This is a genomic window from Prauserella isguenensis (assembly GCF_014191605.1).
GTDB lineage: Bacteria > Actinomycetota > Actinomycetes > Mycobacteriales > Pseudonocardiaceae > Prauserella > Prauserella isguenensis.
Genome location: NZ_JACHWU010000001.1, coordinates 748,999 through 862,890 on the forward strand (window position 1 = coordinate 748,999; position 113,892 = coordinate 862,890).

A 113,892-nucleotide genomic window follows, 5' to 3' on the forward strand; every position below is an offset into this window, starting at 1 on the left:
GGGCGGCAGCTCAGCGGTGTCGGTGACGAGTACGCCGTTGGGGTTTCCGCTGAAGAGCCGGTCCTGTTCGCGGTAGCGCTCGTCCCAGAATTCGGCGCTGCCGGTGTGCTGCTGAGTCATACCGCCACGGTGCGCCCGGTCGCGGGGTTTCGGCAAACTTTCTTGCCGAAACTGCAAGGAAGTCTGCTGGTTGCTGCACGGGAAGCAGCCGGCCGTATTGACAAAGTTCGTTGCCGGAACTGCAATACCGGGGGTGGATGACGACTTCGACACCGTGTTGACGGCCGTGGGTCCGCGGCTGCGGAAGCTGCGCGCGGAGGCCGAGCTGACGCTGACCGCGCTGTCCGAGGCGACGGGCATCTCCGTGAGCACGCTGTCGCGCCTCGAATCGGGCCAGCGTAAACCGGGCCTCGATCTGCTGCTGCCGTTGGCGAGGGCGTACCGGGTGCCGCTGGACGATCTCGTCGGCGCGCCGGAGGTCGCCGACCCGCGGGTGTATCCGCGGCCGATCCAGCACGACGGGTTGACGGTGTTGCCGTTGACGCGCAGGCCCGGTGGGCTGCAGGCGTTCAAGCACATCCTGCCGGGCAGGCCGAACGACCGCGTGCCGGAGCCGCGTTCGCACGAGGGCTATCACTGGCTGTACGTCCTCAATGGACGGTTGCGGGTCATTCTCGGCGATCAGGACCTGGTGCTCACCGCGGGCGAGGTCGCCGAGTTCGACACGCACCTGCCCCACTGGTTCGGCAACGCCGACGACAACCCCGCCGAGTTCCTCAGCATCCTCGGCCCGCAGGGCGAACGGTTCCACGTCCGCGCCAGCTACCGCCCCTGATCGCGTCCTCGGCCGGCGGTCCGCGTGAACCGTGGGTCCGGCCGCGGCGGTGTGCGGCAACAACCGGGCCGTCGCCGCACCCGCGTCCGTTGTGGACGGCTCAGCTGCCCGCGGTCGTCATGGTGCGGCCGGTCTCGAGCAGGGTCTTGAGGCTCGACAGGACCCACGGCCAGCCACCGCCGCCCTCTTCGGCGTTGCCGTTGCCCGCCACGTCCTTCGCCGTCTCCGGGGCGTCGGTGACGTCGTGCGTGAGGGTCACGCGGGTCAGGCCGGACGGGCCCTGGGTGAGCTCGTAGGTGAGGCGCTGCGGCGGTTCGTCGGTGTGCCAGGCGGCCTGCCAGTCCAGGACGAGTCTGCTGGGCGGCTCGACCTCGACGACCGTTGCCGTCAGGGCGTCGTCGCCCATGCCCATTTCCTTCATCGCCGGTGTCGTGTGGTGGACCATCTTCCCGCCCGGCTTCGCCTCGAAGGTGAGGTCGCCGCCGTAGCCGAACTTGTTCGTGTACTCGGAACTGGTGAGTGCCTGCCACACCTTCTCGGCCGGTGCGTCGATGTAGATGGAGTGGATCTGGGTGGTGCGGGTGTCAGTCATCGTGGTGCCCTTCGCGTTCGGCCGGCGTCTCGGTTTCGGCCAGCGTCTTGAGGTCGGTGAGCGCACGGATGTGCGGCTCGGTGTACTTGTCGATCCACCGGTCGTGGATCAGCCGGATGGGGACCGCGTTCAGGTAGTGCAGGCGTTCACGTCCGGATCTGCGGACCGTGACGAGATCCGCTTCGGCGAGAAGTCGCAGATGTTTGGACACCCCGTATCTGGACATCTCGGTGTGCTGGTTGACGACCTCTTCCAGCTCCCCGAGCGAGCGGCCGTCGCGCTCGAAGAGTGTGTCGAGGAGCAGGCGGCGTGTCCGATCCGCCAGAGCCTTGAAGACGAGGTCGTCCTCCATGCGTCCAAGATAGGTGACCAAAAGGTCACATGTCAACGGCTGCGGTGGAATGCTGATCGAAAACTCGCTGGGCACGGAAGCGTCGCGGTAGCGTGAACCGGATTCCGCCGGGGGTGAACACGGGCCCGGAGGCCGCCGACGAGGCCTAGGTTCGGTGTCATGCCGACTGTCACCACGTGCACGGTCACCTACCCGGCCGACGGCCTGACGATGATCGGGCACCTCGCGGTCCCTGCCGGGGACGACCGCAGGCCCGCCGTGCTGATCGGACCCGAAGGTCCGGGGCTGAACGACGTCCAGCGGCGCCGGGCCGACGCACTCGCCGAGCTGGGATACGTGGCTCTGGCCTTCGACCTGCACGGCGGCCACTGGTTCACCGACCCGCAGGAGATGCTGGCGCGCGTGACGCCGCTGCTCGCCGACCCCGACCGGCTACGCGACATCGGCCATGCGGCCCTCGGCGTGCTGCGCGACGAGCCGCGCACCGACCCCGAACGGATCGCCGCCGTCGGCTACGGCACCGGTGGTGCGGTCGCGCTGGAACTCGGCCGCGCAGGCGTCGACCTGCGGGCGATCGGTACGGTCAACGGCCTGGTCACGGGCAGGCCCGGTGAGGCACGGAACATCCGGTGCCCGGTGTGGGCCGGGGTCGGCTCAGAGGACCCGATCATGCCGCCCGAGCAGCGGGACGCGTTCGCCGCCGAGATGCAGGACGCGGGCGTCGACTGGCGTCTCGTGGTCTACGGCGGAGCGCTGCACGCGTTCCACCATCCGACGGTCGATCAGGCCGTGCTCCCCGGAGTCGGCCATCACCCGCTGCACGCCGAGAGGGCGTGGCGCGACGTCGTCGACCTGCTCGCCGAACGCCTGCCAATGACCGGCTGACCCGGCCGTTCGCGCGCAATTCGCTGGGCGGGGCGGTCCCGTGGACGTCGCCGAACCCGCGTGTGCCTATTCCTGGGCGAGGTCGGCGAAGCGGCTGTAGTGCAGCTGGTGCGCGACGGCGATCGTGTTCGTCGGACCGGCACGGTGCTTGGCGAGGATCAGGTCCGCCTCGCCGGCGCGCGGGTCGTCGCGTTCGAACGCGTCGGGCCGGTGGATCAGCATGACGATGTCGGCGTCCTGCTCCAGCGAACCGGATTCACGCAGGTCCGACAGCATCGGGCGCTTGTCGGTCCGTTGCTCCGGGCCACGGTTCAGCTGGCTGATCGCGACCACGGGCACTTCGAGTTCCTTCGCCAGCAGCTTCAACTGCCGGGAGAACTCCGAGACCTCCTGCTGTCGCGATTCGACCCGTTTACCCGACGTCATCAGCTGCATGTAGTCGACGACGACGAGTTGCAGGTCGTTGCGCTGCTTGAGCCGGCGGGCTTTCGCCCGGATCTCCATCATCGTCAGGTTCGGCGAGTCGTCGACGAACAGTGGCGCCTCGCTGATCTCGCTCATCCGCCGCGCCAGCCGAGTCCAGTCGTCGTCGGACATGCGGCCACCGCGCATGTCCGCCAGCCGGATGCGCGCCTCCGCGGACAGCATGCGCATGACGATCTCGGTACGGCTCATCTCCAGCGAGAAGATCGCGCTGGTCATCCCGTGTTTGATCGAGCACGACCTGGCGAAATCCAGCCCCAGCGTGGACTTGCCCACGCCGGGCCGGGCGGCGACGATGATCATCTGGCCGGGGTGCAGGCCGTTGGTCAGCTCGTCGAGGTCGGTGAAGCCGGTGGGAATGCCCTGGGCGTCGCCGCCGCGAGAGGCGATGGCGTCGATCTCGTCCATCGTCGGCTGGAGCAGTTCCTCCAACGCGACGTAGTCCTCGCTGGTACGGCGCTCGGTGACCTCGTAGATCGCCGCCTGCGCGCGGTCGACGACCTCGTTGATGTCGTTGCCGTCGCCGCCGCTGTTGTCGGCGCCGTAGCCGTACTGGACGATCCGTGTGCCCGCCTCGACGAGCCGGCGCAGGACGGCCTTCTCCGAGACGATCTGCGCGTAGTAGCCGGCGTTCGCCGCCGTGGGCACGGTCGCGATGAGGGTGTGCAGGTACGGCGCCCCGCCGACCCGGCTCAGCTCACTGCGGCGCTCCAGCTCAGCCGACACCGTGATCGGGTCGGCGGGCTCGCCGCGGCCGTAGAGGTCGAGGATGCAGTCGTACACCGCCTGGTGCGCGGGCCGGTAGAAGTCGCCGGGGCGCAACACCTCGACGACGTCGGCGATCGCGTCCTTCGACAGCAGCATGCCGCCGAGCACGGACTGCTCGGCGGCGACGTCCTGCGGCGGCTGACGGTCGAACGTTCCGTGCTCGCCGCCGCTCGTCGTGGGACCGCGGTCGTCGGTGATCGCCACCGGTACGCGCACCTCCTTCGTCGTGGTTCGAGTGGCCGTCCCGAAGCCGTGGACACCATCGAACGGAAGTTCGAACTATAGTGCAGTCCGGTCGCAATGTCGTGCCGTCGCCGGCGGTGTCGGGGCGGTGTCTCTCGCGCGCGCCGACGGGCGCGCGAACTGCACGCTAGATCGCTCGGACGGCGCATTGCAATCGGGCATGGGGACCGGTGCGGGCGCTGCTGTGCATTGCCTGTGGATGGATGGCCCGAACCAATCACAAGCGGTTGCCGACCTGTGTACAAGGTGGGGAAGACGTCGCCCGGCCGAGGGAAAACCCCTGGTCAAACCCTGTGGGCAGGTTGTGGATAAGTTTGTGGTCACACTCTCGGCGTGTCGCTGGAAACCGCGTCATCGGCGTGTCGCACCGGAGCGGTTGCGCGTCGGACTGTGGATACCCCGGATGTCGATGTGATCACGGCCGGTGTGGAGCCGAGCGCTGTCCAGCGGCCGATCGGGCGGGCCGCCGTCGCCACGAACCATCACACAATGTCGATCTCGGTGTCCGCAACGCGGACGTGGCCGCCGTCAGTCGGTCAATGTGTTCTGCGCCTCCCGCAACCGGGACCGAAGCAGGTCCGCCGGTGCCGGGGCGGCCACGAGCATCGCCTCGCCCGCGCCGGGTGTCTCCTCGACCAGCCACCGGCCTTCGACGGTGTCCAGGTACGTGACCGGCTTCTCCGCGCGTTGCCGCTGTCCGGACCTGCCACGCGCCGCGACGTACAGTTGTCCACCGCCCGTGCGCTCCAGGCCCATGATCCGTTTGAACTCGGTGAGGTCATGCTCGGCCGCGTCGGGCACCTCGGAGCGCATCACCGACATGTCCTCGTTCGACGTGGTATTCGCCCGGCCCTCGACCTCGGCCTTCGGCACCGACAGCGCATGCGCGTTCGCGGGGAGCTGCTGCGGCACCTGCAGCATGAACGCGTCCAACAGCTCCCGCGCGGGCACGCTCGCCAGCACGACCACGCCCGCGGCCTCGTTGTTGACCAGCGTGAACGCCTCGCCGCGACCGCTGCCCGCGAACAGGGACAGGTCGACGGGCGCGCCGTCGTGCACGCTGCTGAACCAGCCGTAGTACTCCAGGTCGGGGTGGGCGATGGCCTCGACGGTCGCCAGCAGGTCCGGATGCACCCCGTCGTCACTTGCCAGTCCGGCCTGCGCGAGCTCGGCGTGGATCTCGGCGTCCAGCTGCTGCAGCATCTCGCGGCTGTACCACGTGGCGCCCTTTTCCAGGGTCGGGTGGGGCTCGGTGCCGGTTCGCTGCAACAGGCGGACGAGGGTGCGGGTACGGAGTATCTCCTGGTGCTCGAGCACAGCGCTGCCCTTCGGGGTGTACGGCCGTCGGGTCCGCGGGGTGGATCGACCGCGGAAGCGGGCCAGGGGGTCGAGTGGAAACAGGTGGGCCGCGGTCGGGCCACTGCCGAAAGAGCACCTGGCAGCGGCCCGACCGGATGAAGCGTCGTCGGATGTCCGACTCGTACGGGCGTGCTATTCGCCGATGACGGGCGGAGCGGTCTTCTGATCGGTCCCGAACAGCTTGTCGCCGTCCTCGTCGATCATGAACTTGCGCTGATGCTCCTCGTCGTCCTCGCCCTGTTGGCCACGGCCGCCTGCACCCATCGGCATCATGCCGCCGCGGCCTCCGGCCGCACCTGCGGCGCCCGCGGCACCTGGGCTGCCGCCCATGGCGCCACCGCCCATGCCCATCGCACCACCGCGTGTGGCCGCACCCGCGGCTCCGCCCGCGCCGGCACCTCCGGCACCGGCCGCGCCACCGGCACCCGCACCGGGTCCGTAACCCGCACCGGGTCCGTAACCGGCGCCTGTGCCGGGGCCGAAACCGACGCCGACACCGCCGCCGCCCGGGCCGAACGAACTACCGCCGCCACCGCTGCCACCGGGGCCGAAGCCAGGCCCCGCCGTGCCCGGCGTGTTGCCGATCGGGGTGCTCGGGTCGAAGCCCGACGAGTCGGTGCCGTCGTCCGACGGCGGGTTACCAGGGCCCGGCATCCACGGGTAGTCCGGATCGCCGGGACCCGGATGGTCGGGACCGGGCATCCGCGGATAGTCCGGCCCCGGCATCGGCGGGCCGGGGTCCGGGACACCGGGCCCCGGATAGACCGGAGGCGTGCCCGGTCCGGGCGTGCCCGGCGGGTAGTCGGGACCGGGGCTGACCGGTGGGTTGCCGGGACCAGGCGTACCGGGTCCGGGCGTACCGGGTCCGGGGCTGCCGGGCCCGGGAGTGCCCGGACCGGACGTGCCGGGGCCGGGCGCGCCGGGTGGATAGCCGGGACCGGGCTGGATCGGGCCGGGCTGGTACGGACCGCTGCCGCCCCCGTCGTCGTAGCCGCCTCCGTTGTGGACGAAGTCCTTCGCGAGACCGCTCTCGGTGACGCCCGACTCGGCCAGCGATACGTCGCCGAACGAGCCCTGCATCTCGCTGAACTGCGGCATCAGCGCCGCGTTGTGCGTGCTCTGACTGTTGTACGCCTCGAACGCGGCGACGTTGAGCTTCGCGTTCTCGTTGTACTCCTGGATCTTGCGGTCGGTGTCGGTCTCCCAGGGCGCGATGTCGTTCAGGAAGCCGCTCTCCGGCGGATTCTTCGGCAGCGGCTGCACCGTCGCGCGGACCTTCTCGAACGCGCTCGACTGGTTCTCCAGGACGACGCCGCTCTTGTCGAGGTTGACGTTGGAGTCCTCCATCCAGACCTTCAGCGGCTCGGCGCCCATTCGCGCGCTCGACGCGCCCTCGCCGGTCCAGGCGGCGTCCATCTTCTGGTCGAGCTGCTGGATCTGCGCCACGCGCTGCTGGTAGCGGCTCTGCAGCACCCTCGTCGCCGCTTGCCCCTCGTGCAGCGACGCCGAGCCGGGGCCGCCCGTGATGGCCTGGTAGATCTGGTGCGCGTCGATGCAGCCGGACGAGCTGAACTGCTGTTGGCCGTCCTGGCTGTTGGCCACCGAGTCGGCGACGTATCTGCCGGTGGCTCCGGCCGCGATCGGAACGAGAACTGGCAGCACCATCTCAGGCTCCTCTGGTCGATGTGGTTCTGACGTGGGGTCTTCGCGCGCGGTTCCATGCGCGTCACGGGACACCACGAAGGTGGTGGATCATGTCGCCTGCGAGTACTTCGGTGACCTCGCAGCCTTGTGGATGGTCGTCACTACTCGCCGAGATCTGCGCCATCAGCGAGACGACGTACTCGTCGGTGAGGCCGACCTGGAGGTCGCAGTAGCCTTCGTCGCGGTCGTCCTGATGGGTCTGGGTGATCACCGCCGGGTGACCTTCGACCTCGGTTGGTTCGAACACCGCGAGTCCGTCCGCGCGGGCGTAGACGTCGTCCAGACCGTTCGTGAAGTCCTGCACCTGGACGAACCGAACCCGGCTGCCCGACCCGTCGGCGTAGTTGTAGATGCAGGTCGGCGAACCGTCGGACATCGCCTCGGACTCGCCTTGTTCGAGGTTGCGCTCCCGCGTCTGCGCGGTCGACAGTGCCGCACACGGGTCCTGTCGGAGCGGCGCGACGTCGACCGGGTCGCTCACCCGCGGCGCCCGGACCCCGGTGTCTCCGGCAGGCGACGACGGGGGCGCCGCGTCCGCCGACGTTCCGGACCCCGTCGGGTCTTCACCCCCGGTCGCTTCACCCTCGGTCTCGGAACCACAGCTCGCCAGCACGAGGCCCGCGACAGCGGCGGCGAACACCGCACCAGCGGGGTGGCGTTTCATCCAAGGACCCCGTTGCCCGCCTTGCCCGCGTCGTCGGCGGCCTGCGCCTCGGCCTCTTCGGTGACGCCCTTGGCCTTCCGCAACGCGTCGATGTACTGGGTGGTGTGCTCGACCATGCTCTTGGTCTGCTGCAGGAGGGCCATCCCGGCCGGGTTGGCCGAGCCGACGAACGTGCTGCTCGCGGGCTCGTTGCCCGGGGGCTGCACGCTCGCGATCTTGTTGGCTTCGTCGAGGTCGCTGCGCAGGTCGGCACGCAGTTGCTCCCACTGCGCCAACACCGCATCGATCTCTTCGGGGCTGAAGGAGTAGCCACCGCCGGCCGCCGAGCTCGCCGTCGCCTTGGCGAAGGCGCCCAGGCTCGCCGAGCTCTTGGCCATCTGCACCATCGGTGTCGGCATCCGCGACATGCCACCGCCGGCCATTTGCGCTTCCACGTCCTGCCCCTTCCTCTCGCCGGCCAGCGCGGTTCGACACCGCCTGTCCGCAAGCTTCACGCCCCCGCCGAGGGCGTCAACCGTGTCGAAAGTAGGACGATTCTGGCAGCGGAAAGGTTTCCTCCACTTTCGGAGATCTTTCCGAGACCACGGGAAATGGCCCGCAAGCTGGGCATCCGCGAGGGTGGTTCACGCGGTGTTCACCCGGGCGGAGGGCGGGCCGACCAACGACGAGTGGCGGGCCCTCCGTATCGGAGGACCCGCCACTCGTGGGTGTGAGCCGTGCTTACTTGGGCTGCACGTCCAGCTTCACGTCCGCCTTCACGTCGGGGTGGAGACGGGCCGTGACGGCGTGCTTGCCGACGGTCTTGATGTGGCCGTCGACGTGGATGACCCGCTTGTCGAGCAGCGGGCCGCCCGCGGCCTTGATCGCGCCGACGATGTCGGCCGGGGTGACCGAACCGAACAGCTTCTTCGATCCCTCGGACGCCTTGGCCGCGACCGCGATGTGGCCCAGACCCTCGAGCTGCGTCTTCAGCTCCTTGGCGTGGTCCAGGTCGCGGATCCGGCGGGCCTCCTGGGCACGGCGGATGGTGCGGACGTTCTTCTCCGCGCCCTTCGACGACGGGATCGCGTAGCCGCGCGGCAGCAGGTAGTTGCGCGCGTAGCCGTCCTTGACCTCGACGATGTCGCCGGGACCGCCCAGATGGTCGACGTCGGTCGTCAGGATGATCTTCGCCATGACTGACTCCCTTCTCAGCGCGCGGTCGAGGTGTAGGGCAGCAGCGCCATCTCGCGCGAGTTCTTCACCGCGATGGCGACGTCGCGCTGGTGCTGGCTGCAGTTACCGGTGACTCGGCGGGCACGGATCTTGCCGCGGTCGGAGATGTACTTCCGCAGCAGGTTGGTGTCCTTGTAGTCGATGGCCTCGGGCTGACCCTGCTTGATGGCCTTGCAGAAGACGCAGACCTTCTTCTTCGGCTTACGAACCGGTGGCTTGGCCACTGTGTACTCCTGGGGAACTTAGTGCGTGGTTGCTGATGTCGGGACTGGCGAGCGCGGCCTCAGAAGGGCGGCTCGTCGGAGAAGCCGCCACCGCCGCCGGCGGGAGGCGCGCTGCCCCACGGGTCGTCGGCGGGCGCACCGGAGCCGGCGGCCGCGGGCGCCGCAGCACCTCCGCCACCGAAACCGCCGCCGCCACCGCCGCGGCTGACCTTGTTGACCTTGGCCGTCGCGTACCGCAGGGACGGGCCGATCTCGTCGACCTCGAGCTCCACGACGGTGCGCTTCTCGCCTTCCTTGGTCTCGAACGACCGCTGCTTGAGCCGGCCCTGCACGATGACCCGGGCGCCCCGCGTGAGCGTCTCGGCGACGTTCTCCGCGGCCTGGCGCCAGATGTTGCAGCGCAGGAACAGCGCCTCGCCGTCCTTCCACTCACCGCTCTGCCGGTCGAACTGGCGCGGGGTGGAGGCGACGGTGAAGTTCGCAACGGCGGCGCCGGACGGCGTGAACCGGAGTTCCGGGTCCGCGGTCAGGTTGCCGACCACCGTGATGATGGTGTCTCCGGCCATGGCTATCGCCTCAGGCCTTCGCGGCGATCTTCGCGGCGCGCTTGGCTCCGCGCACTTCCTGGCGGCGGACCACCTTGGTGCGCAGCACGGTCTCCTGCAGCGACAGCTGCCGGTCGAGCTCCTTGACGTCGTCCGGCTCGGAGATCAGCTCGAGCACGGCGTAGATGCCCTCGGCGTTCTTGTTGATCTCGTACGAGAGCCTGCGACGACCCCAGATGTCGACGTTCTCCACGCTGCCACCCGCGTTGCGGATGACCTTGAGGAAGTTCTCCAGGGTGGGCGCGACCGTCCGCTCGTCGAGCGACGGGTCGAGGATGACCATTACCTCGTAATGGCGTGACACAACCACTCACCTCCTATGGGCTCGGGCGGCCACGGACGATCCGTGGCAGGAGGGCAATGTCGAACGGCCAGTCTAGCCGGGCGGGCCGACAGAACCGGCTCCGGGTCCGGTCACCGCAGCGGAGCTCCTCCGCAGTGATGTCGCCTGGGGGCGTTGGCGACCCGGCGGGTGTCAGGTGGTCTTGCGGAGGACCCAGGTGCGGACGAGGCCTGCCGTGACACCCGCGAGGGCGACGACGGCGAGCAGCATCGGAAGCTGCACCTGATTCGGCGCCGTGTCGTCGGCGGCGAGCGCGTCGGCGTTGCCCGCGTTGCGCACGTCGCCCGCACCGGACTTGCCGCCTTCGCCGATGCCGCCGTCGCTCAGCACGCCGTACTCGGGTGAGTCGGGTGCGCCGGGGACGCCGTCCTGCGGCGAGTACCGCATGTCCGGGGGCACAGCGCTGCCCTGCGTCGGCACGGACGCCTCAGGGATGTTGCTGTAGTCGCGCGGCGCCGCGTACCCGTCGCCGCTGCCCTGCGGACCGTCCGGGGTCGTGGGCACGCCGCGCTGTCCCTCGACGGGCTGCGACGGCTGCTGGTGTTGCTCACCGGAGCCGCCCTGCTGCGGGGTCGAACCCCGGTTCGGGGACTGCTGCGGCTGCGAGCTCGTGGGCTTCGAGCGGTCGGTCGACTCCACCGACAGGCCGCAGACACCCGCGACCTTGCGGTGGATCGACGCCAGGACGTCGTCCCTCTTGTGCGGCCAGCCGAGTGCCGGGTTCCCTTCCAGCTTCTCGACGACCGCATCGGCGACGTCCGCGCCGCCGATGACCCCCGCGGCCTTGTTCGGCACGGTGCCGACGTCGAGCTTGTGCTTACCGATCTCGTCGGCGAGGTTCTTCGGATAGGTGAACTGCAGGAAGCGGTCGGCCTCACGTGCGCCCTGCTCGACGGGGCCCTTGAGGGAGGCACCGTCGACCAGCACCGTCGCGCCGGACGGGGCGGAGGCCGTCGACGTGCACGAGTCGACGACCGTCTGGGTGGCGGCACCGGCGGCAGGCGCGGACAGCGCGGTCAGGCCTGCGGCGACCGCCGTGGCGGCGGCCGTACCCAGCGCACGGGTCAGAACGGTCTTGGTACGCACTTCGAACGGTATCCCTTTCCGAACGGCATTGCCCGGCCTGGACCTGACGCCATCGGCGTCGGTACGGCGAGGCGTTATCAAGGTAAACGACCGTGTGGGCGGAGGGATACGGGCCGGTAGCCACTCGTCGCCGCGGCGGCGACGTGGTGTGGGCCACGGCCGGCGGCGGTCTCCCCCGCGTCAGGAGGCGGTTGCGCGCTGGAGGACCCAGGTACGCACCAGACCCGCGCTGACGCCCGCCAGCGCGAGCACGGCCAGCAGCAGCGGCACCGAGGGACCGCGCCCGTCCTCGGGCGCGGCCGACGGCAACGACGACGCGTCGCCGGCCGTGCGCAGGTCGGCGTTGCCGTGCGCGGGGCCGGTCGCCTGCCCGTCGGCGTCGGGGTTCCGCGCGGCTCCGTCGGTGCCGTTCGTGCGGTGGCCCGGGCCGTCGGAGTTGCCGAGTACGCCGAACTCCGGGTTGTAACCGGGGATCTGGCCGCCGTAGCGCAGGCCCGGTGCGGCGTCGAACATCGCACCGCGGGCGACGGGGATCCCCGCGTACCGCAGTTCGGGCGACATGGCCGCGGGTGCCGCCAGCGCCGAGGCGCCGCCGTAGCCGTTGCCATTGCCATCGCCGTTGCCGTTGCCGCCGGAACGGGACCCCGGCTGGCCCTGCGCCACGACCGGGCTGTTCGGTTCGCGCATCCCCCGGCCGTCGTCGGTACCGGAGCCGTCGTCGCCGGCGTCGTTGCCGCCTGCTCCGTCGCCGGAACCCGCCCCGGGCTCGTCGCCGGAACCCGAGCCGCCGCCGGGTGCGGGTTCGGACGGTTCGTCGGAGTCCTCACCGGGATCGGGGACGACGACCTCGCGCCCGCCGAGCGTGTCGGTGGCCTTCTTCGCGCTGCGGGTCACGCGGTCGACGGTGTCACCCACGGCGTCGGCCGCCGGGTCGCCTGCGCCGGGAACCGGCCGCACCGCGGTGTCGACCACGTTGACCGTCACCTTGCAGACACCGCTGAGCAGCGAACCGATCGTGTCCGTGACGACGCCCAGGTCGAGCGGCACGCCGAGCGCGGTGATGCCCTGGATCCGGTCGCCGGGTTCGGCCGTGACGGTGCCGCCGCACCGGACCTGCTTGGTCTCGGCCACCGCCGTCGCCGGGGCGGCGAGTCCCGCCGTCGCCGCGAGCACCAGGCCCGCCGTGGCGACCGCGGCCGGTTTCGCGACCGTCGAGGTCAGCGTCCGCTTGGTCGGCTCGGCTGCGCGGTCGGTCCCGTCCTCGTGGGCGCGGTCCTCATGGGCGCGGCCGTCGTGGGCGCGGTCGTCGGCCTCGGTGCCGGATGTGCGCATCGGGGGCCTCCCCAGATCGGTTCACTGGGAACAACGAACCACACGGGAAGGCGTGACGCATGCCCTCCGATCAGGCGTTCTTACGGGCGACCCACGCCCTGCTCAGACCCGCCACGACCAGCAGCAGCGCACCGACCGACAGTGCCAGCGGCAGGCGGTCGGTCTCGGAGGCCTGCGGCAACGCGCGGGCCGTCCCGGACTTGCGCGTGGTGTTCTCCTGCGCACCCGGCCTGCTGCCCTGGTTCGGCACGTCCATGCCCGGGCCGACGGGCGCCTTCGGCACGGTGACGTCCGCGGACGGCGGCAGCTCCACCGGGCTGAGCGGCTGGGCGAGCACGTCCTGGTCGGCCGGCGGCGGCGCCGGAGCATCCGGCACCGGCGGGACGTCCGCACCGGACTCGTCCTCGCCCGGATCGGTGCCGGGACGTTCCGGGTCGGGCTCGGGCTGCGGGTCGGGTTGCGGCTCGCCGGGTTGTTCGGGGTCAGCGGGTTCCTCCGGCGCCGGTTCCTCGGGGGTGAGGCCGTCGGTGAGCCCGTGGGTCGTCGCGCCGAGCGTGTTGACGGTGCGCCGGGTGGTGTCGCACACCTGGCCGAGCGAGTCGACGACGAGGCCGGTCTCGTTCACGCCCAGGGTCGCGAGGGTCTCCTTCAACGGCAGCGACACGAGCGTGTCCTCGGCCTCCGACCCGGTGCCGATGCCGGCGAGTCCCTCGGCGCCCGCCGCGGCCCCGGCGTCCACGGTCAGCGGTTCGCCGTCGTCGCCTTTGAGAGTGGAGTCGCACTCGCCGTCGATGACCTTCGGTGCGGTGTCCTGACGTGCACGGTCCTCACGTGCACGGTCGTCACGCGTGGTGTCGTCGTCGCGTGCGCTGTCCTGGGAGGTGCTGTCCCCGGAGATGGCGTCACGGGGTTCCGACAGTGTGGAGCTCGAGACACGGCCGCCGTCGACACCACCGGTCTCGACACCGGCCTCGACATCGCCCTCCGCCGCCTGAGCCACCCCGCCGAAACCGAACACGGCGACACCGGCCGCCGCCGTCACGACGCCCGTGCGCACGACGCCCCCACGCGCCGTTTTCCGGACGATCCTCACGAGCCCCACCCTCGTTCCACTGCCTTGCCGTTCGCTTGCTGCGGTCGCCGCGGCCGATCACTCTGCGTACCGCGCCCAGCGATCGGTGTCGTCACGGGTGAAGGTACTCGATGGGTGTCGTGGGTGGTCGATACCCTCGGACGATGGAGCTCGCAACGCGTGTCGGGGCGCACGTCCGGGATGACGATCCACTGACCACGGCGGGTGAGGTAGGCGCGGACGCCGTCCAGTTCTTCCTCGCGGATCCGCAGGGGTGGAAGAAGCCGCAGCCGCATCCGCACGCCGAGGACCTGGCCGCGAGCGACGTCGAGGTGTTCATCCACTCGCCGTACGTACTGAACGTGGCGTCGCTGAACAACCGGATCCGCATCCCGTCGCGCAAGGGCGTGACGCAGCACGCGGAGGCGGCCGCGACGGTCGGTGCCCGGGGACTCGTCGTGCACGGCGGGCACGTCCGCAAGGGCGAGGATCCGGCCGAGGGCGTCGCGAACTGGCGGAAGCTGTTCGAGCGCTCGTCGTTCGACGTGCCGATCCTCATCGAGAACACCGCGGGCGGTGACAGCGCCATGACGCGTGACCTGGAGATGCTGGCGCGGCTGTGGGACGCGGTCGGCGAGCTGGGCGCCGGCTTCTGCCTCGACACGTGTCACGCGCATGCGGCGGGCTGGGATCTGACGACCGTCGTGGACGACGTCATGGCGATCACCGGACGGATCGATCTGGTGCACCTGAACAACTCCCGCGACGAGGCGGGTTCGCAGCGTGACCGGCACGCGAACGTCGTCGGCGCGGAGGGCACGATCGACGCCGAGGTGCTGCGTGCCGTGGCGCTCGCCGCGCAGGCGCCGGTGATCGTGGAGACTCCACCGGATGGCCAGCGAGACGACATCGCATACCTCCGCGGATGACGGCCCGCCCGGCGACACCGGGGTCTCGACCACGGGGTTCGGCCCGTCGCCGGCCACGCGAGCCGCGGCCGCGGCGGCCATCCTGCTGTGCGGCATCACCCTGGTGCTGGGGCTGCTGAACAAGCACCGCTGCACCGGTCCGGCGTTCGACGAGAACGGCCGCAGCACGCCGAACTACGCCGAGCGCAACTACCACGACGCGTGCTATTCGGACATCCAGTTCCTCTGGCTGGGCCGGGACGTCGACAAGCACGTCCTCCCCTACGTCCACGGCGACATCACGGCCGAGGGGCAGCTGGTCGGCGGCACGCTCGAGTACCCGGTGCTGACCGGGACGCTCGTCTGGGCGGGCGCCGCCTTCGCCGACACCGACGCCGAGTTCCTGCTGGGGTCGGCCGCGTTGCTCGCCCCGTTCGGCCTGGTCACGGCGTGGATGCTGGGCCGACTCGCCGGATGGCGGGCGTTGCTGTGGGCGCTCGGGCCGCCGCTGGTGCTGTACGCGTTCCACAACTGGGACCTGGCGGTGGTCGCCGCGTCGGTGGCTGCGTTCTTCGTGGTGCAGCGCACTCGCGGTTCACTGCGCAGCCGTGCGGGGTGGGCGGCGGTGCTGCTCGGCGTCGGGACGGCGTTGAAGCTGTATCCGGGGCTGTTCGTGGTGCCCCTGGCGCTGTATGTCTACGTCGAGAGCAGACGCACCGACGGCCCGCGCCGCGGGGTGCGGGAGGCGCTGCGGGTGCCGCTGCGGGTGCCGCTGCTGGCGGGCGGCGTCGTGGCAGCCGTGAACCTGCCGTTCGTACTGGCCGGTTTCGACGGCTGGTGGGCGTCGATCGAGTTCCAGGGACAGCGCGAAGCGGACGGCACGTCGAACTCGATCTGGTACTGGGGCGTGCGGCACCTGTTCTCCGGTGACGTGGCGTTCCAGCAGTTCACCGACGTCGCGTCACCGCTTGCCGTGCTGACCGCGTTGGCGCTCGCCTGCGGTGTCGGCTGGGACCGCGCCCAGCGCGACGGCGAGTTCCCCCTGTTGCAGGTGTGCGCGGCCGCGCTGTGCGGGTTCCTGCTGCTGCACAAGGTGCACTCGCCGCAGTACACGTTGTGGCTGCTGCCGATGTTCGTGTTGCTGCGGGTGCGATGGGGTTGGATCGCGGCCTACCTCGCCGCGGACGTGGCGCTCGGGATCGGCATCTTCCGCTGGTACGGCGACTTCCAACAGTCGATCGCCGACGGGTTCGCGGCACAGGCCGTCGTCATCGGAGTCTGGGGCAGGGCGGCGCTGCTGGCAGGCCTGTTCGTGGCGTTCCTCGGCGCCCGCGCGGTCACCGACCACCGTCCCGCACGGCTTCCGCCGCGGGGCTACCTGCCGTTCGAACCGCCGGGGCCCGGTGGATCGGGGGCCCGCGGGCCCGCGTCCCGCGACTCCGACGACGACCGTGCGGGCCGGCGGCGCACCAGCGTCGACAACCCCGGCAGGACCACGGCGTCCCGCGATCCCGACAGCACACCGCCCAGCGGGTCGTCGTCCCCGGAACCCGGCCCGGACGGGCAGCGCACCTGATCCGCCGACGGCCGGTAGATCTCGCGCACGATCAGCACGCACAGCGCGACGACCATCAGGTCACGCACGACGACCGTGGCCAGGAACCAGTCGTCGGGCAGGCCCTTCTCGGAGACGTCGACGTACGACAGCATTCGCGGTGCCCACACGAGGGCGTCGATGAGCATCCAGCTCAGCAGCAGACGCCAACGCGGGATCGCGAGGACGGCCAGCGGCACCAGCCACAGCGAGTACTGCGGGCTCCACACCTTGTTCGTCAGCAGGAACACCGCCACGACGAGGAAGCACAGTTGTGCCAGCCGCGGCCGTCGCGGTGCCGTCAGCGCCACGTACGCCACCCCGAGGCAGCCCAGTAGGAACAGCGCGCCGCTGACGGTGTTGAGCACGCTCGGTGTCTCGCCCGCTTCGAGCGGCCCGTCGAACCCGACCCAGCCCGTGAAGTGGGAGATCACGTTGTAGATCGAGTCCGGATCCATGGCGCGTTCGGTGTTGAGGCGGAAGAACTCGCGCCAGCCCTCGGTGAACGCGGCCAGGAACGGCAGGTTCACCGCCAGCCAGGTTCCCGCCGTGGCCAGCGTCGCCTTCAACCAGTCGCCGGTTCTGCCCGCCCGGATACACAGCACCAGCAGTGGCCCGAGCAGGAACAGTGGATACAGCTTCGCCGCCGCGCCGAGACCGAGGAGTACGCCCGCCGCCACGGGTCTGTGGCGTGCCCAGGCGAGCAGGCCGCACATGGCCAGCGCCACCGCGACCGTGTCGAAGTTGGTGAACGCGTGCACGATGATCAGCGGCGAGACCGCCACCAGCACCGCGTCCCACGGTCTGCGGCGGGCGATCCGCGCGGTGGCCCAGATCGTCGTCAACCAGGCGGCGGCCAGGAACAGTGCCGTGATGTTGAAGTACACCGCGACCGGCAATGCGCCCGGCAGCAGTCCCTTGTCGGCGACGCCGACCCAGCCGTGCGTGAGCTTCGCGTTGACCCATTGGAACAGGCCGGTCAGCACCGGGTACTCCATGTAGCGGCGCTGGAAGTCGCCTTCGGAGACCTCCTCGCTCCAGTGCGTCACGTAGGGGAACGTGTCGCTCCGGTCGAGCCGTTCCGCCGAGTACAGCGGGACGATGTCCGAATAACACATCGCCACGTATTGACGGTTCGACTGCCAGTCCAGCTGCAGATTGCCCGCGGAGTCCTCGTACTGCTGGATGCACGCCGCCTTGCCGAACCACGACAGCATCAGTGCGAGCACGCCGAGCAGCAGTCCGACTCGCAGCGGCGACCAGAACCAGTGCCTGCCCACGGCGGCGTGCTCGCCGAGCGGCCCGCCCAGCGGCGTCGTGGCCTGCTCGGCCAGCGGATCGGTGTGGCTTGGGATCACCCGCTGCGACGGGTCGAGCGACGCCGTTTCCGGGGTGCCCGCTCGCTCGCCGGTCGGCGTTGCCGCCCGCTCGTGCTCCGCGGGGAAGGCTGTGCCCGCCCGGTCCGCGTCGTCGGAGCCGGCGTCCGGTCGGCCCGCCGAACCGGCGTGCGACGAGGAAGAAGGCAAATCGCTGGGCACGCGTCGGATGTTACAAGCAGTAGCGGTGACGCTCCTGTAATGCGTCCCCCGCGATGCGGCCGTGCGCCCCCGGGCCCTGGTCCGGACGACAACCAGGACCCGGGCGGGCGCGTGGCGGCTCGGTCGGCCCGTGCCGCGGTGGATCAGCCGCCCGGTGGATCAGCCGCCCGGTGGATCAGCCGCCCGGTGGCCCGCCGCCGTTGCCGTTGCCGTTGCCGTTGGCGGTGTCCGGGTCGTCCGCGCCGCCGCCCAGCCAGCCGCCGCCGTCGTCCTCACTCTCGGTGGGCTCCGCCGGGGAACTCGGCTCGGACGGCCGCCCGTGCGACGGCGGCTCCGACGGCTGCGAAGGCCGGGACGGAGTGCTGCTCGACTCCTGGCTGCTGGTCGACTCCTCGCTGGAGGTGGGCTCGGGCGGCTCCTCCTGTGTGGGCGACGAGTCGTCGGTGACCGGCGCCTGCGCGGGCCCGAAGACCTCGTCGGACGTGAGTTCGCTGAACTTCTCCGGATCGAGCGGTTCGAGGTACCGGGTCATGAACTCTTCCCAGATCGACCCCGGTAGGCCGCTGCCGTAGATCGGGCTGCCGTTGGCGTCCTGGATCGGCTCACCCCGGCCCGTACCGACCCACGCGGCCGCCGAGATCTGCGGCGAGTAGCCGACCATCCAGGCCTGCGAGTTCTCGTCGGACTCGACGTCGCCCTGGTCGTACTGGTGCGTACCGGTCTTGCCTGCGCACGCGTGGTCGCCGGGGCACGACAGGTCCGAACCGGGCAGCACGTCGAGCATCGACTCGGTCACGTTGCGTGAGATCTGCCGGTTCTTCTCCGGGTCGGAGTCGAACGCCTGCTCACCCTTCTTCGCGGCAGGCGTGGTCTCGTCGAACAGCACCTCGCCGTCGGATGTCTCCAGCTTCGCCACGAAGTGGGTGTCGCGCTGGATGCCGTCGGCCGCGAACGTCGCGTACGCGCCCGCCATGTCGGTGGGCGTGACCTGGGTCTGCCCACCGCCGATGGCGATGTTGCCGTCGAGGCTGGCCATCGTCGGCTTCTTGCCGTGCTTCTCCGGGATGCCCGCGGCCTTCGCGGCCTCGGCCACCGCACGGGGGCCGACGTCGTTGGTCACCATGTCGTAGAACACGGTGTTGATGGAGCGTTCCATCGCCTCGCGGACGGTGCACGGGTTGCACTGCACGCCACTGGAGTTGCCGACGGTGACCCTGCCGAACTGCCGCGGCGAACTGCCGTCGTAGGTCGAGTAGAGGCCCTTCTCGCCCTGTTGCAGCAACGCGGTGAAGTCGAACGGCTTGAACGACGACCCTGGGTTGCGCTGCACGTTGCCCCAGTCCACCTCGTCGACGCCGGGCTCGTTCGGGCCGCCGTAGTAGGCACGGACCCCGCCGCCCTTCGGGTCGACGGCGACGAGAGCCTTGCGGAGCTCCTTCGGCTCGCCCTTCATCACCTCGTTGACGGACTCCTTGGCAGCCTTCTGGGCCCGCTTGTCGATGGTGGTGTAGATCTTGTAGCCGCCGGTCTGGATCTTCTCCTGGGAGTAGCCCTTCGCAGCCAGCTCGGCCATGACGCGGTTCTTGATGAACGCGTCGGCGCCCGTCAGCGCCTCCGGCCTGGCCTTCTCGTCGGGGATCAACTCCGGCGCCTGCGCCGCGTTCCGCTCCTGCTTGGACACCCAGCCGTTGGCGGCCATCTGGTCCATCACGTAGGACCAGCGCTGCTCGCGGACCTGTTCGTCCTCGACGCGGCCCGGCTGCTGGATCATGCCGGCGAGCAGCGCCGCCTCCGAGGCGTTGAGGTCCTTGGCGCTCTTGCCGTAGTACGACTGCGCCGCCGTCTCGATGCCGTACGCACCGCGTCCGAAGTAGATGGTGTTCAGGTACGCGGTGATGATCTCTTCCTTGGACTGCTCGTTGTTCATCTTGAACGACTTGACGAGCTCGGTCCATTTCCGCGTGTACGAGTATTCGTCGTTGTTGGTCGCGACCTTGACGTACTGCTGGCTGATGGTCGAACCACCGCCGGTCCCGCCCGTGGCCTGGTTCCACACCGCGCGCAGGATGCCGGTGACGTCGAAACCCGAGTTGGTCTCGAACGTTGCGTCCTCGGCCGCATACGCCGCGTGTTTGACCGTGTCGGGGATGTCTTCCGGCTGCAGGATGACGCGCCTGCCCTGGGGAGGCGCCTCCTCGGCCATCTTCTCGCCGCCCGCGTAGTAGTAGTTGACGACCTTGCCCTGCTCGGCGGCGACCTCTTCCGGGGTCGGCACGTCCACCAGGAAATACGTCACGACGAACGCGATGGCCGGAAGCACGACGAACAGGCCGACGCAGGCGTAGGCGCCGCGCCGGATCCTCCGCCAGCGGCGCTTCTTGCGCTGGGCGGGTGTGAGGAGCTTCTTGCCCTTGCGGTCCGTCGGCTCCTCCTCGTCCGGGTCGTCGACGCCGCCCTCGGCGTGGGACGACGCGACCACGGTCTCGTCGGAGAAACCGTCCTGATCGTAGGCACCGGTGAGCGGGTCGGCCCGGTACGCCGTGTGGCCGTACGGGTCCGAGTAGTCGCGCCTTCCGTAGCCCTGGTGCGTGATCAGCCCCGGGTCGGCGTCCTCGGACGCGTGCGCGGCGTAGCCGCCCGCGGCGGCCCCGGCAGCGCCGGCACCGGCCGCACCGGCGCCGGGGCGGCTCTGGGGGCGTTCCCCCGGCCTGCCTTCGAGGCGCCGGTCGTCGGGCCTGCGGCGATCGTCGGGGCGACCTTGCTGGTCCGGACGACGTTGCTGATCTGGGCGGCGCGTACCGGGTGCCTGTTCGCCGTGTTGCTGTTGCTCGTGACGCAGCTCGTCCGGACCACGCTGTTCACGCCGCGGCTGGTCGGGACCACCGGGTGGCGGGCCCTGCCTGCGCCGCGGGTCCTGCTGCGGACCCACCGGACGGCCCGCGGCGTCGCGGTCCGCCTCGGGGTGTTGCCTGCCCTGTCGCTCGGGCGGGCGCTGAGACTGCGAGGGCTGGGGCGGCGGCTGCTGGGGCGGCGGGTGCTGACCGGGGTTACGGGACTGTCCGGGCTGCTGCGGCTGCCGCGGTGGTCTGCCCGCCTGTGGCCGGCCCTGCTGGTCCGGCTGGCCGGGCCTGCGGGGCGGCTGCTGACCATGCTCCTCGGGCGGGCGCTGGCCACGGGGTGGCTGCTGTCCGTCCTGCGGCGGTCGCTGCTGTCGTGGCGGCCGTTGCGGGGGCTGCTGTGGAGGCTGCTGTGGGGGTTGTTGCGGAGGCCGCTGCGGCCTGCGGGGCTGGTCCCCCTGCGGTGCGTTCCGCGGCGGACGCGGAGGTCTCGGCGGTTCGTCCGCTCCGTCACCGGGCCACTGCGGAGCGTCACCGGCTTCGGGGTGCCGGGGCTGCCGTGGGTGGCCCGGTTCTTCGTCCGGCCAGCCGTGATTTCCCTGGTCGTTCACTCAAGACCCTCCCAGATCGGCGCGTCGGGGAACGCCGTTCTGCGGACCCAACCCTCTCGTGTGAGCGGCCGGGGGCACTCGGTCCCCGGCCGCATGGTCGCGGTCGTCACGTCGTCACTGTCCCGCGGTCCTCCGTGTGTTCCGTGTAGTGCGGGGAGCCCGCTCCGGTGTCTCGGCCGTCCCCAGGACGTATGAGAGCACCAGGTGGTTCCACGCACACGCCCGGCAGACCTCTACGACGTAGACGGTGAACTCGGCGAAAAGCGAGGCCATGCGCTCGAGTTCGTCCGGCTTCCTCGCCGAACCCGCTGCGTGCTTGAGCTCGTCGCCGAACACCCAGCTGACCTGCGCCATCGCGTGTTTGCCGCATACGGGACAGGCGTCGTCGACAGGCACGCCGTGGAACTCGGCGGCCTGCCGCAACTGCGGGGTGGCGTCGCACACGTCCATGGTGCTGGCCCGTCCGGTCCGGAACTCGGCCAGCAACGCACGGCGCTGGAGCGCGTAGTCGACGACTTGCCGCTGGTTCTGCACCTCAACAGAGTACGTGGTTCCCGATGATTGGCCACGGGCCGTTCGTCGAACGGATCGGCGGCGGCGAGGCGACACGCCGTTGAATCGGGTAACGGTCGGGTGACGGTTGGCCCCTATGTGGGTAGCCGAGCGGTTAGCTGCGCCACTGCGATGTATCAACGCGATATAGTGAGGCGGTACATTGGGTCGTAGTCATCCGGCCTGTCGATCCGGCACGGCGAAACGCCGGTCGACGTCGATTCGTTCCCGAAGGGGGTGCCCGTGTGCTCGAGTTCGCAATTCTCGGCCTGTTGCACGAGGCGCCCATGCACGGCTATGTGCTGCGGAAACGTCTCCACGAGTCGTTGGGGATGTTCCGCACGTTCAGCTACGGATCGCTGTATCCGACACTGCGCCGGATGCAGCGGGCCGGCTGGATCGCCGAGGACACGGCCGAGGTGGACGCCGCGGCCGGCTCGGCGAGCGGCCCCGCGCAGGCAGCACACGCTTCTGCCACGACGCCGTGGAACCGCAGGGCGAGCAAGTCCAAGCGCGTGTACAAGCTCACGGCGGAGGGCAAGGAGCGGTTCGCCGAACTGCTCGCCGACGCGGGTCCTCAGACATGGGACGACGAGGGATTCGGCGTCCACCTGACGTTCTTCTCACGCACGCCCGCCGATGTCCGCATGCGGATTCTGGAGGGCAGGCGCAGGCGGGTCGAGGAACGTCGCGAAGGTCTTCGGGCAGCGCTGGCCAGGGCCGAGGAAAAGATCGATCGCTATACCCGCGAGCTGCACGAGTTGGGACTCGAGACCAGCGAGCGGGAGGTGCGCTGGCTCAACGAGCTCATCGCGCATGAAAAGGCCGAGCAGGAGACGTCGACACAGGCGACCACTCGGCGTGACCCAGGTAGTACGGAACACGAGTAAGGGAGATACCGGCATGGGCGAGAATCGCCGCGTGAGGGTGGCCATCGCGGGTGTTGGCAACTGTGCGGCCTCGCTGGTTCAGGGTGTGCACTACTACCGCGACGCCGACAAGGGTTCGCGTGTTCCCGGCTTGATGCACGTCCAGTTCGGCGACTATCACATCAGTGACATCGACTTCGTCGCCGCGTTCGACGTGGACGCCAAGAAGGTGGGCCAGGACCTGTCCGAGGCCGTTCTCGCCAGTGAGAACAACACGATCAAGATCTGTGACGTGCCGCCGCTCGGCGTGGCCGTGCAGCGCGGCCACACGCTCGACGGGCTCGGCAAGTACTACCGCGAGACCATCGAGGAGTCCGACGAGGCGCCGGTCGACGTCGTCGCCGCGCTGAAGGCCGCCGAGGTCGACGTGCTGGTGTCGTACCTGCCGGTGGGTTCGACGGAGGCGACCGAGTTCTACGCGCAGGCCGCCATCGACGCGGGTGTCGCGTTCGTCAACGCCATCCCGGTGTTCATCGCCTCCGACCCGGTGTGGGCGGAGAAGTTCGAGAAGGCCGGCGTGCCGATCGTCGGTGACGACATCAAGTCGCAGGTCGGCGCCACGATCACGCACCGCGTGCTGGCGAAGCTGTTCGAGGACCGTGGGGTGCAGCTCGACCGCACCATGCAGCTGAACGTCGGCGGCAACATGGACTTCCTCAACATGAAGGAGAACGAGCGTCTCGAGTCGAAGAAGATCTCGAAGACGCAGGCCGTCACATCGCAGGTCGAGCGCGACATGGGCAAGTCGAACGTGCACGTCGGCCCTTCGGACCACGTCGCGTGGCTGTCGGACCGCAAGTGGGCCTACGTGCGGTTGGAGGGCCGCGCGTTCGGCGACGCTCCGCTGAACATGGAGTACAAGCTCGAGGTGTGGGACTCCCCCAACTCCGCGGGCATCATCATCGACGCGCTGCGGGCGGCGAAGATCGCCAAGGACCGCGGTTTCGGTGGTCCGGTGCTGTCGGCGTCCTCGTACTTCATGAAGTCGCCGCCGGTGCAGTACGACGACTCCACGGCCCGCGATGCGGTGGAGAAGTTCATCGAGGGTACGGGCGACAAGTAGGCACGCAGCGGCTGTTCACGTAGCCACAGGGCGGGGCGGGTGCGGAACCCGCCCCGCCCCGCGTGTTCTGCGCCTGCGTGGATCCGTCAGAGGCCGAGGGCCGCGGGGAGGTCGCCGACGCCGTCGAGGGTGTGGTGTGTCCTGGCGACGACCGTCTCGTCCGGCGGGTAGTGCGGATTGGGGACCGCGTACACGGTCATGCCCGCGGCCAGCGCGGCCTGTAGCCCGCTGGTCGAATCTTCGACGGCGGCGCACTCCTCCGCGGCGACTCCCAGTTGCGAGGCCGCTTCGAGGTACACGTCGGGTGCCGGTTTGCCCTTCGCGACCTGTTCGCTCGAAACTGCGACCGGAACGCGGTCGGCGAGGCCGGTGGCGGTCAGGAACGACTCGATGAGTACCGGCGGTGACGAGCTGGCGATCGCCACCGGGTAGCGCTCCGCGACCTTGCCCAGGGCATCGGGCGCGCCGGGCAGTACGGGTGGCGCGCCCGCGTAGCGGTTGCGCATCTCGTCGATCACCGTACGGGCGACCTCGTCGGGCGTCAGCTGCACGCCGACCTCGGTGACGAGGTACTCGGCCCATTCCGGAGTACTCATCCCCTGCATCGCGCGCGTGGCCTCGTCGTTCCAGGTGCCGCCGTGGGAGGCCGCGACCTGTCGCCGCACCTCGTCCCACAGCTGCTCCGAGTCGACGAGCACTCCGTCCATGTCGAACACAACCGCCTGCATGCCCCGATCGTAGCTGCGGTGGCGCCCGGAAATCGCTCCAGCGCGTGAGCGAACTTACTTCGCAAGCCTAAGCTAATTTGATTAGCATAGCTAATTGGAACGTCGCGTAGTGCGGTTCACCGTCGAGCCACGGACTCCGCCGCCGCGGTCGCACCTCCACCGCGTGCCTGCGGCGGCGCCCCGAACGCCACTGCGCCAGGACGAACCGGCATCACGACCGGCCGCCACGCACCGGTCGTCACACATCGACATCCGTGTCTGGAGGTTCGCGCCGATGAGCGAGCAGCATTCGCTGCTGTCGGCCGTCAAGGGTCAGCCGAAACAGGTCTGGATCACCGCGTTCGCCGCGGTCATCGCGTTCATGGGGATCGGCCTGGTCGATCCGATCCTGCTGTCGATCGCCGAGGGGCTCGACGCGACCCCGCAGCAGACGACACTGCTGTTCTCGTCGTACCTGGCGATCCAGGTGGTCGCGATGTTGTTCACGAGTGCGGCGAGCGCGCGGTTCGGCGCCAAGCGCACCGTCGTCGTGGGGCTGACGCTGATCGTGCTGGCCACCGCGCTGTGCGCCGCCGCGGGTTCGATAGAGCAACTGATCGGGCTGCGTGCGCTCTGGGGACTGGGCAACGCCTTCTTCATCGCGACGGCGCTGTCGGTGATCGTGGGGGCGGCAGCGGGTGGCCAGGCGGGCGCGATCCTGCTGTACGAGGCGGCGCTCGGACTCGGGCTGTCGGTCGGGCCGCTGCTGGGAGCGCTGCTCGGGCACCTGTCGTGGCGCGGCCCGTTCATGGGCACGGCGGTGCTCATGGGCGCGGCACTGGTGCTGTGCACGGTGTTCCTGAAGAGCGACGCGGGGCAGGCGCGGCCGCAGGTGAAGCTCCTCGACCCGCTGCGCGCACTCGGCCACGGCGGCCTGCTGCGCACGTCCATCGGGTCGGCGCTGTACACGGCCGGGTTCTTCGCGGTACTGGCGTGGTCGCCGTTCGTGCTCGAATGGGGCGCGATCGAGATCGGATTGATCTTCTTCGGCTGGGGACTGTGTGTGGCGATCGCGGGTGTCGTGCTCGCGCCGAGGTTGGCCGCGCGGCTGGGCGAACGTCATGCGACGGCACTCGCCGTCGCGGGCTACGCCGCGCTGCTCCTGGTCATGGTGGTGCCGAGCAAGGCGCTGTTGGTGGTGGCGATCCTGGTCAGCGGCCTGATCTCCGGACTGTTGAACACGTTGTTCACCGGGACGGCGATGTCGGTCAGCGAGGCACCCCGTCCCGTCGCCAGTGCCGGGTACAACTTCTGCCGCTGGCTCGGCGGTGCCGTTGCAGCGACGCTCGTGGGCCATGTCGCGGAGTGGTTCGGATTCGACCGCGCGCCGTTCCTGGCCGCGGCCGTGCTGTCGGCGATCGCCGCCGGTTTGCTGCTCGTTCCGCACGGCGGTAAGAACTCCACTCGGGTGCCCGCGGAAGCGGCTCTGGTGGGTGAGGAGGTCTGAACAAGGGAGTCCGCTCGTTCTCCCGTCGTTCACCTCGCGGATGGGAGTCACTCAAGTTCGGCACCTAACGTCGCGACTGTTCCCCTGACCGAGTGACTGGAGGCCGCGTGTCCGCCGAGCCTGGGCGTTTTCTCCCACTGCTGACTACCCACCGAACCGGGCGTTCGCCGGTGACGTGTGAATACCGGTGCGGCAATCAGTGTTCCCACCCCGCCCCGAACACCTCCGACAACGAATACTTCGGCGACGTCGTGCGTAGCGTCGTGTCCCGCCGCGGTGCGCTACGTGCCGGTGGCGTGATGGCCGCGACGGCCGCCGGGTTCGCCGCCCTGTCGGGGACGGCCGCGGCCGAGGTGCCCGCGCTGGCCGCGAACCCCGGTCGCGGCAACGGTCACGGCCGCTCGGGCGGGAGCGCCGTGCCCGGTACGGACTTCGCCCCCGTCGCCCCGAACACGCGCGATGCGGTGACCGTCCCGGACGGCTACGAGCAGCAGGTCGTCATCCGCTGGGGTGACCCGGTGCTGCCGGGCGCTCCCGAGTTCGACGTGAACAACCAGACCGCGGCGGCGCAGGCGAAGCAGTTCGGTTACAACAACGACTTCGTCGGTCTCATCCCGCAGGACGGCTCCGGCAAGCGCAATTTCCTGGTGGTCAACCACGAGTACACCACCGAGACGGAGATGTTCCCGGAAGGCACCTACGACGAGGCGAACCCGACCGAGGAGCAGGTGCGCATCGCGTGGGCCGCACACGGACTGTCGGTGGTCCAGGCCGACCGGGCCCGCGACGGCGGGCTGGAGGTCAAGCCCAGCCGGTACAACCGCCGCATCACGATCGACACCGAGTTCGAGGTACGCGGCCCCGCCGCGGGTTCGGACCTGCTGAAGACGTCGGCCGACCCGACGGGCACGGTCGTCCGCGGCACGCAGAACAACTGCGCGGGCGGCGTCACACCGTGGGGCACGGTGCTGTCCGGCGAGGAGAACTTCCACCAGTACTTCGCTCACGGTGAGCGGGTCACCGACCCGGGTGAGGTCGAGCGTCTGGAGCGGTACGGCCTCGTCAGCGGCGAGACCAGCCGTAAGTGGGAGCGGTTCGACAAGCGCTGGGACGTCTCGCAGGAGCCGAACGAGGTTCACCGTTTCGGCTGGGTCGTGGAGATCGACCCGAACGACCCGAACGCCAAGCCGGTCAAGCACACCGCGCTGGGTCGGTTCAAGCACGAGGCCGCCAACGTGAAGATCGCGCGTGACGGCCGGGTCGTCGTGTACTCGGGTGACGACGAGCGGTTCGACTACATCTACAAGTTCGTCTCCAACGGCCGGTACAAGCCGGGCCGCAGCGCGCACGCGCGCAGGCACAACATGGCGCTGCTCGACGAGGGCACGCTGTACGTCGCCAAGTTCACCGGGAACAGCCCGGCGAGTGAGATCGACGGCAGCGGTCGGCTCCCCTCCGACGGCGAGTTCGACGGTACCGGCGAGTGGTTGCCGCTGGCCAGCGGTGACGAGTCCTTCGTGGACGGATTCACCGCCGAGGAGGTCTACGTCTTCACGCGCCTCGCCGCCGACAAGGTGGGTGCGACCAAGATGGACCGTCCCGAGGACATCGAACCGAACCCGGTCAACGGCCGGATCTACGCCGCGCTGACGAACAACACCGACCGCGGCGCGAGCGGAGAAGCGGGTGCCGACGAGCCGAACCCGCGTAACGGCAACAAGAACGGCCACGTGCTCGAGTGGGACGAGGACGGCACCGAGACGACGTTCGTGTGGCGGCTGCTGCTCGTGTGCGGCGACCCGTCGGCGGCCGACACGTACTTCGGCGGGTTCGACAAGAGCCAGGTCAGCCCGATCTCGTGTCCGGACAACGTGGCTTTCGACGGCTACGGCAACCTGTGGATCTCCACCGACGGCAACGCGCTCGGCTCGAACGACGGGCTGTTCTCCGTGCCGGTCACGGGCCCGAACCGCGGTGAGGTGAAGCAGTTCCTCACCGTTCCGGTGGGCGCCGAGACGTGCGGTCCCGTGGTGCGCGACGACATCGTGCTCGTCGCGGTGCAGCACCCGGGCGAGGGCGGCGAGCCCGGTTCGAGCTGGCCCGACGGCGGCCACGCCCGGCCGGCGATCGTCGCGGTCCGCAAGTCCGACGGCGGCCGCATCGGAGCCTGACCCCTCTCGATCGGGTGACGCGGTTTCGCCCCCAGGGCACGCCCGCCCGTCTCCCACCTCCGCCCATCCGAGGCGGTCGCAACGGCCAACTTGGCATGCGACTACTCGGCATGTTCGACACGAACGTGTGGGTGGTGGGCGACGGGCGGAGTGTCCCAAGGTGCCCTTGGGGCACTCTGCTGCCTGCGCGGCGTTACGCCTCGGCGAGGAAGCGTTCCACGGACGTGGCCAGGGCGACCGGGGTCTCGTCGATGCCGTAGTGGCCCGCGTTCGCGAGCTCTTCGATGTCCGCGTTCGGGTACCACTCGGCGAACGTCGCCTTCATCGTGTCGGGGCCGAGCGCCGGGTCGTGTTCGCCCGCGATCACCTTGATCGCCGCCTCGCTGCCCGCGATGCGGTCGTGGAAGTCGGTGCCGCTCCAGGCTTCGAAGTAGGCGGCGACGGCGTCGCGGTCGGCGGCCTCGAGCGAGTGCCGCACGATCGCGTCGAGCCACGTGCCGGTGAGCCGGCTGCCGGTGGTGAAGTCGACGATCGCCCGCCGGTTGTCGGGCGCATCCGCGGCGCCCGCGAACAGTTTCCTGCTCTGCTCGTCGAGCGGTACGCCGCTCGCGGGAACGGGTGAGATGCCGACCATCGCGCGGACGCGTTCGGGCGCCTCGGCGTAGACGTACTGCATCACGCTGCCACCCATCGAGTGCCCGATCAGCGAGAAGCGCTCCGCGCCGAGCTCGTCGGCCAGTGCCAGCACATCGGCCGCCGCTTCCGCGATGCTGTAGTCACCGGACTCGCCGCGGCGATCGCCGTAGCCGCGGTAGTCGTGGAAGACGTAGGTGAACCGTTCGCGGTCGAGGTGGGGTTCGAACGCCGTCCACGCCCCGCTGGAGCCGAACCATCCGTGCAGTGCGATGACGATGTGCTCGCCGCTGCCGACCTTCCGCATGCCGTGTCCTCCTCGATCGTCGTTGATCTCGTGGCCCAAGCCTGGCACATGCGCACTACCGTGGCCGTCATGACCGATCGCCCGCTCGCACTCGTCACCGGATCCTCCCGCGGCATCGGCGCGGCCGTCGCCCGCGGTCTCGCCGACACCCACCGCGTGCTGCTCGGCGGCAGGGATGCCACCGCACTCTCCGCACTCGCGGCCGAACTGCCCGATGCTCAGCCCTGGCCCGTCGACCTGTCCGACGAGGCGGCCGTCGCCGACGCCGCCGCGCGGATCGACAACCTCGACGTGCTCGTCCACTCCGCGGGTGTCGCCCGGCTCGGTGACGTGGCGGATTCGCCGGCCGAATCGTGGCGCGCCAACTTCGAGGTCAACGTCGTCGCGGTGGCCGAGCTGACCCGGCTGCTGCTGCCCGCGCTGCGCCGCGCCCACGGCCACGTCGTAGTGATCAACTCCGGGCAGGGGCTGTCCGCTCGCGAGGGATGGGGACCGTACGCGGCGAGCAAGTTCGGCGTTCGCGCGTTCGCGGACGTGCTGCGTGCCGAGGAGGAGCCGCACGGCCTGCGGGTGACGTCGGTGTACCCCGGGCGGACGGACACCGAGATGCAGCAGGCCGTCGTCGCGGGTGAGGGCGGCGAGTACCGGCCGGAGAAGTTTCTGCGCCCGGAGTCGGTCGCCGATGCGGTGTCCGCGGCCGTCCTGGCGGGCCCGGACGCCCACCTGACCGACATCACCGTCCGCCCCCGACCCCACCGGTAGGCCCGTGCCCGCACCGGTGGCGTCCGCGTCACGGCCGGGCCGTTCCGTGGCGAGCGGGCCCGGCCCGGCGGCGCGTCACGTGACGTGGTCGCGATCGCGGAGCCGTGTCCACGGCCAGGTCATCAGTGCCCACACCGCGAGCAACAGCGCGGCGACGGGCAGGAGGTACCAGGGCCACGGGCCGAGCACGTCCAGTATCGAGGCCGTGTCCGACTTGCCGTTGAGGAAGCCGTAGTTGGTTCCGGCGACGGCGTTGAAGGTCATGGTCGCGGCCGCCCATCCCACCGTCACGGCGACCGCGAGCCGGTAGCTGCGCCAGTCGACGCGCATCCCCAGTCCCCAGGTGAGGTAGATCGCGGCCAGCACGGCCAGCAGGTGGCTCCCCCAGAACAGCAGGTAGTTGGCGTGCGGGAAGTCCGGCCCGGTCAGGGCCGGTGAGATCAACGCCTGGGTACTCAGCGCCACGCCCCAGTAGTAGGCGAGGGCGTGAGCCCACGCGCGCCGGAAGTACAGGGCGTAGGCGGCGACCAGCGGTACGAGGTCGGACAGGTGCAACGGCACCGAGCGTTCGAGGGTCGGAGGGACCGCCTCGTACAACAGGTCCGCCGCGCTGACGAGGACGATCGTCACGGCGAAGACCCGGCTGAAGCGTTGCGCCCGGCCCGTGGTCCGCTGTTTTCGGCCGAGGTGGACGACCAGCGGTGCGCCGACCGCGAAGATGCCCACGGCCAGCCAGTGCGACGACCCGTCCGGGGAGAACTCCGCCGCGGCTGTGACCACCGGTTCCACAGCACGGACTCTAACGGCGGATGTCGCCTGTGGCCCGGTGTCGACCCGTTCCGCTCCTCATCCCTCTCTCCCCGGGCTCCTTCCGCTCCGCGTCGAGTTGACACCCGACCGCGCTGGTGTCATGGTTACCTACATGACTAATGAACCGATGTGGTTCAGGGGGAGGCGGTCGTGATGGACGACGCGCGGCCGTTGTTCCAGCAGATCGCGGAACAGATCGAGGACTCGATCATCGACGGGTCCCTGCCGGAGGAGAGCAGGGCGCCGTCCACGAACGAGCTCGCCACGTTCCACCGGATCAACCCGGCCACCGCGGCGAACGGCATCAACCAGCTCGTGGCCGATGGCCTGCTCTACAAGAAACGGGGAGTCGGAATGTTCGTGCAGGCAGGAGCAAGGGAAAAGCTGGTCGAACGCAGGCAGGAGGCATTCGGCCGGTCCTACATCGCTCCACTGCTCGCCGAGGCGAAACGACTCGAAATGGACGCCGAGGACGTGAAGAAGATGATCGACGCCTGGAGGGACGAACAATGAGCGTGGTGAGTCTGCAGGGGGTGACGAAACGCTACGGCGACACCAGGGCTGTCGACGACGTCTCCTTCGATCTGCACGAGAACCGCATCCACGGCCTGCTCGGCCGCAACGGAGCGGGCAAGAGCACGGTGATGCGAATGCTCACGGGACAGGAAGTCCCGACGTCGGGCCGGATCCGCGTGTTCGGGGAGAACCCGTACGAGAACGCCGACGTGCTGCACCGGGTGTGCTTCATCAAGGAATCGCAGCGCTATCCGGACATCTTCATCGCCCGGCACGCGCTCGAGGCGGCGGCGTTGGTCTTCCCGAACTGGGACCAGGACTTCGCCGACCGGCTGGTCGACGAGTTCCGGCTGCCGCTCAAGCAGCGGGTGAGGAAACTGTCGCGGGGGCAGCTCTCGGCCGTCGGCGTCATCATCGGCCTCGCGGCGCGTGCGCCGGTGACGTTGTTCGACGAGCCGTACCTCGGACTGGACGCCGTGGCCCGCCAGGCGTTCTACGACCACCTGATCGCCGACTACACCGAACACCCGCGCACGATCGTGCTCTCGACCCACCTGATCGACGAGGTCGCCGACATCATCGAGCACGTCACGGTGATCGACCGCGGCCGGATCGTCATGGACGACTCGTCCGAGAACCTGCGCAGTCAGGCGGTGACCGTCAGCGGTCCGACGAAGGCGGTCGAACAGTTCTCCGACGGCCACGACGTACTGCACCGCGAGGACCTCGGCGGCTTCACCCGCGTGCTGGTCGCCGGCGTTCCCAGCGAACGCGAGACGGCGAGCCTGCAGGTCGAACCGGTGTCGCTGCAGCAGCTCGTCGTCCGGACCACACAGTTCCACGACGCCGCGCTCGCGGGCGCGGGCACCGGTAACGGCCTTGGTAACGGCACTGGCACTGGTACTGGCAAGGGGGACCGGTCATGACACAGCTCGTGAAAGTCGCACGCATCCAGCTGGTGAACGCACGCATGGTGCTCGGTCTGCCGTTGCTGGTGCTCGCCTGCGTTCTGGCGGCGAACATCGTCATCTTCATGGCGATCCAGGCTCCCGAGTCGCCGGGCGAGTCCCCCGTGACGGGCGCGTTGGTCTCGATCTACATCGTCACGCTGGTGACGCACGTCCAGACGATGACGCAGATGTTCCCGTTCGCGCTCGGCCTGAGCATCACGCGGCGCGACTTCGTGGCCTCGGCGGGACTCGTCGTCGTCGGCCAGGCGCTGTTGTACGGCGTGGTCATCTGGGTGATGTCCTTGCTCGAGGGCGCCACCGGTGGCTGGGGACTCGACCTCGCGATGTTCGACCTGCCGTTCCTGGAGCAGAGCAACGTCGTGACGCAGATCCTCGTCTACACGGGGCCGTTCCTGCTGCTGTCCTTCGCGGGGCTGTGGACGGGCATCGTCTACCAGCGTTGGGGACAGCCGGGCGTGTGGGTGCTGGCGCTGTCGATCGGTGCGGCGCTCGTCGGGCTCTTGGCGCTGATCGGCTGGCAGGACTGGTGGCAGCAGGTCTTCGACTTCTTCGCCGAGACGCCGACGCTGTTGCTGTTCGCCGCCTATCCGGCGTTGATCGCCGCGGTGCTGGCGGTGGCGACCTACGCGACCAGCCGTCGCGCGGTTCCGTGACCGGCCCGGTGACTCAGCGGGCCCACGTGCCGTTCCGGTAACGGGGAGAAGAAGGGGGATCTGCGCCGGTTCCGGTCATCGGGGGATGCCGGGACCGGCGCAGACTACCGTCGAGGGCCTTCTCACGTGCTGCGGAGACGCTGTGCCGCGGCGGCGACGTTCGCCTGCGCCCGGCCGCGGTCCACACGGGACGATTCGCCGTCGGCGACGACCTGCTCGCCCGCGACCCACACGTCCTGCACCCGGCGGGACCCCGCGGCCCACACGAGGTTGCCGAGGAGCTGCTGGTCGGGCACGTCGAGGCCCGTGGCGAACGCCGGGTCGTCGATGTCGACGTGCACGACGTCCGCCCAGCGGCCCGGTTCGAGCGCGCCGATGTCGTCGCGGCCGAGGGCCTCGGCTCCGCCGCGGGTGGCCAGCAGCAGCGCCGCCGACGCCGTGAGGGCGGTGGCGTCCCCTTCGGCGAGGCGCGCGAGCATCGCCGACAGCTGGACCTCCTCCCACAGGTCGAGGTCGTCGTTGCTGGAGGGGCCGTCGGTGCCGAGTCCGATGTGGATGTCGGCGGCGCGGAGGTCGGTCAGCCGGGCGATGCCCGAGGCGAGCTTGGCGTTGGAACCGGGACAGTGGGCGACGCCGGTGCCGCGGGACGCGAGCAACGCTATGTCCTCATCGGACAGATGCACGGCGTGTGCCGCGATGAGCCTCCCGCTCAGCAGGCCGACGTCGTCCAGCAGCTTCGGCACCGAACCGTGCTCGGCGCGCTGGGCGGCGTCCTCGTCCGCGGCCTCGGCGACGTGGATCTGCACGAGCGCGTCGCGGGTGGCCGCTTCGTCGGCGATCGCACCGAGCGCCTCCGGCGGCAGCATGTACGCCGAGTGGCCCGCGTAGGACAACTCGATGCGGTCCCCCGGGCCGAAGCGCAGGCCGTCGGCGTCGATCCACTTCGTGGCATCGGCAAGCAGTGAGCGCCAGTCGAGTCCCGGCAGGTCGATGATCGGACCGCCGATGATGCCGCGCGCCCCCGTGGTGAGCACGGCGTCGGCCATCTGCTCGGCGTGGAAGTACATCTCCGCACTGGTCGTGACGCCGCGGCGCAGCATCTCCACCGACCCGAGCACCATGCCCGCGTGGACGTCGGCGGGCCGGAGTTTCGCCTCGGTGGGCCAGATGACCTCGCGGAGCCAGCGCAGCAGAGGCAGGTCCCCGCCCATGCCGCGGAGCAACACCATCGGGCTGTGGGCGTGCGTGTTGACCAGCCCGGGCAGCAGGATCCCCGGCTTCGCGGTCGTGGTCGTGGCGGCTGCCGGTGCTTCGCTCGCGGGCCCGCAGTAGGCGATACGGCCGCGGGCGTCGATGTCGACGGCGCCGTCTCGAACGACGGAACACCCCGGATCGGCGGGCAGCACCACGGGCGCGGTCAGACGGTGGACCATGCGCCCACCCTATCGAGCGACGGTCCCGCCACCCGGGTACGTGTGCCCGGTTATCCGCCCGACGGTCGAGCGCCGGCCGGTCAGCCGGTGACGACGCCGTTGCGCCACGCCCACGCGGCGATCTCGACCCGGTTCCGCGCGCCGATCTTGTTCTGCACCGCGGCGAGGTGGGTCTTCACCGTCGACAGCGACAGGAACAGCTCCTCGCCGATCTCCGTGTTCGTGGACCCGCGTGCCGCCGCGCGCACGACGTCGAGTTCCCGCGTCGTCAACGGCTCGGTGGGCTCCTCCACCGTCGGCGCGTCCTCGGCGGGGGCGTCGGCGAAGTGCTGCAACAGCCGCACCGTGATCTGCGGCGACACCAGCGCGTCGCCGCGCGCGGCCGCGCGGATCGCCTCCAGTAGCAGCGCGGGACCGGCGTCCTTGAGCAGGAACCCCGACGCCCCGCCGGTGAGCGCGCTGTGGACGTACTCGTCGAGGTCGAACGTGGTCACGACGACGACCTTCAGCGGATCGGCGACGTTCGGCCCCGCCAGCTGCCGCGTGACCTCGAGGCCGTCCATGCCGGGCATGCGGATGTCGAGCAGGCACACGTCGGGCCGCAGCTCGCGTGCCTTGCCGACGGCGTCGATCCCGTCGGCGACATCGGCGACGACCTCCATGTCGTCGGACGCGTCCACGATCATGCGGAAGCCGGTGCGCACCATGTCCTGGTCGTCGGCGATCAGTACCCGGATCATTGGGACTCCTCTTCTCCCTGCAACGGCAGCCACGCTTCGACGACCCAGCCGTCGTCGCGTTCGCCGTCCCGGTCGCGGGGCCGGCCTGCGGTGAGCGTGCCTCCGAGCAGTTCGACCCGCTCGCGCATGCCCACGAGACCGTAGCCGCCGACCGCGGCCAGCGGTCCCGGATCGCCGGGTCCGCCGTCGTCGGCCACCCGGATGTGCAGTTGGTCGCGCCCGTCACCGGACTCGGGGTCGCCGTTCCCGCCGCGCACGGTCACCCACGCCGCGGCCGCTCCCGACGCGTGTTTGCTGACGTTGGTGAGCGCCTCCTGCACGATGCGCAGCGCCGAGCGGGCCACCTCCTGCGGCAGTCCCGGCGGCACGTCCACATCGAGCTGCACCGGCACGCCGTGCACCGCCGATGTGGCGAGTTTCCGCAGGTCGGAGTCGAGGTCGGTGGTTGCCTGTTCGCCGGGTCCGGACTGCTCCCCCGTGCCTGCGCCGGCGTCGCCGGCCTCCCCGCGCATGCTGCGCACGAGACGTCGCATCGCCGCCAGCGCCTCGGTGCCCGCGTTCTCGATCTGGCCCAGTGAATCGGCCACGACGTGCGGGTTCTGCTCGGCGACGATCCGCACCGCCTGCGCCTGCACGACGATGCCCGTCACGTGGTGCGCGACGACGTCGTGCAGTTCACGGGCCAGTGCCATCCGTTCGGCGGTCTGTGCCTCGGTGACCGCGGCTTCGACGGTGGTCTTGCGTTCGGAGTCGCGGGCTCGCAGGAACAGGCCGATCGCGATGCTCATGCCCAGCAACAGCGTCGCGGCGATGGCCAGGCTCTGCACCATCCCGAACCGGCGGTCGAACATGCCGACCGGCTGCAGCAGCAACACGACCTGCACGGTCGTTCCGACGGCCACGGTGGCGGTGAGCGTCGCGATCGCGATGACGGCACGTCGTGTCGGTTCGAGCCGGACGAGCAGCGCCGTGACGACCATCCCCGAGGCGGTGACGGCCACGGGCAGACCGCCCAGCGCTACGTACCGCTCGGCGCGGGTCAACAGTGCCAGCACCGTGGTCACCGCGATGACCGCGGCCAGCCCGAACGCGTGGCGGAACGGCCGGTTGACGCCGCGCAACACCAGCAGCACGGCGACCGCCGCGGGCAGGAGCATCACGACGTCACGGCCCGGCCCACTGAGCACGATCGACGCGTCGAGGAACACCGCCAGGGCGAGCACGCCGACGAGCAGCCACTGTTGCCGGAGCAGGGTGCCCAGTGCGCCGTCGCCGATCCCCTGGCGGGCGCGGGCTCCTGGAACGACCGCCACGAGCAGCAGCGCCAACCCGATGCCGGCCAGTTGCAGGATGTGCATACCGGCCTCGCGGACGATCGTGCTCGCCAGCTCGGACGCGACGAGCGCGCCGATCGTCACGGTCGCGGTCGCGGCGGGTGCCGACCGTGCGCAGTAGTACACGAGCAGCAGGCCCGCGACGGACTCGGCGAACGACGTCTCCGGCAGCAACGTCGAGAAGGTGGGTGCGCCGGAGTAGGAGATCAGCAGCGAGTTCGCACCCAGCACGCACGCGCCTGCCCAGCCCGCGAACACTGGTCTGGACTTGCCGTGCACGGCGCATGCCGACAACAACAGGATCCCCGGCAGCGGAATCAGGTCGACCAGCGGCGTACCCCAGCCGTCGACGGCCGCAGGGAGCATGACGGCGAGGTCGCCGAACACCGCGGCCAGCAACACCATGTCTGCCGGGTCGACCCGGCGCAGCAGCCGGGTGACACGGTCGCGGAGCGGGTACGTCTCGGACACGGCACCGACCGTAGTCGAGCCGGTGGTGGGCGCGGCCCGGCCGGACGGCTCGCCGTGGGTCGGCCGATCGGCCGATGCCGCGCCGCCCGGTTCCGGCCTTCCGTCCGAAGTGGCCGACCGCCGGTTGCCGCCAGGCTGCAGGGCCATGACGACACGGATCACAGGACAAGGACCCTCGACGCCGGTTCCGGCGCGGCCCGCGCTGAGCGGCCGAGGCCTCAGCAAGCGGTACGGCACGCAGTACGCGTTGTCCGGAGTGGACATCGACATCACGCCGGGTGAGGCGATGGCGATCGTCGGGCCGTCCGGGTCCGGCAAGTCGACGTTGCTGCACGTGCTGGCGGGAATCCTGCCCGCCGACGACGGCCGGGTGACGCTCGGCGGCAGGCGCATCGACTCGCTCGGCGAGACCAAGCGCAGCGAGTTGCGGCGCACCGAGTTCGGTTTCGTGTTCCAGTCGGGAATGCTCGTCGGTGAGCTGTCGGCGGAGGAGAACGCCGCGCTGCCGACGCTGTTGGCCGGCGAGGGTCGCAGGGAGGCGCTGGCGGGCGCGCGGCGGTGGCTCGAACACCTCGGGCTCAAGGGTAAGGAACGCAACCGGCCGGGTGAGCTGTCCGGCGGGCAGGCGCAGCGGGTGGCGATCGCGCGGGCGCTCGTGCACCGGCCGAGCGTGATCTTCGCCGACGAACCGACAGGGGCGCTCGACACCCGCACCGGTGGCGACACCATGCAGGCACTGCTGGCCGCGGCGGCCGAGTCGGGCGCCGCGGTGGTGGTCGTGACACACGACCGCGACCTGGCCACGTCGCTGCCGCGCACCGTCAGCCTCCGCGACGGCCGGATCGACGCCGACACGCGTGCGACCGCGGGGGTGCCGGCGTGAACGGCTTCCAACTCGCACTCCGGGTGCTGCGCACCGATGGCCGCACCCGTGTCTCGGCGATGCTCATCGCCGTCGGGGTGGCCGTGGCGACCGCGCTGCTGCTGTTGCTCGTGTCGCTGCCGGGGGCCACCGAGGCTCGCGCCGACCGGGCCGCGTGGCAACAGTTCGGTACCCCGTCGGAGGACGGGGCGTCGCTGGAGTTCGTCGCGAGCGAGGACGTCGCACCGGACGGCAGCCAGATCCGGCGGGTTGACGTCGCCGCGCTGGCGGACCCCGCGAACGTCGACCTGCCGCCCGGTATCGACCGGCTGCCCGCCCCCGGCGAGGCACTGCTGTCGCCCGCGCTGGCCGACGCCGTGGACCACACGCCGGGCTCGCAGCTCGGCGAACGGTTCGGCGAGGCTGCGGGTGTGCTCGGCCAGGACGCACTGGAGTATCCGGAACAGCTGGTCGCGTTGGTCGGCCACGCGCCCGGGGACATGCCCGAGGCCGCGTCGCCGCAGGACGGGTTCAACCCCGCGGGGCAGGGCGCCGACGTATTGCTGGGACTGCTCGCGGGCGTCGGCGTGGTGGTGCTGACGGTGCCGAGCATGGTGCTCGTGGCGTCGGCGGCTCGGCTGATCGCGGCGCGCAGGGAACGCAGGCTCGCCGCGTTCCGGCTGGCGGGTGCGACGCCGCGGCAGGTGATCGCGATGGTCACGGCCGAGACGGCGATCGCCGCGGCGGGGGGTGCGCTGCTCGGCTGGGCGGTGAGCCCACTGTTGCGGCAGGCTGCCACCACCGTGCCCTGGGGCGGCGGCACCTGGCAGGCCTCGGACTTCGTGCTCGGCGTGGTGCCGTCCGCGTTGATCGTCGTCGCGACGCCGCTGCTGGTCGTGCTCGCCGCGGCCTTCGGGCTGCGGCGGGTGCTGTCGGCCCCGCTCGGCGCAGCGGGTGGCCACACGCCCAAGCCGCTGCACTGGTGGCGCCTGGTGCCGCTGCCGGTGTCGGGTGTGTTGTTCGCCTACCTCGTGGCGACGGCCGAGAGCCAGCTCGAAGCCACACTTCTGCTGGCCGCGATGATGGCGGTCATCGCGTCGTTGACGCTCGCGGGCCCGTGGTTCACGGCCGTGATCGGCGGGATGTTCGTGCGGCGTTGGCGCAAGCCGTCGGGGCTGCTGGCGGGACGCAGGCTGCGCGACGACCCGCGCGGCGCCTACCGCGCGACCGCAGGCGTGGTGCTGGCCGTGTTCACCGGCACGATGGCGTTGACGGTGCTGTCGAGCGCCGAAGGGCAGGCAGGCGCGCCGCACAGGTACGCCGAAGGCGCGCTGTATGTCGAGGCCGACTACGACTCGCTGCAACGGATCGCCGCCGGCACCAATGACGCGCTGGCGCGCTACGGCCTGGACGAGCGGGCGGTGACCGTCGGCGACGCCTTCCTCGGCGACGGTCACGCGTACACCAGGGTCGTCGACTGCGCGTCCGCCGAGAGCCTGCTGACCGTCGACATGAAGGGTGCGTGTGAGGGCGAGCCGGGCGTGTACACCCCCTATCCGGACGTGTCGCAGGAGAAGCTCACGATCGCGAGCGAGCACGGCGACCCCGGCATCCCGTTGGACGCCGACGTGCCGGTACGGCCGATGACGACGACGTCCGAGTACGCACCCGAAGCGGTCATCGACCCGCGGGTGCTGCCGGACGGCTTCACGCCGAGCGGCGGCTCGGTCGTGGTGCCGTCCACGCCGGAGAACGTCGACGTCGTGCGCACGGCACTGGTGTCCGCGGCCGGCGGCCTGCCGGTGCAGAGCAGGGACGCGCGCCTCGACGGACAGTCGTCACAGATCGCCGACCTGCAACGCATCACGGTGATCGGCCTGCTCGCGGCGGCGCTGCTCGGCGGATGCAGCGCGGCCATCAGCACCGCGGGATCGGTGCTCGACCGGCGGCGCACGTTCGGCGCACTCATGGCGGCCGGCACGCCGGTGCGGGTGCTCGCCAGGGCACTGCGCGCGGAGGCGGCGCTGCCCGCGCTCGTCGCGACCGTCGGCGCAGGTGTCGCCGGAACGCTCGTCGGGATCGGGCTGTTCGCCGTGGTCGACGACGGTTCGGAGGTTCTCACCCCGTGGCTCGCTGCACCGGTGGTGCTGGGAATCGGGGTCGCGCTGATCGCGTCGTCGGTGTGCAGCCCGGCCCTGCGCCGCGTGCAGGCGGAACCCCTGGCCGACGAATAGTCGACCCGGGGCCACAGGCGCCGGCCTCGAGAACGGGGACGGGGAGAACGGGGGAACGAGGGGAACGGGGAACGAGGGGAACGGGGAACGAGGGAACGAGGGAACGGGGAACGAGGGAACGGGGGAACGGGGAACGGGGAAGCAGGGGGAAACACGGCGGGGCGTTCATCGGGGGACGCCCCGCCGTGTTGTGCCCGACCGCTGCCCCGACGACGCGCTACGCCCGGTTGCGCTTCCCGGGGGCCGTGTTGCGCTTTCGGGGGGCCGTGTTGTGGCTGCCGGGGACCGTGTTGTGGCTGCCGGGGGTCGACCCCACGCCGCGGACCGCCCGCCATTGCGGTCCGGGGCCCAAGCCGTCAACGCTTCTCGAAGATCAGGTCGCGGGAGACGCGGCCCTCCTCCTCGGCGCGCTGTTCGAACTTCGTCACAGGACGCCATTCGGGGCGCGGGGCCCAGCCGTCGAACCGGTTGACCAGCGACGTCTCCGCCGAACACACCTCGAGCATCTGGTCGGCGTAGTCCTGCCAGTCCGTCGCGAGGTGCAGCGTGCCCCCTCGGGCCAGCCGGGACGCGACGAGCTCGACGAACGCGGGCTGCACGAGACGCCGCTTGTGGTGGCGCTTCTTCGGCCACGGGTCCGGGAAGAAGATGCGCACGCCCGCCAGCGAGCCCGGTTCGACGTGGTCGCGCAGCAACGGCACCGTGTCGCCGTGCAGCAGGCGCAGGTTCGTCACATCGAGCTTGTCGGCGCGCAGCATCAGCTGGCCCAGGCCGGCCTCGTAGACCTCGATGGCCACGTAGTTGACCTCGGGTGCGGCCGCCGCGAGCTGCGCCGTCGCCTCGCCCATGCCGGAACCGATCTCCAGCACGACGGGTGCGGCCCTGCCGAACCACGCGTCGAAGCCGATCGGCCCGGGTTCGAGTTCGGACACCGCCCGGCCCAGCTCGGGCCACCGGGTGTCCCACGCGCGCTGCTGGCCGACCGTCATCCGCCCGCCGCGCTTGACGTAGCTGACGACGCTGCGCAGGCGGGGTTGTCCTTCGCTCTCCACGGACGCCGACGATAGCCGCGGCTCAGCGGACCGCTTCGATCTCCCCCAGCCGAGCCCGCAGTGCGGCGAGTCCGCCGATCGCCACCGGCTCGGGCGAGACGGACTCGTGCGCGGGGAACATGTCGATCCACCCGGTGTGGCGGGACGTGTTGACGATCGTCGTCGGCATGCGCCGGTGGTCGCCGGTTCCTTCGGACGGCAGGAACTCCCAGAAGCCGGATTCGCCGTCGTCGGCCCACGGCACGAATTCCCATCCGGGGCGGCGGCTGAGCAGCTTGTGCACGCGGTTCTCGATGCGGAACCCGGCGTCGCGCGATTCGAGCTTTCCGTCCGACAGTGCGCGCAGCCACCACGGTGACGGCACGCGCTCGCCCGACCTGCCCGCAGCGCGGTAGAGGGCCAGCACGTGGCTGAGGGGTGCGCGGTGGACCCACGCCACGCGCAGGTCGGCCGGGCTCGCCGCGTCGCCGGTCACGAGGGGCAACTCGATGGCGTGTGACCATTCCAGGCCGGCCATCGGCTCGAGGTTGAGCGAGGGGTCGTCGGCGCTGCTGGACGCACCGTCGCCGACGGCACCGCCGCCCGGCGGGCCGTCACCCGAGGCGTGGCCACCCGAGACGCCGTCTCCGGTACTGCCGCTCATCCGGACGCCGCTCACCCGAACACCCTCGCGTGCGTCACCGTCCGGGTGCGGGGCCTGGAACTCCTGTTGAGTATCGGACACCGTCAAGGATCACCTCCGTAGAGTCCTGACGGGCTGGTGTCCAGCATCCCCCAACAGCCGCCGTCGCGCGTCCTCCGTGGGGGTAGTCACACCGGGTTTCGCAGGCGGGCGGTCCTCAAACTCCGCCGGAAACGAAGTGCGGCCCACTCGAATGTCGCAGTCCAACGTCCACCGGCGTTCCAGGGCCGGACACGCGAACAGGCCCGGGCCGCCCCCGAAACGCGGCCCGGGCCCATTGCTCCCCCTCTGTGGGATTCCGCCCACCCGCGCCCCGCGGTGGTCCCATTCGCGGGCGGGCGGTCCTTCCCGTCGCGGGCGCCCTCCCCCGAGGGCGCCCGCGGGGTCATGCGTCGCGCTTGCGCGCGGTGGCGATCGAGATGGCCAGCAGCACCACGGCGAACGCGGCGAAGTAGGCCAGTGCCCACCACGGGCTCAACGTCGACGTCGACAGCGGCTGCCCGTACGCCGCGCCGTTCGCCGACTCGCCGTTTCCGGTGACGAACTTGTGCAGCACGTTGAACGGCAGCCACTTGAAGATGTCGGCGCCGACCCCCGGGATCAGCGTGACCAGGTTCTCCGCGGCGAGGAAGTAGATCAGCACGAGCGAGATGGCGCCCGCGCTGTGCCGCACGAGGATGCCGACCGCCATCGCGACGACGGCCGCCAGCGCGCATGCGGGCCCGACACCCGCGACGTTGATCCAGTCGGCGGTGCTGTTGAGCGCCAGGTCGGCTTCCGGCTGGATCAGGGTGGCAAGGCCCCACGACAGGAAGGCCATGATCTCGCCGATGACCAGTGCGACCAGTGCGATGACGGTCGCCTTGGCTGCGAGCGCCGCGGCGCGGTTGGGTACCGCCTGGAACGTGGTGCGGATGGTGCCGAACCGGTACTCGGTGGTGACTGCGAGTGTCGCCAGCACCATGATCACGGCCATGCCGAAGCTGTAGGCGTACTGCGTGGCCGACACGGTGGCCGGGAACTGGGCATTGCTCTGGCTCACGACCAGCGCTGTGAAACCGCCGGTGAGCAGCAGCGCCGTGAGGGCGCACCACCACGGTGAGCGGGTACTGAGTAGTTTGATGCGTTCGACTGCGAGAAGAGTCATGTCGGTGTCCCCTGTTGGTTCGTGGCGCGGTCGGTGGGCCGCCGCCGTCAGTTCGTGACGGCCGCGTGACCGGCGGGCTGTTCGGCGGATTCGGTCTCGAGGTCGGCGTGGTACTCGACCGAGTCGCCCGTGATCTGCATGAACGCCTGCTCCAGCGAGCCCTGCTGCGGGGCGAGCTCGTGCAGCGTGGCCTGGTTCTCCATCGCCAGCTCGCCGATCTTCTCGCCCGCGACGCCTGCGACGAGCAGTCCGTCGTCGGTGGGCGTCACGGTCGCGCCGACGCGGTCGAGCGCGGGACGCAGTCGGTCGAGGTGCGGGCTGCGGACCTTGACCGTGCTGTCGGTGGCGCGCGCGACGAACTCCTCGGTGGTGCTCTGCGAGATCAGCTTGCCCTTGCCGATGACGACGAGGTTCGTGGCCGTCAGCGCCATCTCCGAGAGCAGGTGGCTGGAGACGAACACGGTGCGGCCCTCGTCGGCGAGGCGCTGCATGAACTTGCGGATCCAGAGGATGCCTTCGGGGTCGAGGCCGTTGACCGGCTCGTCGAAGAGCAGTACCTCCGGGTCGCCCAGTAGTGCGCCCGCGATGCCGAGCCGCTGCGACATTCCCAGCGAGAACCCGCCCGCGCGTTTGTTCGCGACCTCGGAAAGGCCGACGATGTCGAGCACCTCGTCGACGCGCTTCGGCGAGATCTTGTTCGACTTCGCCATCCACGCCAGGTGTGCGCGGGCGCTGCGGTTGGGGTGCACCCACCGCGCTTCGAGCAGTGCGCCGACCGTCCGCAGTGGATGGTGCAGCTCGGAGTAGCGCTTACCCCCGATGGTGACGACGCCGCCGGTCGGATTGTCGAGTCCGAGCATCATCCGCATCGTCGTCGACTTGCCGGCGCCGTTCGGCCCGAGGAATCCGGTCACGCGTCCGGTTTCGACGGTGAACGACAGGTCGTCGACGGCGAGTTTGTCGCCGTACCTCTTGGTGAGGCTCTGCGCCTCGATCATGGTGTCCTCCTGTGGCGGCGTGCGACGGCCCTCGGTGTGGTCGCTTCGGATTCGAGGGCCCGCCCCGGCAGGTCCCCCGGTCACCGCGGTGGCCGTCGAACGTCGTTGTCGTCCCCGGTGCGGCGATGTCGCCTGGATTCATCGCCTGTGGTGCGCTTCATCTTTCCGGTTACCCGACCGCTCCCGCGTCATCCTGTAGACCGAAATCGCGTTGGCCCGTGGTCGTACGCGGCGGTCGGCAGTCGGGTCGATCCAGGTTCTCGCCGATGCTCACAGCTTCGCGGACGGACGTCCCCGTGCGCGATCGGTGACAACCCTGAGTTCCCCCTGAACCGAGCACCGCTTGCCCCGGGGATGCGGTGTCGCGATGTCGTGGCGGGACTCCGTGAACCAGGGGGCTTGCGGTGGTTATTGAACTATGGTTCATTAATAGGGTGGCGAGACCGCGGACCATCACCGACGAACGGCTCCTGACGGCGACCGCCGCCGTCATCGAACGGGTGGGGCCGGGGTTCACGCTGGCGCAGGTCGCCCGCGAGGCGGGTGTGGCCGTCGGCAGCGTCGCACAGCGGTTCGGGTCGAAGGCGGGACTTCTGCGAGCGCTGACCGAACAGGGGCGGACGCAGGCCGTCGAGCGTATGCGGACGGCCGCCGATGCCGCGGAGTCCGCCGAGTCGGCGGTCCGGGCGGCGTTGCTCGCGGTGTTCGGTGAACTCGGCGCTGCCGGCGACTCCGGGGTGGCCAACCACCTTGCCCAGCTCGGCACCGACCTCGCCGACCCGGATCTGCGTGGCCTGCTCGGCCTGCACTACGCGGCGTTGCGACAGGAGCTGTCCGGGTTGCTGCGGGCGGCCGCCGGGGACGGGTGGTGTGGACCGGCCCCCGACGTCGCCGCACGCGTACTCCTCTCGGCGGTCAACGGCGCGGCGCTGCACTGGTCGTTACGCCCGGGGGACAACGCGGGGTCGAACCGTGCGGGTTCGAACGACACGGGTTCGAAAGATCCCGGATCGAACCACACGGCGGCGAACACAGCGGCGGCGAACACAGCGGCGGCGAACACGGCGGGGGCCAACGCAGCGGCGGCGAACACGGCGGTGGCATCGGACGACACCGCGGCCGGCAAGGGCACGTTGCGGGTGTGCCTCGCCGAAACCATCGACGTGATCATGAAGGGGTGGCTGCCATGACGGGAGCCGGAGCGCTGGCGGGCAAGGTCGCCGTGGTGACGGGTGCGACGCGCGGCTGCGGTCGGGCGATCGCCGTGGAACTGGGACGAGCGGGCGCGACCGTGTTCGCCGCGGGCAGGACCACGCGTGAGCACGCGTCCCCGATGGCCCGGCCGGAGACCATCGAGGGAACGGCCGAACTGGTCGACGAGGCGGGCGGTCGCGGGATCCCGGTTCGGTGCGACTTCTCGGAAGTGACCGATGTGGACGGTCTCGTCGCCAGGGTGGAAGCGGAGGCGGGCGGCAGGATCGACGTGCTCGTCGACGACGTGTGGGGCGGTGATCCGTACGTCGACTTCGACAACCCGTACTGGGAGTCGGCGTTGGACAGTGCGTTGACGGTCGTCCGCGGTGGGCTGGAGACTCACCTGATCGCGCTGCACCGGTTGTTGCCGCTCGTGGTGGGCAATCCCGGTGGGCTGGTCGTCGAGGTGACCGATGGGGAGGACGACGCGTACCTCGGCGCGGGCATCCCGTACTACCTCGTCAAGTGCGGTGTGCGAGCCATCGGACGGGCGTTGGGAGCCGAACTGGCCGCACACGACTGCACCGGGCTGTCGGTCACGCCGGGGTTCCTGCGGTCGGAGGCGATGCTGGATCTGTTCGGCGTAACCGAGGAGAACTGGCGGGACGCGGTGACCGACGAGCGCCCGGAGTTCGCCGTGTCGGAGACGCCCGCGTACCTGGCGCGGTGCGTCGCGGCGCTGGCCGCCGATCCCGAGGTGCGGCGTCTCGCGGGGCGCACGCTCGCGTCGTGGACGCTGGCGCCGATGTACGACGTCACCGACGTCGACGGCAGCCGCCCCGACTTCGGCCGCTACTTCCTCGAGGTCCACCAGGCGGGCCTCGACCCCACAACGGTCGACATGTCGGTGTACCGCTGAGGAGCCTTCCGGAATTCTTCCGTGCCACCCCGTTCCGGTGTTGGCCCGAGGGCACCCTGAGAGGCGTTCGACGCCCCCAAGGGTTCCCTCGGGGCACGGGGGCCACGGCTCGGTTGCGGAAGGTCTCCGGTGCCCGTCAGGATCCGGGACGGGTGAGGCCGGTCTCGTAGGCGAGGACGACGGCCTGGACGCGGTCGCGCAGGTCGAGTTTCGTGAGGATGCGGCCGACGTGGGTCTTGACGGTCGCCTCGGACAGGAACAGCTCCCCCGCGATCTCCGTGTTCGAGAGCCCCTTCGCGACGTGGACCAGCACCTCGCGTTCGCGTTCGGTCAGCGCCTCCAGCGCGCTCTCGTCCCGCGGTGTGATCCGTCCGGTGCCGACGAATCGGTCGAGCAGCCGCCGCGTCACGGCGGGCGAGACGACCGCGTCGCCGCCCGCCACCGACCGCAGCGCCGAGATCAGATCGTCCGGCGGCGTGTCCTTCAGCAGGAAGCCCGCAGCGCCCGCCTGCAACGCCGAGTAGACGTACTCGTCGAGGTCGAACGTCGTCATGACCAGCACACGGGAACTGGCGGCCGCCACGATCCGCCGGGTCGCCTCGACGCCGTCGAGCACGGGCATGCGTACGTCCATCAGCACGACGTCCGGGTTCAGTTCCTCGGCGAGATGCACCGCCTCCTCGCCGTTGCCCGCCTCCCCCACGACCTCGATGCCGTCGGACGCGTCGAGCACCATGCGGAAGCCCACGCGCATCAGTTCCTGATCGTCGACGACGAGCACCCGGATCATGCGCCCAACCTAACGGTGAGTTCGGCGCGGACCCGCCACCCTCCGCCAGGGGCGGGTCCGGCGGTGAGGGTGCCGTCGTGGACGTTCGTGCGTTCCCGCATGCCGATCAGCCCGTTCCCGCCCGACGCCGACGACCCTGCCGACCCCGACGACCCTGCCGACCCCGACCCTGCCGACCCCGACCCTGCCGACCCCGCCGACCCTGCCGACCCCGACCCTGCCGGTCCCGCCGACTCCGCAGATGATCCCGACGCTGTGCGGCCCGCGGTTCCGCCCGCGGCGGAGTCGCCTGTCAGCACCGGGTTCGCGCGGCCCGCGCCGTCGTCCTCGACCTCGATGAGCACCGACCCGGCGTGGCCTCGGTCCCTGCCTCGGCCGCGGTCCCAGCGCACCGTCACCTGCGCGCGCGTGCCGACGCCCGCGTGTTTGAGGCTGTTCGTCAGTGCCTCCTGGACGATCCGGTACACACCGAGTGACACGCCCGCGGGCAGTTCGTCGATGCCGTCGTCGAGGTGGAGCCGCACCGTCAGCCCGGCGGTCTCGATGCGGTCGGTCAGCTCGACGAGGTCGGCCGCTGTCGGCTGTGGGGTCCGCGCCCCTTCCCCGCCGACACCGCTCTGGCCGTCACCGCCGTCGTCGCCGCGGTGGGCGGCGCTGTCGTCGGTCGTGTCGTCGCGCAGGATCGCCAGCAGTCGCCGCAGTTCGCTCAGCGCGCTGCGGCCCGTGTCGGAGATGGTGCCGATCGCACGTTCCGCCAGGTCGGGATCCTTGCGCACGGCGAAGGACGCACCGTCGGCGTGCACCACGATCACGCTGACGGCGTGCGCCACGACGTCGTGCAGCTCGCGGGCGATGCGCTCGCGTTCCTCCGCGACGGCGATGCGCGTGGCCTGGTGGCGTTCGTTCTCCAGCAGGTGCAGCCGCGCCTCGACCTCCGCCTGGTACGCCCGCCGTGCGCCGACGAACTCGCCCAGCACCCAGCACAGCGCCAGCGCCAGCACGACGGTCACCGTGTTGACGATCCAGTCGTCGGGGTATTGGACGAGCTGGTGCACCAGGCTCACGGGCAGCGTCAACGCGGTGTAGATCGCGGCCTGTTTGCGTCCGCTGTAGACGACCACGGTGTACAGCGCGATGCAGCTGACCACGGCCACGCTGAACGCGACGTCGCCGAATCCGGACGCGACGTACGGGACCGTCCAGACGAGCACCCAGTACGCCATGACCAGCGGATACTTGCGCCGCAGCGGGACGACGCCCAGCAGGATCACGATCAGTGGCAGGCCTACGTACCACGGTGGGGTGGCGACACCGGGCACGGGAAAGGCCACGAACAGGCTGTAGATCAGCACGTCGAGTGCCAGCAGCACGATGGCGATGAGGCTGTCGCCCACAGCGGGGTGGGCCCTCATCCAGAGACTGATCCGGCGCACTCGCCCACGGTAGGTGGCAGCGGGGTGCCCGCGCGTCGCCCCGAGGTCGCATGCGGGGTCGTCGCCGGGTATGACACCCGCCCGACGTGACGGGCCTCCTGGGCGTGATGTCCGGTTCGTTCCCGGCGTGTCCCCGCGTCCGCGGTGGTCGGGTCAGGGAGCCGGGTGGGAGGATGTGCCCGCAAGCAGCGGGGCAGGCGCGGCCAGCAGGGGGTTCGATGACGGCGGCAGGTGAAGGCAGACCGGCCGGCCCGCTTTCGGAGTCGGTGGCGGATCTGTGCAACCGGTTGCGCAGTCAGGTCTCCCCGCGGACGGCGGCGGGCTTCACCGAGGTGCTGCGCAGGCTCGGGGCGCCGCTGCAGGTCGCGGTCGCGGGACGGATCAAGTCCGGCAAGTCGACGCTGGTCAACGCGCTGATCGGCAGGCGTGTGGCGCCCACGGCCGTCGGCGAGTGCACGAGGCTGGTCACGCGGTTCCAGTACGGCACGGTCGACCGCATCGAGGTCGTGTTCGCCGACGGCACGAAGCAGGTGCAACCGTTTGCGCCCGACGGCGGGATCCCGGCGGAACTCGGCGTCGACATCGACCGGGTCTCGCACATCGAGGCGTATCTGACGAACGCGGTGCTGCGGGACATGACCGTGATCGACACCCCGGGACTGGGGTCGCTCGACACCTCGTCGGTGGCGCGTACGCAGCGGGCGCTCGGTGCGACCCGGCTCAGCGGCTCACTCACCGACGACGACGTCGATGATGACGACGGCGGCGGCAGCGGCGAGCAGGCGGCATCGCCAGGGAACACCGGGTCGCCCGAGGAGGACGCCGGGTCCTGGGAGGACGCCGACACGCTCGACGAGACGTCCCGCAGCGCGCTGGTCGGCGCCGAGGCCGTGCTGTACGTCGTGACGCAGGGCATCCGAGCCGACGACCAGCAGGCCCTCGCGGCGTTCACGGCGGCGACGGCGAGCCGCGAGGCCGGCCCCGTCAACGCCATCGCGGTGCTGAACAAGGCCGACACGATCCCGCCGGAGTCGGTCGAGGGTGCCGACGGCGATGTGTGGGCGGCCGCGACGAAGCTCGCCGAGAAGCAGGCGAACCTGCTGCGGCCGCGCGTGGCCGACGTGCTGCCGGTGATCGGCCTGCTCGCGGAATCGACGGAGACGGGAGCGTTCACCGGCACCGACGCCGACGCCCTGCGCACCCTCGCGGGTCTGGACGACGGCGACCTGGAGGTCATGCTCGTCTCGGCCGACATCTTCACGTCGTGGGAGTGCGACGTGCCTGCGGGAGTGCGGGCGCGCCTGCTGGAGAAACTGGATCTGTTCGGCATCCGGCGTGCGATCGAGATCATCCGTGAGGACGAGCGGATCACGGTCGGTGCGCTGCACCGGCGGCTGCTCGACGTCTCAGGCCTCGAGGCGGTGCACCGCCGGTTGTCGAGCGTGTTCGCCGCGCGCGCCGACGGCATCAAGGCCGCCGCGGCGCTGGCTTCGATCACGGCATTCGCCCACCACTCCGGTGATCAGGCGGAACGACAGCGGGTGCACGACGCCATCGAGGTGCTGCTCGCCCGTCCCGAGGCGCACCAGCTGCGGCTGCTCGAGGCGTTGACACTGGTCACATCGGGTGCGGTCGACATGCCACAGGATCTGACCGACGAGGTGCTCCGGGTCGGCAGCAGTGCCGAGGCCGACGCTCAGCTCGGCATGCCCGGCGCGTCGGCCGAGGAGCTGTCGTCGTTCGCCCTGGATCGCGCGGGCTGGTGGCGGTCGTTCGCGTCGTTCGGGGCCACGCCTGCGCAGGCCCGGGTGGCGCACGTGGTGCACAGGGCGTACTTCCTGATGTGGCAGCGGCTCAAGACCCAGGCGAGCCAGGCCGCGGGTGCCGCATCCGCGGGAGGTGGCCCGACAACGGCGCCCGGCACGACCGCACCCGGGAACAGTGCTCCGGCAGGGAACGGTGCTGCACCTGGGAACAGAGCCCCGGCCGGCGACGGCTCCCGGCCCGGCCATCCTGGACGCGACGGGGCGCGACCCGGTCGTCCGCATCCCGGCGCCCAGCCACGACCCGCGGCGCAGCCGCAACCGGCTCCCCCGTACACGGCCCGTCCCGGTGCGGCGCCTCCTCACACGGCCGGACCCGGACGGCAGGCCCGGTGACCGGTGGGCGACCGCGCGGCCGACGAGATCGGGGACGAGGGAACCGTACCGGCGCGTAGCGCGTCGGAATGCGATGTGGACCCGGTAGCACTCGCCAGCGGCATCGAGCCGGAGCAGGCGCTGGCCGATCGCCAGGCGCTGATCCAGCTCTGCCTGTACGCCATGGACCGCGCGCACAGCGACGGTGTCGCCGAGCGCATCGAGAAGGGGCTCGCGGCCATCGGCGTGCACGCGTTGCGGCCCGACGGCGTTCGGTTCGACCCGGCGCAACACGAGGCGGGCGGCGCCGTGCGCACCGACGACGCCCGGTTGGAAGGCACGGTAGCCGAGACCGAGGTGCCCGGCTTCGTCGACCACGACCGGCTGCTGCGCGCACCCGTCGTCACCGTGTACACGCGTCGCTGATCCCGGCGTCCGGTCCCCGATAGGCTGCGCGCTGTGACGGCATCCACACGCTCGCTCGGCAAGGCAGGGCTGCCCGCACAGGTCAAGCAGGCCCGGGAGTCGTTGCTCACGCTGCTGCGCGGCGAGTCCCCCGAATCCGCCGCCTGGGTGGAGCAGCAGCGCAAGGCCGCGGCGGCCAAACCGACGGTCGTGGTGGTCGGTGAGACGAACCGTGGCAAGAGTTCGCTGGTCAACGCCGTGTTGGCGGCTCCGGGACTCTCGCCGGTCGACGCCGAGGTCGCGACGTCGACGTACCTGGTCTTCGACCACGCCGACGAGTGGTCCGCCGAGGCGTGTTACCCGGGCCAGCTCGCGCCGGTGGGATTCCCGATGGAGGAATTGCCCGCGTGGTGCTCCGCCTCCCACGAGCTGCCCGCGGGTCAGCTGCCGCCGCGGTACGTGCAGGTCGACGGCCCGGTGCCGCTGCTCGAGCGCATCACCGTGGTCGACACGCCCGGCGTCGGCGGGCTGGACGCGGGCCACGCCGATCTCGCGATGGAGGCGGCGGCCAACGCGACGGCGCTGCTGTTCGTCGTCGACGCGTCCGCGCCGTTCACTTCGAGCGAGCTGCGGTTCCTGTCCGAGATGAGCGACCGTGTCGAGACGGTGCTGTTCGCGCTCGCCAAGACCGACCAGTTCCGGGGCTGGCGGGAGATCCTCGATGCCGACCGCAGACTGCTGGCCGAACACGCGCCGCGGTTCGCCGAAGCGCCCTTCCACCCGGTGTCGGCGCGCATGTTCGAGATGGCGGCGAAGGCGCCGAACGAACAGGCCGCGGTGACGTTGCGGGAGAAGTCGGGGGTCGCCGAGCTACAGGGCGCCCTGCAGGAGACGCTTGTCGGCAGGGCGGCGATGCTGGCCGAGGCGAACACGATGCGCTCACTGGCCACGGCGTTGTCGGAACGGCAGGCGACAGCGGTCGCCGACCAGCGAGCCCTGACGTCCGGTGAGGACGAGGCCACCGCGCTGCGTGCCCGCCGGGACGAGTTGACCGCCGCGCGCCGTTCGTCGACGCGGGGATGGCAGCTCAAGTTGCGCGGGGAGATCCAGCGTGCGCGCAGCGATCTGACGCACGAGTCGGCCCGGCGGATGCGGGAGGCGCAGGCCCGGTTCCGGCAGGAGATCGACGGGGCGCGGCGACAGGACCTGAAGGACCTGCCCGCGCAGGTCGACGCCGTGTTGCAGGCGTCGTCGCAGCACATCTCCGGGATGCTGGCGCACCGGCTCAACCAGGTCGCCGACGCGACGTTGGCGGAGCTGTTCTGCGAGGAGGAGCTGGCCGTCATCCGTTCGCAGTTCCTGCGCGGGGTGACGCCGCCGGTGGAGCTGCGGCCGCCGGACAAGCGTCCGTCGTCGGCGGAGGACAAGCTGCTGGTGTTCATGGGCCTGACCAGCGGTGCCGGTGCGGCGAAACTGGCGGCCGCGCCGTTGGCGGGGTTCGCGCTGTTCAATCCGATCGTGCTGCCCGCGACGGTCGTCGTCGGCCTCGGCGCGGGCTGGTGGGTCGGCAGGACGCGCAGGCACTCGGCCGACAAGCAGCACTCGAAGCAGTGGCTCGTCGAGTCGATCGCCGACGCCCGCTCCACGCTCGACCAGCTCGTGTCCGAGCAGCTCATCGAGGCGGAACAGCAGCTGGCGCTGGCGCTGGACGAGGCGTTGAGCAGGCGGATCGAGTCGATCGAGGCCGAGCTCAAAGAGGTCGACAAGAGCATCAAGATGGACGCGCAGGAGCGCAAACAGAAGCTCGCGGTCGCGACGAAGCGGGTCAAGGATCTGGCGGACGGCCGGGAGCGTGCCGAGACGCTGCTGGCGCGGATCCGGGCGCTGCGGGACCGGCCCCGGGCCGGCGAACAGGAATAACGCTCCGGTGTTCGGGCCCTGTTGTCTGGTCGAGGGAACCGAACCGGCATACCGTGAGTCCCAATGACAAGACCCGCGCAAGGCGGGAGCACCGGGGAGGCCGGTGATCGCCGTGGGAGTCCGCGGCGGCCGGCGGGTGCCGAAAGGATCATCAGCCCTGAGCTAGGGGGAGTTTGCAGTGTGGGTCGACGACGGAAGCGCTGACACCACGGCCACCACCGAAGAGATGACGGTGACGGTCGACGGTGAGGAGTACACGGCCGAGCTGAACCAGGACGTCGACGGCGACGGCGTGTACGACGCCGCGCTCATCGAGCACGAGGACGGTTCGGCCCAGCTGTTCGTCGACACCGACGGCGACGGCGACGCCGACCAGTACGCGGCGGCCGATTCCGACCGCAACGTGACCGTCGAGGCGAAGTACGACGAGTCCAGCGGCCAGTGGGTCGAGATGGGCGGAGGCTCGGCCGATGACGCGCCGCCCGAGACGGACGCGGGCGCCGGCGGCATGATCACCGCCGACCTGGGCGAGGGAGACGTCGAGGTCGGACCGGCGACGATCGACACCAATGAGGACGGCACGAACGACACCGCCATCGTCGAGACCGAGGACGGCAACACCATCGCCTTCACCGACGCGGACGGTGACGGCGAGGCGGACATCGCCGTGGTCATCGACGAGCACGGCAACGAGGTCGTGCTCGAGAGCGACGGCGACGGTGAGTGGACCGAGACGGAGGGCTCCGGCGGCTACGGCGGCACGTCGGGTGCCGCCCGCGCCCCGGAGGCTGCCGACCCGTGGGGTGAGGGCGCTTCGGTCGGTGCAGGCGTCGAGGGCGTCGCGAAGATCGACTCGGCCACCGGCCAGTGGATCAGTCAGAACTGACCGACAGCGGTTCCCACCCGAGAGCGGACGGACGGGAACCGGGCTCGCCGGATCGGCGGCGCAACGATGGATTTGCTCCGATCGGGTGAGGATCGCCGTCGTCCTGCGATGGCATTTCCGCGCGCGTCCACGGTTTTCCCCGGCCCGGTGCCCGATGTGGCGCCGGGCCGGAGTTGTTCGCGGCCCTTTTCGTCCGTGTTCACCGCTACTGCCTGGCGAAAGTCATCCTCCAACTGGGCCGATCGGCTGCAACTGAATCGATTCCCTGATCGTTCTTGTGAGAGAACCGACAGCGCTGACCTGCCTGAGGGCGCAATACGGCCGTTAGTCTCTGGGAATCCCCAAGAAACGCACGCACCGCTTGGCCGCGGTGTGTGAAGCCATTTCGGTCGCCGGCAACGGAGCCCGCACCAGGACGATGTAGTTCGGTGTGGGCTCTTGTCGTCGAAGACAGGAGAAGAGATGACTGCAGTAGCCATCCCAGGGCTGGACGACGCACCGACCACGCACAGTGGCGTGCTGTCTTGGGTGCGCGAGGTCGCGGAGCTGACCACCCCGGACCGGGTGGTGTGGGTCGACGGCTCCGACGAGGAAGCCGAACGCATCAACCAGGAACTGGTCGAGGCTGGCACGTTCGTCAAGCTCGACAAACGGCCGAACTCGTACTGGGCCGCGTCGGACCCGAGCGACGTCGCGCGGGTCGAGGAGCGCACCTTCATCTGCTCCGAGCGCGAAGAGGACGCCGGGCCCACCAACAACTGGATGGCCCCGGGCGAGATGAAGGCCACCATGACCGAGCTCTACCGGGGCTGCATGCGTGGTCGGACGATGTACGTCATTCCCTTCTGCATGGGTCCGCTCGGCGACGATGACCCGAAGCTCGGTATCGAGATCACCGACTTCGCGTACGTCGTGGCCTCGATGCGGGTCATGACCCGGATGGGCAAGAAGGCGCTGGACAAGTTCATCACCGAGGACGGCACCGAGCGCGAGTTCGTGCCGGCGCTGCACTCGGTGGGCAAGCCGCTCGAGCCGGGCGAGCAGGACGTCCCGTGGCCCTGCAACGACACGAAGTACATCACGCACTTCCCCGAGTCGCGCACGATCTGGAGCTACGGCTCCGGGTACGGCGGCAACTCGCTGCTCGGCAAGAAGTGCTACTCGCTGCGCATCGCCTCGGCGATGGCGCGCGACGAGGGCTGGCTCGCCGAGCACATGCTGATCCTCAAGCTGATCTCGCCGGAGAACAAGGCCTACTACGTGGCGGCCGCGTTCCCGAGCGCGTGCGGCAAGACGAACCTCGCGATGCTGCAGCCGACACTGCCCGGCTGGCGCGCCGAGACCATCGGTGACGACATCGCGTGGATGCGCTTCGGCGAGGACGGCAGGCTGTACGCGATCAACCCCGAGTTCGGCTTGTTCGGCGTCGCGCCCGGCACCGGCGAGAAGACGAACCCGGTGGCGATGAAGACCATCGAGAAGGGCAACACCGTCTACACCAACGTCGCGCTCACCGACGACGGCGACGTGTGGTGGGAGGGCATGACCAAGGAGGCGCCCGCCCACCTGACGGACTGGAAGGGCCGCGACTGGACGCCGGATTCGGACGAGCCGGCCGCCCACCCGAACTCGCGGTTCTGCGCGCCCATCTCGCAGATCCCGACGCTGGCGCCGGAGTGGGACGACCCGAAGGGCGTGCCGATCTCGGCCATCCTGTTCGGTGGTCGTCGTAAGACCACGGTTCCGCTGGTCAACGAGTCGCGCGACTGGCAGCAGGGCGTGTTCATGGGCGCCACGATGTCGTCGGAGAAGACGGCGGCCGCGGCGGGCAAGGTCGGCGAGGTCCGCCGCGACCCGATGGCGATGCTGCCGTTCCTCGGCTACCACGCGGGCGACTACTTCCAGCACTGGCTGGACACCGGCAAGAACGCCGACCAGTCGAAGCTGCCGAAGATCTTCTACGTCAACTGGTTCCGGCGCGGCGACGACGGCCGGTTCCTGTGGCCGGGCTTCGGCGAGAACACGCGCGTTCTCAAGTGGATCGTCGAGCGGCTCGAGGGCAAGGCGAACGCCCAGGAGACGCCGATCGGCCTCGTGCCCACGGCCGACGACATCGAGACGTCCGGCCTGTCCGAGCCGATCGAGGACATCCAGGCCTCGCTCGACGTCAACGTCGACGAGTGGAGGCAGGAGATCCCGCTCATCGAGGAGTGGTTCGCCTCGATCGGCGAGGACAAGATCCCGTCCGCGCTGAAGGACGAGCTCGCGGCGCTGAAGCAGCGCCTCGGCTGACGTCGTAACGGGCGGTGGCGACCACCGTCACCCCCTTCAAGCCCCAAGGGCACCTTGGTTGCACTCAGTGCCCCCAAGGTGCCCTTGGGGCTTTTACGGTTCCGGGGCGTCTGCACGTTGTGTGACGAAGACGTACTCCATACCGAGGCGATCGGGTGCGTCGCGGACGTCGGTGACGTCGAACCCCGCGGAGCGCAGGCTCGCGACGATCTCGTCGTGATCGCGGAACCGCAGGGTCGAGTCCGACGACGGTGTGGACCCGTCCGGGAATCGGTACGTGTGCCGGAACGACACCAGCGGCAGGTCGACGTCGGTGACGGTGAGCTGTCCGGTCACGGTGCCGACACCCGGCACGTCGCGGGTCACCGCCGGAGCCCGCGCCCAGCGTTCCCACGCGCGAGCCTCCGGACGGCGCGTCTCGAACGCGAGATGACCGCCCGGCCGGAGCGCGTCGTGGATGGCGCCGAGCGTGGCGTGCCAGTCGTCGTCGGTGAGGAACACCTGTGCGACGTTGCCGGTCATCACGGCGAGGTCGGCGCGGAAGCCGGGCAGGTGTGACGGCACCGCGTCGGCGCTTCCGTCGAGCCATGTGACCTCGGCGCTTTTGCCACGCGCGATGTCGAGGGAAGCCTTCGCCGGGTCGACACCGACGACCTCCCGGCCCGTCGCCGCCAGTGCCACGGCGGGTTCACCGGTGCCGCAGCCGACGTCGAGCACGCGGCGGGCGCCCAGCTGGTCGGCGATGCCCACGTAGAGCGGGATGTCGTCGCGAGGACCATCGAACGTGTCGTAGAGGCGTGCGAGGCGTGGGTCGGCGAAGATCGCGTCGGGCATGCGCGGAGGGTACGAGCGCGCACTCACGACCGGCGAACGGATTTCGCCCGCCGCGGAACCGGCGCTCGGGCGGACTGCTCGGCCCCTGATTTCGGTAGCGTGCCGCCATGGGGTTCCGATTCGGTGTGAACATGCTCGCCTCGGACGAGCGGACGCGGTGGCTCGACAAGTGCCGCAGGGCCGAGGATCTCGGTTTCGACGTCGTCGCCGCGCCCGATCACCTGGGGATGCCCGCGCCGTTCCCCTCGTTGGTCGCCGCTGCCGAGGCGACCGAGCGGGTGCGGCTGGCGACGTTCGTCGTCAACACCGCGTTCTACAACCCGACCATGTTGGCCCGTGACGTCGAGACGACGGATCGGCTGCTCGACGGCAGGCTCGAACTCGGCCTGGGCACCGGGTACGCGAGGGCCGAGTTCGACGCGGCTGGCTTACCGTTCCCCGGCCCCGGCGCACGTCTGGACCACCTCGAACGGTGCCTGGCGGTGCTGCGGGAACACTACGGCGAGCGGCGGTTGCCGCCGGTACTGCTCGGTGGGCAGCGCGACCGGATGTTGCGCATCGCCGCGCGCGAGGCGGACGTCGTCGGGTTCACGGGCGCGCACTTCAACCGCGACGGCGACGGTGCGACGCTCGGCGGTCCGTCCGAACTGGACGAACGTGTGGCGTTCGTGCGCTCCGAGGCTGGCGATCGCGACCCCGAGCTGAACCTGTTGATCCAGCACGTCGAGGTCACCGACGACCGGGCGGCCGCGCTGGAACGTCTCCGCCGGTACGACCCGACGAAGTCCGCGGACGAACTGGGCGAGCTGCCGGTACTGCTGGTCGGCACGGCTACGCAGATCGCGGATCGGCTGCGCGCCCACCGGGAGCGGTTCGGGTTCACCTACATCACGGTGATGGAGAAGGACATGACCGCCTTCGCCGACGTCATCGAGCAGCTGCGCTGACGGCACCACCGGAAGCGATCCGCTCAGAACAGGCCGATGAGCTCGTCCACGGCCAGGTAACCGAACAGCGCCAAGCACATCGTGAGCAGCGTGTTCGACAGCCAGCCCGACCGGCCGACGCGCTCGACCCGGTTGGAGTTGAGCAGGAACAACAGCGTGCCTGCGAGGAACGGCATGAACAGTGCACCGAGCGCGCCGTAGGCGACGGTCAGCTGGAACGGCTGGTCGAGGAACAGCAGCGCCATCGGCGGGAACGTTAACCACGCCGCATACCCACGGAACACGGGACTGCCGATGCCCGCGCGGTGGTCGTAGTCGGACAGTTCCTCGGCTTCGCCCACCGCGTAGCGGGGCAGCCGCCACGTGCGCCACCAGTCGGCGAACAGCAGGCTGACACCGTTCCACACACCGACGAGCGAGCTGAACGACACGGCCCAGAACCCGACGAGGAACGGGATGCGCGCCCACTGGCCGTAGTCGGCGGCGAGCGTGTTGCCGAGCATCAGCAGACCCTCGTCACCGTCGATGACATTGTGCCCGGCCAGCAGCTCCGCACCGACGATGAGCATCGCGACGACGAAGATCGCCGTGGTGACGTAGCCGGTCGTGTTGTCGAGCCGCATCATCGACAGCCAGCCCGACGACCTCCAGCCCTTGGCGAGCGTCCAGTAGCCGTAGGCGGCCATGGTGATGGTTCCGCCGACGCCACCGATCAGGCCCAGGACGTACACGAACGAACCGTCGGGCAGCCGCGGCACGAAACCTTCGAAGGTTTCGACCAGGTTCGGCGTCACGAGGATCGCGGTGCCGACGACGGCGACGAACATGACGCCGACGAGGACCGTCATCACCTTCTCGATCACGGCGTACCGGCCGAACCACACGAGCACGAACCCGGCGACGCCGCAGATCATCGCCCAGTAGCGCACGTCGATCGCGGGGAAGAGCGCGTTCAACGGAAGGCCGCTGGCCGACATGGCCGTGGCACCGTAGACGAAACCCCACACCACCGCGTATGCGCCGAAGTAGACGAGGACCCAGCGGCCGAGGGTGCGCCAGCCCGAGAGCATCGTGCGGCCGGACGTCAGGTGCCACCGGCCGACGGCTTCACCCAGGGCGATCTTGAAGATCGTTCCGACGATCACGGCCCACAGCAGCGCGTAGCCGTAACGCGAGCCGGCGACCATCGTGGCGACGAGGTCGCCTGCGCCGACGCCGGTCGCCGCGGCCATGATGCCGGGGCCGATCTGGCGGACTTTCGCCTTCAGACCGACGGGAACTTCGGGTTCTGCCACCTCGCCGTGGCGGGGATCGGAGGACATGCGCAGCAATCTAACCGGCGTCGGCGCTCCGGGACAGGGCGGTGTCGGCGTCGGCACCCGGGGGTTCGGCCAGCTCATAGCGCAGGTCGTCGAGTGGTAGGCCGACCGCGTCGGCGATCGCCAGAACGGTGAAGAACGCAGGCGTCGGGATGCGCCCGGTCTCGATCTTGCGCAGCGTTTCGACCGAGATACCGGCGTCGGAGGCGACCTCGACCATGCTGCGGTCGCCGCGGGCACCGCGCAGGGCGACGCCGAGTCGCTCGCCACGCAGACGTTCGGCTTCGCTCAACGGCACTCGCACCACGGCGCCAATAGTAATACCGATCGGCCGGACGATGGGTCGGCGACGGTCGACCCCGCACAGGACCCCGCACCCGCGAACACGAGGCGCCGCCACGGCCTGCGAACACAGTTTGTGGACAACTCTGTGGAAAACCTGGGGAGGCTGTGCACAAGGCTGTGTACGTGTGGCTGGCCGAGGTCGTCGGGCCGGTCGGGTTCGGCGGACCTGAGGTGGACCGACCGGGTGCGCACGAGACGAGGCCCGCCTCCCCTGCGTCGAACCGGGAAGGCGGGCCTCGTCGTTGCGGAAAAAGCCCGCGTCACGAGTGCGGGCGGGCGGTCACGACCCGTTCGCGCCGTTCGGCGTGGGCAGTGGCGAGCCGGGGATGCTCTGGTCCTCCGGCACGATGCCGTCGACCAGATAGTCCTCGACGACCTTGTCCACAGCCGGGTTGTCGCCCGCGTAGATGCCGTGATCGCCCTCGTCGGTCACGGTGATCATGCGCGAGCCCGCGAACTTCTCGTGGGCACGGCGGGCGCCCTCGATCGGGGTCGCCGGGTCGTGCTCCGACTGGACGATGAGCGTCGGCGGGACACCCTCGCCGTCCAGCTTCGGCAGGTCGATCGGCTTGCCCTTCCAGAAGATGCACGGCTGGATCAGCCATCCCCAACCCAGCAGCGGCCACTGGCGACCCATCAGTTCGGACTGCCACCTCGCGGTCATCCGGTTGCCGAACCAGCGGCCCTCGTTGCAGGGGATCGTCCAGAAGCTGGCGTCGTAAGCGTCGTCGTACTGCTGCGCGCCGTGACCGTTGTCGACGACGAGCGGCTGCGGACCTCGTGCCTTGGTGTTCTCGAGCAGCTTCCGCACGTCGTCCAACGCCGCGGTCGAGGCGATGCGCCTGTCCTTGCCGGTCAGCTCGCGGAGCGAGACCAGGTACTCGGCCAGTGACGGGAACGCCGACTTGCTGTAGAGCATGCCCGCGATCGCCGAGTCGAGCTCGTTCGGGCCGACCTTCTGTCCGTCCAGCTCGACCGGCTTCTCCGCCAGCGCCGCGCGCACCTGCTCGTACGTCTGCCGGGCGCGCTCACCGGAGTCGCCGAAGCCGTACTGCTCGTCGTAGCGCGCCATCCACGGAAGGAAGTCCTCCCGCCAGCGGCGTTCGAAGCCCAGCGGCTGCCAGTCGAACGAGCGTTGCCACGTCGTCGTGAACTCGGTCGACGAGTCCAGCACGAACCGTCCGGTGTGCTCGGGGAACCGCTGTGCGTAGTGCGCGCCGAGCCACGTACCGGCCGAATAGCCGACCCAGTTGATCTTGTCGCGGCCGAGCAGGGTGCGGAGCAGATCCATGTCGTGCGTGGTCTGGAACGTGTTGATCAACGGCCCCAGGTCGCCGGACTTGACCTGGCAGGAGTCCGCGGCGTACTCGGTCGCGTCGAGGATCAGCTCGAGGTTCTCGCGGCTGCGGTCGCGCGGGTCGAGGGAATCGCCCGTGCCGATCGCGCCACCGCACGTGATGTTGGTGCTGTGGCCGGTCCCGCGCGGGTCGAAGCCGATGACGTCCTGGTGCTGGCGCAGGCGATCCTGCTCGGCCATGCGCAACGGGAAGGCACGGCCGGGAGCGCCGGGGCCGCCCGGGTTGGTGAGCACGCTCGCGGTGGACTCGCCCTTGGCCTTCAGCCTGCTCACGGCGATCGTGATGTCCTCGCCCGCGTCGGCCTCGTTCCAGTCCTTGGGCGTCAGGTAGGTGGCGCACTCCAGGTCGTACTGCTCCGGTGGCGGAGAGCCGAGCTCGTCCTCGGAACACGGGTGCCAGTTCAACCGCTGCTCGGCGTAGCGCTCCGGAACGTCGTGGGCGATCTCCGGCTGTGCGGTCGTCGCCTCCGGGGTCGCTCGCTGCCGTGGCGGCTCCTCGGACGTGGTGTCGGTGGCCCCGGCGGCGGGGGCGATCGTGGCGACCAGTGCGGTCGCCAGCGATCCCGCGACGACGCTGCGCCGCAATGTCGTCATGGTCATGGAGTCCCTCAATCTCGAAATGATCGGGGACATTCAAGCGGGCCGAACCGGTGGTATCAACCTGCCGATCGTCGGGAAAACCGGGACTTGACAGCCGCGTGTGTCCTAATTGGGCATCGGGGAGGAGCCGAGGCCACGGACCGAACCCGTCGTGGCCTGGTTCAACTCGGCGTAGCACGTGATGTTGGTGAACCCGATTCGCCAATTCGTCCTGTCGGGCCAACGCCACGAAGGTGCCACGTCGCGCCGGTCCGCACCGACGAATCGGTGCACTTTCGTGCCACATCGAGCGCCTGCTTTGTCGTTGAACTCCCGTTCGGACGGAATCGCCTCGTCGGCCTTGCCCGCGTTCACGACACCGACCGCCTCGGCGAGGTGCGGCTCGCTGCACGGAACGGTCTCGGGCAGCTCCGTCGACGGACGGGTCGCGGAGCAGACGCGATAGTGGTCGAAGTCGTCGGCCAGCGCGTGGCGGATCGAGCCGGTGCGTTCGACGGGAGCGCCCTCACCGTCGAGCTGGGCGACACCGCAGCGGTACCAGCGATGGCCGGCCTTCCAGTCCTCGGCGTCGGCCCACACCAGCCAGGCGCCGAGCGTGGACGCGTCGTAGGAGGCGCTGCCGAGGTAGTCGGCAGCGGCGTCGCGGCACTGCGGGAAGACGGTGCGGAACACCGTGGCGGCGTTGGGCGGCGTGCCCTCCAATGTCGTCCCCAGGTCGCCGCCGAACGTGCCCTTCTTGGTGACCTCCACGGTGTGTTCGTCGGAGCATTCGACGGGGCCGGGGTTGTCGCCGTCGAGGCATTCGCCGACGTCGGCAACGATCGTGCGCTGGGCCTTGTCGTTGCCCGTGCGGCCGCCGGCGTCACTGTCGGAGGAGGGAACGTCGCCGGGCGCGGCCGTGGGCGTCTCGGCGGAGCGCATGCGGTCGGGTTCGGCCAGGCCGGTCGTCGTCTCCGCGCACGCGGCCAGTACGAGGGCGGCGGCCACCGCCGAGGCGGCCAGCGTGAATCGCCCTGATCTCGACATCGAACTCACTCTATCGAGTGATGTCAGGCGGGCGGTAGGAGCGGGTGGGGCGGCTCGTCAGCGGGGCCGCGCGCGTGATCGTCGCCGGTGACCCGCTTCGTCCATCGTGGACGGCGAAGATCACCGGCCGATCGTCATCCCGGTGCCCGATTCGTCCACTCGAGACGGGGTTGTCCGCGAAAATCGGCCTGGCTACAAGGAAAACCGCAGGTCGGAGGTGGTGCGGCAGCGGGTCTGGACATATGGAAACCCCGCGGTGCTGCCAGGTCGGGGGTCCGCCAGCACCGCGGGGTCATGGGGCATATCGACACCGGTACCGGTGGCGTTACACCTGAAATCCATTGTAATTCAGGTCACACGCGAGGCTTGGATTTCTGATAGCCGTGTGTCTGAGCGAGGGTGATCAGCTCGTCGCGCATCGTCGTGGTGGTGGCGGTGTCGATCGCCTTGCTGACGGCGCGGCGGGTGCGGGTGTGGGCTCGACGGGCGCGGAGGCGTGCGGCGAGGTTCGACATCTGTGGTGTGGCATCTCCTTCGAGAGCTACTCGGTTGTGACTGTCGCGTCGGTTGTGACTGTCGCGCCGTGGTTCGGCGCTTCTCGGTGGTGTCGCCGCGCGGCGTGATCCGCTGCGCGGCATCGGGATCGGATGCGGACCCTTCGACGGCCGGATGCCCGCTCGCGGCCTGTCGGCCGCGGCCCCCATGGCGATTGCCGGCGGTGGCTGATCGATGGGTCGCCGATGCTCGTGCGCCGGCGGAGTGTGAACGGAAGGCCGATCACCTCTCGACTTCGATCCCTACATGTCTTATTATCCGCAACCCTCGCCGTCTTCGCCACTGATCATTCGGTGAGCTGGCTTACTTCCCGAAGGATCGTCGGGAGTGTTACTTATTTCGTGTGGTCCATCCGTGTGATCTCGAAAGCTAGCTTCGTCTTGCTTTGTCTAGCGATCCCTCTATGCAGCCGTAGATACACGTATCGTCGGCTATCCGGTGGTGCCGCCGCTGCGCGTAGGGCGCGGACGTGCCGCCGAACGGACGCGCTCAGTCGGCGCGGGTGAGGAGGTAGTTGCCGAAGTGCGGAACGGTGAAGGCGATGTGGCCGCGCTCGGCGGAGTAGACGAGCCCCTTCTTCATCAGACTGTCGCGCGCGGGTGACAGCGACGACGGCTTGCGGCCCAGGGAGACGGCGATGTCGGAGGTGACGGCGCTTTCGTCCTTGCCCTGCGTCAGCTCGGCCATCGCGCGCAGGTACTCGCGTTCGGCGGGCGTGGCGCGCTCGTAGCGGGAGCCGAAGAAGCCGACGGCGAGTTCGGACTCGGCCTCGGGTGCCGCGACGCGCACGTCCTCCTCGGTGATCGGATTCGTGGGCGCGGCGTCCCATGCGGCCTTGCCGTAGGCCTGAATGAAGTAGGGATAGCCGCCGGACGCCGTGTGCAGCGCGTCGAGCGCGTGGGGTGCGATCTCGGCGTCCTCCCGTTCGATGGGCGCCAGGACGGCGCGGTCGGCGTCCTCCCTGCTCAGGCGGTCGATCCGGGTGTAGCGGAAGAGGCGTTCGGAGTAGGACTTCGACGCCGACAGCACCGCGGGCACGTGCGGCAGCCCCGCCCCCACGACGACGAGCGGCGCCCCGGACTGCGACAGCTCGTGGCACGCCGCGCACAGTGCGGAGACGTCCTCGGGGCTCAGGTCCTGGATCTCGTCGATCAGCAGCGCCACCCCGGAGCCGACGTCGGTGGCCAGTTCGGCGACCTCGGACAGCAGTTCGACGAGGTCGATCTCGATGTCGCCCGAATCCGCCCTGCCGTGCGCGGGCGGGACGTCGATGCCGGGCTGCCAGCGGTCGCGCATCTTCGCGTCGGGCTTGTTGGACTTGAGTGCGAACGCCTTGAGGACGGCGAGCACGTCGTCGACGCGGTCGGGTGCGCGATGCCGGACGGCCAGGTCGCGGACAGCGCGGTGCAGCGCGGCCGACAGTGGTCTGCGGAGTTCGGCGTCGGGTCGCGCTTCGACCTTGCCCGCACCCCAGCGGCGGCGGATCGCCATGGACCGCAGCTCGCCGAGCAGCACCGTCTTGCCGACGCCGCGGAGGCCCGTGAGCATCAGGCTGCGTTCGGGTCTGCCCCGTGCGACGCGTTCGAGTACGACGTCGAACGCGTCCAGTTCGCGTTCACGCCCTGCCAGTTCGGGCGGGCGCTGACCTGCACCGGGGGCGAACGGGTTCCGCACGGGGTCCATCGCTACAACACTATTGGGTCGTCTAGTCGTGGTCCGATATTCCGCGAGAAACCCCTACCCGCGTGTTGCGGACGTGCGGCCGGCCGAAGGGCCCGTATGTCTACATGTCGAGGACACCCTCCCTTCACTCTGTCGTGTCACCGTCGGAGCTCGTGACCACGACAGTGAAGACGGCCTTCGCGCTCGGCGCGGCGGTACTCATGACCGCATTGGGCGCGGCGCCCGCGTCCGCGCATTCCCCCGGCACGGCATCCGCCGGTACGACGCCGGCCGGCAACGCCCACGAAACAGCGCCCCACGAACCTCAGCCCCACGAACCTCAGCCCCACGGAACTCGGCCACACGGCAACCCCCACTTCGACATCCAGGCCCATCGCGGCGGCATCGGCATGACCGTGGAGGGCACACTCAAGGCGTTCGACCGCGCGCTCGAGCTCGGCGTCACGACCCTCGAGCTCGACGTGCAGATCACCCGCGACGGCCGCGAGGTGATCACCCACGACCGGCGGATCGACCCGGACAAGTGTCTCGACACCGAGCCGGCGACGCCGGGCGATCCGCAGTTCCCCTACGCGGGCGAGTACGTCAAGGACCTGACGTTCGCGCAGGTGCGCACCCTCGACTGCGGGTCGCAGCAGGACCCGCGTCACCCGGATCAGGTGCTCTCCCCCGGCGAACCGATGCCCACCCTCGCCGAGCTGTTCGCGCTGGTCCGCGAGCACCGCGCCTACGGTGTGAAGTTCAACATCGAGACGAAGGTCGAGGCCGCTGCGCCCGAGGAGACCGCGCCGCGGCAGCAGTTCGTCGAGCGCGTGGCCTCGGAGGTCGAGCGCAGCGGGCTGGCGCGGAACGTCAGCATCCAGAGCTTCGACTGGGGCGCGCTGATGGCGATGGAGGAGCGGATGCCGAAGCTGCCGCTCGTCGCCCTGACCGAACCGGGCTTTCTCGAGGTCGGCGAGCCGGGTGCGTCGCCGTGGCTGGGCGGTCTCGACATCGACGACTTCGACGGCAGCCCGGTGCGCGCGGCGGCGTCGTTCGGGGCGAGCGCACTGTCGCCCGTGCACGGCAACCCACAGGACGGTGCGGTCGGCGATCCGGACTACGTTCCCTTCACCACGCAGGAACTGGTCGACGAGGCGCACGCCGCGGGTCTCGACGTGATCCCGTGGACGATCAACGACAAGCCGACCATGCGCAAGCTCATCGACGACGGCGTGGACGGCATCATCAGCGACTATCCGAACCGGCTGCGTGAGGTGGCCGCGGAGTACGGCTTCACACTCCCGAAGCGCTACCGCTGAGGCGTTCGGTTGCCCCTCCCTAGCGCTCTCTACCACTTTCTAGCCACAGCGCTAGAAAGTGGTAGAGAGCGGGAGACGGGCGTCGCTGGGTAGGTTTGGAAAAGAGATCTTCGGAAGATCCGTTGGGGAGAGATCTCAGCCGACCAGAAGCTCGCCTACCGCGACTCCCAGTTCGACCGGAGGAACAACGATGATCCTGCGCCGTGTGGCCCGGCCCCTACTCGCTGCCATCTTCATCTCGGGTGGCCTGAACGCTCTCCGCCAGGCGGAGGGACACGCCCAGGCCGCGGAGCCGTTCCTCAGTGAGAACGTGCTGCCGGTGGCCGAGGCGTTGCCCGTGGAGACCGACCCCGTGGCCGTCGTGAAGTTCGACGGTGCGGTGAAGGTCGCGGCGGGCACGATGCTCGCGCTGGGCAAGTTCCGCCGCCTGTCGTCGCTGGCGCTGCTCACCAGCATCACCGCGACCACCGTGGCGGGACACCGGTTCTGGGAGAAGACCGACGAGGGCGAGCGCGCCCAGGAGCAGGTCCAGTTCCTGAAGAACGCGGGCCTGGCGGGCGGTCTGATCCTGGCCATGGCCGACACCGAGGGCAAACCCTCCGTCGGCTGGCGCGCGAAGCGTGCCGCCCGCAAGGCGCGCAACGAGGTCGCCGGCACCACGGACTCGTTGCACCACGCGACCGTCAAGGCGAAGGGCAAGGCCGAAAGCAAGCTCGACAAGGCCGGCAAGGCGCTCACCGCGCACTGATCCGCCTCCGATCCCACGCCCGACCGGTCCTGGACGGGCCCGGCGTCCCGGGAGTAGGACGTTGCCCGTGGGTGCGACGTCGCTCGTGGGCGCGCCGGGGCCGCCCGGAACCTGGTCACGCGGCGGACACCGCAGCGGGTCGAGCCCGTTCCGAGCGGTGCGCCGCCGTGAGACGATCCGTTCGTGTCCGATCCGAACGAGCCGCAGCACGGCGGCCCGACCCCTCCGACCTCTCCGATGTCTCCGCCGCCCGAGTCGCCCGAGCCGCCCCAGCCGCAGCCCTACCCGTACTCCGGCCCGCCGGGTGAGCCGATGCACGCCCAGCCGCACGGGCAGTACCCCGTCGCCCAGCCGTACGGGCCGTACCCGCACGGCAACCCGTACGGGCCGTACCCGCCCGCGGCGTGGGCCTCGCGCCCGACCAACGGTATGGCTGTGGCCTCGATGGTGCTCGGGATCCTGTGGCTGTACTGGCTCGGCAGCATCCTCGCGCTGATCTTCGGCTACATCGCGAAGAAGCAGATCGAGCAGCGACACGAAGGCGGCGGCGGAATGGCCACGGCGGGCATCGTGCTCGGCTGGGTCGGACTGGGCATTCTGACCGCGATACTGGGTATCGCCGCCGTGAGCATCGCCGTCAACTAGCGTTCGAGGATCGCCGTGATGCCCTGACCACCCGCGGCGCAGATGGAGATCAGGCCGCGGCCCGAGCCCTTCTCCGCCAGCAGTTTCGCGAGGGTGCCCACGATGCGACCGCCCGTGGCGGCGAACGGGTGCCCCGCGGCGAGCGACGAACCGTTGACGTTCAGCTTCGCGCGGTCGATCGACCCCACCGGCTCGTCGCGACCCAGCTTCTCCTTGGCGAACGTCGGGTCCTGCCATGCCTTCAGCGTGGCCAGCACCTGCGACGCGAACGCCTCGTGGATCTCGTAGAAGTCGAAGTCGCCGAGCGTCAGGCCTGCGCGGTCGAGCATCCTCGGCACCGCGTAGGCGGGCGCCATGAGCAGGCCCTCGTCGCCGTGCACGTAGTCGACGGCCGCGGTCTGCGAGAACGTCAGGTACGCCAGCACGGGCAGCTTGTGCGCCTTGGCCCACTCCTCGGTGGCCAGCAGCACGGCCGAGGCGCCGTCGGACAACGGCGTCGAGTTGCCCGCCGTCATCGTGCCCTCCGGTCCGCCGAACACGGGCTTGAGCTTGCCGAGCTTCTCCGCCGTCGAGTCCGCGCGCAGGTTCTGGTCGCGCGTCTGGCCGAGGAACGGCGTGAGCAGGTCGTCGAAGAAACCCGCGTCGTAGGCCGCTGCGAGGCGCTGGTGGCTCGTGGCGGCGAGTTCGTCCTGGTCGGCGCGCTGGATGTCCCACGAGTTGGCCGTCAGTGAGGCGTGCTCACCCATCGAGAGGCCGGTGCGCGGCTCGGCGTTCTGCGGGATCTCCGGGACGATGTGGCCGGGCCGGAGCTTGCCGAGCAGCTTGAGCCGCTGCCCCATCGTCTTCGCCGAGTTGAGCTTGACCAGCACGCGGCGCAGGTCGTCGTTGACGGCCAGCGGAGCGTCGCTGGTGGTGTCGACCCCGCCTGCGATCGCCGAGTCGATCTGGCCGAGCGCGATCTTGTTGGCGGTGCCCACGATGGCCTGCAGGCCGGTGCCGCACGCCATCTGCACGTCGGCGGCGGGCGTGGTCGGTGCGAGTCGGCTGCCGAGCACGACCTCGCGGGCCAGGTTGAAGTCGCGGGAGTGCTTGAGCACCGCGCCCGCGGCGACCTCGCCCAGCTCTTCGTCCTGCAGTGCGTAACGGCTGACGAGGCCGTCGACGGTGGCGGTGAGCATGTCCTGGTTGGAGGCGTTCGCGTACGGGCCGTTGGACCGTGCGAACGGGATCCGGTTGGCGCCGACGATCGCGACCCTGCGCGCGGTCGGTGCCTTCGGCTTGCTCGACCGGGCCTTGCCGCCGCTCGGCTTCTCCGCTGAGGTCATGACTTCCTCCTGCTGGCTGGTACTCGGGCTTCGCCGATGCCGTGGGCGCTGGGCGGGTCAGCACTGGTCAGTGCCGGGTTGCGCTCTCGGCCTTGCGACTCCGAGTGTAACTTACTGGCGAGTAGGTTAGGGTGTGAGGCAACAGGCACTCAGACGAAGGCGGTGACGCAGCCGATGGCGGACAAGTATCAAGAGTTCACCACGAGCGCGGTGGGCAAGTTCCTGGTTCCGAAGCTCGGCCTGCCCAACCCGCCGAAACTGCGGCGCTACCGTCCGGGCGAGCCGCCGCTGGCGGGCCCGGCGCTGATCGGCGCGGCGCCCGGCGGCCGGCTCGAGAAGACCCTCACGAAGCAGATCGGCGCGGCGGGCATCGACGTGCTCACCGCGGCGGCGGGCGACGACACCCGCTACGGCGCGCTCGTCTTCGACGCCACCGGCATCAAGGACCCGGAGCAGCTGCGGGAGCTGTACGCCTTCTACCAGCCGGTGGTCCGCAAGGTCGCCCCGTCGGCGCGCGTCGTCGTGCTGGGCACGCCGCCGGAACTGGTCGACGGCCGCGAGCGCATCGCCCAGCGCGCGCTCGAAGGCTTCACCCGTTCGGTGGGCAAGGAGCTCAAGCGCGGCGCGACCGCCCAACTCGTTTACGTGGCCGAGGGTGCCGAGGCGGCCACCGAGTCGACGATCCGATTCCTGCTCTCGGCGAAGTCGGCGTTCGTCGCGGGTCAGGTCATCCGCGTCGGCACCGGCGGCGTGACGACCGCGACCGCGCCGGAGAGCTGGGGCGCGCCCCTCGAAGGCAAGACGGCGCTGGTCACGGGCGCATCCCGCGGCATCGGCGCGGCGATCGCCGAGACGCTCGCCCGCGACGGCGCCCACGTCGTCGTGCTCGACATCCCGGCGCAGGGTGCCGACCTCTCACAGGTCGCCAACAAGATCGGCGGCTCCGCACTGCAGCTCGACATCACGGCGGGTGACGCCCCCGCGAAGCTCGCCGAGTACCTCTCCGAGCGCCACGGCGGCGTCGACATCGTCGTCCACAACGCGGGCATCACGCGCGACAAGACTCTTGGCAACCTCACCGACAAGGCGTGGGACTCGGTGCTGAGCGTCAACCTCGTCTCGCAGCTCGCCGTCAACGACAAGCTCGTAGCCGACAAAGTGCTGAACACGGGCGGGCGCATCATCGGCGTCTCCTCGATGGCCGGCATCGCGGGCAACGTGGGTCAGACCAACTACGCCGCCAGCAAGGCGGGCGTCATCGGCATGGTCGACGACACGGCGCCGCGGCTGGCCGAGTACGGCGCCACGATCAACGCGGTCGCACCCGGCTTCATCGAGACGCAGATGACCGCCGCGGTGCCGGTCATGATCCGCGAGTTCGGCCGCAGGCTGTCCGCGCTGTCGCAGGGCGGCCTGCCGGTCGACGTCGCCGAGACGATCGCCTGGTACGCCAACCCGGCCTCGGCCGCGGTCAACGGCAATGTCGTGCGCGTGTGCGGCCAGGCGTTCCTGGGGGCGTGACATGACGGTCAAGGAGCTCGACAGCGCCCCGAACGTGGCGGCGCTGTACCCGAAGGTCGTGCTCGGCGGGCTGCGCAAGCGCGGTGGCGACCGACTGCCGGACGTGGAGTTCGTGCGCCGCGGCGTCGTCGCCGACCCCGGCGAGCTCGCCGCCTACAACCAGGTGTGCGGCTTCCGGTTGTCCGACGAGCTGCCGATCACCTACCCGCACGTCCAGGCGTTCGGCATGCAGATGGCGCTGATGGCCGAGCCGTCCTTCCCGTTCCCCCTGCTGGGGATGGTGCACGTCGCCAACCGCATCACCCGGTACCGGCCGGTCCGGCTCGACGAGGCGGTGACGTTGCGCGTGCGCGTGGCCGACCTGCGCCCGCACGAGAAGGGCAAGCAGTTCGACGTCATCAGCGAGGCGCTGGCGGGCGACGAGGTCGTCTGGTCGGATGTGAGCACGTACCTGCGGCGGGGCGGCGGTTCCGGTTCCGGTGGCGGCGGGCAGCAGCTCGCGGCGCCGACGCCCGGCGCGATCTGGCGTGTGCCCGGCGACATCGGGCGCCGCTACGCCGACGTGTCCGGCGACCGCAACCCCATCCACCTGCACCCGCTGACGGCCAAGGCGTTCGGGTTCCCCTCGGCGATCGCCCACGGCATGTGGACGAAGGCCCGCGCGCTGGCTGCGTTCGAGGGCAGGCTGCCGGAGGCCTACACGGTGGACGTCAAGTTCAAGCTGCCGGTGCTGCTGCCGGCGAAGGTGGCGTTCACGGCCTGGCGCACCGACGACGGCAACGCCTTCGAGGTGTGGAACGCGCGCAAGCCGAAGCCGCACCTGTCGGGCACGATCACGCACCTGTAGTGCCGGTCCGTGTAGTGCCGGTTCGTGCAGCGCCGGCCCGTGCGGCCCGTGCGGCCCGTGATCCCGTGGCGCCCCGGGAAAGGACGGTCGTCCTCGCACGCCGGTTCACTCCGCTCCGGCGTGGAAGCGCCGCCGGTACTGCGAGGGGGAGATCCTGAACCGGGCCGAGAAGTTCTGACGCATCGTCACGGCGCTCCCGAACCCGCAGTCCACCGCGATCCGGTCGACCGGCTGTTCGCTCGTCTCCAGCAACCGGCGCGCTTCGTCCAGTCTTCGTGCGCGCACCCATGCGGCGGGCGTCGTACCCGTGGCCGAGCGGAACGCGCGCACGAACGTCCGGGTGCTCATGTGGGCCGTCGTCGCCAACCGCTCGACCGGCAGCGGTTCCGCCAGCCGCTGCTCGGCCCACTGCATCGCACGGGAAATCGCATCGTCGGCCGACCGTGGAGGCATCGGCCGTTCGATGTACTGCGCCTGTCCGCCTTCCCGGTGCGGCGCGATCACCAGGCTGCGGGCCACCTGGTTGGCCGCGCTTGCGCCGAGACGTGAGCGGACCAGGTGCAGGCACGCGTCGAGCCCCGAGGCGGTACCCGCCGAGGTGAGGACGTCGCCGTGGTCGATGTACAGCACGGAGTCGTCGAGATCGAGTTCCGGGTGTCGCTGCGCCAGCAGGTCGAAGGCCTGCCAATGCGTGACGGCCGCACGCCCGGTGAGCAGACCGGCATCGACGACGGGGATCGCGCCGAGACAGAGCCCGACGATCGTCGCGCCCGCCTGGTGCGCGGTCGTCAACGTCGTGCGCACGGCCTCGCTCGCCGGTCGGCCGTCGAAGAACCAGGACGGCATGACGACGGCATCGGCCTCTCGGGCCTCGTCGAGGCCGGCCAGGTCTCCGATGCGGTAGCCCTCCGAGGTGCGGATCGCGGGAGGGCCGTCGCTGAACAGGAACGTCTCCCAGGTTCCGAGGCCCTGCCGCGCGACCTCGTCGAAGACCAGCTGCGGCACCGAGAGGTGGAACATCGTGACGTCGTCGAAAGCGTAGATCCCGATCCGCACCCGGCACCCCCGTATTGGCGTGAAGTCATCGTATATCGGCATTCACGCCACTCCCCGGCCGACGGGAACATCGGCACGATCGACTGCGAAGCGTCCTCAGTGGCGCGGTGACACCAGTCAGAGATCGATCCGGTCCAAGGAGGACTTCGTGACTACCCCTCGACGCGCCCTCGTCGTCATCGACGTCCAGCAGGTCTACGTCGACGGTCCGTTGGAGGTGCAGTACCCGCCCCACGCGGACTCCCTGTCCCGCATCGCCGGGGCCATCGACGCCGCCGACGCCGCAGGCGTCCCCGTCGTCGCGGTGCAGCACACCATGGGCGAGGACGCGCCCCTGTTCAACCCGACCCGGCCCGACTTCCAGCTGCATCCCGAGGTCGCACGCCGTCGCAGCGACGGCTGGAAACACGTCGTCAAGCAGAACAGCTCGATCTACTCCGGCACGGACGTCGCCGACTGGCTCCGCGGTCAGGGCGTCGACACGGTCACTCTGGTCGGCTACATGACGAACAACTGCGTGCTGGCCTCCGCGGTCGAGGCCGAGTACCTGGGGTTCGACACCGAGGTGCTCGCGGACGCGACCGGCGCCATCAACCTCGCCAACGACGCGGGGGTCGCGGACGCCGAGACCGTGCACACGACACTGATGACGTTGCTCAATTCGAACTGGGCCGCCGTCGCTTCGACCTCGGACTGGATCCGGGCCCTCGAGGCGCGGCAACCGTTGCCGAAGGGCGATCTGGGCAGCTCGGCCGTCGACGGTGCGCAGCGCGCCGCGCGGGCCACCGCGGTCTGAACCGGCACCCGTCGCCGGGCCGGTGTGGCGGTCGGCTGGGCCGTCGCACCTGCGATCCCGCAGCGCACGTTCCCCTCGCCGGCGGCGCGTTCGAAGCGCGCATCCGGCGAGGTGTGACGCACGTCAGGTCGCGATGTGGTCGATGACCTGCTGGGCGGCGCTGCGGGGCTCGCGGCCGAGCAGATCGCCCAGCAGCGGGGCGGGCTCCGCGTAGTGGCCGCTGCGGGCGGCTTGGAACATGGCGAGCGTCATCTCGGCCAGCGGCTCCGGTGTTCCGGCCGCGACCTGGTCGGCGAGCCACTGCCGGTCGTCCACGACGACGCGTTCGATCGTGCGGCCGGTGGCCACGGTCAGGATCTTGGCGAAGTCGTCGAGGGTGACGGGCGGCGCCGCGAGGGTCACGGGGCCTTCGAACGAGCGGTCCCCTGCGAGGACGACGGCCGCGGCCTCGGCCAGGTCGCCGCGATCGGTCCACGGGATGGGGCCGTCGGCGGGTTGCGCGATGACACCGGTCTGCCGCCATGGCCCGAGCAGCTGATCGACATCGCCGAAGAAGCCGTTCCGCAGCGCGGTCCACGCGACCCCGGAATTGGTGAGGGCGGCCTCGGTGGCGGCGTGTACCGCTGCGGGCGGATACGGGCTGTCCACGGGGTTCTGCTGGCTCGTGTAGAGGATCCGCGTGGCGCCGGCCGCGACGGCGGCCTCGATCGCCGTGCGGTGCTGGCTGAGCACGTCGGCCGACATGTCGTTGGAGCTCACCAGCAGCACCTGCTCCGCGCCCTCGAAGGATTCGCGGAGTGCGACCGGGTCGTCGTAGGAACCCTGGCGGACACGCACGCCGCGTTCGGCGAGGTGCCGCGCCCTGTCGACGTCGCGGACGCTGACACCGATGCGCTCGGCAGGTAGGCGCTCGAGGAGATGCTCGACGGTGGCTCCGTTGAGAGCCCCGGTGGCGCCCGTGACAACGATCATTTTCGCAACCTTTCCCGAGGTCACGCCGATGGACGGCGCACCTCCGATTAAGTTGACCAAGGCGGTCAGTTTGTGGCCGACACCCACGTTAGATAAGCTGACGACCCAGGTCAACTTCGGTGTTCCACCGCCGGGAAGGTGAAGCATGGCCGACGAGCCAGAGCCCGCGGGGTCGCGATTGCGCGCCGACGCCAAGCGCAACGCCGGGCAGATCCGCCGTGCCGCGATCGATGCGTTCCGGGGTCGAGGACTCGCCGTGCCGCTGGAGGACGTGGCCAAGGCGGCGGGCGTGAGCAAGGCGACGGTGTTCAACCGGTTCGGCGGCCGGGTCGGGCTGATCGAGGCCGTCATCGAAGAACTCGTCGCGAGCGAGTTGTACGCCATCGTCGACCGCGCGCGAACGATCGCGAACGTCGGCGAGCGGATCGCGTACTACATCGCCGCGATCCGCGAGCTCCAGTACCACCAACCCGCCGCCAACGACGTGCTGCTGCAGCTGTATCCGGAATCGCAGCAGCTCATGGCGATCTGCCACGTCGCAGGCGAATTCAACGCCGAGCTCATCGCCGCGGGCCACGCGTCAGGAGAGCTCAGGCCGGATTTCCGGGCCGACGATCTGGAAGCCCTCGTGCACGACGGTGCGCTCGCGCTCAAGTACGGCACCCGGCCTCCCGCGGCAGACTACGACCGCCGCACCACGTTCCTCCTCGACGGAATCCGCCGGTCTTGACGCCAGTGGCCGTCAGCTGGGCCGCCAGACCCGCCCCTCGACGAGGTCGTTGAAACCCAGCCAGGTCAGGTTCATCAACCACGACGCGAGTACGCCGGGCGACAGATCCGGGTGGTCCAGCCACCAGTCCGCGAGCGCTTCGGCAGCCCCCACCAGCGCGGCCGCGAGGCCCTCCCCGGAGAACTCAGCCTGCTCCCCGAGGCCCTTCCGGGAGCCCTCGGACACGACGAGCTTCGCCACCATCTCGATCGCATGGGAACGCAACGCGTTGATCTCCGATGCGAAGGTGCCGCCCACGGCCAGTGCCTGCTGGTGCAGCACCGTCCACGACGCGCGGTGCTCGGCGACGAACCCGTAGAACGCTCGCAGTCCCGTCCAAAGCTGCATGTCGGCGGCGGCCTCGACGTCGATGCCCGTCTGCACGGCGTCGATCAACCGGTTCGCCTCGCGGCGGATGCACTGGAGGAACAGGTCCTCCTTCGAGCCCAGGTAGCTGTAGATCATCGGCTTCGACACGCCCGCGACCTCGGACACCTCGTCCATCGATGCGGGGTGGTAGCCGTGGCGGGCGAACACCATGACGGCGGCGTCGAGGATCTGCTTCTCCCGCACCGCCCTGGGCAGGCGCTTCGATTTCTCCGCCTGCGGCCGGCTCTCCGTCACGCTTCCTCCCTGTCGATGTACGCGTCGGCGTCGCGCAGTGCACCTATGGCGGGACCCTGCACCGGTGCTCGGGTGTCCAGCGTCCCTGCGACAGACCGCTGCGTAACCTTACGCGGCGCCTGCCGTCGGTGTCCGTGAGAACCGCGCGCGACTCTCGTCGACGTGTCGAACCGGATTCGCCTCCACCCGTCCCCGGCGAGCCGGCCTGGGGCAAGGATCCGCCGCCCGCGGGTTCGACGGTACCTGCTGCGTACGGTGGTGCGCTTGGCGGAAACTGTTTCCGGGTGAGAATTTACCGGCTGCTAGAAATTGTATGGGTGAAGAACGCCTCGCCGCCTGCTCGTCGTCTGGCTGCTGGAAAATGGGGGTGATCAACCGTTTGAATCTGCCTTCTCGAGCATGTCGGTTCGGACGAGGACGGTGCTGTTGTGCCACCGTTGCGAGAAGGCGTGTCCGTCCACGGTTTCCGGGTGTTTCGGGGTGGGCCGGACCTCGCCCGCTGTGATCGGTTCGCAAGCGATGCCGTCCGCGTTCCGGGCGGGGTCCGAACACGTCGTCGTGACGTCCCGAGCGACAAGGGGTGCGGCGGCCGTGAAATGGGAGGACCCCGCGCGCCCGGTCAGTCGGGAGGGTGGGCGCGCGGGGCTTCTTCCGCCGCATCGCCGGCCCATGGGAGATCCGGGCGGACCGGCGGCGCGACGTTCCGGAAAATCCGGTTCGCTCGAACCTAAGCCGAGTGGCGTTTCGTTGCCATCGGCCATTCGGGGCCTGGCTCGATATGTGCTCGATGCATGTTTCGTGGGAATCCGAGAATGGTCTGTCCCCGCCTGTCGAGTCACAATCCTGGTGTCGGCCAGGAATGCGTTACGATGCGAACCTTTTCGCCGGAAGTGTCTCGCTCGACAGTGATGTGGAGCGTGCCGATGAGGATCTTCTCATCTGGTTTTCATCGGAGGTGCGGGAACGTCTTCGTAGGATTCGTCGTATGCGAACACGGAAGGTCGCCGCGGTTGTCGCCGCGGCTGCAGCGGTCGGGCTCGCGTCGGCGGCGTGCAACGAGGCCGAGCCCGCTAACGACAACGGCGGGAACCAGCAGCAGACCACTCGGCAGGACGCCACCACGGCGCCCACGAATGAGCCAGGGTCCGACGACAGGGACGACAGGGACGACAGGGGCGGCCGGGAAGGCAACGACCGCGACGATAACGGCCGCGACGACCGCGACGACCGCGACGACCGAGATGGCCGGGACGACAACGACGACCGAGACGACCGGAACGACAACGACGACCGGGACGACCGCGACGACCGAGACGACCGCGACGACCGGAACGACAACGACGGCGGTTGACGCGTGAACACCCGGACCGGCGCCGCTCCGCCGAAGCGGTGAGCGGGGCCGGGCCACGTTGCCGGGCTGTATACCCCTGAGTAACCTGTCGCCGTGCCGACGGGAAGTGTGCTCGACGAGTTCGCGCGCAGCATCGACGTGGGGGTGCTGAGTACCGAGCAGTTCCTCCGGGTGCTGGAGACGCTGCACATGCTGGACGCGACCGGGTCGGGCATCGAGCTCAGCTCGTTGTCCACGGAGGTGCTTGCCGAGGTCGTGGCCGGGGCGTCGAAGGAGCAGCTCCGCGGGTTGGCACGGCACCCGCAGCTACGCGCGCTGTTCCTCGAAGAGGTGTTCCGCCGCATGGCCGACCACTTCGACGCCGAACGCGCAGGTGACGCCGACATCGTTGTGACCTGGCGGTTCCCCAACGGTGACGACTTCGACCGTTACCAGACGGTCATCGAGGACGGGCGTTGCGTGTCGACCGCGGACTGCGTGCTCACGCCCGATACGACGATCACGGCGCAGTTCGAGGACTTTCTCCGCGTGGCCACCGGCAACGCCCGCCCGGCGTCCCAGTTCGTGAGGGGGAGGCTCAAGGTCAAGGGCGACTACACGCCCGCCGTGCGCATGCTCGGCTTCTTCGACCTTCCCGGGGCGGCCTGACAGCCGCTCACACGGTCTCGCCGTAGGCGACGATCTCGCCGCGCTGCCCGAACGCGACCCGCTCGTTGTAGGCGATCTCCCAGCGGTTGCCCTCGGGGTCTGCGAAGTAGGCCGACCTGCCGCCCCACTTGCGTTCCTGCGGTTCGGCGACGGCTCCACCGCCCGCCCACAGCGCCGTCTCGTAGGCGGCGTCGACCTTCTCGGGGCTGTCGACGTTCACGGCCAGCGTGAACCCGGCACCGTACATGCCACTGCCCGTCTCCTCGGCGAGTGCGGCGCGCGGATACAGCGCGAGCACGACGCCGCCGAGCAGGAAGCCGGTCCAGTCGTCGCTGCTGCCGGGCACCTCGTCCCAGCCGAGCGCACGATAGAACTCGCGGAGCTCGCCGATGTTCCCGGCGGCCACCGTGACCACGCTCAGCTGCGGCGGCACGATCCGTTCGGCCTCGGTGATGGTGGGTTCGTTCGCTTCGGTCATGGCCACCGATTGTGCCCGCACCGGATGTGCGGTCGACCACCCACACCCGGTGCTGTCGAGCTGGTGCGAAGATGACCGGTTTGGGTGGATGTCGTGGCGCCGGGCTTCACACGGTGATCACGACCAGGATCAAAACGGGCGTCGCGTACGTTGACCCGATATGGCCGTTCTGCTGTTGCTGTACGTGATCGCCGAGGTGGCCGCCGTGTGGACGGTGGCGTCACTCATCGGCTTCCTCCCGACCATCGGACTGCTGATCGCGGGTGCGTTCGTCGGGTCGTGGCTGGCACGCCGCGAGGGAGGCAAGGCGATGCGCGCGTTCAGCGCGACGGCACGTTCCGGGAAGTCGCCGCACGAGGAGATCACCGACGGCATGCTCGTCGGAGTCGGCGGCATGTTGATCCTCCTGCCCGGGTTCGTCAGCGACGTCATCGGGCTGCTGTTCCTGATCCCGCCGACCCGGAAGGTCGTGCGGCGGGGATGGCTGCGTCGCGCCGAGAAGCGGGCACCGGTGGGTGGAGCCGCGCACGGAGGCGGCCCGTTCGGTCCCGGCATGCGCAGCCGGGTGATCGTCGTCGACAGCGAGGTCGTGTCCGACGGCCCCGACGCGGACGGCAAGTCCGGCGAGCGTGGCCGCTCCGGCGACGACGACCGCGACGACGGTCCGCCCCGCATCATCGAAGGCTGACCCCGCCCGCGGCGCCGCGTGGTTCGCGACGCCGCAGGCCGGCGATCCTTACGTCGAACAGCGCCGTCCCCGGAGCGCGCAACACGGGCCCCGGAATCCGCAACACGGCTCCCGGAGCGCGCAACACGGGCCTCGGGGTGGTCGTCAGCTGCGGGCGTGGGCGTCCAGGAAGTGGGCGACGGCCTCGGTGACCCGGGTGGCCTGCGGGATGTGCAACCACTCGTCGGGTACGTGGGCGTTCGAGTCCGGCCCGAGCGCGCCCGTGACGAGGAACTGCGCCTCCGGGTACTTATCGCCGAGCAGGCCCATGAACGGGATCGAACCGCCGAGTCCGCTGGTGCGCCACGGTGCGTCGAACACCGTGGTGCTCACCGACTCCAGGGTCGACGCGAGCCATGGTGCCGCGTCGGGTGCGTTCCACCCGTCGGCGGCTTCGATGCCGGACAGCTCGACCGTCGCGCCGTATGGCACGTCCGTGGTCAGCGCCTTCTTGATGGCGTCGAGCGCAGCGGCGGAATCGGCCGTCGGCGGCAGCCGGAAGCTCAGCGCCAGCGTGGAGGCCGACCGCAGCACGTTGCCCGCGTCGTCGGGCTCGGGGAACCCGGACGCGCCGATGATCGACAGCGTCGGCCGCCACGCGTTGTTCAGCAGCAGCTCGACGTCGTCGCCCGCCACCGGCTGCGTCGATCCGTGCAGTGGGAACGCGCCCGCGACCGAGCCGGGCGGGGTGACCTCGGCCGTCGCGCCCGCCTCGGTGACCCGGTTCTGCGGGATCGACACGGTGCACTCGGGCAGCAGCACCTCACCGGTGGCCGAGTCCTCGATGCGGTCGAGCAGAGTCCGCAGGACGCGGAACGAGTCGGGCACCACCCCGCTGGCCAGGCCGGAGTGTTGCGACGAGTCGAGCACACGCACCGTTACGTCGACCTGTGCGAGACCGCGCAGTGAGGTCGTCAGCCACAGCCGTTCGTAGTCGTTGCCGCCGGAGTCGAGGCAGACCACGAACGTGACGCGGCCGAGCCGGTCCGACAGGTGCTCGAGGTAGGCGGGCAGATCGGGACTGCCGGACTCCTCGCCCGTCTCCAACAGGACGACGGAGCGCGCGTGCATGCCCCCGCCGGCGCGGACGGCTTCGAGCGCAGCGGTCGCGGCGTAGCCCGCGTACCCGTCGTCGGCGGAACCGCGGCCGTACAGCTTGTGCCCGTCGACCACCGGCGTCCACGGTCCGAGGCCCTCGGACCAGCCACCGACCGGCGGCTGCTTGTCCAGGTGGCCGTAGAGCAGAACGGTGCCCGCGTCCTCGGCGCCCGGCGTCGGCGGGACGTCGAGCAGCAGCACCGGACTGCGGCCTTCGAGCCGGACGACGTCGATGGTCGCTCCCGGGATCTGCCGGGCCTCCATCCAGGTGCGTACGTGCGCGATCGCGGCGTCGAGGTGGCCGGAGGTCTCCCATTCGGCATCGAATCCCGGCGACAGTGCGGGGATCTCGACGAGGCCGGACAGGCTGGGCAGGATCTCTTCCGACCACGTCTTCCGGACGGTGTCGGCTACGGTTCGCTGTTCCACGTCACCCATCCTGCCACTGCGTTTTCCCGGCAACCGGCCCGCTGCGGAACGCGATGGACCACGCCGCCGGGCGCGCCTCACGCCCTCGCGTGCGCGTCGAGGATCCGCGCGACGGCCTCGGTGACGCGTTCGGTCTGCTCGAGGTGCAGCCATTCGTCGGGCACGTGCGCGTTGTTGCCGGGGCCGCGAGGTCCGGTGACGACGAACTGCGCGTCGGGGTAGGCGCGGCCGAACATGCCGAGGAACGGAATGGTCCCGCCCAGACCGAGCGCCCGCCACGGCAGGCCGAACACCTCGTCGCCCACCTCGTCCAATGTGGACTCCAGCCACGGCGTGCGGGGACTCGCGTTCCAACCGGACGCCGCGTCGGCCCTGGCGACCTCGACCTGCGCTCCGAACGGCGGATCGGTGGTGAGCACCCGGGTCAGCGCGGCAAGCGCCGTGTCGGCGTCGACCGTGGGTGGCAGGCGGAAACTGAGCTTCACGGTGGTGTACGGCCGCAGCACGTTGCCGCCTCCGGCAGTGGTGGCAGCCCGTCGGCGCCCAGGTCGAACGAGATCATCCCGCGCAGCGACGTCGCGAGCCACAGTCGTTCGTGGTCGGCGCCGGAGGTGTCGAGGCAGACGACGAGGCCGACCTCGCCCAGTCGCGGTCGCAGGTGTTCCAGGTAGGCGCCGCGGTCGCGGCTGCCGGACTCCTCACACGTCTCCAGCAGCACGACCGTGCGCGCGTTGGCGCCGCCGCCGGCGTGCAGCGCCTCGAGTGCGGTCGCGGCCGCGTATGCCGCGTACCCGTCGTCGCCTGCGCCGCGGCCGTACAGCCTGCCCTCCTTGATCACGGGCGTCCACGGCGCGAGGCCTGCCGACCACTCGCCCGCCGCCGGTTGCTTGTCCAGATGGCCGTAGACGACGACGGTCTCGTCGGTGGCGGGTACGTCGAGCAGCAGGACCGGCGTCACCGAGTTGTGACATGGATCGCTCACACTCGCGCGGCGTGCGACCGGCCGGTCACGGGCCGTCGTGGGGCCGCGGCGCCGGTGCTGGCCACGGGCGGGATGGACAACAGACTTTCGGCGGCCTCATCGTCGGTAGTCCGAGTATTTTCCCAGTTCACGGCGGCATTGGCGGCAAAGATTCGGCCACGGGCCCTCCGCAAACCTCCCCCGTTCGTGCCAGGATGACGACGTGAACCGTCACCGCCGACGGACACCGGCGCGGCCACACCACAGGTACGTGCCGGCGGTGCCGGCGGCGAGCCGTCGCGGTCGCCACAAGCGGCCGAGCGGCACGACCTGGAGGAGAAACCATGCCGTCCCCAGAACAGTGGACGCGACCGGACCCGGGCGCCGGCCCCGCCGCGACAGCGGCACAGCCATCCCCGGAGCAGGTGATCGCGGGTTTGCGAGCGACAACCGAAGGCGGTGCCGAGCTGACGCAGCTGCTCACGCCGGAAGGCGAGCGGCTGGCCGACAGCCGGTTCGACCCCTACCTCGCCGACATCGACGCCGAGGCACTGCGCGGGCTCTACCGCGACATGGTGCTCGTGCGCAGGGCCGATCGGGAATCCAACGCCATGCAGCGCCAGGGCCAGCTGGGCATCTGGGTTCCGCTGCTCGGGCAGGAGGCCGCGCAGGTCGGTTCCGGCCGCGCGCTGCGGCCCGCCGACATGGCGTTCCCCAGCTACCGCGAACACGGCGTCGCGTACACCCGCGGCATCGACTTCCGTGAGCTGCTGGGCATTTTCCGCTGCACCGACCACTCGGGCTGGGACCCGGCCGAATACGGCTTCCACCCGTACACGATCGTCATCGGCAACCAGGTGCTCAACGCCGCCGGGTACGCCATGGGCCAGAAATTCGACGGGAAGGTCGGCAACGCCGACGACGCCGAGAACGAGGCCACGATCGTCTATTTCGGCGACGGCGCGACGAGCCAGGGCGACGTGCACGAGGGTTTCGTCTGGGGCGCGGTCTACGACGCGCCGGTCGTCTACTTCTGCCAGAACAACCAGTGGGCGATCTCCGAGCCGACCGAACGTCAGTCGCGGCTGCCGCTGTACCAGCGCGCCCGCGGTTACGGCTTTCCCGGCATCCGGGTCGACGGCAACGACGTGCTGGCCTGCCTGGCCGTGACCAGGTGGGCGCTCGACGAGTGCCGCCACGGCAACGGCCCGGTGCTCATCGAGGCGTTCACCTACCGCATGGACGCCCACACCACGACCGACGACCCGACGCGGTACCGGCTCTCGGACGAGCTCGAGGCGTGGAAGCTGAAGGACCCGATCGAGCGTGTGCGTGCCCACCTCGCGCGGGCGGGCGGCACCGAGCAGGACTTCTTCGACGGTGTCGACGCCGAGGCCGACGAGTTCGCCGCGCAGTTGCGCGACTTCTGCTTCACCATGCCCGATCCGCCACCGGAACGGATCTTCAGCGAGGTGTACGCCGACACCCCGGCCGCACTCGACGCCCAGCGCGAGGAGTACCTGAACTACCTCGCCGGTTTCGCGGGAGGTGAGCACTGATGGCGGCACCCGCGGCATCCCCTGTGGACACCCAGGCGGCGAACACGCAGACCATGACCATCGGCAAGGCGCTCAACAACGGGCTGCGGGCGGCGATGGAGGCCGACCCGAAGGTGCTCGTGATGGGCGAGGACGTCGGCAAGCTCGGCGGCGTCTTCCGCGTCACCGACGGGTTGCAGAAGGACTTCGGCGAACACCGCGTGCTCGACACGCCCCTCGCGGAGTCGGGGATCGTCGGCACGGCGATCGGACTGGCCGTCCGCGGCTTCCGGCCGGTGTGCGAGATCCAGTTCGAGGGCTTCATCTTCCCGGCGTTCGACCAGATCTCCAGCCAGCTGGCCAAGCTGCGCTACCGCACGCAGGGCAAGCTCAAGGCCCCCGTCGTCATCCGCGTGCCCTTCGGCGGCGGCATCGGCGCGGTCGAACACCACTCCGAGTCGCCGGAGTCGTTGTTCTCGCACATCCCGGGGTTGAAGGTCGTCTCGTGTTCGAACCCGGTCGACGCCTACTGGATGATGCGGCAGGCCATCAGCTCGGACGATCCCGTGATGGTGTTCGAGCCGAAGAAGCTGTACCACTCGAGCGCGCTGAAGGCCCCGGTCGACACCACGGCCACGCCCGATCCGCTGCACAGCTCGCGGGTCGTGCGCCACGGTGACGCGGCGACGATCGCCGCCTACGGGCCCTCGCTGCCGGTCGCGCTCGACGCGGCCACGGCCGCGCAGGAGGAGGGTCGCAGCCTCGAGGTGATCGACCTGCGCACGCTGTCGCCGCTCGACCTCGGGCCGGTGTTCGAGTCGGTGCGCCGCACGGGCAGGCTCGTCGTGGTCAGTGAGGCGTCGTCCGAGGTGTCGCTGACCTCGGAGGTCGCGGCGCGGGTGCAGCAGGAGTGCTTCTACTCGCTCGAGGCCCCGGTGCAGCGCGTGACCGGGTTCGACACCCCGTATCCGCCCGCCAAGTTGGAGGAGCACTTCCTGCCCGACCTCGACCGGGTGCTCTACGCCGTCGACAACGCCCTGGAATGGTGAGGAGGATCCATGCCTGAGTACAAGCAGTTTCCCCTCGCCGACACCGCCGAGGGGCTGACCGAGGCCGAGATCCTCGGGTGGAAGGTGCAGCCGGGCGACGAGGTGACGGTCAACCAGATCGTCGTCGAGGTCGAGACGGCGAAGGCGGCCGTCGAGCTGCCCATCCCGTGGGCGGGCGTCGTGACCGAGCTGCTCGTCGAGCCGGGGCAGACGGTGGAGGTCGGCGCGCCGATCCTGACCGTCGACGTCGACCCGCACGGTGCCGCTCCCGCGTCGGACGCCGGATCGACCGGCTCCGTCAACGGAACAGCCGCCGAGTCGGGTGAAGGCGCCGAGTCGGACGAGGGCGCCGAGATGAAACCCCTCGTCGGCTACGGCTCGAAGGCCGCCAGCACGAAGCGTCGTCCCCGCACACCCGCGGCGGGTTCCGGCTCCGGTGGGTCCGGTGCTCCCAGCGCGAACGGCACGGGCACTAGCGGTTCCGGGGCGAACGGGTCCGCACCGGCGGCGCAGGCAGCTCCCGCATCTCCGGCTCCGCAGTCCCCGGCTCCGCAGTCCCCGGCTCCGGCGGCCGCGCAGGCTCCGGAGTCGGACGTGCCGGGGTCGGACGTGTCGGGGTCGGACACCCGCGGCGGGTACGTGCCGCTGGCGAAGCCGCCGGTGCGCAAGCTCGCCAAGGACCACGGCGTGGACCTGCGCACGTTGACCGGCTCCGGCAACGGCGGGGTGATCACCCGCGATGACGTGCAGCGGGCCTGCGAATCGCCAGAACAGCCTGTCGCGGCGACCGCTCCCACCGCCGACGGTGCGCGCGAACACCGCGTCCCGATCAAGGGTGTGCGCAAGGCTACGGCCGAGGCGATGGTGCACAGTGCGTTCACCGCGCCGCACGTCACGGAGTTCCTCACGGTCGACGTCACACCGATGATGGAGCTGCGGCAGAAACTCAAGTCCCACCCGGAGTTCGCGGGCGTCAAGCTGACGCCGCTGGCGTTCGCGGCGAAGGCGGTGTGCCTGGCGGCCAAGCGCACGCCCGAGGTCAACTCGCTGTGGGACGGCGACGCGGGCGAGATCGTGTTCAAGGACTACGTGCACCTGGGGATCGCCGCCGCGACCCCGCGGGGACTCGTGGTGCCGAAGGTCCGCGACGCCGACGGGATGTCACTGCCGAAGTTGGCGGGTGCCATCGAGGAGCTGACGACGACGGCCCGTGACGGCAAGACGCAGCCCGCCGACATGTTGAACGGCACGTTCACGATCACCAACGTCGGCGTGTTCGGCGTCGACACCGGAACGCCGATCATCAACCCCGGTGAGTCGGCGATCCTGGCGGTCGGGGCGATCCGCGACATGCCGTGGGTCGTCGACGGCGAGTTGGCCGTGCGCAAGGTGATGCAGTTGTCGCTGAGCTTCGACCACCGCGTCATCGACGGCCAGCAGGGTTCGCAGTTCCTCGCCGACGTCGGAGCACTGATGTCCGACCCGGCGATGGCGATCACCTTCTAGCGCGGGCAATCCCCAACGAGGTGCGGCCCCCGACGAGGTGAATGCCCCCAAGGCGCCCCAAGGGCACCTTGGGGGCGTTCAACGCTCCGAATCGTCCCCTCGCGCCGGCGTCACCGAGGCCTCGGGGCGCCGTCGGGCACCCCTCGCGTGTTTTGCGTTTGCGGCTGGGATCGGCGCGCGCCTCACGGGCGCGTGCTCGTCCGAGAGCGGGTTCAGCGGTCGCCGGTGCCGCGGGCGGCGAGGGCCTCGCCGAGCTGGTCGGCGTGGCGCAGGGTTCTGACGAGGAACGGCACGACGAACGCTGTCGGGCTGCGGTCGGCGCCGCGCGCCTTCGCCGCGGCCCGCACCTCCCCCGCGATCCCGGACAGCGTGGCGATCGCCTGCACCGTCAGCCCGACGAGCAGGCCGACCATCTCGGGACGCACGCCGAACCGCTGCAGCGGTCGTACCACGCGTTCCACAGTGGACACGACGTCGTCGACGCGCGTCGTCAGCGTGAACAGGCTCGCCGCGGCCAGTGCCGTCACGAGCCGCAAACACACGACCGCCGCGGTCGTCGCACCGAGCAGCCACCACTGCACCGCGAACACCACCACGGACACGATCACCAGCGTCCGCACCAGCGGCCACCACCGTCGCCGCGGCACCCGAGCCACGACGTAACCAGCCAACACCGCGGCCAGCGCTCCGCCGAGCCACCACGGCGAGTCGAGGAGGACCACGGCGGCCGCCAGCGCGACGACTGTGAGGAGTTTCGGCCCGGCCGGTGCGCGGTGCAGCACGCTTCCACCCGGCTCGTACAGCCCGAGCGGCGTCACGCCGTCCACCCCGCGGCCGACCCGAAGGGCACCTTGGGGGCATCGAAGGCAGTCACGCGACAGCGTGCCGATGAGGGGTGGTGGCCGGGCCGGCGGGCGGCAGCTCCGACGGTTCCCTTCATCAGGCGTTGCGTCGGCCTCGTCATGACACCAGGTTCCGGTAGTAGCGGACGGCGGCGGCGGGCTCGTCGTCGGCGACCACGCGGCCATCGTCGAAGACGAGCACGCGGTCGAAGTCGTCGAGCAGGTCGAGGTCGTGGGTCACGAGCACGACCTGTTGACGCAACAGCCCCAGCAGCTCCGTGAAGCGGCGTTTGTTGCGCAGATCCAGCAGCGTCGTCGGCTCGTCGCACACCAGCACGTCGGGATCGAGGACGAGCATGGAACACAGCGCCAGCAGCTGCTTCTGACCGCCGGAGAGCTGGTGCGCGGGGTGCTCCGGGTCGAGACCGTACTCGGCGAGCACCTCCGCGGCCCGCGCAGCTCGCTCCTTTTTGGACAGGCCGCTGCCGCGTAGTGAGAACGCGACGTCCTCACCCGCTGTGGGCATGACGATCTGCGAATCGGGGTTGGTGAACACGAACCCGACGTGTTTGCGAACCTTGCGCCCCTCCGACGCCGTGTCCAGGCCGTTCACCCGGACGTGTCCGCGGGTCGGCACGACGAGGCCGTTGATCATCCTCGCGACCGTCGACTTGCCCGAACCGTTGGCTCCCACGAACGCCACGCGCCGCTGGTCGAGCTTCGTGTCCACATCGGACACGACGGGGTTCGTGTCGTAGGTGTGACCGACACCGTCGAACTCGATCACCGCGCACCCGTTCCCATCACGGCGCCACCGTCCACTTCACCGCGCGAAACCATCCACATCACCGCGTCACCGTCCACCTCGTCGCCACCCCGACCCCGCCGCCCGCGGACAGCGCCGCCACGCCCGTCGCGGCGGTGCCTGTCACGCTCGGGCCCTGGCACACGAGTCGCGAGAACAATCGCACCACGAGCACTGCACCCGACGCGCCCCACGGGTGGCCGAGCGCGATGGCGCCCCCGTCCGGGCTGACCCTGTGCTCGTCGATGCCGACGGCGTCGAGGCAGGCCAGCGTCTGCCCGGCGAACGCCTCGTTGAACTCGACGACGTCCGGCGTGCCGGAGCGGAGCACTTCGCGCATCGCCGGTACCGCGCCCAGGCCGAGGCGCGCCGGGTCGCATGCCCGCGTCGCCGACGCCTCCAGCCGGAGGCCCGGCACACCGAGGCGGGCGCGCAGGCGTTCGCTCACGACGAGGACCGCCGCCGCGCCGTCGTTGACCCCGCAGGAGTTGGCGGCGGTCGCGGTGCCGTCGGCGGTGAAAGCGGGCCGGAACCGGGAGAGGCGTTCGACCGTGAATCCCGGGCGAGGGCGTTCGTCGTCGGCCACGCCCCCGACGGCGACGAGCTCGCGGTCGAACCGGCCTGCGCGTTGGGCCGCGACGGCGCGTTCGTGACTGCGCACGGCGAACGCGTCCTGGCGGGTGCGGGAGATCCCGGCTTCCGCGGCGACGAGGTCGGCGGCGGGCCCCATGTCGGGATCGCCGAACTCCGCGGGCGCGAACGGCGCGCGGGAGTACGGCGTGGGCGGATCGGTGGGCCACGAGCGCCGGGGCGCGGTCGACGCGCTCTCGACGCCGCCGGCGAGGTAGGCCTCGCCCTGGCCCGCGCGCACGTATGCGGCCGCCTGCGCGACGGCCGCGAGCCCGCTGGCGCACTGCCGGTCGACGGTCACCCCGGGAACGTCGACGCCCAGGCCCGCCCGCAGCGCCGCGACCCGTGCCGGGTTGCCGCCGGGACCGAAGACGTTGCCGAGCACGACGTCGTCGATGTGGCCGATCCGTGCCGCGCCCACGTCGTCGAGCACGGCCCGCAGCACGGGCGCGGCGAGTTCGTCGACGGTGTGCGCGCGCAGCCCGCCGCCGTCACGGCCGATCGGGGTACGTCGCGCGGCGATGACCACCGGCTCGGTCATGGCGCCTCCTCCGGCGCGGTCAGCGGCGCGGCGTCGAACGTGCCGTCGCGGAGCTGCTCGGCCGCGACGGCCCTGGCCGGCTTGCCGGACGCGGTGCGCGGCAGCGACGTCGTCCACAACCAGCGCCGCGGCAGGAACGCGGGGCGCAGTTCGGCCCGCACTGCGGCGCGCAGGTCGGCGAGTGCGGGCGGCTGCCGTGCCTGCACGATCGCCGTGACGAGCAGGCCGAGTCGTGGGTGTGGGGTGCCCGTGACCAGCGCGTCGTCCACGCCCGCGACGGTACGCAGCACCGATTCCACGGGTTCGGCGGGCACCTGGGTGCCGCCGCTCGGGATGGTGGCCGAACCGCGTCCGGTGACGACGAGTCCGCCGGTGTCGGTGAACCTGCCGTGGTCGCCGTTGGACAGCCACTCGGGGGCGGGGTCGAGCTCGCTGCCGCGGAGGTAGCCGCTGAACGCCAGCGGCGAGCGCACCCACAGCACGCCGTCGCAGACGTCGACGTCGACACCGTTGACGGGACGCAGCTCGCCGTCACGGCGGATCGCGATGAGCGACAGTTCGGCCGAACCGTAGTACTCGACCAGGCGGGTGTCAGGGAAGGCGCGTGCGAACCGTGCGCGCAGGTCGCCGCCGAGGTGGGCGCCGCCGCAGACGACGGTGCGCAGAACCGACGGGCCCGGGCGGCGCTCGGCGTCTGCGACGAGCTCGGCGAGCATCGCGGGCACGACGTGCACGGTGGCGGCCCGGCGCGCCTCGGCAGGGCGCCAGCGGTCACGCAGCCACAGGTCGGCGCCGCACCACGTGGCGTGCAGCGCGCCGAACAGGAACAGCGACGCGCTGAGCGGGCCCGCCACGAGGACGGGCCCGTCGACGGGACCGAGCGCCTCGAAGCTGCGGATCCACGACGACCGGGTCCGCAGGCCGACCTTCGGTGTGCCGGTGCTGCCCGACGTCGTGGGCAGGTAGAAGGACGGGTCGTGCTCCGAGGCCCGCGCTTCGACGGGGTCGGCGGGCTCCGGACTGCCGTCGACGATCAGCGCCGGGTCGGCGTCGGCGAGCACGGCGGCGCGGTCGGCGGCGGGCCACGCCGGTTCCAGAACGAGCGTCGCCGCACCGAGGAGGTCGGCCCCGAGCAGCCACGACAGCACGTCGCCGGACCCCTCGACGGCGATGCGTGTCCCGGGGCCGACGCCGCGGTCGGCGAGCGTGCGGGCCGCGCCGTGCGCGGTGGCGGGAACGTGGGCGGTGAGGGTCACTCGGTTTGCGCGGTCCTGGGCAGAGTGCCGGGCAGGGCACGGTGGACGACGGCGGCGATGATCGCGGTGGCCGCGACCTTGCAGAGGTCACCGGGGACGAACACGAGCGACTGGACGGCGGCCGCTCCGAGGTCGCCGAGGTAGGCACCGAGGAACGGGATGCCGATGAGGTAGTCGGCGAGCAGTCCCGCGAGCGTGGCGAGCCCGATGACCGGGAGGTTGAGCTTGGGCGCGCGGCTCACGATGAGGCCCGCGACCAGTGCGGAGAGGATCCAGCCGAACAGGAACCCGCCGCTCGGGCCGACGAACGGCGCCAGCCCGCCGCGCCCACCCGACAGCAGGGGCAGGCCGATGGCGGTCAGCGCAAGGAACAGCAGGACGGCCGCGGTGCCGCGCCGCGCACCGAGCAGTACACCCGCGAGCAGCGGCCCCGCGTTCTGGATGACCACGGGTACGCCGGACGCGCCGAAGTAGATGCCGGGGAAGATCCCGAGCACGGCGATGAACGCGGCGAAGACGACGACGCGCGCCAGGTCGGCGGCGGGCAGTGAGACGCGTGGTGCGGGCATGCTCGCAAGGTAACCCCACCTCGACCCCAATGCGGTAGATGTAGGTCACTTCCGTCGGCGCAGCTCCCCGGGGGCGCCGACGGGTCCGGATGCGGAACGTGTGGCAGCGCGCAGTACGCGGGGTTGCGGGGCCGAGCGCAGAACACGCGGGACCGAGTGCGGAACACGCGGGACCGAGTGCGGAACACGCGGGGCTGGGGGTGGGCCACACGGGGTAGCCGGTGCCCGGGTGTCCAGCGCGCAACGAGACCGTGATCGGTATCGAAACCGCTATGTAACGACCCTGATAGTGCCAACTACCCACATGGAGTGGCACTATTCCTTCACCGACCAGTGCCCACTACTAGGAGTGAAGATCGTGGTGCGTAACCCCTGGCGTAAACCCACGCAGCGCAAGCTCCGTTCGCTCGCCGTGCTTCCCGTGCTGGCGCTGACCGCTACCGCGGCCGGCTGCGCCGAGGAGGTCAACACCGCAGGCAACACCCAGGCGGGCGACAAGATTGAGTTGATCAACGATGGCCAGCTGACCGTCTGTACCCACCTGCCGTACGAGCCGTTCCAGTTCCGCAACGAGGGTGGCAAGACCGTCGGCTTCGACGTCGACCTCGTGGACCTGGTCGCCGAGGATCTCGGCGTGAAGCAGAAGCTCGTGAACACGAGCTTCGAAGGTATTCAGACCGGCCAGGTGTTCGAGACGGGCGACTGCGACCTCGCCGCCGCCGCGATCACGATCAACGACGAGCGTGACCGCGTCATGGACTTCTCGAAGGGCTACTTCGACGCCGACCAGGCCCTGGTGGTCAAGGCCGGTTCCGACGTCAGCGGCCTCGACGACCTCGACGGCAAGGTGCTCGGCGTGCAGCAGGGCACCACCGGCGAGGAGTACGCCCAGGAGAACAAGGACAAGCACGGCTATCAGACCCGCCAGTACGAGGACCTGGAGCTGCTGCAGCAGGGCGTGCAGAACGGCGCCGTCGCGGCGGGCATCAACGACAACTCGGTGCTGCTGTACGCCACGAAGTCGAAGGACGCCCTCGAGGTCAGCACCGAGTTCGACACCGGAGAGCAGTACGGCATCGCCGTGGCCGACGGCAACGGCGCGCTCCAGGCGAAGATCGGCGAGGTCATCGACGCCGCCAAGCAGGACGGCCGCTACGACGAGATCTACGAGAAGTGGTTCGGCGAGGCCCCGCCCAAGGAAGACGGCGGAGAGGGCTCGGACGAGAGCGGCAAGTAGGCACAACTATCGTTCCCCGGGGAGCCGGCCTCCGTCGTGAGGTCGGCTCCTTGCGATGGGCAACGTGTGAGGAGTCGGTCCATGCCGATGTCGCCGCGCAAGCGGGCGCAGGCCTTCCGTGGCGTGCAGTACGGGATTCTCGTGCTGGCCGTCGCGGCCGTGGCGTTCTTCGCCGACTGGGAGAAGTTCGGCAACGCGTTCTTCAACTTCGACGCGATGGGCACCCAGTTCCCTGGGATCATCACCACGGCGCTGGTCAACACGATCATCTACACCGGCCTCGGGTTCGCACTCGGGCTGGCCCTGGGCCTCGTACTGGCGCTGATGAAGCTGTCGTCGGTCGCCCCCTACCGGTGGATCGCCACCGTGTACATCGAATTCTTCCGTGGCGTACCGGCGTTGCTGGTGTTCATCGCGCTCGGGTTCGGCGTGCCGCTGGCGTTCCAGATCCAGTTCGACACCTACTCGACCGCGGCGATCGCACTCGGTCTCGTCGGATCGGGCTACATCGCCGAGACGCTGCGCGCCGGCATCCAGGCCGTCCCGAAGGGGCAGGTCGAGGCGGCACGTTCGCTCGGCATGTCGCAGTCGCGCGCCATGGTCACGGTCGTCATCCCACAGGCGTTCCGCATCATCCTGCCGCCGCTGACCAACGAACTGATCCTGCTGACGAAGGACTCGTCGCTGATCTACATCCTCGGCCTGCTCGACACGCAGTACGAACTGGCGAAGTTCGGCCGGGAGGGCATGAACGCGACCAACTCGATGTCGCCGATCCTGCTGGCGGGTGCCTGCTATCTGCTCATCACGGTGCCGCTGGGCTACCTGTCGCGGTACCTCGAACGCCGCGCGGGCCGCAAGCGCGACGAAGGACTGGAGGTGACGGCGTGAGCGCCGACACGGGTGACGCGCAGGCCGCGAGTGGCGGGCCGATCGTCGAGATCACCGGCCTGCACAAGGCGTTCGGCATGCTCGAGGTGCTCAAGGGCATCGACATGCGTGTCGAGCGCGGCGAGGTCGTCTGCATCATCGGCCCGTCCGGTTCGGGTAAGTCGACGCTGCTGCGCTGTGTGAACGTTCTCGAGGAGCCCAACGCCGGCAGCGTCGTGGTGAACGGCTACGAGCTGACCGACCCGGACGTCGACATCGACAGGGCGCGGCGTTCGATCGGCATGGTGTTCCAGGGGTTCAACCTGTTCGGCCACCTGTCGGTGCTGGACAACCTGACGGTCGCGCAGCGCAAGGTGCTCAAGCGCGACGCGACGGAGGCCGAGCGGATCGCGCGGGAGAACCTCGACAAGGTGGGACTGGCGGAGAAGGCCGGTTCGATGCCCGAGCAGCTGTCCGGTGGGCAGCAGCAGCGCGTGGCGATCGCGCGGGCGCTGTCGATGCAGCCCGCGGTGATGTTGTTCGACGAGCCGACGTCGGCGCTCGACCCCGAGCTGGTCGGCGACGTGCTCGGCGTGATGCGCCAGCTCGCCGACGAGGGCATGACGATGCTCGTCGTCACCCACGAGATGCAGTTCGCGCGCGAGGTCGCCGACAAGGTGCTGTTCATGGACGGCGGCGTCATCGTCGAGTCGGGCCCGCCGTCGAAGGTCATCGCCGACCCGGCGGAGGAGCGCACGAAGACGTTCCTCAGCCGCGTCCTCAACCCGGTGCACGCCTCGAAAACCGACTGACAGACACCCACGCGCTGTTCGCGGGTCACCGGGCGGGGTCTGCGGGGTCGCTGAAAACGGTGATGTCGCGGGTGTTCGCGCGGTAGGTTGTCGCTCTGCGCGGTCGTGTCGGTACCGGGTGTCGTCTCCGCCTCCCGGCTGTTCACACCGTGATCGGGGCCGGCTCCGGTCGGCAGGTGACCAGAGAGGGGCGCTGCGCAATGCCGGGCATCCGCCGACGAGGTGACCGCGACGACGGCGACGACGACCCAGCAGGTAGCTCCGGTCGCAGCGACGACTTCCACGGCCCCGGCTCCCCCGGCGGCGCCCACGGCCCCGGCTCCCCCGGCGGCTCCCCCGACGGCCCCGCCGACCTCGAGGTCACACGGTGGGTCACCGCGCCGGGCGCCGATCCGAGCCCGATCCCCTCGCAGGTCGAAGCCGACCACGGCAACGTCCCCCGCGCCCGCAGGCCCGGCTGGATCGCCACCTCGGCAAAGTCGGGGAAAGCTGCGCCCGGCAGGACCGGAAAGGCAGGCGGCGGCAGGCCCGGCGGCGCGGATGGCCCCGCCGCCGACGACGCCGGCCGGTACGACCCGTTCGACGCGGAATCCGAACCCGACCACGTCGTCGACGCCTCCGAGCTGGTCCGGCAGGTCCTCGACAGCGGCCTGGCAGGGATCCTGCGTTGGCGTAAGCAGTCGACGAACGCGCCGATCGTGCAGGTCGAGAACGCCTACATCACGGGCAGACTCGACCTGCGCGGCGCCGACCTGCGGTATCTGTTCCGTTTCGAACGTTGCCGGTTCGAGTACGCCCCCGACGTACGCGAAGCCAAACTGCTCGGCCTGGTGTTCCAGCGCTGCCGGCTGCCGGGGCTGTTGGCGCGCAACCTGCGTACGGGCAACGACCTGCGGTTGATCAAGTGCTACATCGAGGCGGAGGCCGGCGGCGGCGACGGGGAGACGACGATGCGCCGGGCCGACGACGTCGACCGGGGCATGCCCGACGCGGCCGTCAACCTGACCGATGCGGTGATCGAGGGGTCGGCGGTGCTCACGGCGACGCGGATCGTCCACCCGCAGGGCAAGGCGGTCCACGCCGATCGACTCCTCGTCACGGGCGCGCTGTTGGCTTACCGGTTGGACGCCGAGGGCGAGGTGCGCATCCCGGGTCTGCGGACCGGTGGCAACGTCAACTTCTCCGGTGCGTCGCTGCGCAACCCCGACGGGTTCGCGCTGAACGGCAACGGGGCGGTCGTCGGCGGCAGTCTGCTGTGCGAGCTCGACCGGCCCGGCGGCGATGCCGGTCGGCAGCGGTTCGCCACGCGCGGGTTGCTGTACATGCCGAGCATGCGCGTCTCCGGCGATCTCAATCTCCGGGGCGCCGAGCTGAAGGTCAGGCAGGACGGCATCGGCGTCGACACGTGGAAGACCGGCGACTGGTACGTCGATCCGCATCCGGCGTTGATCGCCGACCGGTTGCACGTCGACGGCAACGTCGAGCTGTCCGACGGACTGGACGTCGACGGCACGCTGCGCATGGTCAACTCCCGGATCGGCGGCTCGCTGCGGCTGGCCGACGCGCACATCCGTGTGCTACCGAGCCGGAAACCGCCCTTCCGGGATCGTGCGGTGCACCTCGACGGCAGTGAGATCAGCGGCGACCTCGACAGCAAGGGCGTGCGGGTCAAGGGGCAGTTGCGGATCGCGGACGTGACCATCCGCGGAAACGTCCACCTCACCGACGGCACGTTCAACCACGCGGGACGTGACGTGCTGTCGTTCCGCCGCAGCACGGTCTCGGGCAACCTGCATGTCCGGCGTTGCCGCGCCGAGGGGACGTTGCGGCTCATGGGCATGTCCGTCGGCGGCAGCATCGACCTGCAGGGCACCGAGGTCGGCGAGCCGGAGCGCAAGGACGACGGCGGCCGCGACTGGGCCGTCGACCTGCGGTCGGTGCGAGTCGCGCGCAGCGTGCTGCTCACCGCCGAGGAGAAGCGCCCGTTCACGGCGCGGGGCGGCGTGACCATGGACGGGGCGCAGATCCAGCGGCAGCTCGACATCACGGGTGCGCTGCTGTGCGGTGCGAGCGGCGGCACCGACGACCCCGCCGCGGTCGCGCTCGACGCGGGCGACACCCACGCCGACGAGTTCGTCCTCGCCCCTGGCGGACCGCCGCTCGGGAGGGTGGTGCTGCTCCGGGCGCACTGCGGCACGCTCACCGACGCCGCCGACGCCACGGACACGCGCGCCACCGGCTCCGAGGGAAGTCTGTGGCTGGCGACGGGCGGTCTCGACCTCGAGGATTTTCGGTACGACAGCCTCGGCACGCCCATCGAGATCGGCGACACCGGCGAGGTCCGGCGCAGGCTCCGGCTGCTGCACGACGCGATCGGCGGGTACCGGCCCGGCCCGTACGACCAGTTCGCCGCGATGCTCCGCTCGTCGGGCAACGAGGAGCAGGCCGACTGGGTGCTGGCGAAGAAGCAGCAGTACCGGTACGAGTCGTTGGCGCACGGCAAGCCGGTCGTCGGGCTCGGGGTGCGGCTGTGGAGCCTGCTGCAGCGGTGGATGGTCGGCTACGGCTACCGGCCCGTGCGCGCCGTCGCGCTGCTGTTGTTGTTGCTGGTCGCGGGCAGCGTGTGGTTCGGCGTGCGGGTGGACGACTGCATCGACGACGGGAACCTGCTGGCGGTGGAGGGCAGGCGGTGTGCGGTCAACGCCGACGACACGGGTCTGAACTGGAATCCGGTGCTGTTCACGGTGGACCTGCTCGTGCCGATCGTCGACTTCGGCAACAAGGGCCGATGGCATCTGGGCGAGGCCGACATGTGGGTCGCGACCGGCTTCACGGCGATGGGCTGGGTGCTCGCCACCACGGCCGCGACCGGCATGACGCGCGCCCTTCGCCGCAACGGCGCCGGCTGACCCGCGTGCGGCACGTCGGCCCTGTGGCGGCCGACGTCCTACCGGCGGTAGACACGTCGTCACAGCAGTCGCACCCCCGACGAGAGGAGCAGGCCATGCCCACCCCGAAGGAACCGGACGCATCAGGTTCGATCCACATCGACGCCTCCCCGGAACAGGTGTACTCCCTGATCAGCGACCCCGGAGTGATGGCCGAGCTGGCGGGCGAGTACGAGGGGTTCCGGTGGCTCGACGGGGCGGCCGAAGTGGCGCCGGGCGTCAGGTTCCGCGGCCGCAATCGGCACGGTTTCATCAGGTGGAGCACGACCGCGACGGTGACCGACGCCGCCGAGGGAGAGAAATTCGCGTTCGACGTCGGGGTCGGCCCGATCCGGGTGTCCCGCTGGCAGTACGACATCGAGCCGGACGGCGACGGCTGCCGGGTCGTCGAGAGCACGTGGGACCGGCGGGTCGCTCCGATCCGCGTCATCACCGGGGTCGCGATCGGCACTCCGGACCGTGCAGGGCTCAACAAGCGCAACATCGCGAAGACCCTCGCAGGCCTGAAGCAGCGCGCGGAGGCCGTCACGGCCGACTGACTCGCTGCCCCGGGTAGCGGTGGGCTCGCGTGAACCGCCGTTCGGTGGGCGCTCGATCGGCGCAGCGCTGAGCGGTGGTCAACGCGGGAAAACACCCTGCGCATTCCCGTGGTCGAGGGTGATCGCTCTCGCGGGTGTAATGCGGCACGAGGGGGCTCACTTTGGGCCCTGATGACGTTCACTGGAAAACGTGAGTGCTACCGACCCTGTGCCCGCGAGCAACACCGCGCGGCAGCACGTCCGCGCGCCCGAACTCGCCGGCACCGACTGGCTGAACACGGGTGGCGAGCGGCTGCGTCTCGCAGGTCTGCGCGGAAAGATCGTCCTGCTCGACTTCTGGACCTCGGGTTGCATCAACTGCCAGCACGTGATCGACGAGCTCCGCCCCATCGAGGAGGAGTTCGGGGACGTGCTCGTGACCATCGGCGTGCACTCGCCGAAATTCACGCACGAGGGTGAGCGCGAGGCGATCGCGGCCGCCGTCGAGCGGTACGGCGTGTACCACCCGGTGCTGAACGACCCGGCCATGACGACGTGGCGGCAGTATGCGATCAAGGCGTGGCCGACGCTGGTGATCGTCGACCCCGAGGGCTACATCGTTCACGTCGCAGCAGGTGAGGGGCACGGCGAGGCGCTGCGCCGAGTGGTCGCCGAGCTGGCCGAGCAGCACGAGGCGAAGGGGACGCTGCGCCGCGGCGGCAACCCGTACGTGGCCGACGAGACGGCCGACACCGAATTGCGCTTCCCCGCGAAGGCCGTCGCGACCTCGGGCGGACGTCTGCTCGTCGCCGACACCGCGGGACACGGCATCGCCGAGTTCGCCTCCGACGGTGAGACGGTCGTGCGCCGCTTCGGCAGCGGTGAGCGCGGCGGCCGCGACGGGGCGTTCGATGTGGCGTCGTTCGCCGAGCCGTCGGGCCTGACGCTGCTGCCGGAGGCGATCGCCCAGCGGGTCGGCTACCACCTGGTCGTGGCGGACACGGCCGGTCACACGCTGCGTGGTGTCGACCTCTCGAACGGCGCCGTCACGACCGTGGCCGGCACGGGAGAGCAGTGGCGGGACGGCGACGACGAGGGCAAGGCTCTCGACGTCGACCTGACCAGCCCGTGGGACGTGTGCTGGTGGGACGAGGCCGATGGTGGTCCGGGCGCGGTCGTCGTCGCGATGGCGGGCAACCACACGCTCGGCGTGTTCGACCCGGTCGAGGGCACGATCCGCAGGCTGGCCGGTACGACCACGGAGGGGTTGCGCGACGGCCCCGCCGCCGAGGCGTTCCTGGCGCAGCCGTCCGGACTGGCCGTGGGCCGCAACCGGGTGTGGTTCGTCGACGCCGAGACGTCGGCGCTGCGGTGGATCGAGAGCGACGGCGGCGACGGCCACGCCGTGTACACCGCTGTCGGTACGGACCTGTTCCACTTCGGCCACCGCGACGGCAAGGCAGCCCACGCGCTGCTGCAACACCCGCAGGGCGTGGCCGTGCTGCCCGACGGCACCGTCGGAGTCGCCGACACCTACAACGGTGCGATCCGCAGCTATGCCCCCGCCACGGGTGAGGTCGGCACGATCTCCTCGGGCCTGGCCGAACCCGCGGGCCTGGTAGTGGCCGACGGCGAGGTGTTCGTCGTGGAGACGGGTGCGCACCGGTTGACTCCCCTGGCGACGGCCGACGCCGACCAGGTGGACGGTGAGGCGCTCGAGGTGCGCAGGCCCGCGACGGTGCTGGCCTCGGGTGCGGTGCAGCTGAACGTGGTGTTCACGCCGCCGCCGGGACAGAAACTCGACGAGCGATACGGCCCGTCGACCAGGCTCGAGGTGAGCGCCTCGCCGCCGGAACTGCTCGTCGAGGGCGACGGAGCCGATACCGACCTGTCCCGGCTGATCCGCCTCTCCGACGACGTGACCGAGGGTGTGCTGCAGGTCGTCGCCCAGGCGGCCAGCTGCGACATCGACGCCGAGCACCCCGTCTGCCGGGTCACGCGCCAGGACTGGGGTGTGCCGATCCGGGTCGAACGCGGCGGCGACGGTGCGCTGAGCCTGATGATGTCCGGTAATCCGGGTCCGGCAGGGGCTTAACATGAACGCGTGGTGGAACCCCGTAACAACGCGGATTCGGACGCGAAGCTCGAAATCCAGATGCTGCACGACCGCCTGCTCGTGCGGCAGCCGTCCGACGACGGCGAACGCCGCAGCAGCAGCGGAATCGTCATCCCTGCGACCGCGCAGATGGCCAGCCGGCTCTGCTGGGGTGACGTCCTCGGAGTCGGCAACAACGTGCGCAACATCAAGATCGGCGATCGAGTCCTGTTCAACCCCGAAGACCAGCTCGAGGTGGAAATCCAGGGCGACGTCTATGTGGTGATGCGCGAGCGTGACATCCACGCCATCGCGAGCGAGCGGACCGAACAGGGCACAGGCTTGTACTTGTAAGCGGAGCACTCGGGGAGGGCTGGTGCGCGAGGAGTACGACCGGCCGTGGGAACACCCGGCCCACCCCGAAGGCGGCGCTGCCCGTTCCTCACACGACCGTGGGGAGGCCGGCTACGACGGGTACGAGGGCGGCGAGGACCGGATTCACGAGGGCCGGGTTCACGAGGATGACGGTTCGCTGAATCTGCCGGACAACTGGCTGCTCTCGCACGACCCGGCGTGGCCCTCGGACCACACCGACCCGGAGGCCACGGGAACCGATCTGCCCGCCGCGGCGTTCTCGGCGTACCCGAGCGTGCGGTACCGCGACGAGGCCGCCGCAGGCAGCGGTGACGCCGGACTCGCGGCGGATCTGCTCGGCCCCGCCGAACCCCGCAAACGTCCCGCGCACACCAAGATCCGGCGTGGCATCGGCAAGGCGTTCATGATCTTCGGCGGCACCGTCGTCGGGCTGCTGTTCGTGTACATGGTCGACCTGGTCACGAGTCTCGGCGACGTGCCGCGCGGGGTGACCGTGGCCGGTGTCGAGGTCGGCGGGCTCAGCCGGGCCGAGGCCGAGGAGAAGCTGCGCACCGAACTGGGCCCACAGCTGACGGACCCGCTACCTGTGCACGCCGGGGACGTCACCACTCGACTCGACCCGGCCGACGCGGGCCTCGGCCTCGACTGGGCGGGCACCGTCGAACGTGCGGGGAACCAACCGATCGACCCGTTGTCGCGGCTGACGTCGCTGTTCACCACGCGCGAGATCGGCGTCGTGTCGTCGACCGACGACGGCAAGCTGCGTCAGGCGATCACCGGCATCGCAGGCGACGAGATCAACCACGAGGTGCGCGAGGGCGACGTCGGGTTCCGCACCGTGTCCGGCGACGGCGCGGTCGAACCGTTCCCGATCATGCCGCGGCAGGGGCAGCGCCTCGCCGACGTCGACAGCGCGATGAAGCAGGTCAAGGCCGACTGGCTCGCCGACCAGGGCGTGACCCTCGACGTCGACGTCACGCCCGCCAAGACCACGGACGAGGCCGTGCGGCAGGCCCTCCGGCAGACGAAACCGCTCGTGTCGGGGCCGGTGACGGTGCGCGCCGACAGGACGACGGCGACCCTCACCCCGAAAGACATCAGCGCCGCGATGAAGCACTCTCCCGCCGAAGGCGGCGCGTTGCAGCTGACCCTCGACCGGGCCGATCTGCAGGACGTGCTCGCCCCGCGGCTGAGCGACACCGAACGGAGCGCGTCGAACGCCGAGCTGGTGTTCGTGGGCTCGCGGCCGTCGGTCGAACCGTCGGAGGAAGGCAGGCGGATCGATTGGCAGGAGACGTTCGCCCCGTTCATCACGGTCGCGGGCAAACAGCAGGGCCGCACGCTTGACGTCGTGTACCAGACGCAGGCGCCGGACGTGAGCACCGAGGAACTGCGGAAACTCGGGGTGAAGGAGGTCGTCGGCGAGTTCACCACCGGTGGGCTGAGCGGTGCGACGGCGCAGAACGTCTCGGCGATGGCCGAGGCGGTGACGGGTTCGGTGGTGCGTCCCGGCGATACGTTCAGCCTGGAGGAGGCCACCGGGCCGCGGACCTCGTCGAAGGGCTACGTCGAGGCGCCCCTGTACACCGACGGCACCGGTCCGCGGGTTATCGGAGGCGGCGTGTCCCAACTGACGAGCACGCTGTACAACGCCGCGTACGAGGCCGGGTTGAAGGACGCGGGCCACACGGCGCACCCGACGTACGTCGACCGCTACCCCGCGGGCCGGGACGCCGTGTCGCAGCTGCCCGACGGGTCGACGGTCGACATGTCGCTGACCAACAACCTCGACAGCGGCGTGGCGGTGCAGGCGTGGACCTCGGGCGACAGCGTGACGGTGCGGCTCTGGGGCACGAAGCAGTACCGGGTCAGCGGGTCCACGAGCGAGCGCACCGACGTGACGTCCCCGCCGGTGCAGCGGGAACGCGGCCCAGGGTGTGAGGAGAGCGCCGGCGCGGAGGGCTTCACCGTCACGGACACGCGGGTGGTGAAGGCGCTGCGCGGCGACCGAGTCGTGGACCGGCAATCGACGACGGTGACGTACCGGCCGGTGCCGCGGGTCGTCTGCGAACGGGGCGACAGCGGTGGCGGCAACGGCGGTGGTGGCGACGGCGGGGACACGCGGCGGCCCGGCTGGCCGTTCCTGCCCGGCGACGGACGTTCAGAGCAGGTGGACCGCAGCCGGGGCTGAGCAGGACGCGGCTCGGGTCGGCGGCTTCGGCAGCGTCACGACGAGCGTCGCCTGCTCGCCGCTGCTGTCGCTGTTGCCGCCGACCCGAGCCCGCGAACCGTCAGCGCTCGACCTTCTTGCGATCCTTGCCCGCGATCCCTGCGACGAGGGAAACACCGATGGCGGCGACGACCACCTGGGTGATGAACTCGAGCCAGTCCCAGCCGTCGGTGTCGGCGTAGCCGATGCCGCGGGCGATGGCGGTGCCGACGAACGCGGCGACGACACCGACCAGCAGCGTCAACCAGATGGCGATCTTCTGCTTGCCGGGTGCCACGAGCCTGCCGAGCACGCCGATGACGAGTCCGATGAGGATCGCCGAGATGATGCCCGAAATCTCCATGCCGAGCCTCCGATACGAGGGTGCGTCCCCTTGAAGACGATCATTCCTCACCTGAGCGCACCAGGAAGCCCCGGGGCCACCTTGGTCGCGCTCAATGCAACCAAGGTGCCCCCGGGGACGGTCTCCCAAACTGGCCCGACGTCGCAGGCGGGCACGAAAAGGGCACCCCGGCCGCCAGGGGGAGTGACGGCCGAGGTGCCCTCGTTCGTGGGACGCCGTGCGTCACGGCGATCAGAACGCCGCTTCGTCGACCTCCATCAGGTCGTTGTCGGCGGCCTCGGCGATGGCGCGGCGGGCCGTCAACTCCGGCAGCACCTGCTTGGCGAAGAACGAGGCGACGGCGACCTTGCCCTCGTAGAACGACTTGTCCTTGCCGGTCGCCCCGTCGAGCTTGCCCAGCGCGATCTCGGCCTGCTGCAGCAGCTTCCAGCCGACGATCAGGTCGCCCGCCGACAGCAGGAAACGCACGCTGTGCTGGCCGACCTTGTAGACGTTGTTCACATCCTCCTGCGCCGAGGTCAGGTTGCCGATCATCGAACCGAGCATGCCCTGGACGTCGTCGAGAGCCTGCTTGAGCAGCTCCCGCTCCTTCTTCAGGCGCGAATCGGGCTCCGACGCTCCGCCTTCCACGAAGTTCGAGATCTCGCCCGCGATGTGCGTCAGCGCCTGGCCCTTGTCGCGGACGATCTTCCGGAAGAAGAAGTCCATCGACTGGATGGCCGTGGTGCCCTCGTACAGCGAGTCGATCTTCGAGTCACGGATGTACTGCTCGATCGGGTAGTCCTGCAGGAAGCCCGAACCGCCGAACGTCTGCAGCGACTGCACGAGCTGCTCGGTGGCGCGCTCGGAGCCGACGCCCTTGACGATCGGCAGCAGCAGGTCGTTGACGCGTTCGGCGAGCTTGATCGACTCCTCGTCGCCCTCCTGCGTCCACACCTGGTCCTGGAACGACGCGGTGTAGAGGTAGACGGCGCGCATGCCCTCGGCGTAGGCCTTCTGCAGCATGAGGCTGCGGCGCACGTCCGGGTGGTGCGTGATGGTGACGCGCGGGGCGGTCTTGTCGGTCTGCTTGGTCAGGTCCGGACCCTGCGCGCGCTCCTTGGCGAACTCGAGCGCGTTGAGGTAGCCGGTCGACAGCGTCGCGATGGCCTTGGTGCCGACCATCATGCGCGCGTACTCGATGACCTGGAACATCTGCGCGATGCCGTTGTGCACCTCGCCGAGCAGCCAGCCCTTGGCGGGCGTGCCGTGCTGGCCGAACGTCAGCTCACACGTGGTGGAGACCTTCAGGCCCATCTTGTGCTCGACGTTCGTGACGTAGGCGCCGTTGCGCTCGCCGATCTCACCGGTGTTGGTGTCGAAGTGGTATTTCGGCACGAGGAACAACGACAGGCCCTTGGTGCCGGGGCCGTGGCCCTCGGGGCGGGCCAGCACCAGGTGCATGATGTTCTCGGTCATGTCCTGGTCGGCCGAGGTGATGAAGCGCTTGACGCCCTCGATGTGCCAGGAGCCGTCCTCCTGCTGTACGGCCTTGGTGCGGCCGGCGCCGACGTCCGAACCGGCGTCCGGCTCGGTCAGCACCATCGTGGCGCCCCAGGCGCGGTCGATCATGATCTGCGCCCAGCGCTGCTGCTCTTCGGTGCCGTTCTGGTCGACGACCATCGCGAAGTTCGGACCGGCCATGTACATGTACAGCGCCGGGTTCGCGCCGAGGATCAGCTCGGACGCGGCCCACTGCACGGTCGGGGGCAGACCGAAGCCGCCGAGCTTGTTGGTGAGGCCGAGCCGCCACCACTCGCCGTCCCACAGCTGCTGGTAGCTCTTCTTGAACGACTCCGGCAGCGTCGCGGAGAAGGTCTTCGGGTCGTATACCGGCGGGTTGCGGTCGGCGTCCTCGAAGGACTCTGCCAGCGGGCCCGTCGCGAGGTTGTTGAGCTCGGACAGCACACCGCGGGCGGTCTCTTCGTCGGACTCGGCCAGCACGCCCTTGCCGAGCCGGTCCTGGATGCCGAGGACCTCGAAGAGGTTGAACTCCAGGTCCCGGACGTTGCTCTTGTAGTGGCCCATGTCGTCGCTCCGTACGAAGGTTGTTCGGGTGTGGCGGCTGGGCACTGTTCGTACGTCCATACACAGCCCGTGATGTGGACAGCTCCGGACAACACGGCCCTACTCGCCGGTAACTTGAGGATATTACTCCCAGGTAATCGACGGCAAGTCGCGGCGGTGTTTTCTGGGTCTCGTCTCCGCGTTACCCGCCTTTCGCATGGTCTCCCGTGGGCGGCCCGGGGGTGGGCCGCGCGCGGCAGGTCACGCCGGGGCGGTGGGCGGAGCTGTGGGAGGTGCGGGCTGCGCACTCGCGGCGGGCGTGTGCTGCGGCGGGGTGTGCGGCTTCGGGGTGTGCTGCGGCGGCGGGCCGGGTGTGCCGTCGGCGGACGGGGCCGTGCTCTCCTCCGGGCGCGGGATGAGGATCCCCGTGCGGAACGCCTTCGTGACCGCGTGCGTGCGGTCCCGGGCCGACAGTTTGCGCAGGATGCTCTTGACGTGCGTGCGCACGGTCTCCACCGACAGGAACAGCGTCTTCGCGATCGCCGAGTTCTCCAGACCTTCGGCCACCAGCTGCAGTACCTGGTACTCGCGCCGCGAGAGCGGCATCTGCTGCTTGCCGCTCGCTCCTGTCCCTTCGGACGACGGCTGGCGCTTCGGCCGTGCCGTCAACGCGGCGAGGGCGGGGTCCGTGTAGCGGCGGTCGATGTGGGCCCGCCGGATCGCCTCCGCCAGGCGGCGCGGTTCGGCCGTGCGCGGCACGGTCGCGTGCGCGCCCGCCGCGGCGGCCGTCGACAGGAACTGCGGTGTGCGGTGCGCGTCCCGCACCAGCACCACCACGACGAGCGTCGGGTCGCCGTCGCGGAGCAGTCGCACCAGGTGGCAGTGCGGGTCGAAGCCCGAGTCGAGGATCACGATGTTCGGCCGCAGTTGCTCACACAACTGCAGTGATGCGTGATGGCTCGCTGCGTGGCCCGCCCACTGCAGTCCCGGTGTCTTGCTGACCAGGACATTCAGGCCTTCCCTGAAAACCGGTACCGGATCGAGGGCCGCAACCGTGAGAGTGCGTGTCCCCGATGGTCCGAGACCGCCCGTCGGGCGGCCCCTGTCGATGCTTTGCGCCATAACCACTCCGTCTCCGCACGTCCTCGCGGGACGTGTTCGCCGCCGTGTTGCCACGGTCCCCCGGCGAGATCTGCTCGCTGTCGTTCGCAGCTGTGACTGGCGAGCTTCAACCTCATGACGCGATGAGCCGATGAAATTGTTCGGTTCCTAGGCGGAGTGTGCCCGTTCGGTGGCCTACGCGCTGGTTGCGGCGCGCAAACGGTTGACACATTCCTGGTCACAGCCCTGCTCCGGGCACCCTCCGGAGTGATCCGACGGGCGGGGTGGCGTCGACGGCGGACCATTGCCTATGCTGTGTGATCTGCCACACATACCGGCATCAAGGGAGATGGCGTGTACCTGGCATCGGTCATAGGACTCTTCGTCCTGCTGCTCGCCGTCGCCGCGGTCATCGTGACGTGGGAGGACCGCCGCGCGGACAGGCAACGTGCCCGCACCCGGGACGCACGGCTCGCGGCGCTCGGCGAGGTCGATCCGCTCGCGCCTGCAAGATTCCAGGCCGAGCTGCGGGAACGCTCGTCGTAGGCGGTCCCCGGTGCGCGTCACCGATTGGACGCCGAGCCGGTTGGACGCCGAGCCGGTTGGACGCCGAGCCGATGAGGCGGCCAACCGGCGAGACGCCGAACCGATAAGACGCCGAGCCGATCAGAGGAGTGTGTCGGGATGGCGAACTGGGCGGACGTCGTGGCGTTCGCGACCGGGTTGCCGGAGGTCGAGGAGTCGACCTCGTACGGAACGCCCGCGCTGAAGGTGAACGGCAAGAGTTTCGCGCGGCTGCGCACCGAGGCCGAGGGTGGCTTGGTGGTGCTGTGCGGTATGGACGAGAAAGAGGCGCTGCTGGCGTCCGGTGAGCAGGCGTTCTACACCACGTCGCACTACGACGGCTACGGCGCGATCCTCGTCGACCTCGACAGCGTCGAGGAGACGCAACTGCACGAACTGCTCGAGGAGTCCTGGCATCGTAGGGCGCCCGAACGCGCGAAACGCCGCCGCTGAGGCTCGCCGACGCGGTCCGGGGTTCAGTTCGGGGTGTGGCAGGTGTAGGTGACGCCACCGGGGAACGACTTCATGTCGCGCAACGTCATGTGCGGCAGCGTGACGCCGTCCGGGAACAGTCTGCGCCCACGGCCCTGCACGACGGGGTAGCCGAACAGCCGGTACTCGTCGACGAGACCGGCCTCGATGAGCGTGTGGCAGAGCGTGATGCTGCCCGTGACGACGATGTCCGCACCCGGTCGCCCTTTGAGCTCGCGGATCGCCGCGACGGGATCCTCGGCGCCGATCACGTGCGTTTGTTGCCAGCCGGGGTCGGTGAGCGTGCCGGTGACGACGTACTTGTCGACGCGGTCGAGGTAGTCGGCGACGTCGCCGGTCTGGTTCGGCCAGAAGCCGCGGAAGTCCTCGAACGTTCGCCTGCCGAGCACCACGGCGTCGCACCCCTGCTGCTGGCGGCGGTTCTCGACCGCGAGTTCGGGGTTGTCGGCCGTCGGGTCGAACCACTGGTCGAGCATCTCGACGCAGCCGTCGAGCGTGATGTTCTGGGTGATCGCGAGTGTGCGCATGGCGGGGCCCTTCCGGCGGCGGTGTCGGCGGCGGTGCGTGCGACGGTGCGTAGTGCGCCCAGGATGCCCGATGGGCCGACAGTCAGCCGAGTTCGCGGGCCAGTGTTTCGACGGCCGACGCGACCCGTGCGGGGCTACGGGTCGGGGCGAGGTGGTCGGCGTCCAGTCTGCGGACGGGCATGCCTCGCGTGGCCGCTTCCTCGGCGGCGGCGTCGTAGGGGGCGGACAGTCGTAGGTAGGCGCCCGGAGGTTCGTCGGCGTGCGGCCGTGGCTCGTGGAGGAAGCGCACCGGCACGCGCGGTTCGTCCGGCAGCACGGCCCAGCGGAGGGCGTCGCTGTCGAGCGGGCTCGGGTCGAACCACGTGTGCCACGGCTGCAGCAGGAGTTCGGTGCCGTCGTCGGTAGCGCGGTCGGCCAGCGTGTCGTGGATCCCGGTGGGTACGGTGTCGCGCCAGCTCCGGCCCGGTGTGGGCAGGCCCGCGTCGACGTACAGCAGGCGGCTGCCCGGACGGCGTGCCGCGAGGTGCGGCAGCAGCGGACCCGCACCGCTGTGGCCCGCGATCAGAAGTGGCGCGTCGGGTGTCTGTTCGGCGAAGCGGTCGGCAACGCCGTCGTGGCAGCGCGCGGCGCGGAGTCCGGCGCGGAGGTCGGGCACGACGACGTGATGTCCGCGTGCGGTGAGTTCGTCGGCCAGCGGGAGCAGGCTTCCGGGCCCGAGGAACGGACTGTGTACCAGCGCAACGGTTCGCATGCTCGTGCATCCTCCCGCCGGTCCGGCGGAAGGTCCACGGCTGTCGTCCGGCGGTTACCGGATCCTCGACGTCGCCGAAGCCCGCCGAGGGCCGTTGCTCCGGATGGGCACGAGCGGCGCCGGTCGGTTCGGGGAGGCCGAGCCGGCGCCGCTCGCGTCCGGTCACCGACGGCCTGGCATCGCCTGCGACGTCGCGGACCCGTCACGGTTCGGGATGAAACCGGTGGAGGTTCCGTGTGACGGTCGGGGTGTCCGCGGCGCGCGCCCGGGGTTGGCGGTGCTGGGCCGACGTGGGCGTGGTGCCAGTCGCGGTCGTTACCGCGTGGGGCTCGGTGACAGCACCACGAGCGAGAGCAGCAGCAGGAACACCAGTCCTGCCACCAGGAACACGAGCGCGCCCGTGACCGACCATGCGGCCAGTCCTGCGATTCCGAGCGTGCTCGAGGCAGATGTCCACATGGGCCATCTCCGTCTCGAGTCAGGGGGATGTGTACGGGGTCATCCGGCGTATCGCCGCACTTCCCCTCCCCGTTATCACGCCGTGACATCGAATGGCGTGCGTCACCCGAATGGGGAATGTGGTCGGGTCCTTCTGTGTGCTTTGCCTGCTCTGCCCCGTTTTCGCGTGCGCGATCGGTTGCCGGGCGGATGGTTCGGACGTCGCAGCGACGGCGTGGCACACCGCCGCCGGCCTTCCTCGGCCAGGGCGGCCGGCGCCGGTGTAGGTGTCAACTGCGGGTGGGTTCCGGTTCGAGTGCGTGCAGAGCCTCCTCGACGCAGTCGGCCCACGTGCGGTCGCCGAGCTCGGTGACGCCGGAGTCGCCGGTGAAGGCGCTCGAGATCACCACGTCGGGCTGCAGGGTGGCGAGATCGGCGAGGGTCGCCGTCAGTTGCGACCGGTCGCTCATGCCGGGAATGTAGCCGGCGCGCCAGTGGCCGTTGGTGTCGACGTAGATCGTGTCGCCGGTGAACAGGTACGTCCGCCCCGTCACGGGAACCAGGAAACACGCGCTGCCCGGGGTGTGGCCGGGTGTCGGGATCACGTCGATGCCCGCGGCGGTGACGTGCCTGCCGGCGAAGGCGTCGTCGACAGGCGCCACTTTCGCGACCAGGTCGGCTTCCGTCGCGTGGGCGTGGAGAGTCGAGCCGAAGCGCTCCTTGATCGTGCTCAGCGACGGTGCGATCTCGTCCTGATGGCTCAGGTAGTGATGGGCGACGCCGCCGAGATCGGCCATGCGGTCGAACTCGGTCTCGTGGGTCGTGTTGTAGAACAGGACGTTGCCCTCGGGCGCCAGCCACAGGTAGGCGTGCGTGCTCAGTCCGGGAAACGGATACTCGGGCTCGGTCTCCCACAACTCGTCGTTGATCTTCTTCATCGTTGTCCCCTTCCGTATGACGGGGACGCTAGGACCTCCAGTTAACTTGAAGTTAATGCCGATGTGTGGAAGCCGGAGCACCGAAGATCGCCGTGTCGACGTGACTCCGATTCCGGCGGGAACGCCGGAATCGGGCCCGCCGCGCCCGCGGTCGTCGTAGGATCCGCGGCGTCGCCCGATCTCCGAGGAGTGTCATGACCGACCCCGTTGGTGTTCCGGCCATGCCGCCTGCGCAGCGGCCGGGCGAGATCTACCGCCACGTCGCCGATTCGAGCGCGCAGAACCGCGTGGCGAAGATGTACCTCTACCTGGGCGTGTTCGAGCTGGTTGTCATGGGTGGGGTCGCGTTCTTCCTGGAACCGCCCGTGCGCTGGCTGCTGCTCGCGTTGGGGGTCGCCGGGTGTGCGATGTTCACGCTGTTGATGTATCCGAGGGCGAAGCGGTCCGCGGCGTACACCGGCGACGATCGGATCGAGCTGATCGTCACTACGGCCGGCCCGATCACGCGTGGTGGCCTCCAGCTCTCGTGGCGGGAGCTGTCGCACTTCCGGCTGGAAATCCTGACCAATGTCGGCGGGAAGGGCAAGGTCGGCATGCACGCCCAGCTGGACCTGGTCGAGAGCACGGTGAAGGAGCGGGCGACGACGGAGGCACAGCGGAGCGCGTTCAACGGGAAGCGGATTAAGGCCTACCTGGGTGCACCGGAGAGGGCGGAGGCCGAGCGGGTGCGCGGGCTGCTGGAACAGGCGTGCGCCCGGGGTCGGGTGCCGTTCGAGTACCGCGAGCGCCGCACCGGCTGACGCTCCGGCCGCACGACGGTTGTCCGCGGCGCGCGCTGCCCCGTGCGCCGCGGGCGTGCGGGAACGTACTATCGGCGTGTGCGTACACGAATCGGTATGTGGTGGGCCGCCGACCGGCGGCCCTGATTCTGCGCATGTTCACCACGGCCGCCCGGAGGGCGGCCGTTTTCGTGTTCGGACGACGGTGCGTCCGCCGGTGGCTTCCGAGTCGACCCTGGAGGCACCGATATGTCGAACCCGTCCCGTCCGCGTCTGCTTACCGGAGATCGTCCGACCGGCAGGTTGCACCTCGGTCATTACGTGGGAAGCCTCGCCAACCGTGTCCGGCTGCAGCACGAGTACGAGACGTTTCTGATCCTCGCCGACCTGCATCTGCTCACGACGGCGAATTCGCCCGACGAGATCGCGCGGGTTCCGCAGTACGTCCGGGACCAGGTTCTCGACGCCCTCGCCGTGGGCGTCGATCCGGCCCGGGTGACGTTTTATCTGCAATCGGCGATCGGAGAGGTCGCCGAACTGGGCACGTTGCTGCAGAGCCTCGTGACGGTCCCTCGGCTGCAGCGCATCCCGAGCCTCAAGGAGATGAGCCGCGGTGGCGAGATGAGCTACGCGTTGCTCGGTTATCCGGTGTTGCAGGCCGCGGATATCCTGTGTGTCAAGGCGAACGCCGTTCCGGTGGGTCGCGACAACCACGCCCACGTCGAGGTGACGCGCGAGATCGCCCGGCGGTTCAACGGGCTGTATGGCGAGGTCTTCCCCGTTCCCGAGCTCGTCGCCAGTGATGTGCCGAATCTGATCGGTACCGACGGACAGGCGAAAATGAGCAAGTCGCTCGACAACGCGATCTACCTTTCGGACACGGCAGAGGACGTGAACCGGAAGGTCGCGCGGATGTACACCGACCCGAACCGGGTGCGGGCCGACGTGCCGGGCAACGTCGACGGGAATCCGGTTTTCGAGTACCACCGGGCGTTCAACGACGACCGTGCCCAGGTCGCAGACTTGGAGCGGCGGTACCGCGAAGGGCGTGTCGGCGACGTCGAGGTCAAGGAGGCCCTGGCGGCGGCGCTCAACCGGTTTCTCGATCCGGTGCGGGAACGGCGGGCTTGCTGCACCGAGCGATCCGGCTACGTCGACGAGCTCATCACCGAGGGAACGGAACGGACTCGCGCCGTCGTGCGGGACGTCGTCCTCGAGGTGCGCCGGGCGATGGGTTTGGCCGGCACGTACAACCGGTTGCGGCGCAACGCCGCCCGGTCGGCACGGTGACCCCGCGTGCCGTCGGCGAGACGGTTCAGTCGTTGCTGAATGGTCAGCCAACGCTGTACTGTTCGACGCATGCTGACGAGTGAGACCCGGGAAGCCGCCCTGTCGCGTCTGGGGCGTGCGTTGGCGGACCCGACGCGGTGCCGCATCCTGGTGGCGCTGCTGGACGGGGTGAACTACCCCGGGCAGCTGGCGACGAAGCTCGATCTGACGCGGTCGAACGTGTCGAACCACCTGGCGTGCCTGCGGGGTTGCGGCCTGGTCGTCGCCGCGTACGAGGGCAGGCAGGTCCGGTACGAGCTGGCGGACCCGCACCTCGCCCGTGCCTTGCGCGAGTTCGTGCAGGTGGTGCTCGCCGTCGACACCGGCGAGCCGTGTGACGCCGAGTCGCCGTCCGCGTCGCCGGATGCGGGCGCGCCGTGTGTCGACGAGGCCGCCGGTCGGGAGGGTGTGGCCGGCGGGGCCGTCACGGCCCGGGCCGCGCACGACGAGGTCGCCGCCGATGTCTGACGACTGCTGTGCTCCCGGCGGCGCGCAGGTTGCCGCGTCCACCGACTCCGCCGGTCGTACCGACTCCGCCGGTCCGGCCGGCGCCGACGGGTCCCCCGGGCTCACGACCCGCCAGGCCGACGTCGCGACCTGCGACGACGGCTGCTGCTCGACCGGCACCGGCTCGCCGCGAGGCCCCGCGGCAAGCGCACCTCCCGACGACGCACGGCGTGCGGTGCTGTCCCGCCGGGTCCGGCTGTTCGTGGCGGCGACGATCACCTACAACGTCATCGAGGCGGTCATCGCGATCACGGCGGGTGCCATCGCGTCGTCGGCCGCGCTGATCGGATTCGGACTCGATTCGACCGTCGAGGTGGCCTCGGCGGCGGCCGTCGCGTGGCAGTTCGCGGGACGTGATCCGCAGCGGCGGGAACGGCTCGCGTTGAAGGTCATCGCGGTGTCGTTCTTCGCGCTGGCGGCGTACGTGACGTTCGAGTCGGTCACGGCACTGCTGGGCGGTGAGGAGGCCGACCATTCGACGGTCGGCATCACGCTGGCTGCCGTGTCGCTGGCGATCATGCCGGTGCTGTCGTACGCGCAACGCCGGGCCGGGCGCGAACTCGGGTCGGCGAGCGCGGTGGCGGATTCGAAGCAGACGCTGCTGTGCACGTACCTGTCGGCGGTCGTGCTCGTGGGGCTGCTGTTGAACTCGTTGTTCGGGTGGGCGTGGGCCGACCCCGCGGCGGCGCTGGTGATCGCGGCCCTCGCGGTGAAGGAGGGCCGGGACGCCTGGCGCGGCGACCACTGCTGCTGAGCGGGTCGCCACGCCAGATATCCACAGTGGACAGCTAGGCGTGTGTCAGACGGCGGCGAGCCGCGGCCGGATGTCGCCGACGAGGCTCGTCGCCCACGGCACCGGGTCCTGGTACGCAGGCGGCATGACACAGGCCAGCGAGACGCCGAGTTCCCGGTAGGCCTCCATCTGCCGGAGGAATCCGTCGGGGTCGGTGGTCGTCTCGCCCTGGTACAGGATCGTCTTCTCGATGGCGTCGTAGTCCGTGCCGAGGTTTTCGCAGTGCCCGCGCAGCACGTCCAGTTTGTGCCGCACGGCTGCGACCCCGTCGTCGCCGGGCGCGCCGAACAGGTTGCACGCCTGCCCGTACTGGGCGACGAGCCGTAGCGTCTTGCGTTCGCCGCCGCCGCCGATGAGTACGGGTACCGTGCCGCCGGCCGGTTTCGGCAGGCAGATCGTCTCCGCGAGCCGGTAGTGCCTGCCGTTGTAGGCGCCGTCGTCGTCGGACCACATCTGCCGGCAGATCTGCAATGTCTCCTCGAGCTGTTCGAACCGCTCGGCCGTCGCCGGGAAAGGCACGCCGAGGCCCGCGTGCTCGCGTTCGTACCAGGCCGCGCCGATTCCGAGCACGGCGCGGCCCGGGGCGAGTGAGTCGAGGGTCGTGACCGTCTTGGCGAGAAGTCCGGGGCGCCGGTAGGTCACGCCGGTGACGAGCAGCCCGAGGCGCACGTTGTCGGTGACACCTGCGAGGTAGCCGAGCGTGGTGTACCCCTCGAGCATCGGTTCGTGCGGCCCGCCCGCCTGCTCCATCTGGAACCAGTGGTCCATCACGGTCATCAGGCTCACTCCGCCCTGGTCGGCGACGCGGGCGGTTTCGGTCAGGCGGTCGGCGAGCGTCGTCTCCCACTCCGGGTGAGTGAACGTGTAGTAATGCAGTCCCAGCTCCATGTGACCGAGCCTACGTCCGCAGAGCGACCGTCGCGCGGAGATCGAAGCCGTTCGGGCGGCACCGACGAGTCCTCGGTGCCGGTCACGTCGAATTCGACATCGCCTCGAGTACCGGAACGAGTCGCCGGATGTTCCCGACCGGCACTTCCGGGTTCCGTGCCTTCTCGGCCTTCCCGGACGGCTCCGTCCACAGTGCTTTCGCTCGTCCCCGGGATGGTCCGCCGTTCCAACGGGGACACTGCGTTTCCGCCGAAGTGTCACGTCCTTCCCTGCTCGTGGCGGCACCCTTCCACCTGTCGTATCGACGAGGCCGCGGTGTCGTCGTCGATCCCGAAACTGTCGTGGGGTGGGGGCAGGATCGGTACATGGCTGATTTCGCGAACCACACCCATCACGCACTCGACTACGTGGAGCTGCCCGTCACCGACTTCGACGCGGTGAAGGCGTTCTACGGCGGCGCCTTCGGCTGGGCGTTCACCGATTACGGGCCGGGGCCCGCGTATGTCGGCATCCGCGGCAGTGCCGGCGACGCGGCCGAGGTCGGCGGCTTCCGGAAGGAGGAACGGGTACCGGCCGGTGGCCCACTGGTGCTGCTGTACTCGACGGACCTGGACGCGAGCCTGCAAGCCGTGCGCGACGCGGGCGGCGGGATCACCCAGGAGCCGTTCGACTTTCCCGGGGGTCGGCGTTTCCATTTCCGTGACCCGGCAGGCAACGAACTCGGCGTCTGGACTTCGGCGTGAGGTGAACTCCGGTCGTAGGCGTCGCGAGTGGGTTACCTGTCGGTGATTCGCGGCTGCTGCTGTGGTCGGGGGGATCTACCGGTCGAGCGTCCAGCGCCTGCCGACGCCGTCGAGGAAGGCGTCGAGGGTGAAGCGCATCGCCTCGCGGCCGTTGAAACTCCAGGCGTTCTCGTCGGTGTTGACGGCTGCGAGGCGCGGGTAGTCGCCGCCCTCGGAGGCGCGGATGAGATACGGCTCCTGCGCGGCCCACCACTCGCTCTCGGTCGTGGGCGGTGGGGTGTCGGACGAGTCGCCGATCAGGTGGTCCCGTGCGGCGCCGATCACGATGCTCATGACGCCGGTGATGATCAGGTTCTGTTCGCGGCCCGGGATGTCGAGTCCCTCGAACGCGCGTAGTGCCCAGTCGAATCCGGCCAGCGATCCCGGCCCCATGACGGGACGGCGCTGGTTCACCTCGAGCAGCCACGGGTGGGCGGCGAAACCGTCCCACGTGCCCTCCGCGAGGAGGACGAGATGCTCACGCCACGTAGAGCCCGCCGTCGCGAGGTCCTCGGGTGACGGTTCCGTCGCCCGGTCGACCATGAGGTCCAGCAGCTCGGCCTTGCCCGGTACGTAGCGGTACAGGGTCATCGGGCCGGTGCCGAGCTCGTCGGCCACCGCGCGCATGTTGAGCGCCGTCACGCCGGAACGATCGGCGAGCGCGATCGCGGTGGCGACGACCTGGTCGAGGGTGAACCGCGGTTTGGGTCCCGGCCGCCCCTCCTTCGCGCCGCCCTCGCGCCACAGCAGTTCCAGGCTGCGACGTGGATCGCCTGCACCGGTCTGGGGAGAGCTCATGGAACGGGAATCCTAACCGTCCCGGCACTGGCGAACCGGGTACGTCGTACGCTATAACTGAGTACATCGTACTCGGATATCTTCTGGAGTCCTGATGAGTAGCTCCGTCATCGAGGCTCACGGCCTCACCAGGCGGTTCGGGGAAACCGTTGCCCTGGACGACTTCGACCTCGAGGTGGCGCGTGGCAGTGTCCACGGGCTGCTGGGGCCCAACGGCGCGGGCAAGACGACGGCGGTCCGCATCCTCACCACACTGCAGCGGCTGCACACCG

105 protein-coding genes and 3 pseudogenes (2 of these 108 cut by a window edge) are annotated in these 113,892 nt (G+C 70.1%); 50 read left to right on the top strand and 58 right to left on the bottom strand.

What is annotated here, in order from left to right; all coding sequences use genetic code 11:
• Positions 1–120 carry the 5' portion of a class I SAM-dependent methyltransferase gene (locus FHS23_RS03440; protein WP_183647566.1) on the bottom strand. Its footprint begins 492 nt before the window's first position, so 120 of the gene's 612 nt are visible here — the first part of the coding sequence; the start codon lies at positions 118–120; the stop codon falls past the left edge of the window.
• A 133-nt stretch (positions 121–253) separates the two neighbouring features.
• Between FHS23_RS03440 and FHS23_RS03445 the strand changes: the two genes are divergently transcribed.
• Positions 254–835: a cupin domain-containing protein gene (locus tag FHS23_RS03445; RefSeq protein ID WP_183647569.1), complete on the top strand. Its 582-nt coding sequence runs from the start codon at positions 254–256 to the stop codon at positions 833–835.
• Between the two features lie 100 nt (positions 836–935).
• Here FHS23_RS03445 and FHS23_RS03450 read toward each other — a convergent pair whose 3' ends face one another.
• Positions 936–1,427, bottom strand: a complete 492-nt coding sequence (locus FHS23_RS03450) for an SRPBCC domain-containing protein (protein ID WP_183647583.1) — start codon at positions 1,425–1,427, stop codon at positions 936–938.
• Positions 1,420–1,779 (bottom strand): ArsR/SmtB family transcription factor, encoded by a 360-nt coding sequence (locus FHS23_RS03455; protein ID WP_183647586.1) that lies wholly within the window; start codon positions 1,777–1,779, stop codon positions 1,420–1,422. Before FHS23_RS03455 ends, FHS23_RS03450 begins: the two co-directional genes overlap by 8 nt.
• 159 nt (positions 1,780–1,938) lie before the next feature.
• Between FHS23_RS03455 and FHS23_RS03460 the strand changes: the two genes are divergently transcribed.
• Positions 1,939–2,664, top strand: coding sequence for a dienelactone hydrolase family protein (locus FHS23_RS03460; RefSeq protein ID WP_183647589.1), 726 nt, complete (start codon positions 1,939–1,941; stop codon positions 2,662–2,664).
• Positions 2,665–2,730: 66 nt separating this feature from the next.
• On the opposite strand, the gene dnaB is transcribed toward FHS23_RS03460, so the two are convergent.
• The 12 genes from dnaB to FHS23_RS03520 form a co-directional block, all read right to left on the bottom strand.
• Entirely contained in the window at positions 2,731–4,119 is a 1,389-nt protein-coding gene (gene dnaB / locus FHS23_RS03465; RefSeq protein ID WP_183647592.1) for a replicative DNA helicase, read from the bottom strand.
• A 567-nt stretch (positions 4,120–4,686) separates the two neighbouring features.
• Complete coding sequence (locus FHS23_RS03470) at positions 4,687–5,475, bottom strand: ESX secretion-associated protein EspG (protein WP_183647595.1); 789 nt, start codon at positions 5,473–5,475, stop codon at positions 4,687–4,689.
• A gap of 174 nt (positions 5,476–5,649) precedes the next feature.
• Positions 5,650–7,182, bottom strand: coding sequence for a PPE domain-containing protein (locus tag FHS23_RS23505; RefSeq protein WP_183647607.1), 1,533 nt, complete (start codon positions 7,180–7,182; stop codon positions 5,650–5,652).
• A 61-nt stretch (positions 7,183–7,243) separates the two neighbouring features.
• Complete coding sequence (locus FHS23_RS03480) at positions 7,244–7,885, bottom strand: DUF3558 domain-containing protein (RefSeq protein ID WP_183647610.1); 642 nt, start codon at positions 7,883–7,885, stop codon at positions 7,244–7,246.
• Positions 7,882–8,319 carry a hypothetical protein gene (locus tag FHS23_RS03485; protein WP_183647613.1) on the bottom strand — a complete coding sequence of 146 codons (438 nt, stop codon included), beginning with the start codon at positions 8,317–8,319 and terminating at the stop codon, positions 7,882–7,884. Before FHS23_RS03485 ends, FHS23_RS03480 begins: the two co-directional genes overlap by 4 nt.
• 286 nt (positions 8,320–8,605) lie before the next feature.
• Positions 8,606–9,061: a 50S ribosomal protein L9 gene (gene rplI / locus FHS23_RS03490; RefSeq protein ID WP_183647616.1), complete on the bottom strand. Its 456-nt coding sequence runs from the start codon at positions 9,059–9,061 to the stop codon at positions 8,606–8,608.
• 14 nt (positions 9,062–9,075) lie between these two features.
• On the bottom strand, positions 9,076–9,324 hold the full coding sequence (gene rpsR, locus FHS23_RS03495) for a 30S ribosomal protein S18 (protein ID WP_183647620.1): 249 nt from the start codon (positions 9,322–9,324) through the stop codon (positions 9,076–9,078).
• A gap of 59 nt (positions 9,325–9,383) precedes the next feature.
• Positions 9,384–9,890 (bottom strand): single-stranded DNA-binding protein, encoded by a 507-nt coding sequence (locus FHS23_RS03500; RefSeq protein WP_183647623.1) that lies wholly within the window; start codon positions 9,888–9,890, stop codon positions 9,384–9,386.
• Between the two features lie 10 nt (positions 9,891–9,900).
• Positions 9,901–10,233, bottom strand: a complete 333-nt coding sequence (rpsF, locus tag FHS23_RS03505; protein WP_183647626.1) for a 30S ribosomal protein S6 — start codon at positions 10,231–10,233, stop codon at positions 9,901–9,903.
• Positions 10,234–10,404: 171 nt separating this feature from the next.
• Positions 10,405–11,358 (bottom strand): hypothetical protein, encoded by a 954-nt coding sequence (locus tag FHS23_RS03510; RefSeq protein ID WP_183647629.1) that lies wholly within the window; start codon positions 11,356–11,358, stop codon positions 10,405–10,407.
• A 180-nt stretch (positions 11,359–11,538) separates the two neighbouring features.
• The gene (locus FHS23_RS03515) at positions 11,539–12,690 is read right to left on the bottom strand and encodes a hypothetical protein (protein WP_183647632.1); all 1,152 of its coding nucleotides are present in this window, start codon (positions 12,688–12,690) and stop codon (positions 11,539–11,541) included.
• Positions 12,691–12,760: 70 nt separating this feature from the next.
• Positions 12,761–13,783, bottom strand: coding sequence for a hypothetical protein (locus FHS23_RS03520; RefSeq protein WP_183647635.1), 1,023 nt, complete (start codon positions 13,781–13,783; stop codon positions 12,761–12,763).
• 143 nt (positions 13,784–13,926) lie between these two features.
• On the opposite strand from FHS23_RS03520, the gene FHS23_RS03525 reads away from it, so the two are divergent.
• On the top strand, positions 13,927–14,691 hold the full coding sequence (locus tag FHS23_RS03525; RefSeq protein WP_183647639.1) for a deoxyribonuclease IV: 765 nt from the start codon (positions 13,927–13,929) through the stop codon (positions 14,689–14,691).
• Between the two features lie 1,353 nt (positions 14,692–16,044).
• Here the strand turns inward: FHS23_RS03525 and FHS23_RS03535 are convergent.
• The 3 genes from FHS23_RS03535 to FHS23_RS23060 form a co-directional block, all read right to left on the bottom strand.
• Positions 16,045–17,622 carry a glycosyltransferase family 87 protein gene (locus FHS23_RS03535; RefSeq protein WP_343053745.1) on the bottom strand — a complete coding sequence of 526 codons (1,578 nt, stop codon included), beginning with the start codon at positions 17,620–17,622 and terminating at the stop codon, positions 16,045–16,047.
• Positions 17,623–17,977: 355 nt separating this feature from the next.
• A complete protein-coding gene (locus FHS23_RS03540) occupies positions 17,978–21,250 on the bottom strand; it encodes a transglycosylase domain-containing protein (RefSeq protein ID WP_183647642.1) in 3,273 nt (1,090 codons plus the stop codon).
• Positions 21,251–21,364: 114 nt separating this feature from the next.
• Positions 21,365–21,784, bottom strand: a complete 420-nt coding sequence (locus FHS23_RS23060) for a DUF5318 family protein (protein WP_183647645.1) — start codon at positions 21,782–21,784, stop codon at positions 21,365–21,367.
• Between the two features lie 263 nt (positions 21,785–22,047).
• Between FHS23_RS23060 and FHS23_RS03550 the strand changes: the two genes are divergently transcribed.
• Positions 22,048–22,692 carry a helix-turn-helix transcriptional regulator gene (locus FHS23_RS03550; protein ID WP_183647648.1) on the top strand — a complete coding sequence of 215 codons (645 nt, stop codon included), beginning with the start codon at positions 22,048–22,050 and terminating at the stop codon, positions 22,690–22,692.
• Between the two features lie 13 nt (positions 22,693–22,705).
• The gene (locus tag FHS23_RS03555) at positions 22,706–23,794 is read left to right on the top strand and encodes an inositol-3-phosphate synthase (protein WP_183647650.1); all 1,089 of its coding nucleotides are present in this window, start codon (positions 22,706–22,708) and stop codon (positions 23,792–23,794) included.
• Between the two features lie 86 nt (positions 23,795–23,880).
• Here FHS23_RS03555 and FHS23_RS03560 read toward each other — a convergent pair whose 3' ends face one another.
• Complete coding sequence (locus tag FHS23_RS03560; protein ID WP_183647653.1) at positions 23,881–24,522, bottom strand: HAD family hydrolase; 642 nt, start codon at positions 24,520–24,522, stop codon at positions 23,881–23,883.
• 274 nt (positions 24,523–24,796) lie between these two features.
• On the opposite strand from FHS23_RS03560, the gene FHS23_RS03565 reads away from it, so the two are divergent.
• Positions 24,797–26,008, top strand: a complete 1,212-nt coding sequence (locus FHS23_RS03565; RefSeq protein WP_183647656.1) for an MFS transporter — start codon at positions 24,797–24,799, stop codon at positions 26,006–26,008.
• 107 nt (positions 26,009–26,115) lie between these two features.
• Positions 26,116–28,179, top strand: coding sequence for an alkaline phosphatase PhoX (locus FHS23_RS03570; RefSeq protein WP_183647660.1), 2,064 nt, complete (start codon positions 26,116–26,118; stop codon positions 28,177–28,179).
• Between the two features lie 193 nt (positions 28,180–28,372).
• Here the strand turns inward: FHS23_RS03570 and FHS23_RS03575 are convergent, their stop codons facing one another.
• Positions 28,373–29,119 carry an alpha/beta fold hydrolase gene (locus FHS23_RS03575; RefSeq protein WP_183647663.1) on the bottom strand — a complete coding sequence of 249 codons (747 nt, stop codon included), beginning with the start codon at positions 29,117–29,119 and terminating at the stop codon, positions 28,373–28,375.
• Positions 29,120–29,188: 69 nt separating this feature from the next.
• Between FHS23_RS03575 and FHS23_RS03580 the strand changes: the two genes are divergently transcribed.
• Entirely contained in the window at positions 29,189–29,881 is a 693-nt protein-coding gene (locus tag FHS23_RS03580; protein ID WP_183647666.1) for an SDR family oxidoreductase, read from the top strand.
• Positions 29,882–29,956: 75 nt separating this feature from the next.
• Here FHS23_RS03580 and FHS23_RS03585 read toward each other — a convergent pair whose 3' ends face one another.
• Positions 29,957–30,670 carry a YwaF family protein gene (locus FHS23_RS03585; protein WP_343053615.1) on the bottom strand — a complete coding sequence of 238 codons (714 nt, stop codon included), beginning with the start codon at positions 30,668–30,670 and terminating at the stop codon, positions 29,957–29,959.
• Positions 30,671–30,844: 174 nt separating this feature from the next.
• Here FHS23_RS03585 and FHS23_RS03590 point away from each other — a divergent pair, with 174 nt between their 5' ends.
• Genes FHS23_RS03590 through FHS23_RS03600 form a run of 3 tightly spaced genes read left to right on the top strand, consistent with a single transcriptional unit; the run spans position 30,845 to position 32,831 of the window.
• Positions 30,845–31,204, top strand: a complete 360-nt coding sequence (locus FHS23_RS03590) for a GntR family transcriptional regulator (RefSeq protein ID WP_183647669.1) — start codon at positions 30,845–30,847, stop codon at positions 31,202–31,204.
• The gene (locus tag FHS23_RS03595) at positions 31,201–32,133 is read left to right on the top strand and encodes an ABC transporter ATP-binding protein (protein WP_183647672.1); all 933 of its coding nucleotides are present in this window, start codon (positions 31,201–31,203) and stop codon (positions 32,131–32,133) included. The genes FHS23_RS03590 and FHS23_RS03595 overlap by 4 nt, the downstream gene beginning before the upstream one ends.
• Positions 32,130–32,831 (top strand): hypothetical protein, encoded by a 702-nt coding sequence (locus FHS23_RS03600; RefSeq protein WP_183647675.1) that lies wholly within the window; start codon positions 32,130–32,132, stop codon positions 32,829–32,831. The genes FHS23_RS03595 and FHS23_RS03600 overlap by 4 nt, the downstream gene beginning before the upstream one ends.
• A gap of 122 nt (positions 32,832–32,953) precedes the next feature.
• Here FHS23_RS03600 and FHS23_RS03605 read toward each other — a convergent pair whose 3' ends face one another.
• From FHS23_RS03605 to FHS23_RS23670, 3 genes are all read right to left on the bottom strand, one after another.
• Positions 32,954–34,264 carry an amidohydrolase family protein gene (locus FHS23_RS03605; protein WP_183647689.1) on the bottom strand — a complete coding sequence of 437 codons (1,311 nt, stop codon included), beginning with the start codon at positions 34,262–34,264 and terminating at the stop codon, positions 32,954–32,956.
• A gap of 80 nt (positions 34,265–34,344) precedes the next feature.
• Positions 34,345–35,004 carry a response regulator gene (locus FHS23_RS03610; protein ID WP_183647692.1) on the bottom strand — a complete coding sequence of 220 codons (660 nt, stop codon included), beginning with the start codon at positions 35,002–35,004 and terminating at the stop codon, positions 34,345–34,347.
• Positions 35,001–36,809, bottom strand: coding sequence for a histidine kinase (locus FHS23_RS23670; RefSeq protein ID WP_183647695.1), 1,809 nt, complete (start codon positions 36,807–36,809; stop codon positions 35,001–35,003). The genes FHS23_RS03610 and FHS23_RS23670 overlap by 4 nt, the downstream gene beginning before the upstream one ends.
• A gap of 145 nt (positions 36,810–36,954) precedes the next feature.
• Between FHS23_RS23670 and FHS23_RS03620 the strand changes: the two genes are divergently transcribed.
• Entirely contained in the window at positions 36,955–37,692 is a 738-nt protein-coding gene (locus tag FHS23_RS03620; RefSeq protein WP_183647699.1) for an ABC transporter ATP-binding protein, read from the top strand.
• Positions 37,689–39,905 carry an FtsX-like permease family protein gene (locus FHS23_RS03625; protein WP_183647701.1) on the top strand — a complete coding sequence of 739 codons (2,217 nt, stop codon included), beginning with the start codon at positions 37,689–37,691 and terminating at the stop codon, positions 39,903–39,905. The genes FHS23_RS03620 and FHS23_RS03625 overlap by 4 nt, the downstream gene beginning before the upstream one ends.
• 356 nt (positions 39,906–40,261) lie before the next feature.
• Here FHS23_RS03625 and trmB read toward each other — a convergent pair whose 3' ends face one another.
• The 4 genes from trmB to FHS23_RS03645 all read right to left on the bottom strand — a co-directional run bounded on the left by trmB (position 40,262) and on the right by FHS23_RS03645 (position 43,784).
• Positions 40,262–40,957, bottom strand: coding sequence for a tRNA (guanosine(46)-N7)-methyltransferase TrmB (trmB, locus tag FHS23_RS03630; RefSeq protein ID WP_183647703.1), 696 nt, complete (start codon positions 40,955–40,957; stop codon positions 40,262–40,264).
• Positions 40,958–40,979: 22 nt separating this feature from the next.
• Positions 40,980–41,474, bottom strand: a complete 495-nt coding sequence (locus tag FHS23_RS03635; protein ID WP_183650779.1) for a hypothetical protein — start codon at positions 41,472–41,474, stop codon at positions 40,980–40,982.
• A gap of 550 nt (positions 41,475–42,024) precedes the next feature.
• Positions 42,025–42,786: a hypothetical protein gene (locus FHS23_RS03640; RefSeq protein WP_183647706.1), complete on the bottom strand. Its 762-nt coding sequence runs from the start codon at positions 42,784–42,786 to the stop codon at positions 42,025–42,027.
• Between the two features lie 47 nt (positions 42,787–42,833).
• A complete protein-coding gene (locus FHS23_RS03645) occupies positions 42,834–43,784 on the bottom strand; it encodes an ABC transporter ATP-binding protein (RefSeq protein ID WP_183647710.1) in 951 nt (316 codons plus the stop codon).
• A 434-nt stretch (positions 43,785–44,218) separates the two neighbouring features.
• Here FHS23_RS03645 and FHS23_RS03650 point away from each other — a divergent pair, with 434 nt between their 5' ends.
• Positions 44,219–44,974, top strand: a complete 756-nt coding sequence (locus FHS23_RS03650; protein WP_183647713.1) for a TetR family transcriptional regulator — start codon at positions 44,219–44,221, stop codon at positions 44,972–44,974.
• Positions 44,971–45,897, top strand: coding sequence for an SDR family oxidoreductase (locus FHS23_RS03655; RefSeq protein ID WP_183647716.1), 927 nt, complete (start codon positions 44,971–44,973; stop codon positions 45,895–45,897). The genes FHS23_RS03650 and FHS23_RS03655 overlap by 4 nt, the downstream gene beginning before the upstream one ends.
• A gap of 136 nt (positions 45,898–46,033) precedes the next feature.
• Here the strand turns inward: FHS23_RS03655 and FHS23_RS03660 are convergent, their stop codons facing one another.
• Together FHS23_RS03660 and FHS23_RS03665 are read right to left on the bottom strand one after the other, a co-directional pair.
• Entirely contained in the window at positions 46,034–46,687 is a 654-nt protein-coding gene (locus FHS23_RS03660; RefSeq protein WP_183647719.1) for a response regulator, read from the bottom strand.
• Positions 46,684–48,099: a sensor histidine kinase gene (locus FHS23_RS03665; RefSeq protein WP_183650782.1), complete on the bottom strand. Its 1,416-nt coding sequence runs from the start codon at positions 48,097–48,099 to the stop codon at positions 46,684–46,686. Before FHS23_RS03665 ends, FHS23_RS03660 begins: the two co-directional genes overlap by 4 nt.
• A 239-nt stretch (positions 48,100–48,338) precedes the next feature.
• Here FHS23_RS03665 and FHS23_RS03670 point away from each other — a divergent pair.
• The 5 genes and pseudogenes from FHS23_RS03670 to FHS23_RS03690 form a co-directional block, all read left to right on the top strand.
• Positions 48,339–49,979, top strand: a pseudogene (locus tag FHS23_RS03670) (dynamin family protein); the annotation flags it as partial.
• 303 nt (positions 49,980–50,282) lie between these two features.
• Positions 50,283–50,684, top strand: a complete 402-nt coding sequence (gene grpE, locus FHS23_RS03675) for a nucleotide exchange factor GrpE (RefSeq protein ID WP_183647722.1) — start codon at positions 50,283–50,285, stop codon at positions 50,682–50,684.
• Positions 50,685–50,717: 33 nt separating this feature from the next.
• Entirely contained in the window at positions 50,718–52,583 is a 1,866-nt protein-coding gene (locus FHS23_RS03680; protein ID WP_183647725.1) for a dynamin family protein, read from the top strand.
• Between the two features lie 178 nt (positions 52,584–52,761).
• Positions 52,762–53,469 (top strand): DUF6802 family protein, encoded by a 708-nt coding sequence (locus FHS23_RS03685; protein ID WP_183647728.1) that lies wholly within the window; start codon positions 52,762–52,764, stop codon positions 53,467–53,469.
• A 462-nt stretch (positions 53,470–53,931) separates the two neighbouring features.
• On the top strand, positions 53,932–55,761 hold the full coding sequence (locus FHS23_RS03690; RefSeq protein ID WP_183647731.1) for a phosphoenolpyruvate carboxykinase (GTP): 1,830 nt from the start codon (positions 53,932–53,934) through the stop codon (positions 55,759–55,761).
• A 93-nt stretch (positions 55,762–55,854) separates the two neighbouring features.
• Here the strand turns inward: FHS23_RS03690 and FHS23_RS03695 are convergent, their stop codons facing one another.
• Complete coding sequence (locus FHS23_RS03695) at positions 55,855–56,595, bottom strand: class I SAM-dependent methyltransferase (protein WP_183647734.1); 741 nt, start codon at positions 56,593–56,595, stop codon at positions 55,855–55,857.
• 107 nt (positions 56,596–56,702) lie between these two features.
• Here FHS23_RS03695 and FHS23_RS03700 point away from each other — a divergent pair, with 107 nt between their 5' ends.
• Positions 56,703–57,542: a TIGR03621 family F420-dependent LLM class oxidoreductase gene (locus tag FHS23_RS03700; protein ID WP_183647737.1), complete on the top strand. Its 840-nt coding sequence runs from the start codon at positions 56,703–56,705 to the stop codon at positions 57,540–57,542.
• A gap of 23 nt (positions 57,543–57,565) precedes the next feature.
• On the opposite strand, the gene FHS23_RS03705 is transcribed toward FHS23_RS03700, so the two are convergent.
• From FHS23_RS03705 to FHS23_RS03730, 6 genes are all read right to left on the bottom strand, one after another.
• Complete coding sequence (locus FHS23_RS03705) at positions 57,566–58,864, bottom strand: Nramp family divalent metal transporter (protein ID WP_183647740.1); 1,299 nt, start codon at positions 58,862–58,864, stop codon at positions 57,566–57,568.
• Positions 58,865–58,874: 10 nt separating this feature from the next.
• Positions 58,875–59,168: a helix-turn-helix domain-containing protein gene (locus FHS23_RS03710; protein ID WP_183647743.1), complete on the bottom strand. Its 294-nt coding sequence runs from the start codon at positions 59,166–59,168 to the stop codon at positions 58,875–58,877.
• Positions 59,169–59,486: 318 nt separating this feature from the next.
• Entirely contained in the window at positions 59,487–61,157 is a 1,671-nt protein-coding gene (locus tag FHS23_RS03715; protein ID WP_183650785.1) for an alpha/beta hydrolase, read from the bottom strand.
• Between the two features lie 111 nt (positions 61,158–61,268).
• A complete protein-coding gene (locus FHS23_RS03720; protein WP_246381306.1) occupies positions 61,269–62,189 on the bottom strand; it encodes a septum formation family protein in 921 nt (306 codons plus the stop codon).
• 353 nt (positions 62,190–62,542) lie between these two features.
• Positions 62,543–62,704 carry a hypothetical protein gene (locus FHS23_RS03725; protein ID WP_183647746.1) on the bottom strand — a complete coding sequence of 54 codons (162 nt, stop codon included), beginning with the start codon at positions 62,702–62,704 and terminating at the stop codon, positions 62,543–62,545.
• Between the two features lie 529 nt (positions 62,705–63,233).
• Entirely contained in the window at positions 63,234–64,427 is a 1,194-nt protein-coding gene (locus FHS23_RS03730; protein ID WP_183647751.1) for an ATP-binding protein, read from the bottom strand.
• A 152-nt stretch (positions 64,428–64,579) separates the two neighbouring features.
• Between FHS23_RS03730 and FHS23_RS03735 the strand changes: the two genes are divergently transcribed.
• The 3 genes from FHS23_RS03735 to FHS23_RS23675 all read left to right on the top strand — a co-directional run bounded on the left by FHS23_RS03735 (position 64,580) and on the right by FHS23_RS23675 (position 67,121).
• Positions 64,580–65,728 carry a glycerophosphodiester phosphodiesterase family protein gene (locus tag FHS23_RS03735; RefSeq protein WP_425501074.1) on the top strand — a complete coding sequence of 383 codons (1,149 nt, stop codon included), beginning with the start codon at positions 64,580–64,582 and terminating at the stop codon, positions 65,726–65,728.
• A 190-nt stretch (positions 65,729–65,918) separates the two neighbouring features.
• A complete protein-coding gene (locus FHS23_RS03740; protein ID WP_183647754.1) occupies positions 65,919–66,476 on the top strand; it encodes a DoxX family protein in 558 nt (185 codons plus the stop codon).
• Between the two features lie 183 nt (positions 66,477–66,659).
• Entirely contained in the window at positions 66,660–67,121 is a 462-nt protein-coding gene (locus FHS23_RS23675; RefSeq protein ID WP_183647757.1) for a DUF4190 domain-containing protein, read from the top strand.
• On the opposite strand, the gene FHS23_RS03750 is transcribed toward FHS23_RS23675, so the two are convergent.
• Entirely contained in the window at positions 67,118–68,446 is a 1,329-nt protein-coding gene (locus tag FHS23_RS03750; protein ID WP_183647760.1) for an acetyl-CoA C-acetyltransferase, read from the bottom strand. The two genes, FHS23_RS23675 and FHS23_RS03750, sit on opposite strands and share 4 nt — an antisense overlap.
• Before the next feature lie 174 nt (positions 68,447–68,620).
• On the opposite strand from FHS23_RS03750, the gene FHS23_RS03755 reads away from it, so the two are divergent.
• Positions 68,621–69,967 carry a 3-oxoacyl-ACP reductase gene (locus FHS23_RS03755; protein ID WP_183647763.1) on the top strand — a complete coding sequence of 449 codons (1,347 nt, stop codon included), beginning with the start codon at positions 68,621–68,623 and terminating at the stop codon, positions 69,965–69,967.
• Between the two features lies 1 nt (position 69,968).
• Entirely contained in the window at positions 69,969–70,814 is an 846-nt protein-coding gene (locus tag FHS23_RS03760; protein ID WP_183647767.1) for a MaoC family dehydratase, read from the top strand.
• A 105-nt stretch (positions 70,815–70,919) separates the two neighbouring features.
• Here the strand turns inward: FHS23_RS03760 and FHS23_RS03765 are convergent, their stop codons facing one another.
• Positions 70,920–71,870 carry a helix-turn-helix domain-containing protein gene (locus FHS23_RS03765; RefSeq protein ID WP_183647770.1) on the bottom strand — a complete coding sequence of 317 codons (951 nt, stop codon included), beginning with the start codon at positions 71,868–71,870 and terminating at the stop codon, positions 70,920–70,922.
• A gap of 148 nt (positions 71,871–72,018) precedes the next feature.
• On the opposite strand from FHS23_RS03765, the gene FHS23_RS03770 reads away from it, so the two are divergent.
• Positions 72,019–72,666, top strand: coding sequence for an isochorismatase family protein (locus tag FHS23_RS03770; protein ID WP_183647774.1), 648 nt, complete (start codon positions 72,019–72,021; stop codon positions 72,664–72,666).
• Positions 72,667–72,789: 123 nt separating this feature from the next.
• Here FHS23_RS03770 and FHS23_RS03775 read toward each other — a convergent pair whose 3' ends face one another.
• Positions 72,790–73,638 carry an NmrA family NAD(P)-binding protein gene (locus FHS23_RS03775; protein ID WP_183647777.1) on the bottom strand — a complete coding sequence of 283 codons (849 nt, stop codon included), beginning with the start codon at positions 73,636–73,638 and terminating at the stop codon, positions 72,790–72,792.
• A gap of 145 nt (positions 73,639–73,783) precedes the next feature.
• Between FHS23_RS03775 and FHS23_RS03780 the strand changes: the two genes are divergently transcribed.
• Complete coding sequence (locus FHS23_RS03780) at positions 73,784–74,368, top strand: TetR/AcrR family transcriptional regulator (RefSeq protein WP_183647780.1); 585 nt, start codon at positions 73,784–73,786, stop codon at positions 74,366–74,368.
• A 12-nt stretch (positions 74,369–74,380) separates the two neighbouring features.
• Here the strand turns inward: FHS23_RS03780 and FHS23_RS03785 are convergent, their stop codons facing one another.
• Positions 74,381–75,031: a TetR family transcriptional regulator gene (locus FHS23_RS03785; RefSeq protein ID WP_183647783.1), complete on the bottom strand. Its 651-nt coding sequence runs from the start codon at positions 75,029–75,031 to the stop codon at positions 74,381–74,383.
• A gap of 985 nt (positions 75,032–76,016) precedes the next feature.
• Here FHS23_RS03785 and FHS23_RS03790 point away from each other — a divergent pair.
• On the top strand, positions 76,017–76,382 hold the full coding sequence (locus FHS23_RS03790) for a hypothetical protein (protein ID WP_183647786.1): 366 nt from the start codon (positions 76,017–76,019) through the stop codon (positions 76,380–76,382).
• A 93-nt stretch (positions 76,383–76,475) separates the two neighbouring features.
• A complete protein-coding gene (locus FHS23_RS03795) occupies positions 76,476–77,030 on the top strand; it encodes an SCP2 sterol-binding domain-containing protein (protein ID WP_343053619.1) in 555 nt (184 codons plus the stop codon).
• A 7-nt stretch (positions 77,031–77,037) separates the two neighbouring features.
• Here FHS23_RS03795 and FHS23_RS03800 read toward each other — a convergent pair whose 3' ends face one another.
• Positions 77,038–77,508: a VOC family protein gene (locus FHS23_RS03800; protein WP_221218944.1), complete on the bottom strand. Its 471-nt coding sequence runs from the start codon at positions 77,506–77,508 to the stop codon at positions 77,038–77,040.
• 160 nt (positions 77,509–77,668) lie between these two features.
• Here FHS23_RS03800 and FHS23_RS03805 point away from each other — a divergent pair, with 160 nt between their 5' ends.
• Positions 77,669–78,196 (top strand): FxsA family protein, encoded by a 528-nt coding sequence (locus FHS23_RS03805; RefSeq protein ID WP_183647789.1) that lies wholly within the window; start codon positions 77,669–77,671, stop codon positions 78,194–78,196.
• Between the two features lie 144 nt (positions 78,197–78,340).
• On the opposite strand, the gene FHS23_RS03810 is transcribed toward FHS23_RS03805, so the two are convergent.
• A complete protein-coding gene (locus FHS23_RS03810; protein WP_183647792.1) occupies positions 78,341–79,771 on the bottom strand; it encodes a M20/M25/M40 family metallo-hydrolase in 1,431 nt (476 codons plus the stop codon).
• A 68-nt stretch (positions 79,772–79,839) separates the two neighbouring features.
• Positions 79,840–80,717, bottom strand: a pseudogene (locus tag FHS23_RS03815) (M20/M25/M40 family metallo-hydrolase); the annotation flags it as partial.
• 350 nt (positions 80,718–81,067) lie between these two features.
• On the opposite strand from FHS23_RS03815, the gene FHS23_RS03820 reads away from it, so the two are divergent.
• Genes FHS23_RS03820 through FHS23_RS03830 form a run of 3 tightly spaced genes read left to right on the top strand, consistent with a single transcriptional unit; the run spans position 81,068 to position 84,816 of the window.
• Positions 81,068–82,282 (top strand): thiamine pyrophosphate-dependent dehydrogenase E1 component subunit alpha, encoded by a 1,215-nt coding sequence (locus FHS23_RS03820; RefSeq protein WP_183647795.1) that lies wholly within the window; start codon positions 81,068–81,070, stop codon positions 82,280–82,282.
• Complete coding sequence (locus FHS23_RS03825; RefSeq protein ID WP_183647798.1) at positions 82,282–83,310, top strand: alpha-ketoacid dehydrogenase subunit beta; 1,029 nt, start codon at positions 82,282–82,284, stop codon at positions 83,308–83,310. The genes FHS23_RS03820 and FHS23_RS03825 overlap by 1 nt, the downstream gene beginning before the upstream one ends.
• A 9-nt stretch (positions 83,311–83,319) precedes the next feature.
• A complete protein-coding gene (locus FHS23_RS03830; RefSeq protein WP_183647801.1) occupies positions 83,320–84,816 on the top strand; it encodes a dihydrolipoamide acetyltransferase family protein in 1,497 nt (498 codons plus the stop codon).
• 212 nt (positions 84,817–85,028) lie between these two features.
• On the opposite strand, the gene FHS23_RS03835 is transcribed toward FHS23_RS03830, so the two are convergent.
• The 5 genes from FHS23_RS03835 to FHS23_RS03855 form a co-directional block, all read right to left on the bottom strand.
• The gene (locus FHS23_RS03835; protein ID WP_343053620.1) at positions 85,029–85,634 is read right to left on the bottom strand and encodes an energy-coupling factor transporter transmembrane component T family protein; all 606 of its coding nucleotides are present in this window, start codon (positions 85,632–85,634) and stop codon (positions 85,029–85,031) included.
• A 142-nt stretch (positions 85,635–85,776) separates the two neighbouring features.
• Positions 85,777–86,445, bottom strand: a complete 669-nt coding sequence (locus tag FHS23_RS03840) for an ATP-binding cassette domain-containing protein (RefSeq protein ID WP_183647808.1) — start codon at positions 86,443–86,445, stop codon at positions 85,777–85,779.
• A gap of 58 nt (positions 86,446–86,503) precedes the next feature.
• Positions 86,504–87,634: a thiolase family protein gene (locus FHS23_RS03845; protein ID WP_183647811.1), complete on the bottom strand. Its 1,131-nt coding sequence runs from the start codon at positions 87,632–87,634 to the stop codon at positions 86,504–86,506.
• Positions 87,631–88,890: an AMP-binding protein gene (locus FHS23_RS03850; protein WP_183647814.1), complete on the bottom strand. Its 1,260-nt coding sequence runs from the start codon at positions 88,888–88,890 to the stop codon at positions 87,631–87,633. The genes FHS23_RS03845 and FHS23_RS03850 overlap by 4 nt, the downstream gene beginning before the upstream one ends.
• On the bottom strand, positions 88,887–89,459 hold the full coding sequence (locus tag FHS23_RS03855; protein WP_183647817.1) for a biotin transporter BioY: 573 nt from the start codon (positions 89,457–89,459) through the stop codon (positions 88,887–88,889). Before FHS23_RS03855 ends, FHS23_RS03850 begins: the two co-directional genes overlap by 4 nt.
• A 358-nt stretch (positions 89,460–89,817) precedes the next feature.
• On the opposite strand from FHS23_RS03855, the gene FHS23_RS03860 reads away from it, so the two are divergent.
• From FHS23_RS03860 to FHS23_RS03895, 8 genes are all read left to right on the top strand, one after another.
• Entirely contained in the window at positions 89,818–90,696 is an 879-nt protein-coding gene (locus FHS23_RS03860; RefSeq protein ID WP_343053621.1) for a transporter substrate-binding domain-containing protein, read from the top strand.
• Positions 90,697–90,777: 81 nt separating this feature from the next.
• Entirely contained in the window at positions 90,778–91,587 is an 810-nt protein-coding gene (locus FHS23_RS03865) for an amino acid ABC transporter permease (RefSeq protein WP_183647822.1), read from the top strand.
• 77 nt (positions 91,588–91,664) lie between these two features.
• A complete protein-coding gene (locus tag FHS23_RS03870) occupies positions 91,665–92,378 on the top strand; it encodes an amino acid ABC transporter ATP-binding protein (RefSeq protein WP_221219149.1) in 714 nt (237 codons plus the stop codon).
• A gap of 200 nt (positions 92,379–92,578) precedes the next feature.
• Complete coding sequence (locus tag FHS23_RS03875; RefSeq protein WP_246381308.1) at positions 92,579–95,287, top strand: translocation/assembly module TamB domain-containing protein; 2,709 nt, start codon at positions 92,579–92,581, stop codon at positions 95,285–95,287.
• A 95-nt stretch (positions 95,288–95,382) separates the two neighbouring features.
• Positions 95,383–95,865, top strand: a complete 483-nt coding sequence (locus FHS23_RS03880; RefSeq protein ID WP_183647825.1) for an SRPBCC family protein — start codon at positions 95,383–95,385, stop codon at positions 95,863–95,865.
• 190 nt (positions 95,866–96,055) lie between these two features.
• Positions 96,056–97,939 carry an NHL domain-containing thioredoxin family protein gene (locus FHS23_RS03885; protein WP_343053622.1) on the top strand — a complete coding sequence of 628 codons (1,884 nt, stop codon included), beginning with the start codon at positions 96,056–96,058 and terminating at the stop codon, positions 97,937–97,939.
• Positions 97,940–97,999: 60 nt separating this feature from the next.
• A complete protein-coding gene (locus FHS23_RS03890) occupies positions 98,000–98,293 on the top strand; it encodes a GroES family chaperonin (protein WP_183650810.1) in 294 nt (97 codons plus the stop codon).
• Positions 98,294–98,315: 22 nt separating this feature from the next.
• The gene (locus FHS23_RS03895; protein ID WP_343053624.1) at positions 98,316–100,505 is read left to right on the top strand and encodes a VanW family protein; all 2,190 of its coding nucleotides are present in this window, start codon (positions 98,316–98,318) and stop codon (positions 100,503–100,505) included.
• 100 nt (positions 100,506–100,605) lie between these two features.
• Here the strand turns inward: FHS23_RS03895 and FHS23_RS03900 are convergent, their stop codons facing one another.
• The 3 genes from FHS23_RS03900 to FHS23_RS03910 all read right to left on the bottom strand — a co-directional run bounded on the left by FHS23_RS03900 (position 100,606) and on the right by FHS23_RS03910 (position 104,055).
• Positions 100,606–100,887 (bottom strand): GlsB/YeaQ/YmgE family stress response membrane protein, encoded by a 282-nt coding sequence (locus tag FHS23_RS03900; protein ID WP_183647828.1) that lies wholly within the window; start codon positions 100,885–100,887, stop codon positions 100,606–100,608.
• Between the two features lie 231 nt (positions 100,888–101,118).
• A complete protein-coding gene (locus FHS23_RS03905) occupies positions 101,119–102,954 on the bottom strand; it encodes an acyl-CoA dehydrogenase (protein ID WP_183647831.1) in 1,836 nt (611 codons plus the stop codon).
• A gap of 240 nt (positions 102,955–103,194) precedes the next feature.
• Positions 103,195–104,055, bottom strand: a complete 861-nt coding sequence (locus tag FHS23_RS03910) for a response regulator transcription factor (RefSeq protein ID WP_183647834.1) — start codon at positions 104,053–104,055, stop codon at positions 103,195–103,197.
• 333 nt (positions 104,056–104,388) lie between these two features.
• Between FHS23_RS03910 and FHS23_RS03915 the strand changes: the two genes are divergently transcribed.
• Both FHS23_RS03915 and FHS23_RS03920 read left to right on the top strand, forming a co-directional pair.
• Positions 104,389–104,580: a hypothetical protein gene (locus tag FHS23_RS03915; RefSeq protein ID WP_183647838.1), complete on the top strand. Its 192-nt coding sequence runs from the start codon at positions 104,389–104,391 to the stop codon at positions 104,578–104,580.
• A 138-nt stretch (positions 104,581–104,718) separates the two neighbouring features.
• Positions 104,719–105,051 (top strand): MmcQ/YjbR family DNA-binding protein, encoded by a 333-nt coding sequence (locus FHS23_RS03920; RefSeq protein WP_183647841.1) that lies wholly within the window; start codon positions 104,719–104,721, stop codon positions 105,049–105,051.
• A gap of 23 nt (positions 105,052–105,074) precedes the next feature.
• Here the strand turns inward: FHS23_RS03920 and FHS23_RS03925 are convergent, their stop codons facing one another.
• The 4 genes from FHS23_RS03925 to FHS23_RS03940 form a co-directional block, all read right to left on the bottom strand.
• Positions 105,075–105,617, bottom strand: coding sequence for a dihydrofolate reductase family protein (locus FHS23_RS03925; RefSeq protein WP_183647846.1), 543 nt, complete (start codon positions 105,615–105,617; stop codon positions 105,075–105,077).
• 82 nt (positions 105,618–105,699) lie between these two features.
• The gene (locus FHS23_RS03930) at positions 105,700–106,368 is read right to left on the bottom strand and encodes an alpha/beta fold hydrolase (RefSeq protein WP_183647850.1); all 669 of its coding nucleotides are present in this window, start codon (positions 106,366–106,368) and stop codon (positions 105,700–105,702) included.
• 315 nt (positions 106,369–106,683) lie between these two features.
• On the bottom strand, positions 106,684–106,827 hold the full coding sequence (locus FHS23_RS03935) for a hypothetical protein (protein WP_183647853.1): 144 nt from the start codon (positions 106,825–106,827) through the stop codon (positions 106,684–106,686).
• Between the two features lie 269 nt (positions 106,828–107,096).
• On the bottom strand, positions 107,097–107,744 hold the full coding sequence (locus tag FHS23_RS03940; RefSeq protein ID WP_183647856.1) for an MBL fold metallo-hydrolase: 648 nt from the start codon (positions 107,742–107,744) through the stop codon (positions 107,097–107,099).
• 194 nt (positions 107,745–107,938) lie between these two features.
• Here FHS23_RS03940 and FHS23_RS03945 point away from each other — a divergent pair, with 194 nt between their 5' ends.
• The 4 genes and pseudogenes from FHS23_RS03945 (at position 107,939) to FHS23_RS03960 (ending at position 111,113) form a co-directional block, all read left to right on the top strand.
• Positions 107,939–108,544 (top strand): hypothetical protein, encoded by a 606-nt coding sequence (locus tag FHS23_RS03945; RefSeq protein WP_183647859.1) that lies wholly within the window; start codon positions 107,939–107,941, stop codon positions 108,542–108,544.
• 228 nt (positions 108,545–108,772) lie between these two features.
• Positions 108,773–109,813, top strand: a complete 1,041-nt coding sequence (gene trpS / locus FHS23_RS03950; protein ID WP_183647862.1) for a tryptophan--tRNA ligase — start codon at positions 108,773–108,775, stop codon at positions 109,811–109,813.
• A 69-nt stretch (positions 109,814–109,882) separates the two neighbouring features.
• Positions 109,883–110,200 (top strand): annotated as a pseudogene (gene cmtR, locus FHS23_RS03955) (Cd(II)/Pb(II)-sensing metalloregulatory transcriptional regulator CmtR); the annotation flags it as partial.
• A gap of 334 nt (positions 110,201–110,534) precedes the next feature.
• Complete coding sequence (locus FHS23_RS03960; RefSeq protein WP_183650816.1) at positions 110,535–111,113, top strand: cation efflux transmembrane domain-containing protein; 579 nt, start codon at positions 110,535–110,537, stop codon at positions 111,111–111,113.
• 45 nt (positions 111,114–111,158) lie between these two features.
• Here the strand turns inward: FHS23_RS03960 and FHS23_RS03965 are convergent, their stop codons facing one another.
• Complete coding sequence (locus FHS23_RS03965) at positions 111,159–112,040, bottom strand: LLM class F420-dependent oxidoreductase (protein ID WP_183647868.1); 882 nt, start codon at positions 112,038–112,040, stop codon at positions 111,159–111,161.
• Between the two features lie 365 nt (positions 112,041–112,405).
• Between FHS23_RS03965 and FHS23_RS03970 the strand changes: the two genes are divergently transcribed.
• Complete coding sequence (locus FHS23_RS03970) at positions 112,406–112,783, top strand: VOC family protein (RefSeq protein ID WP_183647871.1); 378 nt, start codon at positions 112,406–112,408, stop codon at positions 112,781–112,783.
• A gap of 75 nt (positions 112,784–112,858) precedes the next feature.
• Here the strand turns inward: FHS23_RS03970 and FHS23_RS03975 are convergent, their stop codons facing one another.
• A complete protein-coding gene (locus FHS23_RS03975) occupies positions 112,859–113,620 on the bottom strand; it encodes a TetR/AcrR family transcriptional regulator (protein ID WP_183647874.1) in 762 nt (253 codons plus the stop codon).
• Between the two features lie 94 nt (positions 113,621–113,714).
• Between FHS23_RS03975 and FHS23_RS03980 the strand changes: the two genes are divergently transcribed.
• A protein-coding gene (locus FHS23_RS03980; RefSeq protein WP_183647877.1) for an ATP-binding cassette domain-containing protein crosses the window boundary here: on the top strand, positions 113,715–113,892 show its beginning. The gene runs 767 nt beyond the window's last position; only the first 178 of its 945 coding nucleotides appear in the window; the start codon lies at positions 113,715–113,717; its stop codon lies beyond the right edge, outside the window.

Excerpts from the sequence above, each read along its gene's own strand:
- FHS23_RS03780 (WP_183647780.1), top strand. The coding sequence starts at position 73,784 with ATGGCCGACGAGCCAGAGCCCGCGGGGTCGCGATTGCGCGCCGACGCC.
- FHS23_RS03605 (WP_183647689.1), bottom strand. The coding sequence starts at position 34,264 with ATGGTCCACCGTCTGACCGCGCCCGTGGTGCTGCCCGCCGATCCGGGG.
- rplI (WP_183647616.1), bottom strand. The coding sequence starts at position 9,061 with ATGGCGAAGATCATCCTGACGACCGACGTCGACCATCTGGGCGGTCCC.
- FHS23_RS03870 (WP_221219149.1), top strand. The coding sequence starts at position 91,665 with ATGCTCGAGGTGCTCAAGGGCATCGACATGCGTGTCGAGCGCGGCGAG.
- FHS23_RS03460 (WP_183647589.1), top strand. The coding sequence starts at position 1,939 with ATGCCGACTGTCACCACGTGCACGGTCACCTACCCGGCCGACGGCCTG.
- FHS23_RS03970 (WP_183647871.1), top strand. The coding sequence starts at position 112,406 with ATGGCTGATTTCGCGAACCACACCCATCACGCACTCGACTACGTGGAG.
- FHS23_RS03555 (WP_183647650.1), top strand. The coding sequence starts at position 22,706 with ATGGGCGAGAATCGCCGCGTGAGGGTGGCCATCGCGGGTGTTGGCAAC.
- FHS23_RS03590 (WP_183647669.1), top strand. The coding sequence starts at position 30,845 with ATGGACGACGCGCGGCCGTTGTTCCAGCAGATCGCGGAACAGATCGAG.
- FHS23_RS03665 (WP_183650782.1), bottom strand. The coding sequence starts at position 48,099 with ATGAGGGCCCACCCCGCTGTGGGCGACAGCCTCATCGCCATCGTGCTG.
- FHS23_RS03900 (WP_183647828.1), bottom strand. The coding sequence starts at position 100,887 with ATGGAGATTTCGGGCATCATCTCGGCGATCCTCATCGGACTCGTCATC.
- FHS23_RS03810 (WP_183647792.1), bottom strand. The coding sequence starts at position 79,771 with ATGGGTGACGTGGAACAGCGAACCGTAGCCGACACCGTCCGGAAGACG.
- FHS23_RS03455 (WP_183647586.1), bottom strand. The coding sequence starts at position 1,779 with ATGGAGGACGACCTCGTCTTCAAGGCTCTGGCGGATCGGACACGCCGC.
- FHS23_RS03875 (WP_246381308.1), top strand. The coding sequence starts at position 92,579 with ATGCCGGGCATCCGCCGACGAGGTGACCGCGACGACGGCGACGACGAC.
- FHS23_RS03750 (WP_183647760.1), bottom strand. The coding sequence starts at position 68,446 with ATGACCTCAGCGGAGAAGCCGAGCGGCGGCAAGGCCCGGTCGAGCAAG.
- FHS23_RS03890 (WP_183650810.1), top strand. The coding sequence starts at position 98,000 with ATGCTGCACGACCGCCTGCTCGTGCGGCAGCCGTCCGACGACGGCGAA.
- FHS23_RS03690 (WP_183647731.1), top strand. The coding sequence starts at position 53,932 with ATGACTGCAGTAGCCATCCCAGGGCTGGACGACGCACCGACCACGCAC.
- FHS23_RS03645 (WP_183647710.1), bottom strand. The coding sequence starts at position 43,784 with ATGATCGAGGCGCAGAGCCTCACCAAGAGGTACGGCGACAAACTCGCC.
- FHS23_RS03845 (WP_183647811.1), bottom strand. The coding sequence starts at position 87,634 with ATGACCGAGCCGGTGGTCATCGCCGCGCGACGTACCCCGATCGGCCGT.
- FHS23_RS03825 (WP_183647798.1), top strand. The coding sequence starts at position 82,282 with ATGGCGGCACCCGCGGCATCCCCTGTGGACACCCAGGCGGCGAACACG.
- FHS23_RS03830 (WP_183647801.1), top strand. The coding sequence starts at position 83,320 with ATGCCTGAGTACAAGCAGTTTCCCCTCGCCGACACCGCCGAGGGGCTG.
- FHS23_RS03805 (WP_183647789.1), top strand. The coding sequence starts at position 77,669 with ATGGCCGTTCTGCTGTTGCTGTACGTGATCGCCGAGGTGGCCGCCGTG.
- FHS23_RS03720 (WP_246381306.1), bottom strand. The coding sequence starts at position 62,189 with ATGTCGAGATCAGGGCGATTCACGCTGGCCGCCTCGGCGGTGGCCGCC.
- FHS23_RS03695 (WP_183647734.1), bottom strand. The coding sequence starts at position 56,595 with ATGCCCGACGCGATCTTCGCCGACCCACGCCTCGCACGCCTCTACGAC.
- FHS23_RS03935 (WP_183647853.1), bottom strand. The coding sequence starts at position 106,827 with ATGTGGACATCTGCCTCGAGCACGCTCGGAATCGCAGGACTGGCCGCA.
- FHS23_RS03920 (WP_183647841.1), top strand. The coding sequence starts at position 104,719 with ATGGCGAACTGGGCGGACGTCGTGGCGTTCGCGACCGGGTTGCCGGAG.
- FHS23_RS03905 (WP_183647831.1), bottom strand. The coding sequence starts at position 102,954 with ATGGGCCACTACAAGAGCAACGTCCGGGACCTGGAGTTCAACCTCTTC.
- FHS23_RS03500 (WP_183647623.1), bottom strand. The coding sequence starts at position 9,890 with ATGGCCGGAGACACCATCATCACGGTGGTCGGCAACCTGACCGCGGAC.
- FHS23_RS23505 (WP_183647607.1), bottom strand. The coding sequence starts at position 7,182 with ATGGTGCTGCCAGTTCTCGTTCCGATCGCGGCCGGAGCCACCGGCAGA.
- FHS23_RS03575 (WP_183647663.1), bottom strand. The coding sequence starts at position 29,119 with ATGCGGAAGGTCGGCAGCGGCGAGCACATCGTCATCGCACTGCACGGA.
- FHS23_RS03600 (WP_183647675.1), top strand. The coding sequence starts at position 32,130 with ATGACACAGCTCGTGAAAGTCGCACGCATCCAGCTGGTGAACGCACGC.
- FHS23_RS03635 (WP_183650779.1), bottom strand. The coding sequence starts at position 41,474 with ATGGCCGGCCTGGAATGGTCACACGCCATCGAGTTGCCCCTCGTGACC.
- FHS23_RS03800 (WP_221218944.1), bottom strand. The coding sequence starts at position 77,508 with ATGACCGAAGCGAACGAACCCACCATCACCGAGGCCGAACGGATCGTG.
- FHS23_RS03975 (WP_183647874.1), bottom strand. The coding sequence starts at position 113,620 with ATGAGCTCTCCCCAGACCGGTGCAGGCGATCCACGTCGCAGCCTGGAA.
- FHS23_RS03700 (WP_183647737.1), top strand. The coding sequence starts at position 56,703 with ATGGGGTTCCGATTCGGTGTGAACATGCTCGCCTCGGACGAGCGGACG.
- FHS23_RS03925 (WP_183647846.1), bottom strand. The coding sequence starts at position 105,617 with ATGCGCACACTCGCGATCACCCAGAACATCACGCTCGACGGCTGCGTC.
- FHS23_RS03775 (WP_183647777.1), bottom strand. The coding sequence starts at position 73,638 with ATGATCGTTGTCACGGGCGCCACCGGGGCTCTCAACGGAGCCACCGTC.
- FHS23_RS03480 (WP_183647610.1), bottom strand. The coding sequence starts at position 7,885 with ATGAAACGCCACCCCGCTGGTGCGGTGTTCGCCGCCGCTGTCGCGGGC.
- FHS23_RS03515 (WP_183647632.1), bottom strand. The coding sequence starts at position 12,690 with ATGCGCACATCCGGCACCGAGGCCGACGACCGCGCCCACGACGGCCGC.
- FHS23_RS03620 (WP_183647699.1), top strand. The coding sequence starts at position 36,955 with ATGACGACACGGATCACAGGACAAGGACCCTCGACGCCGGTTCCGGCG.
- trpS (WP_183647862.1), top strand. The coding sequence starts at position 108,773 with ATGTCGAACCCGTCCCGTCCGCGTCTGCTTACCGGAGATCGTCCGACC.
- FHS23_RS03640 (WP_183647706.1), bottom strand. The coding sequence starts at position 42,786 with ATGACTCTTCTCGCAGTCGAACGCATCAAACTACTCAGTACCCGCTCA.
- FHS23_RS03910 (WP_183647834.1), bottom strand. The coding sequence starts at position 104,055 with ATGGCGCAAAGCATCGACAGGGGCCGCCCGACGGGCGGTCTCGGACCA.
- FHS23_RS03560 (WP_183647653.1), bottom strand. The coding sequence starts at position 24,522 with ATGCAGGCGGTTGTGTTCGACATGGACGGAGTGCTCGTCGACTCGGAG.
- FHS23_RS03930 (WP_183647850.1), bottom strand. The coding sequence starts at position 106,368 with ATGCGAACCGTTGCGCTGGTACACAGTCCGTTCCTCGGGCCCGGAAGC.
- FHS23_RS03580 (WP_183647666.1), top strand. The coding sequence starts at position 29,189 with ATGACCGATCGCCCGCTCGCACTCGTCACCGGATCCTCCCGCGGCATC.
- FHS23_RS03610 (WP_183647692.1), bottom strand. The coding sequence starts at position 35,004 with ATGATCCGGGTACTGATCGCCGACGACCAGGACATGGTGCGCACCGGC.
- FHS23_RS03760 (WP_183647767.1), top strand. The coding sequence starts at position 69,969 with ATGACGGTCAAGGAGCTCGACAGCGCCCCGAACGTGGCGGCGCTGTAC.
- FHS23_RS03725 (WP_183647746.1), bottom strand. The coding sequence starts at position 62,704 with ATGTCGAACCTCGCCGCACGCCTCCGCGCCCGTCGAGCCCACACCCGC.
- FHS23_RS03790 (WP_183647786.1), top strand. The coding sequence starts at position 76,017 with ATGCGAACACGGAAGGTCGCCGCGGTTGTCGCCGCGGCTGCAGCGGTC.
- FHS23_RS03715 (WP_183650785.1), bottom strand. The coding sequence starts at position 61,157 with ATGACGACATTGCGGCGCAGCGTCGTCGCGGGATCGCTGGCGACCGCA.
- FHS23_RS03450 (WP_183647583.1), bottom strand. The coding sequence starts at position 1,427 with ATGACTGACACCCGCACCACCCAGATCCACTCCATCTACATCGACGCA.
- FHS23_RS03730 (WP_183647751.1), bottom strand. The coding sequence starts at position 64,427 with ATGGACCCCGTGCGGAACCCGTTCGCCCCCGGTGCAGGTCAGCGCCCG.
- FHS23_RS03660 (WP_183647719.1), bottom strand. The coding sequence starts at position 46,687 with ATGATCCGGGTGCTCGTCGTCGACGATCAGGAACTGATGCGCGTGGGC.
- FHS23_RS03945 (WP_183647859.1), top strand. The coding sequence starts at position 107,939 with ATGACCGACCCCGTTGGTGTTCCGGCCATGCCGCCTGCGCAGCGGCCG.
- FHS23_RS03755 (WP_183647763.1), top strand. The coding sequence starts at position 68,621 with ATGGCGGACAAGTATCAAGAGTTCACCACGAGCGCGGTGGGCAAGTTC.
- FHS23_RS03740 (WP_183647754.1), top strand. The coding sequence starts at position 65,919 with ATGATCCTGCGCCGTGTGGCCCGGCCCCTACTCGCTGCCATCTTCATC.
- FHS23_RS03820 (WP_183647795.1), top strand. The coding sequence starts at position 81,068 with ATGCCGTCCCCAGAACAGTGGACGCGACCGGACCCGGGCGCCGGCCCC.
- FHS23_RS03965 (WP_183647868.1), bottom strand. The coding sequence starts at position 112,040 with ATGGAGCTGGGACTGCATTACTACACGTTCACTCACCCGGAGTGGGAG.
- FHS23_RS03855 (WP_183647817.1), bottom strand. The coding sequence starts at position 89,459 with ATGCCCGCACCACGCGTCTCACTGCCCGCCGCCGACCTGGCGCGCGTC.
- FHS23_RS03940 (WP_183647856.1), bottom strand. The coding sequence starts at position 107,744 with ATGAAGAAGATCAACGACGAGTTGTGGGAGACCGAGCCCGAGTATCCG.
- FHS23_RS03565 (WP_183647656.1), top strand. The coding sequence starts at position 24,797 with ATGAGCGAGCAGCATTCGCTGCTGTCGGCCGTCAAGGGTCAGCCGAAA.
- FHS23_RS03655 (WP_183647716.1), top strand. The coding sequence starts at position 44,971 with ATGACGGGAGCCGGAGCGCTGGCGGGCAAGGTCGCCGTGGTGACGGGT.
- FHS23_RS03595 (WP_183647672.1), top strand. The coding sequence starts at position 31,201 with ATGAGCGTGGTGAGTCTGCAGGGGGTGACGAAACGCTACGGCGACACC.
- FHS23_RS03525 (WP_183647639.1), top strand. The coding sequence starts at position 13,927 with ATGGAGCTCGCAACGCGTGTCGGGGCGCACGTCCGGGATGACGATCCA.
- FHS23_RS03865 (WP_183647822.1), top strand. The coding sequence starts at position 90,778 with ATGCCGATGTCGCCGCGCAAGCGGGCGCAGGCCTTCCGTGGCGTGCAG.
- FHS23_RS03880 (WP_183647825.1), top strand. The coding sequence starts at position 95,383 with ATGCCCACCCCGAAGGAACCGGACGCATCAGGTTCGATCCACATCGAC.
- FHS23_RS03705 (WP_183647740.1), bottom strand. The coding sequence starts at position 58,864 with ATGTCCTCCGATCCCCGCCACGGCGAGGTGGCAGAACCCGAAGTTCCC.